This window comes from Streptomyces californicus (assembly GCF_000717645.1).
GTDB lineage: Bacteria > Actinomycetota > Actinomycetes > Streptomycetales > Streptomycetaceae > Streptomyces > Streptomyces californicus.
In genome coordinates, this window is sequence record NZ_JNZZ01000016.1 from 227,569 (window position 1) to 340,019 (window position 112,451).

Sequence of the window (112,451 nt, forward strand, 5' to 3'; positions counted from 1 at the left end):
GGCCGGGCCCACGCTCCGCGCGCCCGTTCCCGGCCGGTAGCCGCCGCCCACGGGTTAGGCTCCCCTTACACGGAGGGATGCCGGCTTTCCTCCCCTCATGAGGAGTCGCCCATGCGTCCGGTGACCGAGCGGGCCGGCGGAGAGAGTCCCTTCACCGCGTTCGGACTGGCGGAGCGGCCCGGCTCCGACGCGTTCTGGGCGGCCGTGCGGGCCCCCGCGACGGTGGCGGCGGACGGTGGCTGGCGGGCCCTCTTCCTGTGGCGCGGCTCCGAAGGCGTGCTCGACTTCGAGAGCTGGTCGCCGCCCGTGCCGCTGCGGCGCTGGGCGGACACGGACTGCTGGTACGCCGAGGTGCGCATGCCCGCGCGGCTGCGGGTGACGTACCGCTTCCTCGTGGAGGGCGCGGCCCACGCCGATCCGTTCAACCCGGTCGGGGCCGGCGCCGACCGGTCCATCGCCGCGACGCCGGACGCCCCGGCTCAGCCGCACTGGCCCGCCCTCGGGCCGGACGACGTGCCGCCCCTCCCCCGGACCCGGATCCGCTGGAGCAGCGACCGGCTGGGCGGGAGGCGTACCGTACGCGTCCATCCGGCGGGCGGCGGCGGTCCGTTGGTGCTGCTGCTGGACGGGGACGACTGGCTGTATCTGCATCCGGCCGTGACCGCCTTCGACGCGGCCGTGGCCGCCGGGGAACTGCCGCCGGTGACCCTGGTGTTCCTGCCCGCCAAGGACCGGGAGGCCGAGTTCGGCTGCCGTCCGGAGCTGTGGGAGGCCGTCCGGGACGAGCTGCTGCCCCTGGTGGCCGACGCGGGGGTGGCGGCGGACCCGGAGAGGCTGGTGGTCGCCGGGCAGAGTCTGGGCGGGCTGAGCGCGCTGTACGCGGCGCTGGAGTTCCCGGGCCTGGTGTCCGGGATCGCCTGCCAGTCGGGGTCGTTCTGGTGGTCGCCCGGCGCGGGAGGGCTGCCCGATCCGCTGGCCGGGCCGGTCGGGGGCGTCCTCGCGGAGCGGCTGCGCGCGGGAGCCGGGCTGTCGGGGCTGCGGTGTGCGTTCGACGTGGGTGAGCACGAGGCGGCGATGTTGCCGCACTGCGAGGTGGTCGAGGCGCTGACGGAGCGGGCCGGCGCCACCGTGCGGGTCTCGCGTTCGGCGTCGGGCCACGACCGGGCGGGCTGGCGGCACGCCCTGCTCAGGGATGTCGCCTGGGCGCTCGGCTGAGGAGAGCCCGGCCCGGCGGCGGGACGGAGCGCGGGGGCGTGCGCGCCCCGGCCGGCTCCGGCGGTGCGCCGGGGCGCCCGGGTGGACGCGCCCGGACGCCGTCCGGCCCGGTCATCTCGCCACGGCCCGGCAGTACGCCTCGTCGGCGGCGAGGAGGTTGCGGTGGGTGTCGTCGGCGGTGATGACGCCTCCGTCGAGGACGAGCACCCGGTCGGCGGCGTCCAGGAGCGCCGGGCTGCTGGTGATCACGAGCGTGGTCCTGCCCCGGCGCAGTTTCGCCACGTTGCGGGCGATGAGCTGCTCCGTGACGGCGTCGACGGCCGTCGTCGGATCGTGCAGGACCAGCATCTCCGTGTCGGCGGCCAGTGCGCGGGCCAGGGAGAGCCGTTGCCGCTGCCCTCCGGAGAGGTTCGCTCCCCGGTCGCGGACCGGGTGGTCGAGCCCGTCGCGGTGCAGGGCGACCACGTCGGTGAGCAGGGACGCCTCCACGGCCTCCGCGATCTCCCGCCCGCTGCCCGACGGGTCGATGTTCGTCCGGAGGGTCCCGGCGAAGATCTCCCCGTCGTACGGGTTCACCAGCAGGTGTTCACGGACCGCCTCGATCGACAGGTCACCGATCTCCCGGCCGCCGACCCGGACCGCTCCCCCGTACGCCTGGGGGGCGACGTTCACCGCGAGGACGGCGGCGAGGTCGGCCGCCGCGCGCGGCTGGTAAGCGGTGATCGCCACGAACTCGCCCGCCGCGACGGTGAACTCGACCCCCTGGAGCGTGCCGTGGCGGACCCCGTCGACCTCCAGGGCCCCGCCGGGCTCCGGGCGCTCGGGGCCCGGTGTCGTCAGCGGGGGCGCGTTCAGGACGAGGGCCATGCGCTCGGCCGAGGCGCGGGCGATCATCACGTACTTGGGCATCTCGGAGAACAGCTTGAGCGGTTCCATGATGAACTGCGCGAGCCCCACGGCCATGACGAGTTCGCCGATGGTGATCCGCCCCTCGAACGCCAGCCAGCCGGCGGTCAGCGACACGGCCGTGGCGAGGGCGGCGTTGAGGGCCAGCGCGGTGCCCGCGTAGACGCCGTTGACCCGGGCGACGGTGATCGCCTGGCGTTTCGCGTCCGTGCTGACCCTGCGGTACGAGCCGAACGCGGCGTGGTTGCCGCCGAACCCGTGGAGCGGGCGGAGGCCGATGATGAGGTCGGCGACCTTGGCCCCGGCGCGCGCCACCCTGGCCTGCTGTTCCCGCGTACTGGCCCCGATCCGCCGGGACATCACGGCGAGGACCGACAGGATCGCGACGGTCCCCACGATCACCAGCAGGCCGAGCCTGAGGTCGGCGAGGCCCAGGGCGACCGCCGCGACCACGACGGCGACCAGGGAGCTGACCAGCAGCGGCACCACCTCGATGATGTCGGCGGTCTGGTCGGCGTCCTCGGTGGCGACGGTGAGGATCTCGCCGGACTTGAGGTCCACGTCGCGGGCCACCGGCTGGAGTCCGCAGGCGGCCACCCGCACCCGCCAGCGGTGTGCCTCGGTCGTGTTGGCCTTCTGCAGCACGCGCATGCCGAACCGCCACGACAGGGAGACCGTCGTGATGATCACGGCGAGCGAGCCGATCGAGACGCCGAGGGAGCCGAGGCCGCGGTCCTGCATCGTGTGCTCGACGATGAGTCCGAGCGCGATGGGGAACGCGGTCTCGGCCGCCTGGTACAGCCCCATGAGGACGGTGCCCGCGATCATGGCGCCGGTGTTGCGGCGCAGGGCCGTCCGCAGGATGGCGGCGCCGGGGCGGGGTCGCCGGGTGTCGGGCTTCTTCATCACTTCAGCAGTTCTCATCGAGGTGGCGGGCCAGTGCTTCCGGGGTTCGCAGGGTGAACAGGTCACGGACGGTGACGACAGGACCGTACTCGCGGCGGAGCAGTCCGATCAGCCGCACCGCCAGCATGGAGTGCCCGCCGAGCGACACGAAGTCGCTGACCGCGCTGACCTCGTCGTCGTCCAGGTCGAGCGCCTCGGCGAAGAACTCGCAGACGACGCTCTCCGTCTCGGTCTCCGGGCCCCGCTCCCCCGCGGTCGTCAGCGCGCCGAGCGGCCTGGCCTCCGGCAGCGCCTTGGTGTCGGCCTTCCCGTTGACGGTGAGCGGGATGCTGTCGACCCGGGCGTAGTGGGTGGGCCGCAGGAAGTCCGGCAGCCCCGCCCCGGCCTCGGCCGCGACCTGTGCGAGGTCGGCCGGGTCCGCGAGGACGAGGTAGGCGGCCAGGCGGTGGGCGCCGTCGACGCCCGGGTCGGGCTGGGCGATCGCGGCGGCGTGGCGGACCGCCGGGTGTGCGGCGAACACGGCCTCGACCTCGCCGAGTTCGACCCGGTGGCCGCGGATCTTGACCTGCTGGTCGGTACGGCCGAGGTAGGCGATGTTCCCGTCGGGGCGGCGGGTCACCAGGTCGCCGGTGCGATACATGCGCTCCCCGGGCGCGCCGAAGGGGCAGGCGACGAAGCGGTGGGCGGTCTGGGCGCTGCGGCCGAGGTAGCCGCGGGCGATGCCGACGCCGGACACGTACAGCTCGCCGGGGACGCCGTCGGGCAGCGGCCGCAGCCAGGGGTCCAGGACGTACACCTCGGTGTTGTCGATGGCGACGCCGACGACCGGGTCCTGGCACTCGAAGGTGCCGACGCCCAGGGTGTTGATGGTGTATTCGGTGGGCCCGTAGAGGTTGTAGCCGACGGTCCCCTCCGTCGCCGCGAGCCGCTGCCACAGCGTCGGGGTGACGGCCTCACCGCCGAGCAGGACGAGCGCGGGACGCCTCTCCGGGTCGTCCAGGAGCCCCTCGGCGACCAACTGCTGGGCGTAGGTGGGCGTCACATTGACCACGTCGATGCCGTGCCGGAGGCAGTAGTCGACGAGCCGGGGCGCGTCCCGGCGCAACTCCTCGTCGCAGATGTGCACTTCATGGCCGTCGGCGAGCCACAGCAGCTCCTCCCACGACATGTCGAACGCGAACGACACGGTGTGCGCGATGCGGAAGGTCCGGTGCCCGTGCTCGGCGAGGACGGGCTCGAAGACGCGTCGCTGATGGTTGATCAGCATGTTGGTGAGACCGGCGTACTCGGTCACCACGCCCTTGGGCTTCCCGGTGGAGCCGGAGGTGTAGATGGTGTACGCGGGGTGGCGCAGCCGGTCGGGGTCGTCCGGCGCGAACGTGGTGTACGGCTCCACCGGCGGCAACGGCCGGTCCAGCTCGATGAGTTCGCCGCTCAGCCGGGGGGCGACGGCGCTGACGGTGAGGATCGCCTCGGGGCGGGCGTCCGCCGTGATCGAGGCGATCCGCTCGTCGGGGTGGTCCAGCTCCAGCGGCACGTAGGCGGCTCCGACGCGCAGGACCGCGAACAGGGCGGCGATCCAGTCGGCGGAGCGCGGGATCGCGAGGCCCACCGTGCTCTCCGGGCCGATGCCGCGCGCGGCGAGGACGCCGGCCACGGACCTGCTGCGGTCGCGGAGTTCGCCGAAGGTCATGGTCGTGCCGGCGGCGACGAGGGCGGTCCGGCCGGGGTGCCGGTCGGCCGCGAGGTCGAACCGGTCGACGACGGTGTCGGTGCCGATCGGGGTGCGCGCGGCGGGCGCGGGGTCCGGGCCCAGTCCGGGCAGTGCGCCCAGCGGGCCGGTGGCCGTCGCCAGGTCGGACAGGACGCGCACGTAGTCGTCCAGGAGGCGGCGGGCGTGGGCGGCGTCGCCGTGGCGGTGCTCCAGCTTGACGGTGAGCCGGTCGCCGGGCGTGACGACCCAGGTGTACGGGTAGTGCGTCGAGTCGTCCGCCAGGACGGAGGTGATGCCGTGGCGGGCGTTCATCTCGGCGAAGGCGTCCAGGTCCAGGAAGTTCTGGAGCACGAACAGGTTGTCGAACAGGGTGTCGTGGCCGCCCGCGCGCTGGATCTCGCCGAGCCCGAGGTGTTCGTGCTCCATGGCGGCCACCCGGGCTGCCTGCACGGACGACAGGTAGGCGTCGACGGTGTCGTCGGGCCGGGCCCGGGTCCACAACGGGACCGTGTTGAGCAGGACGCCGACGATGTCGCCGTGCCCGTCGCCCTCGCGCCCGGAGACGGTGACGCCGAAGACGGCGTCGCCGCGCCCCGTACGGGCTCCGAGGAGCAGGCCGAAGGCGCCGGTCAGCACCGAGTTCAGGGTGACGCCCCGGGTCCGGGCCGTCTCGCGCAGCAGGTGGGACAGCTCGGCCGGGAGGGTGTGCGTGAGCGGTCGCGGCAGCTCGTCGCCGAGGGCGGGTGCGGGTCCGGCGAGCAGCGTCGGCCCCGGCAGCCCCGCCAGGTGCTCGGCCCAGAACCGCGTCGAGACCGCCGGGTCCTTGGCGGCGAGCGTCCGGGCGTACTCCTCGAAGCCGGGTACGGCCGGTGAGGCGTCCCACGCCCGGCCCGCCGCGACCGCCTCGTAGGCGTCGAACAGGTCGCGCAGCAGGATCTCGCGGGACCAGCCGTCCCAGAGCAGCAGGTGGTAGCTGAGCAGCAGCCGGTCGCCGCCTTCGAGGCCGCGCACCACGGTCATCCGGACCAGCGGGGGCTCCCCCGGGTCGAAGCCGCGCTCGCGGTCCTCGGTGCGCAGGGCCTCCGCCTCGGCCTGTGTGCTCAGGTGGACGATGCGGACGGCGACACGGCGGCCGGCCTTGAGGAGCTGGACCGGGTCGCCGTCGTCGTCGGTGGTGAAGCCCGCGCCTACGACGGGGTGGCGGGAGATCACCCGGGCCATCGCCTCGGACAGCGCGTCGGTGTCCAGGGTCCGGTCGAAGGTGAAGAAGCTCTGGGCGACGTAGTGCCCTGCGGTGGCCGCCAGTTGGGACTGGAAGTACAGGCCGCGCTGGAGCGGGGTGACCGGTGCGGTGCGCTCGGCGGTCGCGGACGCGTCCGCGATCTGCTCCAGGGCGGTGAGCCAGTGGCCGGTGATGGCGTCGGGGACGCCGTCGGCGAGGGTGAAGGCGGCGTGGAGGCGGCCGGTGGCCTCGTCGGTCCAGGCGTTGACCTCGACGGCGTACGGGCTGGTCGCCGGGGTGTGGCCGGTGATCCGCAGGGCCTCGGACTCGTTGCCCCGGCCGAGGTAGTTGAACAGGACCTGGGGCCGGGCGGTGAGCAGCGGGGCCGTCTGCGGGTTGAGGTAGCGCAGCCGTCCGTAGGCGGTGTGACCGTCCTCGTCGGGACGGCGTGCGGCCGTCTCGCGCGCGGCGGCGACGGGGTCGGTGTGCGCGGTGAGGCGTACGGGGGCGATGGAGGTGAACCAGCCGACGGTCCGGGAGTAGTCGTGGCGCTCGGCCGCCGGGACCCGGCCGTGGCGCTCCAGCTCGACGGCGAGGTCGGTGGGCGTGGTCTGGACGCGGGTCAGAGCGGCGCGCAGGGCTCCGCACAGCAGCTCGGTGAGGCCGATGCCCAGCGCCCCGGGTGCGGTCCGGGTCACCAGGTCGCTCGTCTCCGGCGGCAGGACGACGGTGGCCTCCCGGTGGCCCGCGACTGCGGGCAGGAGGTCGGGGGCCCGGAGCTCGGTGATCCAGTGGCCGATGTCGTCGGAGCCCTCGGCGGCCCGTACGGCGAGCGCTTCGGCGTGGGCGGCGTAGGAGGTGGTGGGCGGCGGGAGCGGGGCGCCGCCCAGGGCGGTGGCCAGGTCGTCGAGGAGGATGAGCCAGGACACCGCGTCCACGGCGAGGTGGTGGACGGTGACGACCAGGGTGCGACTCGCCGTGAGCCAGGAGAACGCGACGACCTCGCCGGCCTCGGGGTCGAGGCGGCGGGCCGCCTCAGCAGCGGCAGCCGTCGCGTCGGCCGTGTGCTCCGGCACGGCGACCTCGGCGGCGCGGGGCGGTTCGGTGCGCAGGGACCAGACGCCGTGCTCGACGGTGAGGCGCAGCCGCAGGGCCGGGTGGGCGGCCACGACGGCGTCGGCCGCGCGCCGGATGTCGGCGAGGCCGACGCCTTCGGCGACCGGGACCGCCCTGGCCTGGGCGAAGCCGGCGAGGGGTGCGCCCAGTTCGCGCTGGCGCAGGATGATCGGGGTGGGCGGCAGCGGGCCGTCCTCGCGGCGGCCGGGCCGCGCGGACGCGGGCTGTACGGCGTCCGCGGCCAGGTGGGCGGCGAGCGCGCGGGGCGTCCGGTGGAGGAACACGTCGCGGGGCGCGATCGGCAGGCCGAGCGCGCGTGCGCGGTTGATCACAGTGATGGCGACGATGCTGTCGCCGCCCGCGCCGAAGAAGTCCGTGTCGGCGTCGACGCTCGCGCGGGGCAGCGCTTCGGCGAAGACTCCGGTCAGGGCGGTGACCGCGGAGTCGGCGGCGGCGCCCGGCACGATCGGCCGGGGCGGTGCCTCCTGCCGGGCCGCGCGGGCGGCCCGTTCGGTGAGGGCCTTGCGGTCGAGCTTGCCGTTCACGGTCAGCGGCAGCGCGTCGGCGGGCAGTACCAAGGCCGGCACCATGTGGGCGGGCAGCCGGGCGGCGAGCCGCTCGGTGAGGTCGGCGGGCGGTTCGCCGACGACGTGGAGGACGAGGTGGTCGCCGCTGCCGGCCACGGTGACGGCCGCGTCGACGACGCCGTCGACCTCCCGCACCGCGTTCTCCACCTCGCCCGGTTCGATCCGGAACCCGTTGAGCTGCACCTGGTCGTCGGCCCGGCCGACGAACTCCAGCTCGCCGTCCACCGTCCGGCGGGCCAGGTCGCCGGTGTGGTACATGCGGGATCCGTCGGCGGCGAACGGGTCGGCGACGAAGCGTCCGGCGGTGAGTCCGGGGCGGCCCAGGTAGCCGAGGGCCAGCTGGCCGCCCGCCACGTGGACGGCGCCGACCCGGCCCGGCGGCACCGGCCGCAGCCGGTCGTCGAGCACATGGACGCTCAGACCGGGGATCGGCCCGCCGATGGGGCTGGCGTCGCCGCCCCGGGCGAAGTCCTCGTCCGTCAGGACCCGGTGGGTGACGTGGACGGTGGTCTCGGTGATGCCGTACATGTTGACCAGCTCGGGTGCGGTCGTCCCGTGCCGTTCCACCCAGCCGCGCAGCCGCACGGGGTCGAGCGCCTCGCCGCCGAAGACGATGCGGCGCAGCGTCGTGACGGGCCGCTCGGCGTGCAGGTCGGCCTCCATGAACCGGTGGAAGGCGGACGGGGTCTGGTTGAGGACGGTCACCCCGCGCTCCCGGACCAGCCGGTGGAAGTCGACCGGTGAGCGGGTCAACCCGTAGCCCGGCACGAGCAGTTCGCCGCCGTGCGCGAGCGCGCCCCACAGCTCCCACACAGCGAAGTCGAAGGAGAAGGAGTGGAACTGGACCCAGACGTCGTCCGGGCCGAACTCCATGTCCGCGCGGGTGTTGGCGAGCAGCGTCGTCACGGCGGAGTGCGGGACGAGGACGCCCTTGGGCCGGCCGGTGGAGCCGGAGGTGTAGATGACGTACGCGGGATCCCCCGGGCGTACGGCGGGGACGTCCGTGGCCGGCCTCCCGCCCTCCGGCCCTTCGGCGAGCGGCGGTTCGTCGCCCTGGACAAGGATCCGCGCCGTCACGCCGGCGCGGTCCAGGAGCCGGGCGAAGCGGTCCCGGTGCTCCCGGTCCACGAGGACGACCTGCGGGGCGGCGTCGGCGAGGACGTACTCCAGCCGTTCGTCCGGATAGGCGAGGTCCAGGGGTACGTACGCGCCCCCGGCGGTGACGGCGGCGACCAGGGCGACGACCTGTTCCACGGAGCGCGGGACGGCGACGGCGACCCGCCGCCCGGGGCGGACCCCGGCCGCGCGCAGCGCTCTGGCCAACGCGGTCTTGGCCCCGGCCAGTTCGCCGTAGGTGAGGGAGCGGGCCGCACCGTCCGGTCCGCACTGGGTGACGGCGGTGGCGGCGGGGTCCCGGCGCGCCGCGGCGTCGAACAGCTCGCCGAGGGTGGTCGGCCGGTCCGCGGCGGGGGCCCTGCCGGGTGCCCGGACCAGCGCGCCGACCCGGTCGTCCGGGCGGCCGAGCAGGTCGGCGAGGGCCCGGGTGAAGGAGTGCAGGATCACCTCGGCGCGTTCGTGGCGCAGGAGTTCGGCATCGTAGATCAGGTTGAAGCGTGAGCGGCCCTCCGGCGCGCGTTCGACGACCAGGGTCAACGGGTAGTGCGGAGCGCCCTCGTTGACGAGGTCGGTGATGACGAGGGTGTCGTCGGGCCCGCGCAGCGCGGACACGTCGGCCGCGATGTCGAAGACGACCAGGGTGTCGAACAGGGCGCCCGCCCCGCTCAGCCGGCCGATCCGCGCCAGGGAGACGTGCTGGTGGGCCCGGACCGCGCCCTGGTGGAGCCGCACGGCGTCGAGGAGGTCCGCCGCCGTGTCGGTGGCGGACCACCGGACGCGTACCGGGACGGTGTTGATGAAGAGACCCACCATGTCGCGGATGCCGGGGACTTCGGCGTCCCGTCCGGAGACGGTGGAGCCGAGGACGACGTCGCTGCTGCCCAGGACGGCGCCCAGGGTCACCGCCCACGCGCTGTGCACGGCGACGCTCAGGGAGGTCCCGGCCGCGCGTGCGGCCGCCTCGACGTCGTCGGTGAAGTCGGCCGCGACGTCCGCGAACCGTCCGGAGGGCGTGTGGCCCTCGGCCACCAGGGAGGGGCCGGGCAGGCCGGCCAGCTCCTCGCCCCAGACCCGGTCGCTCTCGTCCTGGTCGCGTCCGGCGAGCCAGGCCACGTAGTCGCGGTAGCCGCCGAGCGGGTGGGCGGATCCCGGCGCGTGGTACTCGGCCAGCAGGGTACGGAGCATCGGCTCCACCGACCAGCCGTCCGCGATAATGTGGTGCACGGTCTGCACCAGGGTCGCGCGGCCGTCGCCCGTGCGGACGAGCGTGAAGCGCATCAGCGGCCCGGCGGCGAGGTCGAAGCCCGCCCTGCGGTCCTGTTCGGCGAGGTCGCGGAGGTCTTCACCGGTGATGCCGGGCCGGTCCAGGACGGTGAAGCGCGGGCGCCGGCCGCTCTCGACGACGGAGACGACCCGGCCGTCGTCGAGGGCGGTGAAGCGGGCGGCGAGGGCGGGGTGGAGCGCGAGGAGCCGGTTGGCGGCGGCCTCCAGCCGTTCCGCGTCCACCTCGCCCTCCAGGCCGATCAGTTGCTGCTCGACGTAGGCGCCGGTGGCCTCGTCGTCGAAGACGGAGTGGAAGTAGAGGCCCTCCTGGAGCGGGGTGAGCGGCAGGATGTCGAGGAGCGCCGGGCCGTCGAGGGCGTCCACGTCCGCCTGGACCACCTCGACCAGCGGGAAGTCGCTGGGTGTGTGGCCGCCTCCGTCGAGGGCGGCCAGGGCGGTGAGGGTGGTGCGGAAGTGGTCGCAGAGGACGGTGATGTCGTCCTCGGTGAACACGCCGTCGGGCCAGGAGACGGTGGTGACCAGTTCGTGGGAGCCGTTCGCGCCGGGATCGGCGACCGCGTTGAACTCCAGGGGGCGCGGCAGCCTCATGCGCGGATCGCGCCTCTCGCCCAACTGTCCGACCGATGAGGCGTGTTGCCAGTCACCGGTGGCTGCGGCGGCGAACCGGCCGAGGTAGTTGAAGAGCACCTGCGGTGCGGGGCCGGCCGGCAGGCCGCCGCCTAGGTGGCGCAGGGCGCCGTAGGAGAGGCCGTTGGCCGGGACCCGGGCAAGGTCCTCCTTGACGGCCTTGAGCGCGGCGGCGAGGTAGCCGGGGCCGGTGAGGTCCGGGGCGCCGCCGGGGTCCACGGTGACCGGGAAGAGGGTGGTGAACCAGCCGACGGTGCGCGAGAGGTCGGGTTCGAACCCGGCCGCGTCGGCGACGAAGCGCCCTTCCCTTCCGTGGCCTTCCAGCTCGATGTGGGCGAACGTCTGGTCCTGTCCCCGGTCGCGGCGCCACCGGGCGAGGGCGACGGCGAGGGCGGTCAGCAGGACGTCGTTGACGCCCGCGTGGAACTTCGCCGGGATCTCGCCGAGCAGGGCGGCCGTGGTCTCCGGTCCGACCGTGACGGTCCGGGTCCGCTCCCGTTCCACGGTGTCGGCCTCGGTGAGCGCGCGCCGGCCGAGCGGCTCGTCGGCGGCGGGCAGGGGCGCTGTCCAGTACGCGCGGTCCGCGTCGAACGGGGTGCGGGCGAGGAGCTGTGTCCAGCGGCGGAACGAGGTGCCCGCCGGGGGCGGTTCGACGCTCTCCCCCGCGCTGTACCGGTGCCAGGCGGTGGCCAGGTCGTCCATCAGGACGCGCCAGGACACGCCGTCGATCACCAGGTGGTGGGCGACCAGGACGAGGCGGCGCGCGGCCCGGCCCCAGACGGCGCGCAGCATGACGCCGTTGTCGGGGTCGAGCGTCTCGGTGGCGCGGGCGACGCACTGGGCGAGGGGGGCGTCGCTCTCCTCCCAGCAGCGCGGCGCCGTCGCGGCCCCGGGGATGTCGAAGCTCCAGTGTTCGCCGCGTACGAGCTTGGCGCGGAGCATGTCGTGGCGGGTGAGCACGGAGTCGAGGAGGGCGTCGAGCGCCTCGGCGGTCAGCTCGGCCGGGGTGGTGAGGACGACCGACTGGACGAATCCGTCGATGGCGTCGGTCGTCCCGCCGAGCCACCGCACGATGGGGGACCCCTCGACGTCGCCGGTGGGGACGTCCTCGTGGTCCACGGCGGCGGATTCCCGGCTCGCCACGGCCGCGAGCGCCCCGACGACGGTGTGGGTGAAGATCTGGCGGGCCGTGACGTGCAGGCCGGCGTCGCGCAGGGCGCCGAGCAGGGAGATCGCGAGGATGCTGTCGCCGCCGAGGCGGAAGAAGTCCTGGTCCGCGCCGACGGCGTCGAGCCGCAGCACCGAGGCGACGGCCTCGCAGACCAGGCGCTCGTTCTCCGTGGCGGGCGCGACGACGGCCCCCGCGCCGACGGAGGGTTCCGGCAGCGCGTTCCGGTCGACCTTGCCGTTGGCGGTGAGCGGGAACTCCGTCAGGACGACGACGTGCGCGGGCACCATGTACTCCACGAGGTGGTCGGCGGCCCAGGCCGTCACCTCGTCCGCGCTCAGGTCCCGGTGGTCGCCCGAGGGGATGACGTAGCCGACCAGATTGGTGCCGCCCGCGGCGTTCTTCTTCGCGACGACGCAGGTGCGCCGGACGCCGGGGTGCTCGGCGAGGCCGGCCTCGACGTCCTCGATCTCCAGCCGCATCCCCCGGATCTTGACCTGGTTGTCGGCGCGGCCGAGGAAGTCCAGCGATCCGTCCGGGGCGTACCGCGCCAGGTCGCCGGTGCGGTAGAGCCGGGACCCGTCCGAGGCGAAGGGGTTGGCGACGAAGCGGGAGGCGGTCAGGCCGGGCGCGTTCGCGTAGCCGCGCCCCAACAGGAGCCCGCCGACGTACAGTTCGCCGCCGACGCCGACCGGGACCGGGCGCAGTTCGTCGTCGAGGACGTGGAGCTGGGTGTTGGGGTTGGCCCTGCCGATCGACGTCGTCAGGCGTTCGGCGGCGCCCCGGTAGATGACGTGGGAGACGCCGATGGTCGTCTCGGCGGGGCCGTAGCCGTGGTAGAGCGGGATGCCGAGGCGGTCGCGGAAGCGCTCGTACAGCTCCGGGGTCAGGACCTCGCCCCCGCACCAGACGTGCCGCAGGCTGTCCAGGCGGCCGGTGTCGCCCACGATCTCCAGGAGGACGTCCAGCATGGAGGAGACCAGGTAGGTGAAGGTGACGCGGTGCTCCGCGATGACGGCGAGCAGGTGGTGCGGGTCGCGTTCGCCGCCGGGGCGCAGGACCACGAGCCGCCCGCCGCTGACCAGGGGCAGGAGGATCTCGTTGACGGAGATGTCGAAGGAGAGCGGGGCCTTGAAGAGGGAGGCGTCGTCGGGGCCGAAGCCGAGGATCTCGCGGGACTGCCAGAGCAGTCGCTCGCTGATCGCCTCGTGCCGGATCATGGCCCCCTTGGGCCGGCCGGTGGAGCCGGAGGTGAAGATCACGTAGGCCAGGGCGTCGCCGGAGGGGGTCGCCTCGGGGGCGTCGGCCGGGTGGGCGCCGTACTTCCAGTCGCCGAGGTCGACGGCGACGGCGTCCGGTTCCCCGCGGTCCGCCTTGCCGGTGGCGTTGAGCTGGAGCGCGATCCGGGCGTCCTCGGCGACGGAGGCCCGGCGGGCGGCGGGCCACTGGGGGTCGAGGGGGACGAACGCGCCGCCGGCCTGGAGCACGGCGAGGAGGCCGACGACCATCTCGGCGGACCGGCCGAGCGAGATGCCGACGACCTGTTCGGGGGCGAGGCCGCGTTCGACGAGGTGGTGGGCCAACTGGGCGGAGCTCTCGGCGGTTTCGCGGTACGTCAGGGAGCGGCGCCCGTCGACGACGGCGATGGCGTCCGGCCGCAGGCGCGCCTGTTCCCGGAAGAGCTCCATGACGGTCGGGCGGGCGCGGTCGGCCCGGGTGTCGTTCCAGCGGGCCAGTTCGGCGGCCCTCTCCCGGGGGCCGGACGGGCCGATGGTGCCGAGGGGCCGGTGCGGGAAGTCGGCCAGGTCGTCCAGGGCCCGTTGCGCCGCGGCGGGGTCGATGCCGGGTGGCACGGTGATGCCGAGGGTCGGTTCGTCGATCCGCCATGCCCCGGCGGTCGCGGCGCCTTCGCTGATCCGGTCGAGGAGTTCCGGGAAGGGGGTGGCGGGGGTGAGGCCGAGGTCCTCCCGGCCCGTGCCGCTCGCCCAGTACGCGAGCCCGGCGGCGCACGCCTGGACCAGGGTCCGGTCGCCGTGGTCTCCGGTGCGCCGCCTCAGTGCGGCCAGCCGGGTGGGGGACAGCTGTATGCCAGAAGGACTCGGTTCCGCCATCGACGTCTCAGCATCCTTTCGCGGTATGCACGGTGCCCGAGCCTCCTGGGCGGGGCGTCGTCGCCTCTAACTTCCCTCGCGCCACGCACGCCACAGCCGGGCATACTGCCCGCCCAGCGCGACCAGTTCGCTGTGTGTCCCCTCCTCCACCACGCGGCCCTCGTCCAGTACGGCGATGCGGTCGGCGGCCATCGCCTGGGTCAGGCGGTGCGCCACGAACAGCGTGGTCCGGCCGTCGCAGGCGGCCAGCACGGCGCGTTCCAGTTCGGCCGCGCCCTCGCTGCCCGCCTCGGCCGTCGACTCGTCGAGGACGACCACGGGCGTCCGGCCGAGCACCAGGCGGGCCAGGGCGAGCTGGGCGACCTTGGTGACGTCGAGGCGTTCGCCGCCCTCGCCGACCGGGGTGTCCAGGCCGTCGGGGAGCTGCTCGGCCCACTCCCCCGCGCCGACCGTGCGCAGCGCCTCCCACAGCTCGTCGTCGCTCGCGAGCGGGGCGGCGAGCCGCAGGTCGTCGGCGAGCGGACCGGAGAACACGTGGGTCTCCTGGGTCAGGATGCTGACCAGGGCGCGCGCCCCGGCCTCGTCCGTCCCGGCGAGGTCGTGCGACCCGATCCGCACCGACCCGGCCTGTGGTCTGCCGATGCCCGCGATGAGGGCGGCCAGGGTGGACTTTCCCGCACCCGTCGCGCCGACCAGGGCGAGCGAGCCCCCGGCCTCGATGGCCAGGGAGACCTCGCGCAGCACCGGTTCCTCGGCCCCGGGGTAGGTGAAGGTGAGGTCCCGTACGGTGACGGGGTACGGCTCGGCGGCCGGGGCCGCGACGGAGCCGTCGCCCACCAGCCGCTCCTCGGAGGGTTCCGAGAAGACGCCGACGAGGCGGGTGAGGCTCGCGCCGGACTTCTGCGCCTCGTCGAAGGTGAACATGATGGCGCCCAGCGGGGTGAACAGCCGGTGGAACATCAGTGGGGCGGCCGACACCTCGCCGAGGGTGGCGGCGTCGGCCTCCAGCAGGGCGTATCCGACGACGAGGATCAGGACGAGGCCGATGAACTCGGCCCGGTTCTCCCGGCCGACGAAGCGGCCGAAGAAGCGGAAGACCTCGACGCCGAGGTCGCGCACCCGCCAGGACTCGGCGGTGACCTTCTCGCGGACCGCCTCCTCCAGGCGGTAGGCCCGGACCGTGTCGATGCCGTTGAGCCCGCTGATCAGCGCCTGGGAGCGGTCGGCCTGGGCGACGCGCTGCCGCCGGTACAGGGGCGCGGAGCGGGGCAGGTACCAGCGCAGCGCGAGCGCGTACGCGGGCAGGGCGCCGGCGCCGGCCAGGCCGAGCCGCCAGTCGAGGCCGAACATGCCGACGGTCGCGATGACGACCAGGACGCCCGCCGAGAACACGGTGGGGATGGCCGATCTGATGCCCTTGGAGATGACGGCAACGTCGTCGCCGACGCGGGAGAGCACGTCGCCGCGGCCGACCTCCTCGACGCGGGCGCTGGGCATGCCGAGCACGGCGCGCACGGCTTCCTCCCGGAGCCGGGCGAGGAGTTCGGCGCCGAGCTTGCCGATGAGGAAGGTGGAGGCGGCGGTGGCCGCCGCGCCGAGCAGCGCGGCGGCCACCATCAGTACGCCGACGGTGAGCAGTATCGAGCGCGGTTCGCCCCCGGCCACTCCGTCGACGACCCGGCTGAGCAGCAGCACGGGGAGCACCTGGAGCGCGGCCCCGGCGACCGTGGTCAGGACGGTGGAGGCCGACAGCCACGGGGCCCGGCGGCAGTGCGCGGCCACCCACCGGGCGGCCTCGCCGCCGGTGGCCGTGCGCAGGGCCGCCGGTGCGGCGGGGCTGGTGTCGGTGACAGTCACGCGAAGACCGCTTCTCCTCGGGGGCCTGGCCGGGCCGTCGGGCGGCTGTCCTTACTTGGCGGATTCGACGAGTTCGTCGATCGCGTACGGCAGGGAGAGCAGGGTCCCCTGGGACATGGCGGCGCCGATCGCGGGGCCCTCGCTGTCCAGGAGGTAGGAGACCTTGTCGTTCTTGACGGCCGGGAGGTTGTTGAACAGTTCGGACTTCTTGAGCGCGTCCGTGTCGGCCTTGTCGTTGATGACGAAGATGCGGTCGACGTCGATCAGGTCGATGCGCTCGGGCGAGAGCTCGGTGGAAAAGTCGCCGCCGGCGACCTTGTCGATCTCGTTCTGGTAGGTGAAGCCGGTGCCCGTGATGAGGCGTCCGCGGACGTCGGTGGAGGTGAACGCGGAGATCGCGTCCTTGTACCAGGACGCCGCGACGGCCTTCTGCCCGCCGAAGCCGGGGTTGGCCTTCTTGGCGGCGTCGAGCCTGGTCTGGATGCCCTTGACCAGGTCGGCGCCCTCCTTCTCCTTGCCGAGCGCCTTGGCGATGTGCACGGCGTTGTCCTGCCACGGGGCGCTGAAGAGTTCCTTCTCGCCCTTGGTGCGGCCGACGGTGGGGGCGATCCTGGAGAGCTTCTCGTAGGCGGCCTTGTCGACCTCGGAGTAGACCGCGATGATCAGGTCGGGGCGCAGGGAGGCGATCTTCTCGAAGTTGGGGCCGGCGTCGCCGTTCTTCATGACGACCTCGGGACGGGCGTCGCCCCACTGCTCCTTCACCCAGGGCCACTGGGTGTTGACGTCAGGAGTCTGCCCGGCGGGGTTGGGGTACTGGTCGACCATGCCGACCGGCTTGATGCCGAAGGCCAGGACGGCCTGGTCGTCGGTGTAGCCGACGGTGACGACCCGCTTCGGGGCCTGCTTGACCTCGGTCTTTCCGAAGGCGTGCTCCACCGTGACCGGGAACGCTCCGCCGCCGGCGGCCGGGGCGTCGTCGTTCTTCTTCTCGTCCGCCGGGTCGGTACCGCACCCCGCGAGAAGACCGACGCCGAGGGTCGCGGCGGACACGGCCGCGGCCAGCCGCTGCCACGGCTTCACAGACGTCGTTCGATGGAGAAGCATCTGTCGGAATCCCTTGCTCTAGCACTGCCCACTGCGCCTCTGTGTGAGGCAGCCAGACTCTACCCCGATCAACTGAGGGCAGCCTAGCCTTACTGAACAACTTTCCGCCGGTCAGAACCAGTTGGCGCCGGCGGGAGAGCCGCCCTCCCGCCCCCGCGAGAAGTCGCTCCGCCCACGCGCTACGCGTCCGGCCTGACGTGGGCGCGGCCTATCGGCACGATGAGCGGCCGGTCACCGACCGGGTCCTCGACCACCCGGGCCCGCAGCCCGAACGCCTCGTGCAGCAGCTCGGCGGTGATGACGTCGCGGGGGTGCCCCTGCGCCAGGACCGCGCCCGCCCGCATGACGACGAGGTGGTCGCTGTAGCGGGTCGCCAGGTTGAGGTCGTGCAGGACCATGACCACGGTGCGGCCCGACTCGTGCAGGTCGTCGACCAGGTCGAGCACGTCGATCGCGTGGGCCAGGTCCAGATAGGTGGTCGGCTCGTCGAGCAGCAGCAGGTCGGTGCCCTGGGCCAGCGTCATCGAGATCCACACGCGCTGGCGCTGACCGCCGGACAGGGAGTCCACGGGACGCTCGGCGAGATCCGCCACCCCGGTCATGGCCAGCGCGCGCCGCACCACGTCGGCGTCGTCCGACGACCACTGCCGCAGCCAGCTCTGGTGCGGATGGCGTCCGCGCGCGACGAGGTCGGCGACGGTCAGCCCGTCCGGGGCGACCGGCGCCTGCGGCAGCAGCCCGAGCTTCTTGGCCACGTCCCTGGTCCGGAGCCGGCCGATGTCCTCGCCGTCCAGGACGACGGTGCCGCCGGTCGGTCTGAGCAGCCGGCTCAGGGTGCGCAACAGGGTCGACTTCCCGCAGCCGTTGGGGCCGATGATCGTGGTGATCACGCCCGGCGGGATCGTCACGTCGAGTCCGTCGATGACCGTGCGGTCGCCGTACCCGACGGTGACGCCCCGGGCGGCCAGCCGCGCGACGTCCTTGACATCAGCGGTACCGGCGGTGAACTGAGCGGCCACGAGCCCCCCTTGTTGAGGTATGCCTTACTTCTACCATCTACCGGAGGTTCGCCCGCACCAGCAGGTGGACGAGGAACGGCCCGCCGATCACCGCGGTGACCACGCCGACCGGAAGTCCGAGCGGCAGCACCGTGCGGGCGAGAAGATCGGAGCCGATCAGCAGCAGCGCGCCCACCAGGCCGGAGGCGATCAACGGCGGCGTCGGCCACCGCCCCAGGCGCATCGCCACCTGCGGGGCCACCAGCGCGACGAACGGGACCGGCCCGGCCGCGCTCACCCCCACCGCGGCCAGCAGGACGGCACAGAGCAGCAGGACGCCCCGCACCCGCCCGAACCGTACGCCCAGCCCGGCCGCGACGTCGTCGCCGAGGTGCATCGGCTTGAACGGGAAGGCCACCAGGGCGACGGCGACCAGCAGGACGAGCGTGCCCCAGAAGGCCACCTCGACCTCGCCCCAGGACCGGTTGTCCAGCGAGCCGACCAGCCACACCTGGGCGCGTGCCACGTCGCGGATGTCGGCCGAGGTCAGCAGCCAGGTCGTGATCGCCTGCATCATCGCGGTGACCGAGATGCCGATCAGGATGAGGCGGAAGCCGTCGATCCCCCGCCGCCAGGCGAGGAAGTAGACCAGCAGCCCGGTGCCGAGCCCGCCCAGCAGGGCCGCCGCCGACAGCCCGACCGAGCCGGTGACCGCCGCGGCGGTCCCGCCCGTCGTGGTCACCAGGAACACCGCGACCGCGCCGGCCCCGGAGGTGATCCCCAGGATGTCGGGGCTGGCGAGGGGGTTGCGCGCCACGGACTGGGTGATGGCCCCGGACACACCCAGGGCGAGGCCGACGATCAGACCGGCCAGCGCCCGGGGCAGGCGGAGGTCCATGATCACGAACTCGTCGACCTGCTCCCCCTGCCCGAAGAGGGTGGCGACGACCCGGGTGAGGGCGATGGGGAAGTCGCCGACGCCGATCGAGAGGCAGAAGACCAGGAAGGCCGCCGCCGCGAGGACCAGGGTGACCAGCACGAGCCAGGGCCGCCAGACGAACGACACCGTTCCGAGCCGTACGCCGGGCGGCATCGACGCCTGCTCCGGCTCGGTGCCGCTCGCGGGTGGCGGGGCCTGCTCCCCGGGTACGTGGATCTGCTTCATGCCCCGCTCCTGAACCTTCCGCGCCACACCAGGAGCGCGAAGAAGGGCGCTCCCAGGAGGGCGACCACGACGCCCGATTCCAGCTCTCCCGGCCGCACCACCAGGCGGCCCGCGATGTCGCAGACCAGCAGGACCACCGCGCCGAGCAGACCGGCGTACGGCACCAGCCAGCGGTAGTCGGGCCCGGTGAGGTGGCGGGCCACGTGGGTCACCATGAGCCCGAGGAAGGCGATGGGACCGCAGGCCGCGGTGGCGGCGCCCGCCAGCAGGGTCACGGCGGCGATGCCGATCGTCCGGCTGACCGCGATGTTCACGCCCAGCGCCCGCGCCACGTCGTCGCCCAGGTTGAGCAGGTTGAGGGCGGGCAGGGTGATCAGCGCCAGGGCCAGACCGACGGCGACGAAGCCGGTCACCGGTCCGATCACGTGGAACCCGACGCCGGCCACCGAGCCCGCGTTCCAGAACCGCAGGGCGTTCAGCGACTCCTTGTCGGTGAGCGCGACCGCCGTGGTCATCGCCGCGAGGAACACCGTGACGCCCTGTCCGGCCAGCGCGAGCGTCAGCGGATTGCCCGCGCCCCTGCCGATACTGGCCAGGCCGAAGACCAGAGCACCGGCGAGACCCGCGCCGACGAAGGCGAACCAGACGTACTGGAACGGGTCGGTGAACCCGAACACGGCGATCACCGACACCACGGCGAAGGAGGCGCCGGCGTTCACGCCCAGCAGCCCCGTGTCGGCGACCGGATTGCGGGTGTACCCCTGGATCAGCGCGCCGCTGACGCCGAGCGCCAGTCCGGCCACGATCGCGAGGACCGTCCGGGGCACGCGCACGGTCTGCACGATGAGGCGGATCTCGGTGAGCTTCTGGTCGGGCTGGGGGTCCGCGAACAGCCCGTGCCAGACCTCGCCGGGGCTCAACGCGCGCGCCCCGACGGCCAGCGAGGCGCCCGCCGCGACCACCAGGACGAGCGCGAGGACGCCCAGCCCCGCCACCCGTCGCCCGCGCGTGTCCGTCGCGCCCCCGGGCGTGGGGGGCCGCACCTCAGTCGTCACCATGTCGAGGAACGATATCCCTTTGATCAGAACAATCATCCCGCCCGCCCGGCAGGCCACCGGGCGGGCGGGACGTGAGGCGTACGGGCCGGTCAGGACCCCGCCGCCACGCCGCGGTCGGCCGGCTCGGCCACCGGACCGGACTCGTCGGAGGTGGACTTGACCCGGCGGCCGAGGAGGGAGTCGAGGATCTCCCCGACCCGTACGGCGGTGTTGGAGAGCAGCGACGTGGTGATGCCGTGCGTGTGCTCCGTACCGCCCTGGAGATAGATGCCGCAGCGGAGCGCCGGGTCGGTCGCGACCCGGTAGTCGCGCTCGACGCGGACGCGGTCCGCCGCGTCGCGCAGGCAGTACCCGCCGGCCTCGCCGAGCACGCCGAGCGGATCGGCGGGGCTGTATCCGGTGGCGAACACCACGACGTCGGCGTCGAGTTCGGACTCCTCGCCGGTCACCAGGGACGTCACCGTGGCGCGGACGCCGTCGTCCCCCTCCGCCACGCGGGTGACCCGGGACACGTTGAGGAACCGCAGCCGTTCGGTGCCCAGGACCTTCTCCCGGTACATCTGGCGGTAGAGGTCGTCGATGAGGTCGATGTCCACCACGGAGTAGTTGGTGTTGGCGTGGTAGGCCATCAGGCTGCTCTTGACCGCCTCGGGGGCCGCGAAGTAGTCGTCGACGGCCTCCGGGTCGAAGATGCGGTTGGCGAAACCGCTGTCGTCGGCGGGGCTGTAGCCGTACCGGGAGAAGACGGCGCAGATCTCGGCGTCCGGGAAGCGGCGGTGCAGATAGGCGACGTTCTCGGCGGCGCTCTGGCCGGCGCCGACGACGACGAACCGCGAGGGCGCCGCGCCGTCGAGGGTGTCGACCTTGCGCAGCAGGTCGGAGTTGTGCCAGACGCGGGCGCCCCGCTCCACCCCCTCGGGCACGAGGGGGCGCAGCCCGGTTCCGATGACGAGGTTGCGGGCGCGGTGGACCGTGACCTCGTCGCCGCAGCGAACGGTCACGTCCAGGTGCTCGATCGCGCCGTCGTGGACGAACGGGGTGACGCCGACGACCTCGTGGCCGTAGGAGACCTGGTCGTCGACCTTCGCCGCGGCCCATTCGAGGTAGTCGTGGAACTCCACCCGCAGCGGAAAGAGGTTCTTGTGGTTGATGAAGTCGATCAGCCGGCCCTTGCTCTGCAGATAGCACAGGAAGCTGAACTCGCTGGCCGGGTTCCGGAGCGTCACCAGGTCCTTGAGGAAGGAGACCTGCATGGTGGCGTCGTCGATGAGCATGCCGCGGTGCCAGCCGAAGCCCGTCTGCTGCTCGAAGAAGTGGGCGGTGACCGAATCCTGCCTGCCGACTTTGCTGTTGTGCTCGCTGAGCGCGATCGCCATGGCCACATTGGACGGGCCGAAGCCTATGCCGATGAGGTCGTGGACCGGTGGTGTGTCGCCAGGAAGAACCTGAGACATGTCACTCCCATCGTCCGGGAAGTCCGCCTGTCAGGCGTGAGGGGAAGGCACGGAAGGCGGGCATGCCGACGAAGCGGCCCGCCCGAACTTAGGCGAGCCTAAGCTCACCAATCAGCCTTGTCGATAGGGCACATGGGGTGGTGTTCCGCTGGCTCGCAGTCAAGTGTGGCTGAAAAACGGTGCTTTGGTATCCGTGGTGCCGCAACGGCCGTCGGGGGCGGGAACAGGGCCGCGCCCCGCGTCCGCCCGCCCTCCGCGCTCCTCTCTCCCCGCCTCCCGCTCGCCCGCCCGCCCTCCGCCCCGGCCCTTCCGCCGCCCGTCCGATCCCGTGTGCAAACCTTGCGGTAGCGAAGAATCGACGGGGTAGCCGGTGTGGTGACCGGTCCCGTCCGCACCCCGAGGAGGTCTTGCGATGACGTCACACCAGCATGCCGGGGTCGACCGGCCGCCTCGATCCGGCGGCCGGCGGCGACGGCTCGCCCGTCTGCCGCCCGCCCTCTACCGCATGGGCCTCGGCCCGGTCTTCGGGCGGCGCCTGCTCCTTCTGCGCCACGCCGGCCGCGACAGCGGCCCGGACCGGCGGGTGGCCCTGGAGGTCGTCGCCCACGACCGCGGGGAGGGGACCTGGATCCTGGCGTCGTGCCACGGCCCGGAGGCCGCCTGGTACCGCGCCCTGCGGACCAGGCCGAAGACCACGATCCAGTTCGGCAACCGCCACTACGCGGTCACCGCCCACTTCCCGAGCGCGGAGGAGGGCGGCGAGATCCTGGCCCGCTGCGCCCCCGCCCGCCCGCGGGCCGCCAGGCGGTTGTGCGCCTCGGCGGGCGTCGACATCGCCGACGGCGGACCGGACCCCTACCGGCGGGCCGGCCGCCGCATCCCCTTCGTCCGCCTGGACGCCGCCCCGGGCCAGTGCGTGCGCTGACCGGCCGGCCGGCCGCGTTCTTACGGACCGGTGACGTGCGCGCGCCGCACCCCGGGGCGGCGCCGGTCCGGGCCTAGCGTGGCGTTCCATGCGCGTACTGGTCACCGGCGGAGCCGGGTTCATCGGGTCACACGTCGTCGCCGCACTCACCGCGGCCGGGCACGAGAGCGTGGTGCTGGACGCCCTGCTGCCGTCGGCCCACCCCGGCCCCACGCCCACCGCGCCGCCGGGCGACCGGACGGTCGTCGGGGACGTACGGGACCGGGAGGCGGTGGCGGACGCGCTGGCCGGGGTGGACGCCGTCTGCCACCAGGCGGCCATGGTCGGCCTCGGCAAGGACTTCGCGGACGCCCCGCTCTACGTCGGGTGCAACGACCTCGGCACCGCCGTGCTGCTGGCGGAGATGGCGGCGGCCGGGGTCCGGGACCTGGTGCTCGCCGGATCGATGGTGGTCTACGGGGAGGGCCGCTACACCTGCCCACGGCACGGCGCCGTCCGGCCGGGACCGCGCGCGGAGGCCGATCTGCGGGCGGGCAGGTTCGAGCCGCGCTGCCCGGACTGCGGAGCGGAACTGACCCCCGGTCTGGTGGCCGAGGACGCGCCGGTCGACCCGCGCAACGTCTACGCGTCGACCAAACTGGCCCAGGAGCACCTGGCCGCCGCGTGGGCGCGGGCGGCGGGCGGCCGGGCTGTGTCCCTCCGCTACCACAACGTGTACGGGCCGGGCATGCCGCGCGACACCCCCTACGCCGGCGTCGCCTCGTTCTTCCGCTCGGCCCTGGCGCGCGGCGAGGCGCCCCGGGTCTACGAGGACGGGGGCCAGCGGCGCGACTTCGTCCACGTACGTGATGTGGCCGCCGCGAACGTCCTGGCCCTGGAGGCGCTGCGGGAGCGGCGGGACAGCTCGTTCGCCGCGTACAACACCGGCAGCGGCGAGCCGCACACCATCGGCGAGATGGCCGGCGCCCTGGCCGCCGCCCACGGCGGCCCGGACCCGGTGGTGACCGGGGAGTACCGCCTCGGCGACGTACGCCATGTCACCGCGGACTCGCGGGCGCTGCGCGAGGAGTTGGGCTGGCGGCCCCGCGTGCCGTTCGCCGAGGGGATGAGGGACTTCGCGGCGGCCGCGCTGCGCTCTCCCGGCGGGCCGCGCCGGGAGGACACCGTCACGCTGTCGGGAGCGTGACCGAGAAGCGGCAGCCGCCCCGGACGTTGCGGACCTCGGCCCGGCCGGCGTGCGCCTCGACGATGCCGCGCACGATGGCGAGGCCGAGGCCCGCTCCGGCGGGCGGGGTGCGGGCGTGGCTGCCGCGCCATCCGGTCTCGAAGACCCGGGGCAGGTCCTCCTCCGGGATGCCTCCGCATCCGTCGGTCACCGACAGCACCACCCAGCCGTCCGAGCGGTGCGCGGCCACGGCCACCGCGCCGTCGGGCGGGGTCCGGCGGATGGCGTTGACCAGGAGGTTGCCCAGAACCCGGCTCATCTCCTTGCCGTCGACCTCCACCGGAACCTCCTCGATCCGGTCGCCGACCAGCCGCACACCGTGTTCCCGGGCGAGCGGGTCGGCCCCGGCCAGCGCGTCGCCCACCAGGTCCTGGAGGGAGATCCGGGCGGGCGACAGGGTGAGCGAACCGGCCTGGATCCGGGAGAGCTCGAAGAGGTCACCGACCATCACGTTCATCCTCTCGACCTCCGTCCGTATCTGCCGCAGATAGCGGCCGGAGTCGACGGCCATACCGTCCTCCAGCGCTTCGGCCATGGCCCGCAGGCCGGCGAGGGGCGTACGCAGGTCGTGCGAGATCCACGCGACCAGTTCGCGTCGCGAGGTCTCCAACGCGCGCTCCCGCTCCCGGGAACTGTCCAGCCGGGCGCTGGTGGCGGCCAGTTCACGGGCGAGTTCGGCCAGTTCGGCGGTGGGTTGCCCGGCAGGGGCGGCGAAGGTGCCGCCGTCACCGAACGAGCGCGCGGCGAGGGTGAGTTCATGGCTCCGGGCCGCGACCCAGCGCCCCAGCAGGACGGCGGTGGCCAGGGAGACCAGGGCGGCCATGGCGACGACGGTCGTGATGACGTAGAGGTCGTGGGAGGAGAGGAGCATCGCCCAGGCGACCGTCAGCGTCCCGGCCAGCATCGCCGTGACGGCCACTCCGGCGACGACGCTGAAGGAGACCACCAGCGAGCGGTGGCGCAGAAGCCGCAGAACGACCGCGCCGAGGAGCCCGGCGGCCGTCGCGCCGAGGAAGGCGAAGAGCGCGATGAGCAGGACGTCGTTCATCGCGACCGGCCTTGGGACGACGGCGCGGGAAGACCGCCGGGGTCCTGGTCCGCCTCCGCTCCCTTTGAGGCCGGCCGCACGTCCAGCCGGTACCCCACGCCCCACACGGTGCGGATCAGGCGGGGACGGGCCGGGTCGGTCTCGACCTTGCCGCGCAGCCTGCGGATGTGGACCGTGACCGTCGACGGGTCGCCGAAGTCCCATCCCCACACTTCCCGCATCAGCTCCTCCCGCCCGAACGCCTTTCCGGGGTGTCGCAGCAGAAAGGCGAGCAGGTCGAACTCCCGCAGGGTCAGGGCGAGTCCGCGCCCGTCCCGGTGGGCCTGCCGGGAGGCGGGATCGAGCACCAGGCCGCCGCCGCAGAGCGGAGCGGCGTCGGCCGGCGGCGGAGCGACCCGGGCCCGGCGCAGTACGGAGTCGACCCGCAGGACCAGTTCGCGCGGGCTGAAGGGCTTCGTGACGTAGTCGTCGGCGCCGGTCTCCAGACCGAGGACGCGGTCCTCCTCGTCGCCGCGGGCGGTGAGCATGATGACGGGGACCGGCCCGTGGGCACGCATCCGGCGGCAGACCTCGAACCCGTCCATGGCGGGGAGCATCAGGTCCAGGACGACCAGATCGGGCCGGTGCGCCGCGAACCGCCGCAGCGCGGCGGGACCGTCGTCGGCCTGGTCGACCGCGTAGCCGGCGCGACGCAGGTACCCGACGACGACCTCGGCGACGGTCGGGTCGTCGTCCACGACGAGGACCAGGCCGCGCACGCCCCTGGGGGCGGGCTCCGCGTGCCGGGTCGGCGGGAGGTTCTCCATGCCCCAACTCTGGCACTCCGCTCCCGGCGTTCCGGTGGTAGAGCACCCCCATCCGGCCGATGTCCCTGTTTCGTAAGAACCTGATGCCCGTAATGCCGGAGTTGTCTTCGTAGGGTGAGGCAGGTGACCGAATCTTCTGCGTCCCTCCCGCTTCCCCCCGTCCCGGACGGCGGCTCCCCGAGGGCGGACATCGTCCTGCCCTGCCTCGACGAGGCGGCCGCCCTGCCCCGGGTACTCGATCGCGTCCCCGCGGGCTGGCGCGCGATCGTGGTCGACAACGGCTCCACCGACGGTTCGGCCGACCTCGCCCGCTCCCTCGGCGCGACCGTGGTCACGGAGGAGCGGCGGGGGTTCGGCGCCGCCTGCCACGCGGGACTCCTCGCCGCCGATGCCGAGTTCGTCTGCTTCTGCGACTGCGACGGTTCGCTCGACCCGGCCCTGCTCGCCGGCTTCGTCCGGCGGGTCGCGGACGGCGAATGCGATCTGCTGCTCGGCCGCCGTCGCCCCGAGGGCCGCGGCGCCTGGCCGGCGCACGCCCGAGCGGGCAACGCCGCGCTGGCCCGGATGCTGCGCCGCCGCACCGGGCTGCGGCTGCACGACCTCGGCCCGCTGCGGGCCGCCCGCCGCACCGACCTGCTCGCCCTGGACCTCACCGACCGGCGCAGCGGCTACCCCCTCCAGATGGTGGTCCGGGCCTCGGACGCCGGGCTGCGGGTCACCGAGAGCGACGTCCCCTACCGCCCGCGCACGGGGAAGTCGAAGGTGACCGGAACCTGGCGCGGCACCTGGCAGGCGGTCCGCGACATGCGGGAGGTCCTGCGGGAACCGCCCGTGGACCGCACGGCGGGCCGGGGCACGCGTGCACGGTCGGGGGCGCTGCGATGAGCGCCCGCGGATGCACGGAACTGCTGGTCATCGCCAAGGAGCCGGTGGCCGGACGGGTGAAGACCCGGCTCTGTCCGCCCTTCTCCCCCGCCGAGGCCGCCGAACTGGCCGCCGCCTCCCTCGCGGACACCCTGGAGACCCTGCTCGCCCTCCCCGCCCGGCGGCGCGTCCTGGTCCTCGACGGGCGGCCCGGTGACTGGGTCCCCCCGGGTTTCGAGGTGGTGCCGCAGAGCGGCGGCGGCCTGGACGAGCGCCTCGCGGCGGCCTTCGGCGGGTGTACGGGGCCGGCCCTGCTGGTCGGCATGGACACCCCGCAGATCGGCGCCGCGCATCTCGCGCCCGCTCTCGCTCCGGACGCCTGGGACGGCTGCGGGGCCTGGTTCGGTCCGGCCGAGGACGGCGGGTTCTGGGCCCTGGGCCTGGCGGAGCCCGATCCCGCGCTGCTGCTCGGGGTGCCGATGTCCGTCCCGGAGACCGGGGCGGTGCAGCGGCGCCGGCTGGTGGAGGCGGGACTCGCCGTACGGGAACTGCCGGTCCTGGTGGACGTGGACACCGCGGCCGACGCCCGTCGCGTCGCCTCGGCGGCGCCGGGCGGCCGGTTCGCGGCGGCGCTCGGCCGGCTGACCGGGGCGGGGGTGCGATGAGCACGACCGTGCCCTCGTCCGGGCCGCCCGCACCGGCTCCGGCCTCCCCGGCCGAGGCCCGGGATCCCCTCGGTACGTCCGCCGACCGCGCGGGTACCACCTGGGGCGCCGACCCGTACGCCAACGCCCTGCGCACCGGCCGCGGTCCGCTGTTCCTGCGTCGCAGCGACGGCTGGCTGCTGCCCCTGGACGTGGAGCGCTGGTGTTCCGGCGCGGGCTCCGCCGACCTGTCCGCGCTGCACCGGTGCGAGGGGCCGGTGCTGGACGTCGGCTGCGGGCCGGGGCGGCTGGTGGCGGAACTCGCCTCGCTCGGCCACCGGGCGCTGGGCATCGACGTCAGCGAGGCCGCGGTGGCCCGTACGCGGAGGCTGGGCGGCGCGGCCCTGGTCCGCAGCGTCTTCGACCCGCTGCCGGGCGAGGGCCGCTGGGGCACGCTGCTCCTGCTCGACGGAAACATCGGCATCGGGGGCGATCCGGCCGCCCTGCTGGAGCGGGCGGCCGCCCTGCTGGGCTCCGGTGGGCTCCTGATCGCCGAGAGCGCCCCCGTCGACGTGGACGAGCGGGTCCGGGTACGGCTCGACGACGGCCGCGGCGGGCTGTCCGGAGAGCCCGGCCCCTCCCCCGTGGGCGACGCCGGCGAGTCGTTCCCCTGGGCGCGGATCGGCACGGCGGCCCTGCTCCGGTACGCGCACGCCGCCGGATGGCGTACGGCCGATCAGTGGGGTGCGGAGGAGCGGACCTTCGTGTCGCTGCGGCGTCCCGCACGGGAGCGGAGTGCCCGGACCAGCAGCCAGAGCGCGGAGAGGGCGAACAGCACGCCGGTGATCAGCAGCCAGTTGCCGAGGTAGACGTCCGGGGTGGTGCCGGCGGCGGCCTCGTACCGCCGTTCGGTCCGCCGGGCGATCAGCGGGAACCAGATCAGCAGGAGCAGGACGGAGAGGAAGGCGGGCACCCGGACGAAGTTCACCAGCGCGGTCCGGGGGCCGAGGGCGGCGCGCAGCGCCCGGTCGGCGCCGGCGTACACCGGCAGCAGCACCATGTCGTGCAGGACCGCCGATCCGGCGAACCAGAGCAGGACGCCCGCGGTGTCCCCGTCCAGCAGCCGTACGCCCGCGTAGCCGGCCAGACAGAACGTGGCGGCGAGCAGGACCGAATGGAGCGGGCCCTCGCCGTACAGCCTGCGCGGCGAGAGGCGCGAGCGGCGGGACGGCGGCGGTGGCGGAACGGCTCGGGTGGACATCACAGCTCTCCGAACGTCAGCGTCTCGACCCACTTGGTGTTCAGCACCCCGGGCGCGGCGGGAACGATGATCCGGGCCGGGTAGCCGTGGTCGGGCGACAGCGGCGCGCCGTTCACCCGCAGGGCGAGCAGCGAACGGCCGTCGCGCACCTGGTTGTCGCGCAGCGCGGCCTTGCGGAAGGAGCCCCGGCGCTGGAGCGACTCGACGAACACGCCCGGCGGGCGGTCCGGGTATCCGGCGAGCGCGGCCAGATCGGCGAGCCGGACTCCGCGCCACTGCTGGTCGGAGGTGGACCAGCCCTCCACGCACGCGATCGGCAGGTGTGCGGTGTGCTGCTCCATGGCCAGGAGTTCGGCGCGGGAGAGACGGAACTCCCCGGCCGGTCCCCGTACCGTCAGCCGCCAGTTCTCGCCGGTGTCGGCAGGCCGGATACGGACGGCGGTGGCCGTCTTGTTGACCTGGAAGGCGTTGGGGCCCGGCCCGGGATCGGTGCCACCGCGCGGGGTGAGGAGCGCGATGCGGCGCGGCGTCCCGTCGAAACTGCGCCCTGCGGAAGTGATCAGGAGCAGCAGCGACCCGGCCCCGACGAGTGCCAGCGCCCCGCGCCGCGAAAGGGTCGCGGGCAGCGGGTCGGGAGCGGCGAGGACGTCCGGTCCGCCGCGCGGGAGGCCGTCGCGCAGCGCTCGTACGGCTTGCGGGGTCTTGAGGACCGTATGGGTGAGGAATCCGGCGAGGAAGACCCACGCCCCGTAGAAGTGCAGGGTGTAGAAGGACCCGGGGAAGAGGTAGTCCAGCTGGATGTTGAGCAGTCCGGTGACGAACTGGAACAGCGCCCCGCCGACGAGCAGCAGCAGCGAGAGCCGCTCCAGGGCGTGTCCCACCGAGCGGACGGGGGGCAGCGCGAAGAACCGGGGGATCACCGACCAGAGCTTGGCGAGCAGCACGGGGACGAGCACGATGCCGGCCGTGACGTGCAGCCCCTGCGTCAGCCGGTAGAGCCAGTGGGGCCCGGTCGGCCAGGAGAACAGGTAGAAGCCGAGCAGGCCCTTGCCCGGGGTCTTGTCGTTGACCCGGTTCAGGTCCGGGTTGTAGGCGGCGTACGAGAGCAGACCGGTGACGAACAGCAGCGTGAGGCCGACGAGCAGGACGAGCCCGAGGACGGCGGTGAAACGCGCGCCCCGCACGGGGCTGCGCCAGAAGCCGGGGTCGGCGGGGGTGCGCGGAATGGGGAGGGAACGGATCCGGGGACGTTCGGGCATGGGGCCGACGCTATGCGCGGAACGCCGTCCACGGGTGGACGCGACTCCTGACGGAATTCTGACGTCGTGGCGGGACGGGGCGGCCGGATGACGGGGCGACGCGTCCGGGCGGGGTGGGCGCCGGGCCGGCGGGAGACGGCCCGGGCCGAATCTGACGGTTCGGTGACACGGCCCCGCCGGACCGCCCGATCGGCGCCCGGTGTGCATAGCGTGCCAGCGTGATGACCGAGGACGTCCTTCCCGCCGACACCGCCGACGGCACGGGCCACGGCCCGCCCGTACCACCGGGCCGCACCGACGACCGGGCCCGGCGCGCGGGGCGCGCGGACCTGATCGCCGCGGCGTGCGGCGTGCTGTTGGTCACGGCGGCGGTGCTGGTGGGCCACGCCGTGCAGAGCCGGGACGGGAGCCTGCGCGCGCAGTGGCCGCCCCTGCTGGCCTCCTGGGACCCGCACGCGGGCCCCGGAACGCTCGCCGCCCTGATCACGGCGGCCGGGGTGGTCGCGTACGGCCCGCGCCTGGCGGCCCGGCTGCCCTGGCGCGGGCTGCCGGCCGCCGCCTGGGCAGCCTCCACGGCCTGGGTCTTCTCTCTGGCCTCGATCGACGGCTGGCACCGGGGAGTCGAGAAGCGGCTCACGACGAAACACGAGTACCTGCGGGTCATCGACCGCTTCGAGGACATCCCCGCCACCCTGCGCGACTTCACGAACCACATCGTGATCGGCGAGCCCGGCAACTGGCCCGCCCATGTCGCCGGGCACCCGCCGGGGGCGACGCTGACGTTCGTGTGGCTGGACCGTGTCGGGCTGGGCGGCGGGGCCTGGGCGGCCGTCTTCTGCGTCGTCGTGGGAAGCTCGGCGGCCGCGGCCGCCCTGGTCACCGTGCGGGCCCTGGCCGGTGAGCGGTTGGCCCGGCGTGCCGCGCCCTTCCTCGTCCTCGCCCCGGCCGCCGTGTGGGCGGGGGTGTCCGCCGACGGCTACTTCACGGCCGTGGCCGCCTGGTCGGTCGCGCTGTTCGCCCTGGCCGCCACCCGCCGGGTCGGCCGTCCGGCCGTGGCGGCGCTCGGCGGTGGTCTGCTGTTCGGGTGGACCTGCTACCTCAGTTACGGGCTGGGGCTGATGGCGGCGGTCCTGCTCGCGGTGTCGTTGCTCGCCCGCACCGCCCGGCCCGTGCCGGTGTTCCTGCTCGGCGCGCTGGTCGTGCCCGTCGCCTTCACGCTCGCCGGATTCAACTGGTGGACGGCCTACCACCTCTTGGTCGAGCGCTACTACCAGGGGGCGGGCGGCATCCGCCCGTACGGCTACTGGGTCTGGGCGAACCTGGCCTGCGCGGTCCTCGCGGCCGGGCTCGCCGCCGTCGCCGGGCTGCGCCGGAGCCTGGTCGCCGCGCCCGGCGCCGTACGGGATCTGCGGGGCGGCCGCGCGGCCGCCCCGCGGGCCGGGGAGGAGCGGCGCACGCCGGCCGCCGTCCGGGAGGGGAGGCTGGCGCTGCTCGTCCTGGCGGCGCTGGCCGCGCTGCTCGCCGCGGACCTGTCCGGCATGAGCAAGGCGGAGACCGAGCGGATCTGGCAGCCGTTCCTGCTGTGGCTGCTGCCCGCGGCGGCGCTGCTGCCCCGCCGGGGTGTGCGGTGGTGGCTGGCCGCCTCGGCGATTCCGGCTCTGCTCGTCAACCACCTGCTGTGGACGGGCTGGTGAGCGGCGCCCCTCCCCTTCCTCTCACTTGGTGTCGAGGTCCCGGCGGCGAAAGCCCGCCAGCCCCAGCGCGATCAGCCCGGCGGCGACGGCGGTCAGGACCAGGAGCGGAGTCCAGACCGGCTCGGCGGCGGGCAACCGCGGCACGTGGCCGAAGGGCGACAGGTTCCGCAGCCCTTCGGGGAGCCGGAGGACGGGCCCCAGGTATCCGACGAGGAATCCGTACACGGGAACGGTCCAGGCCGCCGCCGCGGCACGCGGGAACCAGCCGTGGAGCAGGACCACGACGCCGGCGGTCGCCCACAGCGCCGGGGCGTACGCGGCGGCCGCTCCGGTCAGTTCGAGGACCAGGCCCGCGTCCCCGGTCGACGCCGCGCCGGAGAGCCCGAACCCGAGCCCGGCGAGGACCAGCAGCGCCGTGCCGCCGGCCAGGGCGATCGCGAGGTGGCTGCCGAGCCAGCGGTTCCGGGAGAGGCCGGTGGCCAGGAGCGGTTCGGCGCGGCCCGCGTTCTCCTCGGTGCGCGGGCGCAGCGCCGCCATCACGACGTACCCGGCGGCGACGACCGCGACGACGGTCATCACCATGGCCGCGAACGACTCGGTCACCGTGGCGCCGCCGATCTCCGCCAGCGCCTGCTGGACCTGTTCGACGTCCTTCACCATGCCGGCGGCCTCGCCGAGGATCGAGCCGTACATGACGCCCATCAGGCCCAGCGCGGCGGCGAAGCCCAGCAGGGTCGCCCGGTGCAGACGCAGGGCGAGGCCGAGGGGGTGGGTGAGCGCCGTGGAGGCCGTACGGCGGCCGAGCCGCGCGGGACGCAGACCGGCGCCGACGTCGCGCCGGGTGCTCAGCGCGAAGCCGTACGCGGCGGTCGCGGCGGCGAGGAGGAGGCACAGGGCGAGCGGCCACCAGCGGTCGTCGACGAAGACGTGGGTCCGCTGGACCCAGCCGATCGGGCTCAGCCAGGACAGGGCGTCATCGCCCACGTCACCGGCGGCCCGCAGCACGTAGGCGACGCCGATCACCGCGAGCGCCGCGCCGGAGGCGCCCCGGGTGTGTGCCGTGATCTGGACGGTGATCGCGGCGACCCCGGCGAAGACGAGACCGGCCGCGGTGTGCGCGAGGCCGTACAGCAGCGCGCCGCCGGCGTCGACGCCCTCGATGCCCGCGGTGGTGAGGCCGAGGGCGAGCGGCACGGCGAGTACGAGGTTCGCGACGGCCGCGACGCCCAGGGCGGCGGCGAGGTGGGCGTGGCGTCCGACGACGGCGGAGCGGACCAGTTCGGCGCGGCCGGTCTCCTCCTCGTCGCGGGTGTGCCGGGTGACGGTCAGGACGCTCATCAGCCCCACCAGGACGGCGGTGAAGCCGAGCAGTTGGTGGCCGAGCATCGCCCCGGCGGTGTAGTCGGAGAGGTAGCGGCCGGGACCGGTCATGGCGAGCGCGGCCGGGCTGCCCATGGAGCTGACGGCCGCGGCGCGCTCCTCGGGCGAGGAGTACAGCGTCCGGTACTCCGACGCCGTGGCCAGCGTGCCCAGGGTGAGGGCGAGCACCCATACGGTCAGGCGGACGCGGTCGCGGCGCAGACCGAACCGGAGCAGGGTCCCGGCGCCGGCGAAGGCCCCGGGGCCGGTCTCCATGGACGGGGTGTGCCGGGAGGCGCCGAGCGGGGCCGCGGTGCTGGTCATCGGGTACCGCCCCCGTTCCCGCCGGAGGGGGCGGTCTCGGTGGAGGGGGCGGCCTCGGTGGAGGGGTCGGTCCGCGAGGCCGTATCGCCGCTGCCCGTAAGGCCGTTGGAGGCCAGCTCGTCGCCGTAGTGGCGCAGCATCAGCTCTTCGAGCGTCGGCGGGTGGCTGGTCAGGCCGCGGATGCCGAACGCTCCGAGGGCGCGGATCGCGCCGTCGAGGTGGGCGCCGTCCACCGCGAAGTGGACCCTTCGGCCGGTGGTCGTCAGCCCGTGGACGCCGGGCAGGGCGTCGAGCCCGGTGGCCGGGCGCTCGGTCTCGGCCTCGACGGTGGTGCGCGTGAGATGGCGCATCTCGCCGAGCGTGCCCGACTGCACGGTACGGCCCCGGCGCACGATGCTGACCCGGTCGCAGAGCTTCTCGACCTGGGCCAGGATGTGGCTGGAGAGCAGCACGGTCTTCCCCGCGGCCTTCGCCTGGAGGATGACGTCCTGGAAGACGACCTCCATCAGCGGGTCGAGGCCGGCCGTCGGCTCGTCCAGGAGGAGCAGTTCGGCGTCGGAGGCGAGCGCGGCGACGATGGCGACCTTCTGCCGGTTGCCCTTGGAGTAGGCGCGGCCCTTCTTGACCGGGTCGAGGTCGAACCGTTCGATGAGTTCGTCGCGGCGCCTGTGGTCGATGCCGCCGCGCAGCTTCGCCAGCAGGTCGATGGCCTCTCCCCCGGTGAGGTTCGGCCACAGCTCGACGTCTCCGGGGACGTAGGCGAGCCGCCGGTGCAGCTCGACCGCGTCCTTCCACGGGTCCCGGCCGAGCAGTCGTACGGTGCCGGAGTCGCCGCGCAGCAGCCCCAGCAGGACCCGGATCGTCGTGGACTTTCCCGCCCCGTTGGGTCCGAGGAAGCCGTGTACCTCGCCGGCCTCGACGTCGAGGTCGAGGCCGGTGAGCGCGTGTGTGCGGCCGAACGACTTGTGCAGTCCGGCGACGGTGATGGCCTTCTTCATGGTTTCGAAGCTACGCTTACTTCATAAATTTATGAAGTTAAGAAAGTGTATGAATCACTGGATAGACTGGCCGGAGGCACGGCGCACGACAGCGGCGCCGGAAACCACAGGAACCGGAGTCGGAACATGGGTGAGCGGCGGGACGGGAGCCGCGTGGACGGCGGCGACGAGGCGGAGGCCGTCTCCCGGTTCGTGGAGCGCTTCGCCGCCCAGCTGGTCCAGGCCGGCATGGCCCGGATGCCCGCCCGGGTCTTCGCCGCCCTGCTCTCCTCCGAGCGCGGAGCGCTCACCTCGGCCGAGCTGGGCGAGCAGTTGCGCGTGAGCCCGGCCGCCGTGTCGGGGGCCGTGCGCTATCTCTCCCAGGTCGACATGGTCAGCCGCGAGCGGGAGCCGGGCTCCCGGCGCGAGCGCTATCGCGTGCAGGGCGACCAGTGGTACGACGTGCTGCTCAAGCGGGACAGCATCCTGCGGAACTGGCAGGAGACGATGCGGGAGGGCGTGGAGCACTTCGGCCCGGACAGCCCGCAGGGCCGCCGGATCAACGACAGCCTGGAGTTCTTCCGCTTCCTGGAGAAGGAGCTGGGCTCGCTGATGCAGCGCTGGGCCGCCCACCGGGCCGAACACCTCGAAGATCAGGGCCTGTCTGACAGTTCCCGTCGTCGCCCGTAGGGCGGCCGCGCGGCGTCAGGTGCGTGCTCTCGGCGTGCCGGCTCCAGGCCCTCGTACTGGACGTACTCGGGTCTGGGGCCCCTGGCGGCGGGGCACGGGGGCGGCCACCGGAATCGGTTCCACCTGGGCGACGGCGATGTTGAGCGTGCCGTCGGAGCGTTCGACCCGGCCGGTGACGAGGACGGCGGGGGCGTCGATGAGGGTGCGGTGGCAGCGGTCCCAGACATGCGGGGCGAAGACGAGGTTGACCATCCCGGTCTCGTCCTCGATCGCGCCGAAGGCCACACCGTGCGCGGTCGGGGGGCGCTGGAGGTACTTCGGCAGCCCGCCGATCCGGACCGGCGCCCGGTCGTGGAGCGTGCGGGCGGCGGCCGCGGTGAGCACGCCCAGGCGGTCCAGGTGGGCGCGGATGTGGTGGACGGGGTGGGCGGTGGCGCTGGCGCCGGTGACGGTGAGGTCGGCGGTGGTCTCCTCGGCGGCGGTCATGACGGCGAGTTCGGGTGCGGTCGCGGGCGTGGCGAGGCCGGGGAGCGGGGGCTGACGCGTACGGCCGGGTGCGGTGCCGGCGGTCCACAGGGCGGTACGGCGGTGCCCGCCCAGGCCGTCGAGCGCGCCGGCGGTGGCCAGTTGCTCCAGGACCCGGGCGGGCAGGCGGGTGCGGGCCGCGAAGTCGTCCAAGTCCGTGAACGGCCGCTCCGCGCGGAGGGCGACGATCTCCTCGGCGGCCTGCTCCCCGAGGCCGGTGACGCTGGTCAGGCCGCGGCGGATCGCGGGCGGGACGGCGCCGGGCGCGGGTCCCGGCCCCCCGGTCCGCGGGCCGGAGCCGTCGCGGGACGAGCGGGACGCGGGGTCGGGCTCCCGGCCGGGCGCGAAGCCTGACGCGAGACCGGGCGCGGTGCCCGGCGCCGGGCCGGGTTCGAGGGTGGCGTGGACGGCGGAGTGCCGGATGCTGGGGCCCCGGACGGTGACGCCGTGGCGTTCCGCGTCGCCGATGAGGGTCTGGGTGTCGTAGAAGCCCATCGGCTGGTGCGCCATGATCCCCGCGAGGAGCGCGGCGGGGTGGTGGCGCTTGATCCAGGCGCTGGCGTAGATCAGGCCGGCCATCGACTGGGCGTGGGACTGCGGGAACCCGTAGTCGGAGAACGCCTCGATCATCGAGGTGATCCGCTCGGCGGCGGCCGGGGGGATGCCGCGCCCCGCCATGCCGGTCAGCAGCCGCTCCCGCATCGCGGCCACCTTCTCCGGGGCGTGCTTGGCCGCCATCGCCTTCCTGAGCCGGTCGGCCTCGCCGGGGGTGAACCCCGCGCAGTCGATGGCGAGTTGCATGGCCTGCTCCTGCCAGAGCGCGACGCCGAGGGTCGGCTCCAGCGCGGCTTTCGCGAGCGGGTGGGGGTATGTCACCGGCTCCTCGCCGCGCCGGCGGCGCAGCAGCGGGTGCTTGCTGCCGGCCTGGATGGGGCCGGGGCGGATGATGGAGGCGGCGACGGCCAGGTCCTCGAACTTCGTCGGCCGCAGCAGGGGAAGCGTGGAGATCTGGGCGCGGGACTCGACCTGGAAGACGCCGATCGTGTCCCCCCGGGCGATCATCCCGTAGACCTCGGGGTCGTCCTGCGGGATGGACGTGAGGTCGTGGCGGACGCCGTGGTACGCGTGGATGAGGTCGCAGGCGGTGTGCAGGGCGGACAGCATGCCGAGGCCCAGCAGGTCGATCTTGACGAGTCCGGCGGCGGCCACGTCGTCCTTGTCGCCCTGGAGGACGCTGCGGCCCTCGGCGGTCGCCCACTCCACGGGCATGATCTCGCCGATGGGCTGCCGGGTGAGGACCATGCCGCCCGAGTGCACCCCGAGGTGCCTGGGGAGCGTGTGGAGCTGGGCGGCGAGCGCGCGGACGTCGTCGGGGAGCGCCGTTTCGGGGCCCGGCGGGGCGTGGTGGATGTGCCGGGTCATCTCGCGGGTCTGCGCCTCGGGGTAGCCCAGGGCCCGGGCGGCGTCGCGGATCGCGAGCCGGGGCTTGTACGTGATCATGTTGGCGACCTGGGCGGCGTGCCGGCGGCCGTAGCGGGTGTAGACGTACTGGATGACCTCCTCGCGCCGCCCGGACTCCAGGTCGAGGTCGATGTCCGGCGGGCCGGCCTTCTCCAGGGACAGGAACCGCTCGAAAAGCAGGCCGTGCCGGAGCGGGTCGACGGCGGTGATGCCGAGGACGTAGCAGATGACGCTGCTGGCGGCCGAGCCCCGGCCCTGGCACCAGATCCCCTGTCCGGCGGCGTGCCGGACGATGTCGTGGACGATCAGGAAGTAGCCCGCGAGCCCGAGGTCGGCGACGAGGCCGAGTTCGTGGTCGAGCTGCCGCCATGCGGCGGCCGCCCGCGGGTCGGCGCGCGGGCCGTAGCGGTCGGCGCAGGCGGCCTCGGCGCGGGCGCGCAGCCACGAGTCCTGCGTGTACCCCTCGGGTACGGCGAACTCGGGCAGTTCGGGGCGCAGTTCGCCGAGGTCGAGCACACAGGAGCGGCCCAGCTCGACGGTGGCGTCCGCGACGCCGGGGTAGCGCGAGAGGAACGCCGCCCGCTCGGCCCGGGGGCGCAGGTGGGCGGTCGGGGCGGCCATCAGGTGTCCGGCGGCCCGGTCCAGGTTCTCGCGGCGGCGCAGTGCGGTGAGCGCCTGGGCCACGCGGGCCTGGCGGGGCGCCGCGTAGTGCACGGCGCCGGTCGCGATCACGGGCACGCCGACGCGGCGGGCGGCCACCCAGGCCGCGTCGGCGGCGACGGAGTCCTCCGGGAGCCGGTGGTCGACCAGTTCGGCGTACGTACCGCTCGTGCCGAACACGTCGGTGAGCCGGGCGAGGCGGTGGGCGACAGCGGCGACGTCGCACCGGTCCGTGTCCGGCGGCGGGCAGCCGGGCAGCACGGCCCACTGTCCGGCGGCGGCCGCCCGAGCCACCTCGTCCAGGTCGTAGACCGGGGCGTTCTTCGACCCGGCGAGCTGCGCGGCGCTGATCATCGCCGACAGCAGCCGGAACCCCTCCACCGTGCGGGCGAGGACCACCGGCGTGCCCAGGACCGGGTCGCCGAGGGTGAGTTCGGCGCCGTGGACGGCGCCGATCCCGTGTTCGCGCGCGGCGGCGTGCAGCCGGCGCGCGGCGTGGAGGCCGTCCACGTCCGTCACCGCCAGGACGCCGATGCCGAGCCGGGCGGCCTCGGCGGCCAGGTCCTCCGGCGGGCTCGCGCCCCGGAGGAAGGAGAACGCGCTGTGCGCGTGGAGTTCGGCCCAGCCCTCCTTCGGGGGCGTACGGCGGACCGGCTCCGGGTTCCCCCGGGGCCGCCCGGCGGTGGGCAGGCGCAGGAGCTCACCCATAGTGGGCCTCCACCCACCACTCACCGCGGTCGACGAGCAGCAGCCAGGCGTGCCCGTCGTCGGTGGTGACCTGCATCCGGGCGATCCGCCGTCCGCCGTCCCGCGCCCACCACCGTTCCAGCACCGGCCACGGCCCGGCCCATCCGCTCACCCCGGCCGGACGGCGGCCCCGGACCGAGAGGAGCGCGGGGTCGGCCGACAGCTCCAGCCGGCCGGCCACACCGACCGGCGCGCCGTCCGCCCCGGTCAGCCGGGCCGGACGCCGTACCGGGTAGACGGCTGCGGGGTGCGGGGCGGGCAGCCGGCCCGGCCACGGTCCGCTCGCGGCGGCGTCGTCCTCGGGCACGTCGCCGACCGGGACCAGGCGGATGCGGTCGCCCGGCCCCCGGCCGCCGGCCTCGACGATCCGGGTGACCGCCCGGTGTCCGAGCACCGCCTGCACCCGGGCGGCGGCCCGCTCCACCTCCACCGGGGTGTCCCGCTCCCCGTCGAAGGCACCCTGCGATCCGGTGTCCGGAGTGACCCCGTCGGGGCGCAGGACGAGCCGGCGGATCCCCGGCTCCCCCCCGCCGGCGTCCAGCAGGCCCGCCTCGGTCCAGGCGCTCAGGACACCGCGTACGCGCTCGGCCACCGCCCGGGAGGAGAGCCGTCCCTCGTGGCGGAAGATCCGCGTCAGCGTCCGGCCGCCGGCGGTTTCCACCTCGGCCTCCACCCGCCCGCACACCACGCCGGCCGCCGCCAGACGCGCGTGCAGTTCGTCCGCGAGCGCGACCGCCGTGAACACGACCGCGTCCAGGTGCTCCTCGGCCGTCTCGAACAGCCGCCGCACCGTGTGGTCGCGGGCGGCGGTCCGTACGGACACGGGCCGGGCCGGTTCCCCGCGGGCGACGCGGTGCGCGGCGACCCCCTCCGGGCCGAGCCGTTCCGCGACCCGGCCCGCGGGCAGCCGGGCGAACTCCCCGACGGTGCGGATGCCGAGCCGCTTCAGCAGTTCGGTCAGGCGGGGCACGCCCAGGACGCCCACGGGGTACGGGGCGAGGAACGCGGTGTCCCCGCCGGCCGGGACGATCACCCCGTCGTCGCGGCGGGCCGCGAGCGCCGCCGTGAAGGTGCTGTCGGCGATGCCGACCCGGGCGGGGAGTCCCCGTTCGGCGACGGCTTCGACGAGGCGTGCGGACAGCTGCCGCTCGCCGCCCCAGTAGCGTGCGGCCCCGCGCGCCGGGGCCGCGATCAGCCCGGGGCGGACGACCTCCAGCCGGGGCGTCACCTCCGTCTCCACGTGGTGCACCACCTGTTCGAACATCCTCATCTCGACGGCGAGGTCCCGTTCGACGATCCGCAGCCCGGGGCAGCGGGCCTGCGCGGTCCGCAGCCGCATGCGCCGCCGGACCCCGGCCGCCCGCGCGGACGGGGAGCACGCCACGACCGCGCCCCGGTGCACCACGGCCACCGGTGCGCCGTCCCCCTCCCCGCACGCCAGCACGGGGAAGTCGGGCACCCACACCACGACCACCCGTGCGGAACCGGAGGCCCCGGTCGGCCTCACGGCTTCGGGAGCCCCGGCCGCCCGTACAAAGCCGGAAGCCCCGGCCGCCCGTACGGAACCGGGAGGCCCGCCCATCGGCACGGCCTCGAAGGCTCCGCCCATCGGTACAGCCCCGGAGTCCCCGGTCATCCGACGACGCGGAGGTCCGCCCGCGCCCCGCTCGGCACGGTCTCCGCGGCCCCCCGCTCCACCACGCCCACCAGGCCGTCCGGACCGGGCAGCCACAGCTCGGCGCTCCGCGGAGCCGCCGCCGCGCCGCGCCCGCCCGCCGTCACCGTCACCCGGCGGCCGCGCAGCAGCCCGTGTCCCCGGCCCACCCCGGTCCAGCCGGCCGGCGCCACCCGGAGCTGCACGTCCGCGCCCGGCCAGCGGCCCGCGGCCAGGAGCACCGCTCCGCTGCGCCGCATCACCGCGCGCAGCCGCCGCACCGCCCGCTCGGGCACCCGTACCGAGGCTCCGACGAGCACCACCGGCACCGACTCCAGCAGGACGGCCAGAACCTGGGCGGCGCGCGGCCCGGGGTCGCTCACCACCAGGCCGGTGGCCAGATCCAGCCCCGCCTGCGCCGCTGCCAGTCCACCCAGCTCCGGTACTCCCACAGCCGCCCAGGCCACCGCGTCCGCTGCCGCCAGCGCCGCCAGCGCCAGCAGCAGGGGCAGGTCGCCGCCCGCACCCACTGCGGTACCAGGGCGTATCCCTCCTCCCGGAAGCAGGCCGGAGAGCGGTGACGCCACCGCACCGGTTTCCGCGCCCCGCTCCTCGACGACCTGCTGACCTGTCCACACTTTTCGATATTCGCTCGAACGTTCGAATAATTCAAGCCAGCATGTTCGAACAGCACACGGGTCGCGTGCCGACTACCGACTGCCGGCAGGGCGAACAGCGCACGGGCCCGGATGTGGGGCGGGGCCGGAGAATTTCTTCTCCGGCCCCGCCCCACATCCGGGCCCGTCGTGCCCCGGCGTCTTCGCCCCTCCTCCGCCGCGCTCAGATCCGTCCGCGCGCCAGCCGGGTCAGCGGACCCGTCGGGGGCTTGGCGGTCGAACGCCCGATGGCGAACGCCGCTCCGGCCACCCCGGCCACGCCGGCCGCCGCACCGGCGGCGATCGCCTTGCGGTGCTTGACCACGGTCCAGGCCGTACCGGCCATGCTCGCGGCCTTGGCCGCGTTGGCGGCCACGGCCTGCTGGCCGCTCTGGATGCCGGCGGCGGCCGCACGGCCGACGCGCCGGGTGGTCTCCCCGGCCGCCCGCACACCCTCCGTGGCCGAGTCCTTGGCGCTCTCGGCTGCGGAGACCGCCTCGTCGCTCTTGGCCTGGGCCTGCTTGCCCGCCTTCTCCGCGGTGCCGCCGGCCGCCTTGCCGGCCGAGGCCGTCGTCTTGCGGGCCGACGAGGCCGTCTTGCGAGCGGCGGTGGTGGTCCGACCCTTGCTCTGGGTGGAGTTCTTGGCGTCCTTGTCGTCAGTCATGGGCTCCTCCTTGCCGTGCGTGATGTGATGAAACCTGGGTTTCGGCGCGTTCAGGCGCCGTTGTGCGGCAGCAGCGAACCGAGCGGCCCGAGGTCGAGGTTGAGGTCGTCCATCGTCAGGCCGTAGCGGTCGCACAGCTCCGTCATGCGTTCGTTCAAGATCATCAGGGTCATCCCGATCCGCTCCTCCTGGAGCTCGCTCAGGTCACCCTGCTCGACGCGGTGGATCGCGGTGCGCTCCATGAGCTGACGGAGCAACTCGACGATGGTGAGCACCAGTTTGATCAGGTCGCGCTCCACGGTGTCCGGGTCGGTGTGCAGCCGCTGGGCCGCCGCCGAGGGGCCCCCGGCGTCGTCCGGCCGCGCGGGGGTGAGCCCGAACGCGTGGGCCGCGGCGCGCGCCACCTCCTCCGCCGCAGCGGCGGGGCTCGCCCCCTGCGCGCCTCGCGCGCGGTCGTCCTCGGTCATCGGGTCCGTCTCCTCCCCGCTCTCGGGGGTCTCTCGCTCGTACGCCACCGGGGGCGGGCTCACCACGGCCCCGGCTCCTCACCGGTGATCGAGCGGATCACCGCTCGCAGATTGATGTGGACGAGGTCCACGTCGGCGATGGAGAGGACGAGGTCGCCGGTGAGCACGGCCCCGCCGTTCAGCAGCCGGTCCAGCAGGTCGATGAGGGCGACGGGCGGTCCGCTCCGGGGCTCGCTCTCGCCGAGAACCCCGCCGACGAGGTCCGTGCTCATCGCGGTCCACCGCCGTCCGCGCCCTCGGCCACCACGGCCGTGGCGAACGAGTAGGGCGCCCACGGTCCGGTCACCTCGATCGCCACCCCGGGGGCCCCGTCGGCCAGCGCGGCCAGTTCGCGGTGGAGCCGCGCCGCGTGGTCCCGGGGCACGAGGTAGGCCTCGTTGGTCACGTTCACCCCGGCCCGGGCGGCGAGTTGCCCCTGCTGCGGGCGGTGCACCGCACGCGAGGACGCCACCCCCTCGGCCAGGTGCGCCGCCCGGGCGGCCAGATCGGACGCCGCCTGGTAGACGTCCTGGCTGTCGCGCTGCTGCGCCTGGCGCCGCCGGAGGTAGGCCCGGCCCGCTCCGGCGCCCGAGGACGTCGCGGCAGCGGGTTCGGCGGGCGCCGTCGCGGCGGCGCGGGGATCGGCGTACACCTTGACGCCCAGCTCGACGTGGCCTTCCAGACGCCCCAACAGCTCCTGGAACTGGTCGCGTTGCCCGACCAGCATGGCGGCCACCCGCGCGTCGTCCAGGTAGACCGTGGCCAGCCGCATCGGCAGGACGGAGGTCTCCGCGAACGCGGCGTCCACCACCGCGTGGTGGGCGCGGGCCACGGCTTCGAGCCGGTCCAGGTCCTCCATCTGCGCGGCGAGCCCCCGCTCGCTGAACGCGTCCGCCGGTACGGGGGAGACGAGCGCGCACAGCCCTCCCCCGGCGACGGGGCGCAGGGGCCGGCCGTCCACGCCGGCCAGCCGCGCGGCGAGCCCGTCCAGGGCGGGGCCCTCGCGGCCGACCGCGTAGACGTAGCTCATCTCCCCGGCGTCCGCGCCCGGTGCGCCGGCGGGTGTCTCGGGTGCGGTGCTCATCGTTCCTCCTCCGGTGCGGCCGGAGCCGCCTCGGCCGCGGCGGAGCCCGGAAGCGCGGCCGCCGACCGCAGACGGGCCAGTTCGGCGCGCAGCCGCTCGTTCTCCTCGGCCAGCGCCTCGTCGCCGGATCCCGCCCCGGCGCCCTGCGCCGAGCCGATCGCGGCATCGGGCGGGGCGCCCGCCCCGGCCTGCTGCGCGGGGCGGGCCCGCGAGGAGAGCGAGGGGTCGTGCTCCCACCAGTCGATGCCCATCTCCTTGGCCTTGTCGACGGAGGCGACCAGCAGGCGGAGCTTGATGGTGAGCAGTTCGATGTCGAGCAGGTTGATCTGGATGTCACCGGCGATGACGATGCCCTTGTCCAGCACCCTCTCCAGAATGTCGGCCAGGTTGGCCGACCCGCCCTGCTGCCCGTAGCCCGGGGCGGCCCCTCGGGGCGAGGCCGGCAGCCGGCCGGCAAGTGAATCGGACACGGTCTCTCACGCCTTTCCGTGGGATGGGGGTGGGGTGTCGGCAGGGCTCTGTGCACGAGCCGGGTGACCGGCCCCGGGGTTTGCGCCCGGGGACCGGTCACCGATGGGTCTGCGAACGGGCACGGTCACCGGTCGGCGGCCGCGCGACGGCGGGAGCGGCGGGCGGGCCGCTCCTCCTCCGTCTCGTCCTCGGGCTCGGCGTCCTCGTCGGCCGGGACGTCGGCGTCCTCGGCCTCGTCCTCGACGTCCTCGTCCGCGTACTCCTCCGCCGGCTCCTCGTCCTCGTCCGCCTCGTCCGCCGGCTCGATGTCCTCGTCCTCGGCGTCCTCGGCGTCCTCGGCGTCCTCGACGGGCTCGCCGTCCTCGTCGGCGTACTCGTCGGCGAACTCCTCGTCCTGCGGCTCCTCGTCGTCGTACGCGGAGTCCTCCGGCTCGCCGTCCTCGTCGAGTTCCCCGTCCTCGTGGTCGTCGCGGGGCTCGTCGTCCTCGCCGTCCTCGTCGCGGGGCTCGTCGTCCTCGTACGCGTCCTCGGGGGCGTCGTCCTCGGACTCGGAGCGCTCGTCCTCCCGCTCCTCCTCCTCGATCGCCTCGTCGTGGCTGACGACGACCTCGCCGTCGCGGATCTCGCCCCGCCAGCTGTCGGTCGCCTCGCCGCGCATCATGATGAACTTGCGGTAGAGCTTGAGGTCGAGCCGGGCGCGGCGGCCCTGGGCGCGCCAGATGTTGCCGGTCTTCTCGAACAGTCCCTTGGGGAAGTATTCGAGGACCAGCAGGACGCGGGTGAGGTCGTCGGTGACGGCGTGGAAGGTGACGACGCCCTTGACGGTGCCCTTGGCGCCCTCGGTGGTCCAGGTGATCCGCTCGTCGGGCACCTGCTCGGTGACGTTCGCCTTCCAGCTGCGGGTGGACTTGGCGACCTTCACCTTCCAGTTGCTGGTGGTGTCGTCCGCCTTCTCCACGCTCACGACGCCCTTGGCGAACGAGCTGAACTCCTGGAACTGGGTCCACTGGTCGTACGCCTCGCGGACCGGCACGCCGACGTCGATGTCCTCGACGATGGTGACGCTCTTGGACTTGCCCCCGCCGGACTTGCGCCCCTTGCCGAACAGGCCCTTGACCTTGTCCTTGACGGTGTCCTTGAGGTGGGAGGCGCCCGCGCTCAGCGCAGCCTGGCCGGGTGACTTGCCCTCGCCGAGCGCCTGGCCGCCCTTGGCCAGGCTCTTGAGGGCGCCGCCGGCGCCGCCCGGCTCCGCGAGCTTGGAGACCGAGTCGCCGAGGCGGTGGCCGAGCTGGGTCACCGCGTGTTCGGCACGGGCCCGGAGGTAGTTCTGCAGCTCGTCCTTGAGACGGTCGGTGGCCGGGCTCTTGACCACGTCGTTCTTGATGCCGCTGAGGGTGGATTCAGGCATCGTCGCCTCCCCGCGCCTTGCGGGCGCCGGAGGACGTGGACTTGCGTGCGGTGCCGCTGCCGCTGCCGCGCTTGCGCGCGGGGGCGGCCGACTTGCCGCCGCTCGAACGGCCGCTGCCTGAGGACGACCGGCTCCTGGAGGCGGTCGCGGACTTCGCGGCGGAGGAGGCGGTCTTGCGCGGGGCGCGCTTGGGCTTCTCGTCCCCGTCGGCCTCCTCGTCCCGGTCCGACGACCTGGCGGCCTTCTTCGGCTCGTCGTCCTCCTCCGGCTCCTCGTCGTCGGCCGCGGGAGCGGACCCCAGCGCCTGGGTGCGCTGCTGCAGGGAGTCGGCCAGGCTGCCGGCCCGCTGGGTGAGGGCCTTGGTGGCGGCCGTCTTGGTGGCGTCCACCAGTTCCTTGCGCACCTGGTCGTTGAGCGACCCCAGGACCGGCGAGTCGGCCAGCATCCTGCCGATCTGCCGCGGGTCCAGGTCCATCTTCTTGCCGAGGAGGAACATCCCGAACCCCAGGGCGAGTTTGGCCTTCTTGGTCCGCCCCAGCAGGTATCCCCCCACCAGAGCCGCGCCTATCTTGGCGTTCTTCGTCATCTGCGATGCACCTCTATCTCCCCCCGGTCACGTGTGGTTGTGTCTGACGTTCACGGCCCCTGCCGTGTGCTGTTCCGGTACGCCTCGATCTCGTCGAGCCGGTCGAGGAGTTCGTCCTCCAACCGGTCGAACTCCTCGTCGTCGATGAGGCCGTTGTTCAGGTCCCGCTCCAACTGCGCGAGTCGGGCGCGTACCGGCTCGGGGTCGTAGTACTCCTGCTCGGCCGCCTGGACGACCTGGTCGAGAACCCAGACCGTCCCCCGTACGGGGGCCAGCGGCAGAGTGAGGATGTTGCTGATGAGGCCCATGGCGGACAGTTCACCTCCGCTCCCGGTAGCCGGACGGACGGGCCCGTAGGTCAGACGAAGCTGTACGGCGGCAGCGGCCCCGTCAACGTGAACGAGTAGGCGTCTCCGCGCTGGTCGGCCTCCCGCTGGACCGCGGCCACGAAGGCCTCGGTCTCCGCCCGGGGCACCAGGAAGGACAGGTTGAGGAACTGCTGCGGGGCCGGCTCGGCGTGCGAGCTGCGGGAGGCGGCGTCCGCCAGCCGCTGGGCGACGTCCTCGGCCTCCTGCTGTCCGCGCACGGTCACCTCGCGTGCCACCAGCTCGCCGAGGGCGACCCGGTCGTCGTGGCTGCCCTGGGCCCGGGTCCGCTCGTTGAGCTGCCGGATCTCGTCGGACTGGGTCATGATCTCCCGCAGGAGGTCGTCCTCGTCCCGGCCGGCCTTGAGGTTGTACTCCACCCGGCCGTCCAGCTCCGCCAGCCGCTCCTCGTACGCGTCGGCCTCGCGCTCCAGCGCGGCCATGACCTCGTCGTCACCGGGGCCCACCAGGCCGAACCGCATCGGCAGGGTCGCACCGCCGGCCATCAGCGCTTCCAGCACGTTCTGATGGGCCATCACATCGCGTCGCTTGGCGCGGAGTCCGGGGGGCGCGTCGCTCACCACGGCGGTCAGCCGGTCGGTGCTCACGGTACGCAGCTCCGAGGGCGGGTCGCCCACGCCGTGCAGGCCCTCCAGCGGGAGCGGGTGGCCGGCTCCGGTGATGGCGTAGATGTAAGTGGACACCGCTACTCCTCGCGACTCTGGGACTGACGGCTGGACGTGGTCTTGCGGGCCGTGCGCTTGCGCGGCTGCTCCTTCTCCTCGGACTCGTCGTTCTTGCTCTGCAACGAGTCGGTGAAGGCCTCCACCGCACCGGAGAGCGCGCCCTTGGACTTGCCCTTGGCGCCGCTCTCGGTCATGTCGCCGACCAGGTCGGTGAGCTGGCTCGGCGCCTTCCGGCCGGACTCCAGGTCGAGCCGGTTGCACGCCTCGGCGAACCTCAGATAGGTGTCGACACTCGCGACCACCACACGGACGTCGATTTTGAGAATTTCAATACCGACCAGGGAGACGCGGACGAATGCGTCGATGACGAGTCCGCGGTCGAGTATGAGTTCAAGGACGTCGTAGAGATTTCCCGAGCCGCTCCCACCACCGGACGTCGCATTGCTCTGCTGAACGAGGGACATGGGGAACTCCTTTCGGTGATCTTCGATCTATTTCGGGACCGCCGTCCGGCGGTCTCCGTCTCGTCTGACGACGGAAATGTCAGCGGCGGTCGATCTGGCCCCGGGCATACCGGCGCAGCCGCTCGTAGGACATGAGCGTTCCCTGGGGGTCGAGTTCGACCCGGTACGAGGCCATCACACTCATGGTGTCCGGCACCCGCTCCAGTTCGACGACCTCCACGTCCGCCGACCAGCCGCTCTCGGTGGCCTTCACCGAGGAAACAGAACCCGGCTCGCACTGGAGCAATTCCGTGAGCTGCGCGGACGCCTGCCGCATGGCCGTGGGAACGCTGACGCGCTTTCCGTCGTGCTCTTCATCGTTCTTCTTCTCGGTGCTCATCCTTCACCCGTCGCCGGGGATGACCGCTCACTGACCGGTCTCCGTCGTCCTTGGCTGACATCCGCCTGCCCCTGCGATCCGGACGTATGCGCGAACAGAGCCATGGATGACGGCGATTTCCGAATCCGGATCAAGATTTCCTCGCGGTGGCGGTTCGGGGAGTTCGGGATCCCCGCGCGGTGGGGGTTCGGAGGGTTCGCGAGCCGTGCACGGTGCGGGTTCTCGGCGCCACGCGGGGTACGTGAGGCGGAACACGCCGTCCCCGAAGGAGTGCAGCCATGGAAATCTCCGGACTCGTCAGCGCCCTGCTCATCGGGGCCGCGGTCGGCCTGCTGGGACGCCTCGTCCTGCCCGGACGCCAGCACATCGGCGTGCTGTGGACGCTCGTGGTCGGCATCGGCGCCGCGTTGCTGGGCTCCCTGCTGGCGTCCCTGCTGGGGGTGGGGTCGACGCGGGGCGTCGACTGGATCGAGTGGCTCTTCCAGATCGTCCTGGCCGGTCTCGGTGTGGCGGCCCTCGACCGCGCCCTGGCCGGAACCGAACGGAAGCCGCGCATCAGCGAGTGACGCCCGGCGGCCGGGACGGCCCGGCCGCCGGTACGGGCGGCACCGCCGTTCAGTCGGCCCGCAGGTCGTCGGTGGGGCCCGTCTCACCCATGGCGCGGCGGTCCTCCTCGGTCCAGGAGCGGGTGTCGCGGGGCTCGACGTAGGGCTCCTCGTACGGAGGGTGGCCGCCCAGGATGGCGCGCTCGCGGGCCAGCTCCGCGTCGAACTCCAGCCCCAGCAGGATGGCCAGGTTGGTGATCCACAGCCAGACCAGGAAGATGATGACGCCGGCCAGCGCCCCGTACGTCTTGTTGTACGAGCCGAAGTTGGCGACGTAGAACGCGAACCCGGCGGAGGCCGCCATCCAGATCAGCAGCGCCAGCACGCTGCCCAGGGAGCCGAAGGCGAAGCCGCGGCCCTTGGCGTTCGGGGCCGCCCAGTACAGGATCGCCAGCATGACGGCCACGAAGACGACCAGAACGGGCCACTTGGCGATCGACCAGACGAGCAGAGCGGTGTCGCCGACGCCCAGGAGCGAGCCGATCTCGCGGGCGATGCCGCCGCTCAGCACCACCATGAGGGCGCAGACGGCGGCCAGCACCATGAGCACCAGGGTGAGCCCGACGCGTACCGGGAGCACCTTCCACAGCGGACGGCCCTCCGGCAGGTCGTAGACCGAGTTCGCCGTGCGCATGAAGGCCGCCACATAGCCGGAGGCCACCCACAGCGCTCCGAGCAGACCGACGACGGCCAGCACCGAGCCGGTGCCGCCGCTCCCCTCCAGTTGGGTGATCGCGCTCTTGATGACGTCCTTGGCGGCGCCGGGCGCCAGCTTCTCGACGTTCTTCAGCGCCTTCTGCGTGGTCGACTCGCCCGCGATCCCGAGGAGGGAGACCAGTACGAGGAGGGCCGGGAAGAGCGACAGGATCCCGTAGTACGTAAGTCCCGCCGCCCGGTCGGTCAGCTCGTCCTGCTGGGCCTCCTTCGCCGTCCGCTTGAGCACCGCCCACCAGGACGCCCGGCCCAGGTCGGTCGGCTTGTCCGGCGCGTCGCGCTCCACCCCGTCGTCGGGCCCGGCCGGCTCGCCCCGGCCGCCCTCCCCCACCTGTCCCGTTCCGTCGCGGCTCCCCGGGACCGTTCCGTACGGGGAGCCCTGCTCGGTGCGCTGTTCGTCTGCCATGAACGGCGGCTACCCCGACCAGCGCCGTTATGCAGTCCCGGGACCTTTCCCCGGGGGGTACGGGCGCACTCCGCGCGCCCCGCCCCGGCCACGGCCGCCGATCGCTGTGCTCCTTTCGGGGCAAATGCGGGCGCGTGTCGGCTCGGTGACGTCTCGTCACCGGATGCGTGTGGCATTTCTGTAACCGCACCCCGATTAGTACGACAATCTCACCAATCAGGAGCCGTCATGTCGTCGTCCCCCCTCGCGCGCACCTCCGTCCGACGCCTCGGCGCCGCGGCGCTCACCGCCGTCGCGGTCACCGGCCTCTCCCTCGCCGGCGCCTCCACCGCTTCCGCCGCCCCCGGCGACAGCGGGGAGATCAACATCCACAAGCCGGGCACGCCGAACAGCGACCCCCGCGACGAGGTCAAGATCTGCCGGTTCAACCTGGCGGCCGTCAACTTCGAGACCGTGCCGCTGGTCAACATCACCGTCACCCCGCAGCCGGTCACCCCGACCCGCCCGACGCTCACCGCGGCCGTCGCCCTGACGGCGGGCCTGGGCAACACGCAGGACTACTCGCTGCCGAACGGCCAGTACAAGGTGGTCTGGACGTTCCCGGGCGGCACGCCCAAGGAGAAGCTCTTCACCGTGGACTGCCGTCCCACCGGGGGCGTGCCCGCGGGCGGCGGCGGTGTCCCGACCGTCGAGAGCAGCACCGCCGGGGACAGCGGCATGTCGCTCGGCACCACCTCGGCGCTGGCCGCCGGCGGCGTAGGCGTCCTCGGTCTCTTCCTCGCCCGCCGCGCCGCCCGCCGCCGCACGCATGGCGCCGCGTAACAGGGTCCACCGCCGTCGGCGCCGACGGCGGCGCGGACCGAGCCGCGCCGCCCGTCTCACCATGACGCTGAGCGTCACCTTCTCGATCGTGGCCACCGTGGTCCAGGGGTGCGGGGCCTCCCCCGACCACGGAGCCGCGACCGCGTCGGCCCCCGGCGACGGCAAGGTGTCCCAGCAGGCGCCGCCGGGGCAGGGGGCGCACGCGTCCCCCTCCCCGGCGGCGCGCCCCGGATCCCCGGACGGGGGGACGGCGACGGGGAAGCCGGTGGCGAAGCCGACAAGGTCCGCCCCGCCGCCGGCTCCCCTCCCCCGGTCGCCGGCGACGAAGCTGTCGATCCCCGCCCTGTCGCTGGAGGCGCCGGTGACGGCGCTCCCCCTCGACCCGGCCGGCCACCCCGGCACCCCGCCCATCGACAAGCCGAAGCTGGTCGGCTGGCACGGCGACGGGCCCGCGCCGGGCGAGAAGGGGACCGCGCTGGCGATCGGCCACCGGGACACCCTGACCGGGCCGGCCGTGTTCCTCAACATCAGCATGCTCCGCCCGGGCAACACCGTCCGCGTCACCCGGGCGGACCGGCGCACCGCGGTGTTCACCGTCGACGCGGTCCGCACGTACCAGAAGAAGTCCTTCCCCGACAAGGAGGTGTACGGAGAGCGGGGGCGGCCGGAGCTGCGGCTGATCACCTGCGGCGGACGCTTCGACAAGAAGGTCGGCTACGCGGCCAACGTCGTCGTGTTCGCCCACCTCACCGGCGTCGCGAAGGCATGAGAAGGGCACCCGCGGGTGCCCTTCTCGCATGCCGCGGCCGCACCGGACGGAAGGTGCCCCCGCTCCTCCCCACGGCGCTTCCCGCAGACCGCACCCGGCGGCAGGGCGCCGCGCACCAGCGGCCCGCCCAAGATGCGGCGCGCCCGAATGTGACGAGACTGGGCGCTATGGCAGACCAACGTTCGGCGCGGGCCACCGGCCCGGCGAGGGCACGGAAGAAGACCGCGTCCGCCCAGGGGCCCGAGCACGCCGCTCGCGCCGCCTGCAGGAGCCTGGAGGGGCTGATCGACCACCCCGCCGAAGGCGTCTCCGCGGTCCGGCGCTCGGACGACGACGGCTGGTGCGTGGTCGTGGACGTCCTCGAAGTGCCCCGGATCCCCGACACGACGAGCCTGCTCGCCTCCTACGAGGTGCGGCTGGACGGAGCCGGGGAGCTCCAGGAGTACCGCCGGGTCCGTCGCTACCGGCGCGGCGCCGCAGACGAGTGATCCGAGACCGTCCGACAGTTGGAAGGACCACCTCATGACGACCACGACCTACGCCGACGGGATAGTCCCCTGCCCGCCCCGCGCCGGCACCTTGTACGACGTGCTGGAGCTGATCCTGGACCGGGGCATGGTGATCGACGTGTTCGTCCGGGTCTCCCTGGTCGGCATCGAGATCATCAAGATCGACGCCCGCATCGTCGTGGCCAGCGTGGACACCTACCTCCGGTTCGCCGAGGCGTGCAACCGCCTCGACCTGGAGCGGGACTCCGGCAGCACGACCGTCCCCGAACTGCTCAGCGGCGGCGTGGCCAAGTCGGTCGGCAAGCGCAAGGTGCGCAAGGCGGCCGAGTCGGTGGGCGACACCGTGCGCAGGGCGGTGGGCGGGGACGACGAGGCGGAGGAAGAGGAGGCGCGTCCGAGGAAGCGGCGCGCTCCGGCCCGCCCCAAGAGCGGCGCGAGCCGACGCCGCCGAGCGGAGGCGTGAGCGGTGGCCGGCGACGGACTGTACGTCTACGCGGTGGTACGCGGCGGGACCCCGCCGCCCGAGGGTGCGGGCGGTGTGGGCGACCCGCCCGGCGTCCCGCGGACCGTCACCGCGGGCGCGGTCGCCGCGATCGTCAGCGACGCCCCCGCGCGGCTGCGCGCCCGTCGTCGGGACCTGCTCGCCCATCAGGAGCTGCTGATGCGGCTGGCGGAAGGCGGCCCCGTACTGCCGATGCGTTTCGGGACGGTCGCCCCGGACGAGGGTGCCCTGCTCGCCCGGCTGGCCGGGGCGCGGAAGAATTACCTCGCCGTCCTGGACCGGCTCGACGGACACGTCGAGGTGAACGTCAAGGCCCTGCCCGCGGCGGACTCCCTCGCCGACGTGGTGGCCGAGGAGGCCGCCGTACGGCGGCTGCGTGACGAGGCGCGCCGGCGGCCCGGGTACGAGACCAGTGTCCGGCTGGGCGAAGCGGTGGCATCCGCCCTGTCCCGGCGGGCGGCCGAAGCGGGACGGGAGGTGCTGCGCGAACTCGCTCCGCTGGCGCGCGCGGTCGCCCACGGCCCCGAGGTCCAGGGATGCGCGCTGAATACGTCGTTCCTGGTCCCGCACGACCGCGGCGAGCACTTCCGTACGACGGCCGAGCGGCTCGCCGAAGCGCGCCGGAGCCACGTCGAGATCCGCTTCGCCGGCCCTCTGCCCTGTTACAGCTTCGTCGGTGACGCCGACGCCCCGGGCCGGCCGGCCGCCGTGACCGGAGGATGACGATGGGGCTGATCTCCGGACTCCTGCTGCTGCCGCTCGCTCCGGCGCGCGGGGTCGTCTGGGTCGCGGAGAAGCTCCAGGAGACCGCCGAGCGCGAGCTGTACGACCCCGGTGTGCTCCGAGCGCAACTCGCCGGGCTCAACCGCGACCTCGACGAAGGGCTTCTCGACCTCGAAGCGTTCGAGGCCGAGGAGGAGAAGCTGCTCGACCGGCTTCACGCTGCTCAGATGCGCTGCGACGTCGACTACAGAAGGTGACAGACATGGACGACCAGGCCAAGGTGGCGCTGGCAGCCGCCGTAGTGGGTGGGTATGTGCTCGGCCGGACGAAGAAGGGTCGGCTCGCCCTGAGCGTCGCGACCTATCTGGCCGGGCGGCGCTTCGGACTCGAACCCCGCCAGCTGGCGGCCGAGGGGATGCGTCGGCTCGGGCAGGTGCCCCAGGTGGCCGAGTTGCAGGAGCAGCTCAGGGGCGAAGTCCTCGACGCCGGGCGCCAGGCCGTGACCGCTGCGGCCAACCGCGGCATGACCTCGTTGGCGGACGCCATCGGTGAGCGCACGCTGCGTCTCGGCGCGGCGGGCGAGGAGGAGCCGGAGGGCGAGGAGTACGAGGACGACGAGGAGTACGAGGAGGAAGAGCCGGAGGAGGGCGAGGACGAGCCCGAGGACGGCGAGGAGGAGGACGAGGAACCGGAGGAGGGCGACGAGGAGGACGGGGAACCGGAGGCGGAGCCTCCCGCCCCGCGGCCCCGGCGCGGGAAGAAGCCGGCCGCCCCCGCCGGGAAGGCCCGGCCGCGCACCTCGGCCCCGTCCGAGAAGTCCGCGGAGCGGGCGAAGAAGTCCTCCGCCGCCAAGGCCCCCGCGAAGAAGACGAACCCGGCGAAGAAGGCAGCGGCCAAGAAGACCGCACCGGCCAAGAAGGCGGCCCCGGCGAAAAAGGCCGCCGCCAAGAAGGCGAAGAAGTCCGCTCCCGCGAAGAAGACCACCAGGACGACGGCGAAGCAGCGGTCCACGAAGGCGTCCTCGTCGAAGCGGACAGCATCCAAGCGCTCCGGTAGCGGGAGGTAGACGTCATGGCCAAGTCGGACAAGGACCAACCGGAAGAGGCACAGGAGTCGGGCATCGACCGGCTCAAGGACGAGGTGTCGAAGTACGCCGGCGCCCAGATGAAGAAGATCGCCGAGATGGCCGGTGACAAGCTCACCGACCTCACCGGTCAGTTGAACGACGTCACCGAGAACGGCGGTTCCCTGCCCGCCATCGGCTCCCGCGTGCTCCAGGGGGAGTCTCCGGTGAAGGCATTCGTGTCGGAGAAGGCCAAGGGAGCGAAGGACGCGGTGGTGGACAAGGCCAAGGACGCCTTCGGCGGCGGTGGCAGGAGCAAGCGCAAGTCCAGCGGCAGCAAGGTCATGAACATCATCGAGGTCCTCGACGTGGGCGTGCCACTGCGCACGGCCTACGACGCGTGGACGCAGTACGAGGAGTTCAGCGGCTTCGCGAAGGGCGTCCGCGACGTCTCCAAGAGCGACGACGTCGAAAGCGACTGGAAGGTGAAGATCGGCCCCTCGTCCCGCAGCTTCAAGGCCACGGTCCTGGAACAGGTCCCGGACGACAGGATCGTGTGGTCCTCGGAGGGCGCCAAGGGAACGGTCAACGGAGCGGTCAGTTTCCACGAGCTCGGGCCCACGCTGACCCGGATCATCCTGGTCGTGGAGTACTACCCCTCCGGGTTCTTCGAGAAGACGGGCAACCTCTGGCGCGTCCAGGGGCGCCGGATGCGGCTGGACTTCAAACACTTCCAGCGCTACGTGACCCTCACCGAGGAGGAGCCGGAGGGCTGGCGTGGTGAGATCCGCGACGGTGAGGTGGTCGTCTCCCACGAGGACGCGGTCGAGCGCGAAGAGGCGGAGCAGCAGGAGGACGAGGAAGGCCCCGACGGGGAGTACGGGGACGAGGAGGAAGACGAGGACGAGGACGAGGACGGGGACGAGGAGGAGCCGGAGGACGACGCGTACGAGGACGACGAGGAGTACGAGGAAGAGGACCCGGAGGAGGACGACGGGGACGACGCGTACGAGGACGAGGACGAGGACGAGGAAGAGCCTCCCCCGAGCCGCCGAGGCCGTCGCCGTCGCGCGGAGGGCGCGTGATGACGGACCTCGACTTCCGCCGGGGCGAACAGCCGGTTCCCGGACCTCAGACCTCCAACCTCGCCGACATCCTCGAACGCGTCCTGGACAAGGGCATCGTCATCGCCGGCGACATCAAGATCGACCTTCTCGACATCGAGCTGCTCACCATCCGTCTCCGTCTGTTCGTCGCCTCGGTCGACACCGCGAAGAAGGCCGGTATCGACTGGTGGGAGACCGACCCGGCGCTGAGTTCCCGGGCCTCGCGCAACGCGCTGGAGGAGGAGAACCGCGAGCTGAGGGAGCGTCTGCGGGAGCTGGACGCGTCCGCCGACGGCGGCGAGGCGCCGGCCGGAGGACCGGGATCCCGGTGGGCGGACGGGGAGGACCGGGGGGACGGGGAAGAACGAGCCGGCCGGGAGAAGGAGAGCCGACGGAGATGACACAGCCCCCGGACTCCCGCGTCCCGCGTCCGCCTGCGGATGACGGAGTCACCTATGTGTTCGCCGTCTGCCGCGCCACGCGTGCGGTGGGGGCGCTGGACCTCGCCGACGAGGCCGGCATGCCGGGTGGCCGGGCGGTACGGCTGCTGCCCGCGGGTCTGCTGACCGCTGTGGTGCAGACCGTGCCCGCCGCCGACTTCACGGACGAGGTCTGGCAGCGCCGGCTGTCCGACCGGACGCAGATCGAGCGGTACGCGCGGGCACACCACGCGGTGGTCTCGAACGTGGCCGCGCACGCGCCCGTCGTACCCCTCCCCCTCGCCACGCTCTACCACGACGACGACCGGGCCCGGACCCGCCTGGCCACGGATGCGAACCGCTTCCACACCGCGCTCAAGCGGGTCGCGCACCACGCCGAATGGGGGGTCAAGGTGTACCGGGCCCCGACCCCGGAGCCGGACCCCACGCCGGACGAGCCGCTGACGGCGGCGGGCGGCCGTGTCCCCGGGGCGGGCCTCGCCTATCTGAACCGGAAGCGAGGCGTCCAGGCGCTGCGGGAGAGACGCCGGGAGCAGGCGCTGGACGTCGCCGAGTCGGTCGACGCCGAACTGCGCGGGCTCGCCGCGGCGTCGCGGCGGCTGCGCACGCACGGTGCGGCGCTCTCGGGCGACGACCGTACGCACGTGCTCAACGCCACGTACCTCGTCGCCGACGAAAGGGCGGGCGAACTACGGCGGCTGGTAAGGGCTTTGGGCGATCGCACGGGATCACAGATCGAGCTGTCGGGGCCCTGGGTGCCGTATTCCTTCGTCGGAGAGGTGTGACCGTGGCGACGCACGACGTGGTGCCCTGGGACGGCCAGGAGCCCTTGAGCGGTCCGCTCGGGGTGCCGCTCGTCGATCTGCTGGACCGCGTCCTGGCGACGGGGGTGGTGGTCAGCGGCGACCTGGTGATCGCCATCGCCGACGTACCCCTCGTCCGGCTGTCGCTGCACGCGCTGCTGTCGTCGGTCAACGAACGGGTTCCCGCACCGTGGAACGACGGGGGGCCGCTGTGACGGGACCGCGTGTCGATCTGGACTCCGAGCAGATGGGACGGGACCTGGTGGCCCTGGTCCTGACCGTGGTCGAGCTGCTGCGGCAGCTCGTGGAGCGGCAGGCCATCCGCCGGGTGGAGCAGGGGGACCTGAGCGACGAACAGGTCGAGGAGATCGGGACCACGCTCATGCTGCTCGACCTGCGGATGAAGGAGTTGTGCGAGCAGCACGGCGTACGCCCGGAGGACCTCAACCTCGATCTGGGACCGCTCGGGACCCTGTTGCCTCGCGACTGAGGGGTGGTACGCCACGGGTCCAGCACTCGAATGGCGTACCCGGTCGAGCAGGCGCAGAGTGAGGAGAGGGGCCCGAACGGGCCGATGACCGGCCCGTGGCAACGACTCTCTGTGAGGCGGACATGGCCGACATCCAGACCCAGGACGACAGCAGCAGGACCGGTGGACGGTCCGGAGGATCCGGTGGCCGCGGGAAGACGACCATCAGCGACAACGTCGTCTCCACCATCGCCGGCATCGCGATCCGCGAAACCGACGGCGTCCACTCCGTGGGGCGGGCGGCGTCCAAGGCGCTCGGCACCGTCACCGGCCGGCGGTCCGGCGCCTCCGGCGCACGCCGCGCCGTCAAGGTGGAGGTGGGCGAGAAGCAGGCCGCGATCGACGTCGACATCGAGGTGGAGTACGGCATCCCGATCCACGAACTGGCCGAACGGATCCGGACCCACGTCGTCGACGCTGTGGAGACGATGACGGGGCTGGAGGTCGTCGAGATCAACATCGTGGTCTTCGACGTCCACATCCCGGGCGACGACGATTCCGACGATGACGACGAAGGCGGCTCGGGCGGGGGCACCTCGCGCGTCCAGTGACAGGGGTGCTTCCCCGACAGCGTGACCGGACGGACCGGGCCCGGAGCGGGCTGCCGGAGCGAACCGTACGCGCGCGAACGCCGTCCGGCCCCGTCGGAGCCGTGCTCCGCGGGGCCGGACGGCGCTGCCGGGACGGCCTCAGTTCTTGAAGGCGTCCTTGGTCTTCTCCTTGGCCTCGCGGGCGTCGCCCTTGGTCTGGTCGGCGCGGCCCTCGGCGACGAGACGCTCGTTGCCGACGGCGCGCCCCGCGGTCTCCTTGACCTTGCCCTTGGCCTGGTCGGTCTTGGCCTGAGCCTTCTGATCGGCACCCATGACACTCACGCCCCTTGCTGTGTTCGACATCGTGGTCACCCCCCGCCTGACCGTTCGCGGCGGGATCAAACCTCGCGGTCGGGCCGCCGGGCCGAAGCGCGGTGTCTCCGGTTGCCGCCGTCCGCGTACGGCCCGACGGTGGAGCGGGAGACCGCCGGCCCGACAGCACCACGGCCGAGCGACCGGTGCGCGAGCGAGGAGAGACGATGCGCGGGAACCACCAGGCAGCCCGTCCCCTGGAGGACCGGGTCGCGGTCGTTACCGGCGCCGCTCGCGGCGTCGGCGAGGCGCTCGCCCGGAGCCTCTCCGAGGCCGGGATGCGGGTCGCCCTGCTGGGGCGCGAGCGGGCGACCCTGCGGGAGGCCGCCGAGGCTCTTCCCGGTCCGAGCCTCTGCATCGAGTGCGACGTCACCGACCGGGCGGCGCTCGCGGACGCGGCACGCGGCGTGGCGGCCGGCCTCGGACCCGCGTCGGTGGTCGTGGCGAACGCGGGCATCGCGGTGAGCGGCCCCTTCGACCGTACGGCCGCTGACCTGTGGCAACGCGTCATCGACGTCAACCTCACCGGATCCGCCGACACCGCCCGCGCGTTCCTGCCCCAACTGACCTCCACTCGCGGCTACTTCCTGCAGATCGCCTCCACCGCGGCGTTCGGCGCGGCTCCCATGATGAGCGCCTACTGCGCGTCCAAGGCCGGAGCGGAATCGTTCGCGCTCGCCCTGCGCGGCGAGGTCGAACCGGACGGGGTCCAGGTCGGCATCGCCTATCTGCACTGGACCGGCACCGACATGCTCACCGGCATCGACGACCACCCGGTCCTCGAAGCCCTGCGCCGCAACCAGCCCCGCCCGGCCCGCCGCGTCCACTCCCCCGCCCAGGTCGCCCAGTGGCTCACCCGGGGCGTCACCCACCGCGCCCCGCAGATCTACGCCCCGCCGTGGCTCCGCTGGTGCCAGCCGCTGCGTCCGCTCTTCCCCGCCCTGGTCGCGCGGGCCGCCCGTCGCGAGCTGAGGTCCCTTCCCCGCGAGGAGCTGTCCTCCCCGGCGGAGGTGCTGGGCGCGGGAGGGCAGGCCGACTGGAACTCCTTCCGGACCTCCCGGGCCGCTTCCCCGCCCGGCGGATGAGCCGCCTCGGCAGGCGGTGACCGTACGACGGTACGGGCGCCGGGGGCGGCGTACGGTCACGGCCACCCGTCCCGTACGCAACCGGTCTCGCCGGGCCGGCCCCGCCGGTCCGACAGCCGCTGGGCGGCGGAGAGCACGGTGCTGGTGACCCGGGCCGAGCGCAGGGCGGCCCGGGCCGCGTTGGCCCCCGGCGCGCCGTGCACCCCGCCGCCGGGGTGGGCCGAAGCGGAGGCCAGGTACAGGCCCTTCACGGGGGTTTCGGGGCGGCCCGTGCCCGGTACCGGACGGAAGACCAGTTGTTGGTGCATCGCCGCCGTACCACCGTTGATGGCCCCGCCGAACAGATTGGCGTCCGCGCTCTGCAGGGTCGCCGGGGCGAGGAGCCGCCGGGCCCGGATCCGGCTGCGGAAGCCGGGGGCGTACCGCTCCACCTGCCGTTCGATCCGGTCGGCCATCCGCTCTCGTTCCGCCGCGTCCCAGCCGCCGGTCAGCCCCGCCGCGCCCGCGTCGCCCTTCACGGTGTGCGGCACGTGTGTGTAGGCCCAGGCCGACTCGGTGTCCCGGGGCGACCGGGACCCGTCGGCCGTGGTCATCTGCCCGAACAGGAGAAACGGCCGGTCGGGGATCAGGCCCCGTGCGATCTGGGAGGCGCAGCGAGTGAGTTCGTCGACCCCCTCCGCAAGGTGGACGGTACCCGCCGACGCGGCGGCGGCGCTGCTCCAGGGAACGGGCCCGTTCAGCGCCCAGTCCACCTTGAAGGTGGCGAAGTCCCACTGGAAGCGCCGTAGGTCGTCCACGAGCCGTCCGGGCAGGTGCTCGGCGGCCACCAGGGCCCCGTAGAGGCTGGGGGCGGAGACGTCGGCCAGGACGGCCCGGCGGGCGGGGAACCCGTCCCCGCCCGCCGTACGGACACCCACGGCGCGGCCCCGGCGGACCACGACCTCGGTGACCCGCTGTCCGCACCGGACGCTTCCGCCGCGCCGCCGCAACCGCCTCACCAGGGCGGCGGTCAGGGCACCCGCCCCTCCGACGGGAACGGGAAAGCCGTGGAACTGCCCCAGCATGGACATCAGCCAGCCGAAGCCGCCGCTGCCCGCCGCCTCGGGGGCCAGGTCGGCGTGCAGCGCGTTGCCCGCCAGCAGCAGCCGTCCGCCCTCCCCGGCGAACTCCTCCTCACCCAGCCTGCGGACCGGGAGGACGAGGCTGCGGGCCAACCGCAGCCCGCCCGCACCACGGAACCGCGCGGCCAGCACGGTTCCGGCCCTGACGGGCGGAAAGGGCGAGAAGAGGGCGTCGACGATCCCCGCGCCCAGCCGGTCCCAGATGTGGCAGAGGTCCAGCCACGCCTCGCCGTCGCCGGGCGCGAAGCGGTCGAGACCCGCGGCGGTCTCCGTCCGGTCGCGTGCCAGCACGGCGCATCCGCCGTCGAGCAGCGGATGGGCCAGTACCCGGGGGGCGTGGCTCCAGCGCAGCCCGTCCCGATGCAGCTTCAACCCGGCCAGCACCGGGGAGGCCGCGGCCAGCGGATAGAACGAGCTGAACAGGTCGTTGACGTACTCGGGGTGGACCCCGCGGTCACTGCGCACAGCGCCGCCCGGCTCGTCCTGGGCCTCCAGCACCAGGACGGACCAGCCGGCGTCGGCGAGCAGGTTGGCGGCGACCAGGCCGTTCGGCCCGCTGCCGATCACGATCACGTCGGCCATGGCGGTGTCTCCCTCCGTCGCGGCCGCCGGAGTGCACGCCCCGGAGCGGCGGGCGGCTCCCGGCGGTGGTCCACGGTCAGTCGGCCGTCGCGGCGCGCTGCCCGGGATGGTGCGCCTCCGCCGGGGTCAACTGTTCGGTCAGGCGGGCGAGGCGCGCCAGCATGGTGCGATGACGCATCTGGATCAGCGAGTCCAGCAGCACGTTGTGGAGGGTGCCGCCGATACCGCGCAGGGGGTGTTCGTCGACGGTCACGAGGGTCTTGTCGCCCCACGGCCTGATATCGAGGGCGATCCGCGCCGACCCGAGCGCTCCGGCCTCGGCCTCCAGCTCGAGCGTCCGGGGCCTCTCTATGCGCCGCACCAGCGTTCGGCCGGTGAACCGCCGAGGCCCCAGCCGTACGTCGTAGACGATCGAGGAGCCGAGTTCGGGCCAGTGGCCCTCTTCGCGCCGGGTCCCGGACGTGCCCACCACCCATCTGCCGTACTGGCGTTCGTCTTCGAGGACCGCCCATACGGCAGATGGGGCGCGGTCGATGAGATGGTGCCTGGCGGCCATGGTCCTCCTCGGTTCGTCGGTCGGTGCGGCGTCGTGACACCGGGGCGCGGGCTCTGCCACCGCGCGTTCACGCGAGCACAGTGGCTCAGCCGTGGTTCGGCTTCAGCTGCCGGATGCGGGTGTCGAGTTCGCGCCGGTAGAAGTCGATGAAGCCGTCCGGGTCGGGGCCGGCGTTCTGCATGACCAGCCGGTCGTAGCCCGCGTCCACGAACGGCTGGGCCACTTCCACGTACCGGTCCGGGTCCGTCCCGCAGGCGAACTTCCCCAGGATGTCCTCCTCGCGCACGGTGGCGGTCGCCGCGTCGAAGTTGACCGGATTGGGCAGCTCGCTCATGACCTTCCAGCCGGTCAGCGCCCAGCGCGTCGTCTCCAGAGCGGCGCGCGCGCCGGTGTGCGCGTCGGGCGCCCAGGCCATCGGCACCTCCGCGTAGCAGGGGCCGCTGCCGCCGGCGTCGCGGTAGTGCCGGACGATGCTCGGCTTGTCCTCGGTGGCGAACAGGCCGTCGCCCAGTTCGGCGGCGATCCGGGTCGACTTCGGACCGCTGGCGGCCACGGCGATCAGGGGAAGTTCGTCGGGCAGGTCGAAGACGCGGGCGTCGCTGAGGCGCAGGTGCTTGCCCTCGTAGGACCGGTAGCCCCCGCTCCACAGCAGCCGGATGATCTCCAGGGCCTCCGTGAGCAGTTCGTGCCGGGTGCTCACCGCTTCGGGGAAGCCGGGACCGACGACGTGTTCGTTGAGCCGCTCCCCCGAGCCGACGCCCAGGACGAAGCGGCCCTCCGAGAGGAGGGCCAGCGTCGCGGCCGCCTGGGCGATGATCGCGGGGTGGTAGCGCACGGTGGGGCAGGTGACCCCGGTCGCCAGGCCGATCCGTGACGTCTTCGCGGCGATGGCCCCCAGCACCGTCCAGGCGAACGGCGAGTGGCCCTGGTTGTCGAGCCAGGGGTGGTAGTGGTCGCTGATCTCCACGAAGTCGAAGCCCGCCTCCTCGGCGAGCACGGCCTGCCTGACCAGCTCCGCCGGGCCGAACGCCTCCGCCGAGAGCTTGTATCCCACCTGCATGTGATCCTCGTTCCGCGCGGGTCCAGGGTCGGTTTGTCCGCACAGGGGTACCCCTTGTCCCCGGCGCGTAACGCCATGCCTCCGGTACCGGGCCCCACCGCCGCCGAGACGGAACATGAGAGGGCGGCCGTCTGCAGTCCGGGGTCACGTCGTCGGTGCCGCCCTGCCCGTCGACGGCGGCTACACCGCCCAGTAAGCCGCGGCCCCCGCCGTCTCCCGTCCGGGACGTCAGGACAGGGCGACGGGTGCGGGCTCCGGTGTGCCGGGGGCCGGCCGGCGGCGCAGTCGCTCACGAGCGGCCGCGACCGCCGACGTGATGTCCCGGGTCCCGGTGGTGACGCACAGCGTGTAGCTCACGTCCTCCAGGCGCCGGGCCGCCTCCGCGGCGTCACCGCCCTTGCCGTGTTCGGCCGTCAGCGCGTCGTAGCGGCGTAGAAGCTCTTCGAGTACCGCAGGGTGGGCCAGCAGCATCGCACTCGGCCTTTCTCTCACGAAGGAACGCCGGTGGAGACCGGCGAGCAGCACACACAGCACACAGCGGGGAGGCCGGCGCCGGTGATCTCTTCGGGCACGGCCGGGTCGCTCCGGGGCATCGGGCTGCCGCGGGGCGGAGAAAAGAACAGGACTCGCACAGGAGCGGAGAAGTCGTTCACGGGTGGTGCGGGAACCTCACCGGCCACCTCGTGGAGGACGGCAGCGGGTTCGAACGGGCCGCTTCCTGACCTCCACTGTCACTTTTCCCATCCGGGCGCCGTTCATGCAAATCGCGCCGGCGCACCACCCGGTACGGCCCGCTCGCCGCTCCCCCGTTTTCACCTGTTTGGCGGCTATGGGCAGGGGCACTCGCCGTGTGTGCTTCGGACAAGAGGCGCGCCCTGCGGGAGCCGCGGGACGTGTCCGTCCGGCTCATCCCCTCCCGCGGCCGAAGAACACCGTCGACGTCGAGGAGTGAACCCGTATGCGGGCCGGAGCCTGCCGAAGCCGCGCGACCACCCCACCCCGGCGCCCGGATGGTGGGGCACGAGTGGGCCGAACGGTGACCGTGCCGCCCGCACCGCCCGCCGCCGCGTCATGAGGGCGGCCCTGGCACGGCTGACGCCCTTCCTGCACCGGCCCGACCGGTACCAGGTGGTGCAGTCCCTCAAGGCCGCGGCGGCGGCCATCATCGCCTGGGCCCTGACCGGATGGTGGCTGGACGCCCCCATGGCCCTGATGGCTCCGTGGGCGGCCGTGGCCCTGGTCCAGGGCACCGTGTACCGGTCGCTGCGCACCGCCGTGCAGCTCTTCGTGATGATCGCGGCCGGAACGCTGCTCGCCGCCGGCGCCGCCGCGCTCACCGGGGACACCATGATCGCCATGGTCGTGGCGCTCCCGCTGGCCACCCTGCTCGGCAATCTGGCCTCCGTGGGCGGTCAGGGCCTGTACGCGTCCACCACCGCCCTCTTCGTGCTCGCGTACGGCTCGTACTCGCTGCCGGCCGTCGGGCACCGGCTGCTGGAGACCCTGGTCGGGGCCGTCGTGGGCGTCGCCGTGAACGCCGTGGTGCTGCCGCCGGTCCACTCGCTCCACGCGGGGAAGCTGGCGGCGGCGCTGCCGCGCGACTGCGCCCGGCTGCTGCGGGAGATGGGCGACGGCCTGGAGGAGTACGACGCGCAGCGCGCGGAGAGCTGGAACCGGAGCGCCAACGACCTGCTGACCGCGTTGTCGGAGCTCTACGTCGGACGCAGGTGGGACTCCGAGAGCTTCCGGCTGAACCCCGTACGCCGCCTGCGCCGCAGTACGCCCGCCCCCTCCGCCGACTGGGACATCGTCTGGGCCCGGGTGGCGAACCGGCTGCTCGGACTGACCTTGACGCTCTGGGAGACCGCCTCGGAGAACCGGGAACTGCCCCGGCCCCCGGACCGGGCCCTGGACGAACTCGGCCGGCTCCTGTCGGCGGCGGCCGACGCCTGCACGGCCTACGGGACGATCATGGCGCACGGGGACGACGAGGAGGGGCGCGACCGCCGGGACACCGCCCTGGCCGATGCCCACCGGGCCCTCGCCTCCCTGAAGGGCCGGTTGGACGGCCAGGAACCCGACGTGGGCGCGGCGATCGGCAGCCTCGTGGCCGACTGCCAGGCCCTGCTCGACGACCTCACGCCGGAGGCGTGAGGCACGCGGTAGGCGGCCGCCCGGGGCCGTTGCCGCCCCGGATCCGCCCAAGGACGTGAGCCGGGGTCAGTACCGGCGGTACGGTCGGCGGGTGGAGTCGAAGAGCATGAGCGCATGCCCGTTGCACGGAGTCGGTGTGTTCCCCGGCTATCTGATCGGGCGTCGTCTCGAACGGGTGGTCGCGTCGTGGCATCGGTACGGCACGGAGCCGCCGTCCGGTCCACTGGACGTGTGGCTGATCGACAGTGAGGCGGTCGCCACGCGCGTCACCACCGGTTCGGACTGGTGCCTGGTGGTCGAGACGTCGGATCCCCGCACGGGGTACGACATGGCGGAGTCGGGGCGCGTGGAGGTGGCGGAGACCAGCGGCACGACCCCGTTCGCGGGCCACATCGGCGAGACCGTGCAGGCGGTCAGCGAGGAGGGCGCACCCGGCAGTGGGCGGACCGCGTTGGAGATCACCTTCGACTCGGGCACGGTCCGATGCGAGACCTGGTCCGGAGAGCTCCGCCTGTCCGGCGCGTGACCCGCCTCAGGAGCGGCGGCGTGCCGGGCCGCCGTCGCGGCGATCACCCGTTCCCTGGCCAGTCGCCGGGCCTGCCTGAGCCTCGATTCGGCCAGGAGGAGGGGGACGAACCAGATCCAGCCCCACACGCTGTAGGAGACAGCCCCGCTCAGCACCAACGCCTTGTTGGTGGCGATGGCCAGCAGGAGGGCGGTGGCGTACGCGGCCGCCCGGTGGCGGACGACGAGCCGCAGCGGGGCCCTTCCCGGGCCGTCCAGCAACTCCAGGGCGGCCGCGACCTCGACGGCCCGCAGGTCTTCCGGGTGGGCGGGCGCCCGGCCACCGCCCCGGGCCAGTGCTTCGGCGACATCATCGCCGTGGGACGTGGACGCCGCCCGGTCCGCCGTCGTGGCAGCCGTCCGCTGCCGTACGTCCTGCCAGTAGCCCCGCCCGGCCCAGCCGAGCGCGGCGTCCACCCGTGCCGCCTCGGGCGACCCGGCGGGCGCCAGGACCGCGATCCGCTCCTTGAGCCGCTCCACCCGGGCGGCGCGCCCGGGGTACGACCAGGTGTCGGCGCGCAGGCACAGTTCCAGGTAGGAGACGAGGAGTCCGAGGTCGTCGGGCCACTGCGCGAGCCCGGCCTCGTAGGCAGCTTCCGCGTCGGCGTCGTGGTCGTCGTCGTCCTCCGCCGCGTGCGCGAGGCCGAGCCACCGGTAGAGCACCGGATCGGGGCCGAGCTCCGCCAGCCCGGCCTCCGCGGCCTTGCGGGCCTCCCTGAAACCGCCCAGTGCGAAGAGGTCCTCGCACCGGTCGGCGTATGCGTCACGCGTCATCCGTCCCACCCCGGTCAGCCGAAAGCCCTACGGTCGGCTCCACGAACCTGCTGGTCAAGTACGTGCGCGCGCCCCGTCCGCCCTCTGCCGCCCCATCCGGGTCCGGGCCGCCCCGGGCCCGCCGGGCCGGTTCCGGCCCGCGTCGCCGGCCCGGCCCTTCCGGCGGACACCTCGCGAAGGCGGCACGCGCACTCGATACTGGTCCGGACGTTCACCTGCCGAGGAGAGTCCGTTGCGCATGCTGATCAACGTTCCCGAGACCGTGGTCGCCGACGCTCTGCGGGGCATCGCCGCCGCGCATCCCGACCTGACCGTCGATGTGGAGAACCGGGTCGTCGTCCGGCGGGACGCGCCCGTGGCGGGGAAGGTGGCCCTCGTCTCCGGGGGCGGTTCGGGGCACGAGCCGCTGCACGCCGGATTCGTCGGGCCCGGGATGCTGTCGGCCGCCTGTCCCGGCGAGGTGTTCACCTCGCCCGTACCGGATCAGATGGTGCGGGCCGCCGCGGCCGTCGACAGCGGGGCCGGGGTGCTGTTCGTCGTCAAGAACTACACCGGTGACGTGCTCAACTTCGAGATGGCCGCCGAACTCGCCGACGACGAGGGCATCCAGGTCGCCCAGGTCGTGGTGGACGACGACGTGGCCGTGAGCGACAGCACGTTCACCGCCGGGCGGCGGGGTACGGGAGCGACGCTGTTCGTCGAGAAGATCGCCGGAGCGGCGGCCGACGAGGGCGCGCCGCTGGAGCGGGTGGCGGCGGTGGCCCGGCAGGTGAACGGCTCCTCGCGCAGCTTCGGGGTGGCGCTGAGCTCCGTCACCACCCCGGCCAAGGGCAGCCCCACCTTCGATCTGCCCTCCGGTGAGCTGGAGTTGGGCATCGGCATCCACGGGGAGCCGGGGCGCGAGCGGCGGCCGATGATGACGTCCGGGGAGATCGCCGACTTCGCCGTCGACGCGGTCCTGGAGGACCTGCGCCCCACCGGCCCGGTGCTGGCGCTGGTGAACGGTATGGGGGCGACGCCGCTGCTGGAGCTGTACGGCTTCAACGCGGAGGTCCACCGCGTGCTGTCCGAGCGGGGCGTCACGGTGGCTCGTACCCTCGTGGGGAACTATGTGACGTCGCTCGACATGGCGGGCTGCTCGGTGACGCTGTGCCAGGTCGACGAGGAGCTGCTGCGACTGTGGGACGCGCCGGTGGAGACGGCCGCGCTCCGCTGGGGGCGCTGAGCCGCCGGCCGCACGGCGTCACCGCGCGCGGCCCCGGCGCGGGGCCGGCCGTACCAGCCTGTGTACGGCCGGGGCGAGGGGCCCCGGCCGTACCGAGGAACAGGAGACCTTGTGCTCGACACCGACTTCTTCCGCCGCTGGATGACCGCCGCAGCGGCTTCCGTGGACCGTGAGGCGGACCACCTGACCGATCTGGACTCGGCGATCGGAGACGCCGACCACGGCAGCAATCTGCAGCGCGGCTTCGCGGCGGTGAAGGCGGTGCTGGAGAAGGACGCCCCGGCCACGCCCGGTGCGCTGCTGGCGCTGGCCGGACGGCAGCTCATCTCCACGGTGGGCGGGGCGTCCGGCCCGCTGTACGGGACGCTGCTGCGCCGTACGGGCAAGGCGCTCGGGGACGAGGCCGAGGTGACGCAGGAGCAGTTCGCCCAGGCGTTCGCGGCGGGGGTGGCCGCGGTGGGGCAGCTGGGCGGCGCCCAGGCCGGGGACAAGACGATGCTCGACGCGCTGCTGCCCGCGGCGGAGGCGCTCGCCCTCTCGTTCGACGGGGCGGCGGACGCGGCCCGTGCGGGAGCGGAGGCCACGGTGCCGATGCGGGCGCGCAAGGGCCGGGCCAGCTATCTGGGTGAGCGCAGTATCGGGCACCAGGACCCCGGGGCGACGTCGGCGGCGCTGCTGGTGGACGCCCTGGCGGAGACGGCGGACGGGGAGGGCGCGTGAGCGGCGAGCGTCAGGTGGGCATCGTGCTGGTCTCGCACAGCGGGCCGGTGGCCGAGTCGGTCGCGGAGCTGGCCCGGGGCCTCGCCGCCGGAGGGGTGACCGCCCCGGTCGCCCCGGCGGGCGGACTGCCGAACGGCGGGCTGGGAACAAGCGCGGAACTGATCGGCCGGGCGGCCGCCTCGGTGGACCGGGGCGCGGGCGTCGCGGTGCTGGTGGATCTGGGGAGCGCGGTCCTGACCGTCAAGTCGATGCTGGCCGAGGGCGACGAACTGCCGGAGAACACCCGCCTCGTGGACGCCCCGTTCGTGGAGGGGGCGGTGGCCGCCGTGGTGACCGCGTCGGCGGGCGGCGATCTGGCGGCGGTGGAGGCCGCGGCCTCGGAGGCGTACGGCTACCGCAAGACGTGAGGCCCCCGCCCCGGGACGGTGTGGGGCGGCCGGGCGGTCCCGCGTCGCCGGGCGCCTCGGCGTGCCCGCCCGGGGAGGCCGTCCGCGTACGCCCTCCCGCCCGCCTGGCGTCTCCCGCGTCGCCGCAGCAGACTTGACGGCATGTCGAGAAGCAGACGGAGTGCGGGGCTTCTGCTCTTCCGGGTCACGGAGGAGGCGGCGGGCGAGCGGGACGTCGAGGTGCTGATCGGGCACATGGGCGGGCCGTTCTGGGCGGGGCGGGAGGAGGCCGCCTGGTCGGTTCCGAAGGGCGAGTACGGCCCGGACGAGAGCGCGGAGGCGGCCGCCCGCCGGGAGTTCACGGAGGAGCTGGGGGTGCCGGTGCCGCCCGGGGAGTGGATCGCGCTCGGCGAGTCCCGGCAGCGCAGCGGCAAGACGGTGACCGCCTGGGGTCTGGAGGCGGAGCTGGACGTGGCGTCCGTCGTGCCGGGGACGTTCACGATGGAGTGGCCGCGCGGGTCCGGCGTGCAGCGGGAGTTCCCGGAGATGGACCGGTTCGCCTGGTGCACGCCGGAGCAGGCCGCGGAGCGGCTGATCGCCGGTCAACGCGTCTTCGTCGACCGGCTGCGCACTCAGGTGCGTCGCGCGGCCGCCTCCCCCGACGCGTAGGACGGGACCGCGTCCGCCGGGCGGCCCGCCCGCAGCTCCAGGACGTCGCCGGTGAAGCGGGACCGGAAGCTGCGGTCGTGCGAGACGACGACCACCGCGCCCGGGTACGCGTCGAGCGCCTGCTCCAGCTCCTCGACGAGGCTCAGCGCGATGTGGTTCGTCGGCTCGTCCAGCACCAGCAGATCGGCCGGCCGGGTCACCAGCCGGGCCAGGGCCAGCCTGCGCTGCTGGCCGACCGAGAGGGATGCCACCGGCACCCCGAGGTCCTCCGGCCGGAACAGTCCGAGGGCCAGGAGTTCGTCGGCGTACTCGTCGGGGAAGCCGGGCCGGCCGGCCGCGAACGTGGCGAGCAGCGTGCGCCGGGTGGGGCGCGCGGGCAGTTCCTGCGGCAGGTAGCCGACGCGCGCGTGCCGGGTGACCGTGCCCGTGTCGGGGGCGAGGTCGCCGGCGAGGACCCGGAGCAGGGTGGTCTTCCCCGCGCCGTTATTGCCGGTCACCAGGAGGCGGGTACCGGCCGCGACGCGGAGGGCGGTCAGGTGCAGGCGGTCGCCCACGGAGACGTCCTCCAGCTCCACGAGCGTCCTCGGGCGGGCCGCCGCGTCGGGCCCCGTGGCGAGGGCGGGGCGGCCGGTGAAGGCCAGCGGGCGGGGCGGGGGCGGCACGGAAGAGCCGCGCAGCGCCTCCAGCCGGGTCCGGGCGGCCCTGACCCGGCCGGACAGCTTGGCCTCGTGCGAGCGGCGGTGCTTGCCGAAGCCCTGTTTCGGGTCGCCTCCGGTGGCCGTGAGCCGCGCCCCGGCCGCCGCGACCAGTTCCTCGGTCCGGGCCAGGTCCGCCAGGTACTCCTCGTGGTCCTGGGCCCAGCGGCGGCGGGCGGCGGCCTTGGCGGTGCGGTAGCCGTCCCAGCCGTCCCCGTACCGGGTGACCGTGCGCAGGTCCCGGTCGACCTCCAGGATGACCGAGGTGACGCGCTCCAGGAACGCCCGGTCGTGGGTGATCGTGACGACGGTCCCCCGGTGGGCGCGGAGGTGGTCCTCCAGCCAGCCGACGGCGCGGGCGTCGAGGTGGTTGGTCGGTTCGTCGAGGAGCAGCAGTTCGGGCGCGGCGGCCAGGACGCAGGCGAGGGCGAGCCGGGACCGCTCGCCGCCGGAGAGCGTGGCGAGCGCGCGGTCGCGGGTGAGGTGGGCCAGGCCGAGTCCGTGCAGGGCCGCTTCGGTGCGGGCGTTTGCCCGGTAGCCGTCGCGGTCCTCGTAGGCGGTGAGGAGGTCTCCGTACGCGGCGAGTTCCGCTTCGGTGGGACCCGGGTCGCCGGGATCGCGCTCCGAGAGCTCCCTCTCCGCCTCGCGGATGCGGTGTTCGAGATCGCGGAGGTCGGCGAGGGCCGCGTCGACCGCGTCCCGCACGGTGCGGGCGGGGCCGAGGTCGAGTGTCTGGGCGAGGTGGCCGGTGCCGCCGGGGAACCGGACGGTGACCTCACCGGTGTCCGGCGCCTCGGCCCCGGCCAGCAGGCGGAGCAGCGTGGACTTTCCGGAGCCGTTCTCTCCGATGACGGCGATCTTCTCGCCGGGGCGGACGGTGAGGGTCACCTGGTCGAGCACGGAGCGGTCTCCGTACGCCTTGGAGACGTCCTTCACGGCCAGTTGGGTGCGGTCGCGCTGAGGGTGCATGGGTGCCTTCTCGCTGGGTGACGGCCCGCCGCGGCGCACACGGGGTACGGCGCGGTGCGGCGGGGCGTGGCGTGGATGCCGGACGGCGGAAGGGACGGCGGCGGGTACGCGGATACGTCGACCGCCCCGGGACGTCACGTCACGGGGAGGTGGGCACCGGGGCGTCCCGACGGGACGCGGGGTGCGGCGCGCTGCGGCCGTCCGGGCCGGGGATCAGCGGAAGAAGTAGAAGCGGTACGAACCCATGCGGGCGAGTTTAGCGAGAGGCCGCCGCCGGGGCCCGGGAATATCGCCACCCGCCCCGGCAGCGGTGGGCTGCCGGGGCGGGCGGAAGGCACGGCGGGCGATGCGGGGAGGTCCGGGGAGGCCCGCGTCCGCGGCCGGCGCCGTCCCCCGCACCCGCTTCAGCCGGTGGTATCAGCCGTTGGGGAGGATGACGGCCCGGCCGTTGATCCTGCCGTCGTGCAGGCGTTCGTAGGCGAGGGGGGCCTCGTCGATGGAGTACGTCTCCACGTGGACGTCCACCGCTCCGGCGTGGGCCAGGTCGAGGACCTCGGCCAGTTCCTTGCGCGAGCCCCAGTAGGGGGCGCAGACCGTGGTGCCGTACGGGAGGCTCCCGAAGCCGACCGGGAGCGCGCCGCCGCCGATGCCGACGATGGTGACGTCGCCGTCCACCCGGGCGACGGCTCCGACGGTGCGGACCGTGGGCGGTGCGCCGACGAAGTCGAGGACCACCTGGGCGCCGAGTCCGCCGGTCAGCTCCATGACGCGCGCGGCCGCCTTCTCGTCCGAGAGGACGGCCTCGTGCGCGCCGACGGTCCGGGCGAGGTCGAGCTTCTCCTCGGTGACGTCGAGGGCGATGACCCGGGTGGACGTCATGGCGCGCAGGAGCTGGATCGCGACGTGGCCGAGGCCGCCGGTGCCGATGACCACGGCGGTGGAGCCGGGCACGAGCTTCGCCAGGGAACGCACGATGGCGTGGTACGGGGTGAGGCCGGCGTCGGTGAGCGGCACCGTCCGCACCGGGTCGAGGTCACCGATCGGGACCAGGTGGCGGGGGTCGTCGACGACCATGTACTCGGCCATCGCGCCGGGGGCGCCGAGGCCGGGCGGCATGATGCCGAGCTCCTTGGCGCGCAGGCAGTAGTTCTCCTTGCCCTCGGCGCAGTTGACGCAGGTGCCGCAGCCCCACGGCCCGTACACCGCGACGGAGTCGCCGATCCCGAAGGCGTCGACGCCGTCGCCGAGTGCCGCGACCGTGCCGACCCCTTCGTGGCCGAGGGTGAGGGGCAGCGGGAAGGGGACCTGGTCGGCGGGCCAGCTCATCACGGCGATGTCGGAGTGGCAGACGCCCGCCGCGGTGACCTTCAGCAGGACCTGGCCGGGGCCGGGCTCGGGGTCCGGGACGGTGACCACCTCGGGGGCGGCGCCGACTGCTCGGTACTGGACGGCTTTCATGGGGTCTCCTCGCTCATTCCGTCGCGTGCTTCCTTTGTCGCCCCCCGCTCCCCCGCGCGCCACTCGGGCGCGCCGGGACCCGCCCGGCGCGCCCGGCGGGTACCGGCCGGGGCCGCGACGCCCGGCACGGCCCGCCCGGTCCCGGTCCGCCGGACACGTCCTCGGTCACGGGGCGCTGTAGCCGCCGTCCACGAGGTGGTAGCTGCCGTGGATGAAGGAGGCCCGGTCGGAGAGCAGGAAGGCGGCCAGTTCGGCGACCTCCTCGGCGGTGCCGAGGCGTCCGGCCGGGTGCAGGGAGATCAGGTGGTCGCGGGCGGCGGGGTCGGCGTTCCGCAGGAGCGGGGTGTCGATGAAGCCGGGGCCGACCGCGTTGATCCGAACGTTCCGAGCGGCGTATTCGAGCGCCGCGGTCTTGGTGAGGCCGACGACGCCGTGCTTGGCCGCGACGTAGGCGGGCGATCCGGCGAAGCCGTTGGTGCCGAGGATGGAGGACATGTTGACGATCGCGCCGCCGCCCGCCGCGACGATGGCGGGCAGTTCGTGGCGCATCGAGTAGAAGACGCCGCTGAGGTTGGTGGCGATCACGCGGTCCCAGTCCTCGACCGGGTAGCCGCCGGTGGGGTTGCTGGGGCCCGCGATGCCGGCGTTGTTCACGGCCAGGTGGAGCGCGCCGAAGATCTCCACGGTGAAGCGCACGCCCGCCTCGACGGAGGCCGGGTCGGTGACGTCCATCGCGACGGCCGCGGCCCTGGCTCCGGCGCCCTCCAGTTCGGCGGCGGCCTTGCGCGCGTTCGCCTCGTCGTAGTCGGCGACGACGACCGCCGCACCGCCGGCGGCGAGCCGCCGGGTCAGGGCGAGGCCGATGCCGGACGCGCCACCGGTGACGAGGGCGGTGCGGCCGGCGAACTCGGCCGGGTCCTGGGTCAGTGCCGCGGTGGGTACGGGCGTGCTGTGCTCGGTGCTCATGAGGTTGCCTCGGTTCCTTCTGCTACTGCTTCTGTGGTGCTGGTGGTACTGGTGGTGCCGGCGATCGGGGTGGCGTCGGCGGTCGTGCCGGCGTCGGCGGTCGCGGGCCGTTCCGGAGCGGCGTACGGCCCTTCGAGCAGATCGGCGGTCAACGCGTCGAACGCCTCGGTGACCAGGTCGGGCAGTGCGTCCGGCCTGCCCCCGCGCACCCAGGCGGCCTGGGCGGCGAGCAGCGCGCCCGCGCCGGCGGCGACGGTGACGGCGGGCCGGATGTCCCGTCGCGGATCGGCGCCGAGCCGGGCCGCGACGATGGCGACCGAGTCCTCCTGGGCGTCCACCCGGATGTGGTGGAAGGCGGCGTAGAGCGTCGGCTCCTCCTCGGCGACGACCAGCAGGTCGAAGATCCGCGGGCGGAGGTGCCAGGGCTCGGCCGCGGGGTCGCCCAGCCAGTCGAGGACGGCCCGCCGGTAGGCGAGGAGCGGGGGCTCATCGGCCGGCCGGGCCCGCAGGGCCGCGTTGATGCGGTCGCCGTCGCCCCGCAGGGAGTCGAGTGCGGCGGCTTCCTTGCTCGCGAAGTACCGGCTGAACGTACGGCGGTCGACGTCCGCGGCCTCCGCGATCTCCTCGACCGTCACGTTCCGCAGCCCCCGGTCGAGCACCAGCTCGAACGCGGCCTGCGCCAGGGTGTCGCGGGTGCGGCGCGCCTTGCGGCCGCGCCGCTCCGGGATCTTCCGTTCCGGACTCATACATGCACCGTACACCCGAAAATGTCCCTACGCGACATTCGTCTCGTGGGGACATGAGGAGGTGTGACAGCCTCGGCGGCTCCGGACCCGAAAGGGGACTCGGAGGGGACCCGGAAGGGACCCGAAAGGGACACAGAGGGGGCTCGGAAGCGGATCAGAAGGGCAGGGCCATCGGAGGCGCCGCCCCGGAGGGTGCGGGAGCGGGCGCGGCGGGCCCGGTGACGGCGACGGCGCTTACCGGCCGGGAAGCGCCGGTCTCGACCGGGGCCCGGCACAGCGCGAGCGCGGCGACGTCGTCCCGGCGGACGCCTCCGGAGAACGCCTCCAGGTCGACGTGGAGCGCGTCGAGCAACTCCCGCGGCCCGTGCCCGGTCCACGCCGCGGCGCGCTCGTCCAGGGGGTAGAAGGCTCCGGCCGCGTCGCGGGCCTCGGTGACCCCGTCCGTGACGACGAGGAGCGTCGCGCCCGGCGGGAAGGCGAAGGACTCGGTCGTCCGGGTCTCCCGGCTGAGCCCGGCGAGGCCCAGGGGGACGTACGTCCGCCGGAGCGGGACGGCCGTGCTCCGGCCGTCGTCGAACAGGCGCGGCGGCAGATGGCCGCAGTTGACGGCCTCCACCCGGCCGCTTCCGTCGAACCCGAGCACGAGCGCCGTGACGAAGCGTTCGGCCTCGCCGGTCTGGGCGGAGAAGGCGTTGTGCCGGACGACGGCGTCCTCCAGCGCCTCCACCACTCCGGTGAGCGTGGCCTCGCGGATCGCCGCCTCACGGAACGCGGCGATCGCCGCGAACCCGGCGCCGATGGCGGCGAGCCCCTTGCCCTGGACGTCCCCGATGATCACCCGGGTCCCGTAGGGCGAATCGACGACCTCGTAGATGTCCCCGCCGACGAACCGGTCCTCCTCGAGGGGCTCGTAGAGGCCGTGCGCGAGCACGTGACCGGTCGTGACGGGCAGCGGGCGCAGGATCTGGCGCTGGAGGGTGACGACGGCGGACCGCAGCCGCGCCATCTCGGTGGCATGGCGGATACGGGCGGCGCAGGCGGCGACGCCGAGGGCACAGGCCAGCACGGCGAACCCGATGCCGAAGAGGAAGTCCCAGAACGTGCCGTCCGTACCGGCCCGGAAGCCGACGACGACCGTGGTGATCCACACCGCCACCCAGATCGTCTGCCGGAGACTGCAGTAGACGGAGGCCAGCGCCGGGACCACCACGAGCAGCGGCACAAGCCGCAGGTCGTTGCCGGTCGCGACGTCGATGAAGACGACCAGGGCGGTCAGCAGCGCGATGCCGCCGGCCAGGGGCCAGCTGCCGATCCGGCTGCGGGAGACCGAGGCGATGCCCGGGTCCGCCGCCGCTGCCGCGTCCTCGCTCCAGTGCCGGTCCCGCTTCCGCGCCATGTCCAGCAACCTCATGGGCACGGCCTGTCCTCCTGCTGGTCGGTCGGCGCCGCCCGCGGTCCGGGCAGTCCCTTCCAGTTGACCGGGGTACGGGCCCGCGCACAGGAGGGCGAAGGGCCCGAGCGGCCGCCGAAGGTCCCGCCCGGGACCTCGGACCCGGGGCCTTCGGCCCCTACCGGGGGTGCCGGAGGTCCCGGTCGTGCGCGTACCGGGGGCGCGTACCCGTACGGGGGGCGCGGCGGAGGGCGGTCAGCGCGGCGAGGGCCGACGGGTCCCGTCCGCCGCCGGGAGCGTCGCGGGGACGAGGGCGGAGAGGAATTCGGTACGCCGGCGGAGCCGGAACCCGAGCGACTCGTAGAGCCGGACGGCGTTGGTGTTCGAGGCGGACGCGTGCAGGAACGGCGTCTCGCCGCGCTCTCGGACACCGTACGCGACCGCCCGGACGAGGCGGCCCGCCAGGCCCCGGCCCCGTACGGACTCGTCGGTGCAGACCCCGCTGATCTCGGTCCAGCCCGGCGGGTGCAGCCGCTCCCCCGCCATCGCCACCAGGTCACCGCCGCGACGGATGCCGAGGTAGGTGCCCAGCTCGACCGTGCGCGGCAGGAAGGGGCCGGGGCGGGTGCGGGCCACCAGGTCCAGCATCTCCGGCACGTCCTGAGGGCCGAGCCGTACCGCTTCCGGGTCGGGCGCGGCGTCCACGGATTCGTCGACGAGCTGGACGCCCTCGGCGCGGAAGACGACCTCCCAGTCCGGGGGCGGCGCCTCCTGGAATGCGGCCAGCGCGACGGCGGCCCCCGGTCCGGCCAGCGCCGCCACCTCGGCCCAGTCCGGGGCCTCCGGGGTGTCCGGGAGCGCGATCCAGGGGGTGACGTCGGGCGGGTAGCGCAGGATCCGGCCGCGGCGCTCGGCGAAGTGGGCGTGCGGACCGGTGAGGGAGGAGCGGGCCGGGTTGTCCAGGGGGTGGAGCGGGGAAGCGCCCGCCGTGGAAGGGCGGGGGTCGGCAGGGGGCCGGGTGTCGGCGGGAGGCCGGGTGTCGTTCTGGGGCATGGTCGTCCTCGTTCCGTCCGTCGCACGAAGTCTCGGCGGCGGGTGCGCTGACGCCGGAGCGGCGCACCCGCCGGCAGCGGACAGCATCGTGGACGCCGCGGGTATTCCGCGCGGCACATCTGTTCACGACACCGTAACCATCGAGAACCGCAAGGACGCCGTGCCTCCGGGCGGCCGGGGCCGGCCTTCCCGCGCCCGGAGCCCCGGCTCCCGGCGCTCGGCCCACGGGCGGCCGGGGCCGGTCCGCTCAGCGGCGGGGCCGTCCGGTCCCGGCGCCGCCGGGCGTCGCGGACCCGGGCAGGATCCCCGGGACGCGCCCGGGGGACGAGCAACCAATTCGACTCATCCGTAGGCCGATACGCGCCGCTCCACCCCCAACCGCCGCCCGGCTGTGGCACTCTGGTGGCGACCGCCCCACCGGGCTCCCCCGTACCGGTGGGGCGGTTCTCCGCACCCTCCGGGCATACGAGCCGCGGCCGGGGCCGACCGGCGCCCCGCCGGGCTCCTTCCGGCGCGCCCCATGCGAATCCGTGGCCCCGCCGCTCACTCCCGTACCTCTCATGACGCCTTCTCAGCGGTGAACCCGCCCTGGTCCCGGCGGTCTCGCGCACGGGCGGCGAATCAACTCGTTCTCGCACGCATGAGAGTCATGACCCGGGGAAGGCGAACAACCCTGAGGGCCTTCGAACCAGGGAGCGTGAAGCGACATGACCGTGCAGACCTCGCAGACCGCACAGTCCGTGCAGACGGCGGGTACGGACGTGACGGGCACCGCCGAGGATCTTCCCTGGATCGAGGATGCCGGGAAGGTCGCCCCGATGGACGCGCGCCGCCTCTCGCGTCTCTTCTTCGACCGGCTCCAGGTCCTGGAGGAGGGGACGCACGAGTACCAGTACGCGCGCAACACCCTCATCGAGATGAACCTGTCCCTGGTCCGGTTCGCCGCCAACCGCTTCCGCAACCGGGGCAGCGGTGACATGGAGGACATCGTCCAGGTCGGCACCATCGGGCTGATCAAGGCGATCGACCGCTTCGACCTCTCGCGGGAGGTCGAGTTCACGTCGTTCGCCGTGCCGTACATCGTCGGGGAGATCAAGCGCTTCTTCCGTGACACGAGCTGGGCGGTGCACGTGCCGCGCCGCCTCCAGGAGCTGCGGGTCGACCTCGCCAAGGCGAAGGAGGCGCTGGCCGCCGACCTCGACCGGGACCCCACGGTCAAGGAGCTGGCGGAAGCCCTGGGCATCGAGGAGTCCGAGGTCACCGAGGGCATCGTCGCCTCCAACGGCTACACGGCGGGCTCCCTGGACATGCCGACCGACACGGCGGAGAGCGGGCCCGGTCAGAGCGGCGCGCGGACCTTCGCCGATGTGCTGGGCGGCCTCGACCCCGCGATGGAGAGCGTGGAGAACCTGCACGCCCTCGCTCCCCTGCTGAGCGAGCTCGACGAGCGGGAGCGCCGGATCATCGACATGCGCTTCGGCCAGGAGATGACCCAGGCCCAGATCGGCGCCGAACTGGGCATCTCGCAGATGCACGTGTCCCGGCTGCTGAGCCGGATGCTCGGCCGGCTGCGCGACGGGATGCTCGTCCAGGAGTGACCCCCTGACGTACCGCCCCTCGGAGGGCAGGGCGTTGGGGTGCTGACTGATGCGTCAGTCAGCACCCCAACGCCCTTTTTTCATGCGGTGAATCGTGACCGACCCCCGCACTGACGTTGAGGTTTTCTCAACACATGGCTACGGTGGCTGACCATGCAGCAGAACGAGGTGGCCGCACGGGTCCGGCAGGTGATCGACGCGACGGGGGTGAGCGACCGCGAGTTCGCCCGGCGGATCGTCATCGATCCGTCGAAGCTGTCCCGTTCACTGAACGGCGCCCGGCGCTTCACCGTCGCCGAACTGGCCCGGATCGCCGACATCGGCGGTGTGGACGTCGGCGGGCTGATCGGCCCGGCGGTAAAGTCGCCGAACGGCGCGCCGGCCGGTACGACGTCGGCCCCGGCGTCCGGACCCCCGCCGTCGCCGTCCCGCTCCCCCATGTCGGCGCCCGCCGCGCCGGAGGGCGGCAGACCGCTGCAGATCGTGCGGGAGACCGTCCGGCTCATCGCGGAACGCGGCTTCCACGCCGTGCGGGTCGCGGACATCGCCGCGGCCTGCCACACCAGCACGGCGACGATCCACTACCACTTCCCGGGCCGTGACGAACTGCTCGAAGCGGCGGTCCGCTGGTGCATGGACGAGGACACCCGCCGTCGCGCCGACGCCACGGCCGGGTCCCGTCACGCCGGGGACGAACTGCGCCGGCTGATCGAACTCCAGACGCCCCGCACCGAGCAGCAGCGGCGGCAGTGGTGCGTCTGGCTCGATCTGTGGGCGCAGGCCGCCCGGTCCACCGCGGTCGGACGGCTCCACGTCGAGTACTACCGCCAGTGGCGGGGCACGGTCGCGGACGTGATCCGGCGCGGCGCCGAGCAGGGCGCCTTCCGCGCGGTCGACGCGGACGCGGCCGCCCTGGCCCTGACCGCGCTGATCGACGGGCTCGCCACCCAGGTCCTGGCCACCGAGCCCGGCCGCCCGGGCACCGACGCCCGCGCCATGCACGACACCCTGACCGCCCATGTGGACGCCTGCCTCACCGCGCCCACCGACAGCTGAACCTCGCGCGTACCCCCGTCCGCCCCGAAAGCACGGTGCCGCGCCCGCGCCCGCGACACCCCACAGCACCCGCGACACCCCACAGCGCCCGTAGCTCCCTCCGCTCCCGTGACTCCCCGACAGGAGACGTCTCCGCATGTCCGTGAACCAGAACGTCATCATCACCTGCGCCCTCACCGGCGCCGGCGACACCGTGGGCCGCAGCCCGCATGTCCCGGTGACGCCCGAGCAGATCGCCGCCTCCGCCGTCGAGGCCGCCGGCGCGGGCGCCGCCGTGGTCCACATCCACGTCCGCGATCCGGAGACCGGAGCGCCCTCCCGGGAGCCGCGGCTCTACCGGGAGGTCGTCGAGCGGATCCGGGAGACCGGCACCGACGTGGTGATCAACCTGACCGCCGGCATGGGCGGCGACCTCGTCATCGACCCGGAGGCCCCGCTCCGCCACCTGCCGGGCACCGACCTGGTCGGCGGAATCGAACGGCTGCCGCACGTCGAGGACCTGCTGCCGGACATCTGCACCCTCGACTGCGGTTCGCTGAACTTCGGCGACGGCAGCAACCTCTACGTATCGACCCCCGACATGCTGCGCACCGGCGCCCGGCGCATCCAGGAACTCGGCGTGCGGCCGGAGTTGGAGATCTTCGACACCGGGCAGCTGTGGTTCGCCAAGCAGCTCCTCGCCGAAGGGCTGCTCGACGACCCCACCGTCTTCCAGCTCTGCATGGGCGTCCCGTGGGGCGCGCCCGCCGACCCGGGGGTCCTGATGTCGATGGTCAACATGCTTCCGGAGGGGGCTCGTTGGGCGAGCTTCGCGCTCGGCCGGATGCAGATGCCGTGGGTCGCCCAGTCGATCCTGCTCGGCGGGCACGTCCGGGTCGGCCTGGAGGACAACCTGTACCTGGCCAAGGGGGTCAAGGCCACCAACGGCCAACTGGTGGAGCGCGCCGTGCGGATCACGGAGTCCCTGGGCTCCCGGGTCGCCACGCCCGACGAGGCGCGCGAGCAGCTCGGCCTGCGCCCCCGCGCCTGATCCCGCCCCGCCGCCTCCGCCCGGCCTCCGCCATCCCCCCGCGACTCACCCCGGAGTGACCCCGTGACCCTGATCCCCTCCCCCACCACGCCGGACGGCCACGCCGCCCCCTGCGCCCCGGAGGACGTACGCCGAGTGGCGTGCGTCGGCGCCGGGGTGATCGGCGGCGGCTGGGCGGCCCACTTCCTCGCCCGCGGCTACGACGTCACCGCCTGGGACCCGGCTCCCGACGCGGCCGTCCGGCTGCGCCGGCTCATCGCCGCCGCCTGGCCCGCGCTGGAGCGGCTCGGTCTGGCCGAGGGGGCGTCGCAGGACCGGCTGACCGTGACGGCCACCCTCGAAGAGGCCGTGGCCGAGGCCCAGTTCGTCCAGGAGAGCGCCCCGGAGAAGCTGGAGCTCAAGCGCGGCCTGCTGGCCCGGCTGGACGCCGCCGCTCCCGCCGGTACGGTGATCGCCTCGTCGACCTCCGGCTACCCGATGACCGACATGCAGACGGAGGCGGCCGATCCCGGGCGGCTCGTCGTCGGGCACCCCTTCAACCCGCCCTACCTGATCCCCCTGGTGGAGGTCGTCGGCGGTGAGCGGACCTCGCCCGCCGCCGTCGACTGGGCCTCGCGCTTCTACACCGTGGCGGGCAAGTCCGTGATCACCATGGACCGCGAGGTGCCCGGCTTCATCGCCAACCGCCTCCAGGAGGCCCTGTGGCGCGAGGCGTTGCACATGGTCGCCAACGGCGAGGCGACGGTGGCGGAGATCGACGCGTCGATCACCGAGGGGCCGGGGCTCCGCTGGGCCGTGATGGGGCCGATGCTCACGTTCGCGCTCGCCGGCGGCGAGGGCGGGATGGCTCATATGCTCGACCACTTCGGCCCGTCGCTGAAGTCGCCCTGGACCAGGCTCGAAGCGCCCGAACTGGACCGGGCGCTGTACGAGGCGGTGGTGGCCGGCTGCGAGGAGGCGGCGGACGGCCGCGGCATCGCCGACCTGGTCGCCGAGCGGGACCGGGGCGTCATCGACGTCCTGCGGGCGACGGGCCGGCTGCCCCGTACCGCCGAGGAGGCGGCCCGATGAGCGCGCACCCGGCCCCCGAGGCCGCTCCCGCCACCGCCCCCGTACCCGGCGCCGAGGAGACGGCCGTGACCGACGGCGCGGCGCCGCTGCCCGTGCTCCACCGGACCGTACGGCCGGAGTGGATCGACTACAACGGCCATATGAGCGAGGCGTTCTACGTCCTGGTCTTCGGGTACGCCACCGACGCCATGATGATCGAGACCGGTCTCCACGCCGGGTACCGGGAGAGCACCGGCTGTTCCCTGTACACCGTCGAGTCCCACATCCGCTATCTCCGCGACGTCCCGGAGGGGGCCCATCTCACGGTCCGCACGCGGATGTTGGGCGCGGACGCCAAGAAGGCGCGCTTCTGCCACGAGATGTACGTCGTCGACGCCCCGGACGGAACGCCCGGACCGGATGCCTCCCCGGTGGCGACGAGCGAGCTGCTGGCGCTCCACGTGGACCGGCGCCTGGGCCGCACCGCCCCGTTCCCGGACCGCGTACGGGCGCGTCTGGAGGCGCTCGTCGAGCCAGCGCCCGAGTGGGCCGGCCGCTCGATCGCCGAGGTTTCGGCTCCCCGCTGAACCCTGACGCCGTATCCGCCGCCCGCACCGCGCGCGGCGGGTACGGTGCTCACGCGGGCGCCGCCGCCTCCTCCCCCTCGGCGCTCGGGCGGCGGCGGGGCGGCCCGCGTCACCGCCGTACGGCGTGTGCGGCGGTGACGTTGCCGCCGTGTTGCGGGGTGTGGCACGCCGTTGCGGGTTCATGGCCATGCGGACGAGGCGCTTTCGGGGTGCGGCCCGGTGGCCTACGGTCCGTATCCAGACCGTCACCGCCCCGTGCGAGGAACCACATGAGCCAGCCGCTCGACTCCGTCACCGCAGGCCACACCCCCGAGGACCAGGACCGCGACGTCCCGGGAGCCGCCTGGTCGTTCGAGACCAAGCAGATCCACGCGGGCGCCGTCCCGGACCCGGCGACCGGCGCCCGCGCGGTGCCGATCTACCAGTCGACGTCCTTCGTCTTCCGCGACACCCGGCACGCGGCCGACGTGTTCTCCCTGGCCGAGCCGGGCAACATCTACACCCGCATCCACAACCCCACCCAGGACGTCCTGGAGCAGCGTATCGCCGCGCTGGAGGGCGGCGTCGCGGCCGTCGCGCTGGCCTCGGGGCAGGCCGCCGAGACGCTGGCGATCCTGACGCTGGCCGGGGCCGGGGACCACATCGTGTCCTCCCCGTCGCTGTACGGGGGCACCTACAACCTCTTCCGGCACACGCTGCCGCGCTTCGGCGTCGAGGTGACGTTCGTCGAGGACCCCGAGGACGTGGAGGCGTGGCGGGCGGCGGTGCGGCCGAACACGAAGGCGTTCTTCGCCGAGACGCTCGGCAATCCGCGCGGTGACGTGCTGGACGTGCGGGCCGTCGCGGACGCCGCGCACGGGGCCGGGGTCCCGCTCATCGTCGACAACACGGTGCCGACCCCGTTCCTGCTGCGGCCGATCGAGCACGGCGCGGACATCGTGGTCCACTCGGCGACCAAGTTCCTCGGCGGCCACGGCACGACGATCGGCGGGGTGGTCGTGGACGCCGGGACGTTCGACTTCGGGGCGCACCCCGAGCGGTTCCCCGAGTTCCACGAGCCCGACCCGAGCTACCACGGGCTGCGCTACTGGCCCGACCTCGGCCCGAGCGCGTTCGCGGTGAAGCTCCGGGTGCAGCTGCTGCGCGACCTGGGTCCCGCGCTGTCGCCGCACTCGGCGTTCCTGCTGCTCCAGGGCATCGAGACGCTCAGCCTGCGACTGGAGCGGCACACCGCCAACGCGTCGGAGCTGGCCCGCTGGCTGGAGCGGCGCGACGAGGTGGCGGCCGTGCACTACGCGGGTCTGGAGTCGAACCGCTGGTACGAGGCCGGGCAGCGCTACCTGCCGCGCGGCGCCGGGGCCGTGCTGGCCTTCGAGCTGACGGGCGGGGCCGACGCGGGCCGGCGGTTCGTGGACGCCGTCGAGCTCTTCAGCCACCTCGCCAACATCGGTGACGTACGGAGCCTGATCATCCACCCGGCCTCCACCACGCACAGCCAGCTCACCGAGGAGCAGCTGATCGCCACCGGGGCCACGCCCGGCCTGGTGCGTCTCTCGGTGGGGCTGGAGAACGTGGACGATCTCAAGGCCGACCTGGAAGCGGGCTTCCGGGCGGCGAAGGCGGCGTCCTGAACCGTTCGGCCCCGCACCACGCGCTTCCCCTTCCGCCCGCCTCCGGCGGCCGGCGGGAGGGGGATCCGCCCGGTCGTCGCCGCTGGGCGGCGATCGGCGACCCGCTGCCCCTGGAGTCCGGCGTCCGGCTGCCGGGGGTGCGCCTGGCGTACGAGACCTGGGGGCAGCGGGCTGCGGACGGATCGAACGCCGTGCTGGTGCTGCACGCGCTGACGGGCGACAGCCATGTGGCGGGCCCCGCCGGTCCGGGCCACCCGACGCCCGGTTGGTGGGACGCGCTCGTCGGTCCGGGCCGTCCGCTCGACACCGAGCGCTGGTTCGTCGTGGCGCCCAACGTCCTGGGCGGCTGCGGGGGCAGCACCGGCCCCTCCTCCCCCGGCCCCGACGGCGCGCCGTGGGGGTCCCGCTTCCCGCGCCTGAGCGTGCGCGACCAGGTGGCGGCGGAGGCGGCGCTCGCCGACGCCCTGGGGATCGACCGGTGGGCGGCCGTCGTCGGCGGGTCGATGGGCGGCATGCGGGCCCTGGAGTGGGCGGTGGGCAGGCCGGAGCGCACCGGTGCGCTGCTCGTGCTCGCCGCCCCGGCCGCCGCCTCCGCCGAGCAGATCGCCTGGGGGACGGTGCAGACCGGCGCGATCCGTTCCGACCCGGGGTGGCGGGGCGGCGACTACCACGGGGCCGCCCCGGGCGACGGCCCGCACCGGGGCCTGGGGCAGGCGCGCCGCATCGCCCACATCACCTACCGGAGCGAACCGGAGCTGGCCGCCCGCTTCGGCCGGGAGCCGCAGCCCGGTGAGGATCCGGCACGCGGGGGCCGCTACCGGGTGGAGTCCTACCTCGACCACCACGCGGACAAGCTGGTGGCCCGGTTCGACGCCGGGAGCTATGTGACGCTCACCGAGGCGATGAACGGGCACGACGTCGGGCGGGGACGGGGCGGGATCGCCCGCGCCCTGCGCCGCGCGGAGCTGCCCGCCCTGGTCGCGGGCGTCGACTCGGACCGGCTGTACCCGCCGGCGCAGCAGGAGCTGCTGGCAGAGCTGCTGCCGGGGGCGGACGGTGCGCGTACCGTCGTCTCGCCCTGCGGGCACGACGGGTTCCTCGTCGAGACGGAGCAGGTGGGCGCGCTCGTACGGGAGTTGCTGGCGCGGGCGCCGCGGCCCCGGCGCCGTTCCGGCTCCCTCTTCTCCCTCCCCTCACATCACCTGACCCCCGAGGAGCGTTCATGAGCCCGGCACCGACCGAGGACGCCTACGACCGGATGCGGACGCGGCAGTGGTCCCGTGGCCGGGCCCGATCCGCCGGGATCGAGCGCCGCGAGCTGCTGAAGCTGGTCGCGGCGGCCTCGGCCGCCGTGCCGTTGGCCTCGCTCGCCGCTCCGGCGCGGGCTGCGGGCGGGCTGCCCGGGGTGGTGAAGCCGCTGCCGCCGGAGCTGTTCACCGTGCGCGGCACCAACGCGGAGACGAACTTCGCCGCGCTGCGGGGCACCGGCCCGCTCACCACGGCCGACCGGTTCTTCGTCCGCAACCACACGGCCACCCCGCGCATCGACCGGGACGCCTGGCGGCTGACGGTCTGGGGCGACGGACTGCGCGGCGGGCCGGTGGAGTTCGGCTTCGCGGATCTGCTGGGGCTGCCGGCGGTGACGCGTACGGCGTTCGTCGAGTGCGCGGGCAACGGGCGCGCCTTCTTCACCTCGCAGCAGGGCCAGGCGGTCACCGGCACCGCGTGGACGCTCGGCGCGATCGGGACGGCGCGCTGGCGCGGTGTGCGGCTGGCGGACGTGCTGCGCCGGGCGGGCATCGGGCGGCACGCGGTGGACGTGCTGCCGCGCGGTCTGGACGCCGAGGTCGTCACCGACGGGGTGAACCTGGGCCGGGTGCGCCGCCCCCTGCCGGTGGCGAAGGCGCTGGACGACGTGCTGCTCGCGTACGAGATGAACGGTGAGCCGCTCCCGCCCGACCACGGGCTCCCGGTGCGGCTGATCGTGCCGTCCTGGGTGGGCATCGCCAACATCAAGTGGGTCGGCGACATCGAGGTGAGCGCCGAGCCGCTGCTGACGCCGTGGAACACCGGTCTCTACCGGCTGTTCGGCCCCGGGCACCCGCCCGAGGGCAGCGCGCCGCTGACCCGGCAGACGTTGAAGAGCGCGTTCGAGCTGGCCCCGGGGGCCGTGTTCCCCGCTCACCGGCGGGCGCTGCTGACCGGTCGTTCCTGGTCGGGCGGGGCTCCCGTACGGACCGTGGAGGTCAGCACGGACGGGGGTTCGCACTGGCGCAGGGCCCGGTTGCGGGACGTGCCGCGGGCCGGGAGCTGGGTGCGCTGGACGGCGGACTGGGTGCCGAGGGAGCGGGGGCCCGCGGTGCTGCTGGCGCGGGCGACGGACCGTTCGGGGCGCACCCAGCCGGTGGCGACCGCGCACAACACCCAGGGCTATCTGTTCGACGCGGTGGTGCGGCATCCGGTGACGGTGGGCTGAGTCCGGTGCCGCATGGAGGCGGCCCGCCGTCACGCCCGCCCGGGGCGTTCAGCGCGCCGGGCGCGCTCCCGCGAGTGCGGCTCCGTGCACGGCGCGGGCGATGCGCGCGCCCCAGGTCGAGCGGGGTCCGGCGAAGGGTTCGCCGCCCTCGGGCCCGGGTTCGGGGGCGATCACGCACACCGCGTCCGTGGGGGTGCCCGAGCAGTCCAGTCCGGCGTCGAGGAGCGCCTGGACCTTGGCCTCGGTGGCGGTGGCGACGGCGTTGACGAGTGCGGCGTCCGAGAGCGGCACGGGCACCGCGACGACGATGTTGACGGTGCCGGGCCGGAACGGGGCCGCCGGGACGTCCACCGGCGCTTCCCCGGACCGACGGCCGGTCTCGGGGGCCGCCGCCCAGCCCCGTACGCCGAGGCCGGTGGTGACGGTCGCCGTGACGCCGCCGTCGTGCGCGCTCGTGTACGCGGCGACCTCGGCGGCCGTCATGAGTCCGGCGCCCTGGCCCGTGAGCCCTTCGGCGGCGGCGATCTCGGCGAGGTGGCGGTCCGGGTCCAGGCGCGGGTAGCCCCCGGGGACCTGGGCGTTGAGGACCCAGGCGCGGGGGCCGATGCCGCCGCCGAGGACCGCGCTGCTGCAGACCCGGAAGCCGGGCCCCAGCCGCCACAGGAGGTGGTGGAGGCGGTGGCCGTCCTCGTGCCGGTCGTGGAGGTCCGCGCGCGGTTCGCCGCGTTGCGCGGGCGGCCGGAGCCGTACGGAGGAGATGGCGCACCCCTGGTGATTCGGTGGGTCGTGGGAGGCACGCGTCCTCGCGGCCCTGGCCCGCAGATCCTACGCGGGACGCCCTCACTCACCCGTTCGGCCTAACCGGTTCCGGGGCGGCCCGGTGCCGCCGGGCAAGGGCCCACGGGCCGTACCGGGCTTCCGGGGCGGAGATCCGGGTGGGCGGGCGGTTGCACCGGCCCGGCGGGTGGGGCGCGATGGAATCCGGACGCGCCACCTCTGGTGGAGCCACCCACAGGGCGTGCCCGAGAGGAGGGACCGGTTATGGGAGCCGCTGACGGATTCACGGATTCCGGAGAGCTCGACGGTCTGACCGTGTACGACAACGACGGCGAGAAGGTCGGCAGCGTCGGCCGGGTGTATGTCGACGACGACACCGGCAAGCCCGACTGGGTCACGGTCAAGACCGGCCTGTTCGGCATGAAGGAGAGCTTCGTCCCGCTCGCCGGAGCCCGTCGAGTGGGCTCCGACCTCCACGTCGCCCATCCGAAGGAGAGCGTCAAGGACGCGCCCCGGGTGGACGCGGACGCGCACCTCTCCGTGGCCGAGGAGGAGGAGCTGTACCGCCACTACGGCCTGACCAGGAAGTCCGGCAACCTCGGTGGGAACCGGCCGCAGGGCTCGGACGCGCCGACCGCCGCCGGGACCGGGGCGATGGGTGCGGCGGGCGCCGCGGGCACGGCACGCGGGACCGGTACGGCCCCCGGCGCCAAGGCGACCGGCAAGGCGACCACGACGGGAGCCGCGGGCACGGCCGGCACGGGCGGGCACCGCGACACGGACGCCTCCGCACGCCCGCTGGCGGGCGCCGGGGCGGGCACGTCCCGCGCGGCCGACATGAGCGGCCGGGAGGAGATGGTCCGCTCCGAGGAGCAGCTGCACGTCGGCACGGAGGAGTACGAGAGCGGCCGGGCCCGGCTGCACAAGTACGTGGTGACCGAGGAGGTCACCCGAACCGTGCCGGTCTCCCACGAGGAGGTCCGGGTGGTCCGCGAACCGCTCCAGCCCGGTGACAAGACCGCCGGGACCACGGACTTCGGAGAGCAGGACGTCGAGGTCACGCTGCACGCGGAGCGCGCCACCGTGCGCAAGGAAGCCGTGCCGGTGGAGCGGGTCCGGCTGGAGACCAACCGGGTGACCGAGCAGAAGGAGGTCTCCGCCGAGGTCCGCAAGGAGAAGATCGACTACGCGGACGGGACGGAGATGGGCAAGGGCAAGGACGGCGGTGGCGAGTTCGGCCAGGGGCGACGCCGCTGACCTCGCTCTCCATCGGTGGCCGGCAGGCCGCTCCCACGTCCTCGGCCGCCGGGCGGGCCCGTTCCACGGGTCCGCCCGGCGGCTTGTCCGGGGGCGGACGGCCGTCAGCGGCGCGGCAGGAACCGCACCGAGGGGCGGCCGTCCGGTCCGTCGGGGGTGACGACCGCGCGGACGCCGTAGACGTCCTGGATCAGCTCCTCGGTGATGACCTCGGCCGGGGTGCCGCCGGCGACGACCCGGCCGGCCCTCATCACGGTGATCCGGTCGCAGAACATCGCTGCGAGGTTGAGGTCGTGCAGGGCGACGACGCTGGTCACGGGGAGTTCGGCGACCAGCGCGAGCAGGTCGAGCTGGTGCTGGATGTCGAGGTGGTTCGTCGGTTCGTCCAGGAGCAGTTCGCGGGGCTGCTGGGCGAGGGCGCGGGCGATCTGGACGCGTTGGCGTTCGCCGCCGGACAGGGTGTGCCAGGACTGTCCGGCGCGGTCCGTGAGCCCCGTGCGGCGCAGGGCGTCCGTGACGGCGTCGTCGTCCGTGCGGTCCGGGGCGGACCAGGCGCGGCGGTGCGGGATGCGGCCGAGGCGTACGACGTCGAGGACGCTGAGGTCGACCTGGGTGACCGCGTGCTGGTCGACGACGGCGATACGGCGGGCGACGGTGCGGCGGCCGAGGGCGGCGAGGGGGTCGCCGTCCAGGGTGACGACGCCGGTGTCCGGGGCGAGGAGGCCCGCGAGAACGCGGAGCAGGGTGGACTTGCCGGAGCCGTTGGGGCCGAGGAGCCCGACCGTGGCGCCGGGCGGCGGGGTGATGTCCACGCCGTCGAGGATCAGCCGGCCGCCCGCCGCACGGCCGACGCGGTCGGCGCGCAGGCCCGTGGTGACGCTCATGAGGTGCTCCGGGTGCGGTACAGGACGAGGACGAAGGCGGGGACGCCGATCAGCGCGGTGACGACGCCGACCGGTACCTCCTGCGGGTCGAGGACGGTCCGGGCCAGGGTGTCGACCCAGACCAGGAAGACCGCTCCGGCGAGCGCGGTGACGGGGAGCAGCCGGCGGTGTCCGGAGCCGGTGAGGGCGCGGGCGGCGTGCGGCAGGACCAGGCCGACGAAGCCGATCGCCCCGGCCGCGCTGACCAGGGCCGCGGTGAGCAGCGCCGTGGTGCACAGCAGCACGATCCGGGTGCGGGCGACGTTCACGCCGAGCGCGGCGGCGGCGTCCTGGCCGAAGGCGAAGGCGTCGAGCGTACGGGCGTGGGCCAGGCAGACCGTCAGGCAGCCGGCGAGGACGGCGGCGCAGACGGCGACCTCGCTCCAGCCGACCCCGCTGAGCGAGCCGAGCAGCCAGAACAGCACACCCCGGGTCTGTTCGGCGTCTGCTGAGGTCATCACGACGAACGAGGTGAGCGCCGAGAAGAGCTGCATCGCGGCGACGCCGGAGAGGACGACCCGGTCGGTGGAGCCGCCGAGGGTGTGGCTGAGCAGCAGCACCAGGCCGAACGAGCACAGCGCCCCCACGAACGCCCCGGCCGACAGGGAGACCGCTCCCCCGCCGACGCCGAGGACGACCACGACGACCGCTCCGGTCGAGGCCCCGGAGGAGACGCCGAGGACGAAGGGGTCGGCGAGCGGGTTGCGCAGCAGGGACTGCATCACCGTGCCGCACACCGCGAGCCCGGCCCCGCACACGGCGGCCAGGAGGGTGCGGGGCATCCGGAGGTTCCAGATGATGCCGTCCCGGATCGGGCTGAGGTCGCTGGATCCGAACCCGAGGTGCGCGGCGACGGCGGACCAGACGTCGGGCACGGAGATCCGGGCGGGGCCGATGGTGACGGCGACCGCGACGGAGAGCAGCAGGAGCAGGACGCCGCCGGCCCAGAGGAGCACGGCGAGCGGCGCGCCGCCACGCGGCGCTCCCGACCGGCTGCCCGCGCGGGCAGCCGGTCGGGGCGGGAGGGCCCGGTCGCCCGGCGCCGGGCGCGGGGCGCCGCCGCTCCCGGAGGCCGGTTCGCCGCCGGGCGGGGACTTCTCCACCGCGCGGTTCCCGGTGCTCACTCCGTGAACCCGAAGTCGCGCAGTCCGGCCGCGACGAGCTCCAGTCCCTCGACGGTCCGGATGGTGGGGTTCATGGCCTGTCCGCTGAGGAGCACGTAACGGCGCTTCTTGACCGCGTCCATCGTCCTGGTGACCGGGTTGGACTCCAGGAACTCGATCTTCTTGGCGGCGCTCTCGGCGGTCTGCGTGGTCCGGGTGAGGTCGCCGATGACCAGGACGTCGGGGTTGCGGTCGGCGACGGTCTCCCAGCTGATCTGCGGCCATTCCTCGTGGGTGTCGTCGAAGACGTTCTTCGCGCCCAGTTCGTTGGTGATGACGCCGGGGGCGCCGCAACAGCCCGCGAGGTAGGGGGCCTTGGAGTCGGAGAACCAGTAGAGGAGGGACGCGTCGGAGGCGTCGACGCCCTTCTTGGCCTTCTCCACCCGTGCCCGGAGGTCTCCCACCAGCTTCTCGCCGCGCTCGGGGACGCCGAACACGTGGGCCAGCTCGTTCACTTCGTCGTAGACGGTGTCCATCGTCAGCGGTGCGGTACGGGCTCCGTCGCCGCCGCCGCTGTTGTCCTTGGCGGTGCAGTCGGCGGGCGAGACGTAGGTGGGGACGCCGAGCTTCTCGAACTGCTCGCGGGGCGCGACGCCGCCCTTGGCGAGGGTGGAGGTGAAGGACGCGGAGAGGAAGTCGGGTTCCTTGTCGAGGACCTTCTCCGAGGAGGGGCGGTTGTCGGAGATCCGCTCGACGCCGGCGTTCGCCTTCTCCAGCCCCTTCATGACGGGGTCGGTCCAGGTGGCGGTGGCGGCGAGCCGGTCGGCGAGGCCGAGGGAGAGCAGGATCTCGGTCGAGCCCTGGTCCACGGAGACGGCCCGCTCGGGCGGGGCCTGGACGGTGACGGTGCGCCCGCAGTTCTCGAGGGTGAGCGGGAATCCGTCGGCGGTGCCGCCCCCGGCGGCCTTGCCGGTGTCCCCACCGCCGCAGGCGGTCAGTGCGAGGAGTCCCGCCGCGAGCAGGGCGGCGGTGCGTATCGGGGCGCGGGTGGCTGTGGGCAGCACGGAGGACCTCGGTGTCTCTGGGTCCTGTCGCGGAACCCGTCGTACGGTTCCCGTGCCCGGGTACGGGCGCGGGCGCCAGCAGGTCTTCGGACTCGGGTTCGTCCGGGCGGGACGCCTTCCCGGAGCGCGGGCGCGCTCCAGTGGCCGTGGCCCCGCCCGTCCCCCTCACCGCTGCGCGTCAGTTCCGGATTCGCACCGGATTCCCTGACCCCGTCGCTGGGGTTCGACTGGCCCCGGCAAGCTATCACGCGCGTTCGCGCAGATCGGAGGGGGTGCGTCGGCCTCCGTACGCGTGGGGCCGGTGCGGCGTGGGATCGGCCCGCCGCACCGGCCCGAGGGGTTCCGCCCGGGTGCCGGGGTCCGTGGTTCACCCGGCCCGGGGGTGGTGGAAGCCGGTGGTCAGGAGGTGGCCTGGAGGGCGATCACCGCGTTCTGGCCGCCGAAGCCGAAGGAGTGGCTGACGGCGCGCCGTACGGTGGCGGCGCGCGGGGCCTTGGTGACGCAGTCGATGTCGAACCCGGGCTCGGGGGCGTCCAGGTTCGCGATCGGCGGGATCTCCCCGTGCTGGAGCGTGAGGACGGTCAGCCCCGCTTCGACGGCGCCGGCCGCTCCCATGCAGTGCCCCAGGACGCCCTTGGGGGCGGTGACCGGGGGACGGTGCGGGTAGGCCCGGCTGATCAGCGCGGCCTCGGTGGCGTCGTTGAGGGGGGTCGACGTCCCGTGCGCGTTGACGTGGTCGACGTCCTCGGCGCGCCAGCCCGCGTCGCGCAGCGCCGCGTCGACGGCCGCCCGCGCCACCGACCCGGAGGGGTGGGGGCTGGTGGGATGGTGGGCGTCGGTGGTGGCGCCGGTTCCGGCGATCAGCGCCCGGGGGGCGGCTCCTCTGGACCGGGCGTCCTCGGCCCGCTCCAGGACCATGATGGCGGCGCCCTCGCCCATGACGAGCCCGGTCCGGTCGGCGGCGAAGGGGCGGCAGAGCCGGGCGGGGTCCCCGTCCCGCGGCGCCGCCGCGCCGGAGCGGCCGAAGCCGGTCATGGCGATCGGGAAGACGATCGACTCGGTGGCCCCGGCGATGGCGATGTCGCAGTGGCCCAGGGTCAGCATGTCCCGGGCGACCGAGAGCGCGGTCACCCCGGACGAGCAGGCCGTGCACGGGGCGAGGCTGGGGCCGGTGGCCTTCATGTCGATGGCGATCTCGGCCGCGGGCATGCTCGGGATGGTCAGCAGGATGCCCGAGGGCGAGGTGGCCTCGGGGCCGCGCCGCTCCAGCGCGACGGCCTGTTCGGTGAGTCCGGCGGATCCTCCGCTGCTGGTGCCGACGACGACGGCGACGCGGGCGCCGTCCCAGTGCGCGGGGTCGAGCCCGGCGTCGGCGACCGCCTCGCGGGCGGCCAGCAGGGCGAACTTGACGTAGCGGCCCATCCGGAAGGCGGTCCGGCCGCCGACCGCGTCGTCGAGGTCGATGCCGGTGACCGTACAGGCGAAGTCGACGGCACAGCCGTGCAGTTCGGGAACGGTCGCGGCGGGCGAGACGCCGGCGCGGACTCCGTCCCAGGTGGTGTCCGTGGTGTGGCCGACCGGGGTGATCATGCCCAGCCCGGTGACGGCGATGGCGGGTCGGTTCATCGGGTGTTGCTCACCGGAACCGTCGCTTCGGACTCCGCGCTGTCGACGGCCTCGTCGATGTACGCGGTGATGTCGGCCAGCGTGGCGTCCTTGTAGAGCTTCTCGGAGTCGGCGCTGACGCCCAGCGTCTCCTTGATGATGACGGCGAACTCGGCGACCGCGAGGGAGTCCATCTCCAGGCTGTCCATGGTGGACTCCGGAAGGATCTCGGCGGCGGGCACCTTGAACGTCCCGGTCAGTACCTCGGTGATCTTGGGGTGGATGGTCGTCATGGCGTTTCCTCTCATCGGCGTTCCACGGGGGTGAGCGAGCGTACTGCGGGGGTGGGGGAACGCGGTGGCCCACCGCCCGAAACAACTGGATGAAGATATTCCGGTTACGCCTTCGGGTGAACCGATTCGTCTGCGTCCACCTGCGGCTTCTCGAACCACCGGGCGAGCACGGACGCGGTCCCCCAGTACGCCAGCAGAACTCCCTTGGTACCGAGCGCCGCCACCTTCTCCCGCAGCGGTCGCCTCCTGCTTCCGCAGGCGGGCCGCCGGAACTCCGCGGCGCGGCCCCGGAGCCCGGTCCGGCGGCCCCGGTGCCAGGGGCCTTCGGGGTCGTCGTAGACGTCCGCGTACCGGGGGCCGGCGATCGGCCAGTCCGACATCAGGCGCTCGGGGAGGGCGAAGGTCTCCACCAGGGAGGGAGTGTGCTCGGCGACGACGGCGACGGCTTCCTCCAGCGCGTCGGGCAGGGAGGCGGCCTGATCGGCGGTCAGCCGTCCGGCGGCGAGCAGGCTGCCGCTGTTGCGGTCGATCCACCGGAGCGCGAAGAGCCGGCGCAGTTCGGTGAGGCGGGCGTGCGCCCCGCCCTCGGGCAGCCGGGCCGCGGCCTCGGCGTACGCCTCGTCCGCCTGCCGGTAGGCGTGCGCCTCGACGCCGCGCAGCGCGGCCGGGGAGGCGGCGTTCCAGCGGCCGAGCGGGTCGCCGGGCGGGGCGGCGCTCATCCGCTCGCGGGCACGGGCGAACCAGAGCTCCTCGACGGCCGCGCACAGGCGGCCGAGGAAGGCGGGGTCCGCCAGGTCTCCGGGGCCCTCGCCGGGGGGCGTCTCCTGTTCGGTGGCGCTGAAGAGCATCTCCGCCGCCGCCTTGGCGTGCACGGCGAGGTTGTCGCCCTCGGCGGTGATGGCGCCCTCGATGCCGGTGAACAGCTCGGTCATCCCGTTGTTCTCCAACAGCCCCTGGGCTCCGCAGCGTTCGCGGCACTCGACGATGACGTCCCGGGCCTGCCAGGTGATCCACCCCTTGGCGACGGCCACCAGGCGCTCCGCCTCGTCCCGGTCGGAATCCGGGGCCGCCTCCCAGCGGTCCAGGGCCCTGCGGTGCAGCAGGCTCATCGCGTACACGGTGGCCATCGCTCCGGCGAGCGGCCCGTGATGGGTGCGGTGCGCGTACACCGGGACCTGCCGGGCGGCACGCGACGCGGAGATCATGCGGTGCCCGGCGTACCGGACGGCGATCGCCAGGGTGACCCGGGCGGAGCCGACCGCGCAGGCGCTCATGGAGAGCTTGCCGGGGGTGACCCGGCCGATGGAGGCGAGGAACCTCCTTCGGCGGTTGGGCACGTGGCTGTGGAAGCGGCCGTCGTCGCCGATCCGCCCCTGCTGCCCGGAGAGCAGCGCGTCACGCGGGACGAAGCAGCGGTCGAAGGAGGTGAGGCAGTGGTCGACCGGGGAGCCCATCCGGGCGGGCAGCCGCCGTACCCGCACCCCCGGCAGGGCACGGTGGGCGTCGGTGAGCGGGGCGAGGAAGAGGAAGACCCCGTGATCGGCGCCGTCGGCGAGCAGACGGGCCGCCACCACACCGGACTTGGGGCCGCCGGCGGGGCTGGTGTTGGGCATGAACTTCTGCGCCCCGGCGTGCGGGGTGTGGAGCACGAAGCCGTCACGCTCGCGGTCGTACGTCGCGGTGGTCTCGATCGCCGCCGCGTCGTTGCCGTGTGCCACCTCCGTACAGAGGAAGGTGCCGACGCGGCGCAGGGCGAGGAAGTCGGAGAGGTCGCGCGGGGTGTCGGCGTCGTGGTCGAGGAGGCTGCCGAGGAAGAGGTTGTAGTGGATGCCCGCCACGGTGGTCAGTGCGGGGTCGACGGGTCCGAGCCATTCGTGGAGTGCGGACAGGGCGCGGGGGTCGGCGGCCACCCTCGCGCCGCTGTCCAGCGCGTTGTTGAGGATGCGCAGCCGGTGGTAGGAGAGCGCCAGTCGCTCGTCGGGGGTGCCGCCACCGGGACGGCGAAACGGTTCTGTTGTCAGCAGGCGGCGCCAGAAGCCGTGCTCCTGGAGGAAGTTGGGCCCGAAGAGCACAGCGGTCAGCAGGTCGTTCACGGACGGGGAATCCGCGTTGTTTGCAGGTACGGTCACAACAAAGTAACGATCAAGGAACGGCGAGGACACCCCTCGCCGTCCTGAAATGCCCTCGTATATCAGGCGCGTTGGAAAGCGAGTACGACGTTGTGGCCTCCGAAGCCGAAGGAGTGGCTGAGCGCTGTCTCAACCCGCTGGTGGCGGGTCTCCTTCGTCACGCAGTCGAGCGGGAAGGCGTCGGGCAGCGCGTCCAGGTTGGCGATCGGCGGCACGGCGGAACGTTCCAGCGTCAGCACGGTGGCGACCGCCTCGATCGCCCCGGCCGCCGCCAGGGTGTGCCCGATGACGCCCTTGGGCGCGGTGACCGACGGCCGGTGCGGAAAGAGGCGGGAGACGAGCGTGGTTTCCATGGCGTCGTTGAGGGGGGTGGAGGTGCCGTGGGCGTTGATGTGGTCGACGTCGCCCGGCGCCCAGCCCGCCTGGCCCAGCGCCGCCTCGACGGCCCGCTGGGCGCCGTGTCCGTCGGGCGCCGGGGCGGTGGGGTGGTGGGCGTCCGTGCTGGAGCCGGCCCCGGTGAGCAGGGCGCGCGGCCGTCCACCCCGGGCGCGTACGCCCTCCTCCCGCTCCAGGACGAGCATGGCCGCGCCCTCGCCGATGACGAATCCGTCCCGGTCGGCGGCGAACGGCCGGGACGCCGCCGCCGGGTCGCCGGCGCGGGTCGACAGCGCTCCCATCCGGGCGAACGCGGTGACCACCAGCGGGGTCAGCACCGCTTCCGCGCCGCCCGCCACCACCACGTCGCAGCCGCCGCTCAGCAGGAGGTCGCGGGCGACGGCCAGGGCCGTGGCACCGGAGGCGCAGGCGGTGGCGGGGGCGAGGCTCGGGCCGCCCGCCTTCAGCGCGATGGCGACCTCGCCCGCCGCCGCGTTGGGGATCATCATCGGGACGAGCAGCGGGGAGACCGCTTCGGGACCCGAGGCCGCCAGTCTGGCGGCGTTGTCGACGAGTGCGGAGACGCCGCCGACGCCCACGCCGAGCACCACGCCCACCCGACTCCCGTCCCACCGGGCCGGGTCGAGGCCGGCGTCGGCGACGGCCTGTCGGGCCGCCACCAGCGCCAGCTTCACGAACCGGGCCATCCGCCACACCGACCGGCCGCCCACCGCCGCGTCCAGGTCGATGCCGTCGACCGGGCACGCGAAGTCGACCGGCAGCCCGGCCAGTTCGTCGCACCGCCGGGCGGTGGAGTGCCCGGAGCACAGCCCCTCCCAGAAGCTGTGCTCGTCCGCCCCTGCGGGTGTCACCAGGCCGATGCCCGTCACCGCGACGGCGGTGCGGGTACGGACCTCGGCGCCCTGATCAGCGGGGAGCGACATGCTGTGTTCCTTCCATCGAATCCGTGCACATGGTCTGCGGGGTCCCGGGCCAGCGAAGCGCCGCCGATCCCCAGGTCAGTCCGCCCCCGAAGGCGGTGAGCAGCACGCGGTCGCCGGACCGGAGCAGCCCCCCGGCCGACGCGTCGGCGAGCGCCAGCGGGATGGAGGCGGCGCCGGTGTTGCCGACCCGCTCCAGGTGCGTCACGCACCGCTTCGGTTCGATCCCGACGCGCTCCGCGACGGCGTGCAGGATGCGGGCGTTGGCCTGGTGCGGCACGAAGCGGTCGACCTCGGCCGGGCTCCAGCCGACGCGGTCCAGGAGCGTCCGGCAGGAGTCCGTCATCCGTTCCACGGCGTGCTGGTAGACGGTGCCGCCCCGCATCCGGAAGTACGCGTCGCCCAGGTCCGGCGGTTTGCCGCTCGCCCGGGCCCGCGCGCCGCCGCCGGGCACGGTGATCAGGCCGTAGCCCGTGCCGTCGCTGCCCAGGTCGAACGCGAGCAGTTCGCCGGGGTCGCCCCGCACCCCGGCCGCGACGAGGGCGGCGCCCGCCCCGTCGCCGAAGACGACGCCCGCCGACCGGTCGGCCGGGTCGAGCCAGGTGGAGTAGACGTCGGCGCCGACCAGGAGGACGCGTTCGTAGAGGCCGGAGGAGACCAGGCCGTGGCAGACGGCGAGTCCGTAGACGAAGCCGCTGCACACGGCGGAGATGTCCAGGGCCGGTACGGTGCCGAGCCCGAGCCGTGCCGCGAGCGCGGGCGCGGTGGCCGGGCAGAGGTGATCGGGGGTCGCGGTGGCGAGGACCACCGCGTCCGCCCCGTGCGCCTCCGGGTCGCGCGCTAGCAGCCGGACGGCCGCCTCGTAGGCGAGGTCGCCCGTCGCGACGTCGGGTCCGGCGCGGTGCCGGCTGCCGATGCCGGTCCGGCGGCGGACCCAGGCGTCGTCCACCTCCCAGTCGGCGGGAAGCTGTTCGTTGGGGACCGGCTCGCCCGGCACCCAGCCGGCCACGCTCCGCAGCACGGCGGTGCGGGGGGCGGCCGCTGAGACGCCCGCCCGCGCTCCCGGCTCCGTACCGCTGTCGGCCGTCCCTCTCCTCGCCACCCGTTGCCCCGATCCGTTGTCGTACTGCATCCGGTTGACGAACGGCGGAACGTCTCACGAGGGTGCGTTCGATTGAGCCGAACGGGTCATGATGGGGCGTCAGTTGTGCGCGAGGGCTGCGCGCAGCTCGTGCGCGCCGGGTGGACTGGCCCCCGCGCGGGAGACGGTGACGGCGGCGGAGGCGGCCGCGTGGCGCAGGACGTCGGCGACGGTGTCCCGGTCCAGGGCGCGCAGCCGCTCCCGCGCGCCCTCGCCGATCAGTCCGTGCGCGGCGAGGGCGTGGAGGGCTCCCGACATGAAGGCGTCGCCCGCGCCGACGGTGTCGACGACCTCGACCTCCGGGGCCGCGACCGCGATCCGGCCGCCGGGCAGGACGGCGAGCGCCCCGTCGCCGCCCCGGGTGACGAGCACGGCGGCGGGCCCGAGTCCCAGCCAGCGTTCCGCGACCTGTTCCGGCGCCTCCCCCGGGTGGAGCCACTCCAGGTCCTCGTCGCTCGCCTTGACGAGATCGCTCAGGCCCACGCACTCCTCGACCCGGCGCACGGCCGCCGCGCGCTCCCCCATGAGGGCGGGCCGCACGTTGGGGTCGTAGCTGACCGTGGCGGTGGGCCGGGCGGCACGGAGAAGGTCCAGGACGGTGGCCGATCCGGGCTCGGCCACGGCCCCGATCGACCCGGTGTGCACATGGGCCGGCGCGCGGTCGACGGGGACCGGGGCGAGGTCCCAGGTGATGTCGAAGGCGTACGTGGCCCGCCCGGCTCCGTCGAGGGTGACGGCGGCCGACGGGGTGGCGGTGGTGGAGCCGTCGGTACGGACCTCTACGCCGCCGGAGACCAGGTGCTCCCGGATGAGCCGCCCGTTGTCGTCCGGGCCGAGCTGGGTGAGCAGCACGGCACGGTGGCCGAGGCGGGCGAGGCCGTAGGCGACGTTGGCGGGACTGCCGCCGGGGTGGACCCGGGGGGCCTCGCCGGGAAGGTGGACGATGTCGGCGACGCATTCGCCGACGACCAGCAGGTCGTGGTGGTCGGGCATGGGGCGGTTCTCCTCAGCAGAGGGGGTTCGGAACGTTCACGGGCGTCTCCACGTCCGTACGGGGCGCGGCGCCCGGGACCGGCCTCGCGGGCACGACGTACGGGACCGGCCTCGCGGGCGCGACCCGGCGGACCCAGAGAAGGGCTCCGGCCAGCACGGCGGTGGCGGCGAGCAGCCAGGGCAGCGGGCCCGGGGGCAGGGCTCCCGCGCCCAGCCCCGCACCGGCGGCGACCAGTTGCATCGAGAGCGACTGGACGGAGAGGGCGGTGGCGCGACCTGAGGCGTCGACGCGGCGGTGCAGCAGGTCGTTCTCGTTGGGGCCCGCGGCACCGAGGCCCAGGTACACGAGCCCGTAGCCGGCGACGGCGACGGTCGTGGCGAGGGCGCTCATGGTGTGCGCGGTCATCCCGAGCAGGGCCAGCCCCAGCACCGTGAGCCCGAGGCTCGCCGGCACAGCGCGCTCGCTGCCGCCGGCGAACCGGGCGACGAGCGGGGCGAGTTGGCTGCCGAGCGCGGAGCAGAGGAATCCGGCGCAGGCCAGCCCGGCGAAGACGAGGGCCCCGGATTCGGCGGTCCCCATGAGGGCGGCGGCCCGGCCCGGGGTGAGCAGTTCGACGGCGGCGAGCGCGGCGCCGGCGGCGCTCGCGGTGAGCAGGACGCGCCGGATCAGGATGTCCCGGGCGCCGAGCCGGAGACCGGCGGCGATGGCGGCGGGCACACCTCCGACGACCTGGCGCACCGTGGTGCGGGGCCGGGGCGGCTCCGGCAGGGAGCTGACCACGTACAGCACGAAGACGATCTCGACCAGCGCGCCGAGCAGGGCGGGCACGGAGAGCGGGATCACGAGTCCGCCGGTCGCGTCGGCCAGCCACTCGCCGAGGCCGGGGGCGAGGCCAAGCACCCAGGGCAGCCCGCCGCCGAGCAGGGTGCCGAGGGCGAGGGCGGCCGAAGTGGCGGAGCTGCCGCGCGCCAGGCCCGTCCGCAGATCGGCGTCGGGTCCCGCGTGGGCCTGGACGGTGTCGACGTACCAGGCTTCGGCGGGGCCGCTCGACAGGGCGCGGGCTAGGCCCATCAGCCCCATGCCGAGCGCGATGGCCCAGCCGGCCGCGCCGAGGCCGATGAGGCTGAAGGCACCGAGGTTGAGCAGCCCGGCGACGGCGAGCACCGGGCGTCGGCCGAGGACGTCGGAGAGGCCGCCGGTGGGCAGCTCCGCCGCGGAGGCCGTGAGGGAGTGCACGGCGTAGAACGCGGCGACGGCGGCGAGGCCCATGCCGCGCTCGGTGAAGAGGAGCACCCCGGTCGCGACGGACATGCCGATGGGGAACCAGAAGAGGAACGAGACCGCGACGTACCGGCGGCGCGCGGTCGCGCCGTCCAGGCCGCGGTGGGCCGGGGAGACGGCGGCGGGGTCCGGCCGGCCGGTCATGAGTCCTCTCCGGCGGCCGTGTCCTCCTGGGCGAGCGGGAGTCCTGCCGTGAACAGCACGACCTGTTCGGCGCGGGGATCCTCGGCGTCACGGGCGGTCAGCTCGGCCGCCTTCGCGCGGAACACCTCCCACAGCTCGGCGAGGGACTCCGGGGTCAGCCGGGGCATCAGGTCGCTGAGCCCCGACGGCTCCTGCCATTCCTCACCCAGCCGGCCGCTGTCCAGGTCCGCCTCGTGGCGGTCCAGGGACTGCTGGAGGTGCTCGATCTGCCGGCGGTGCAGAACGCTGAGGATCACACTGCCGCCGGGGCTGGCGCGCATCGCTTCGTTGCTCCACGAGGTGACGTCGTGCACGGACCTCCAGCGGCGTTCCCGACTGTCGCGGTGATCGGCCTCGGCGACGAACGCGTACTTGGCGAGCACCCGCAGGTGGTAGCTGGTGGACGCCGAGGACTCCCCCGTCCTGACCGCGAGCTCGCTGGCGGTGGCCGGGCCGTGCCGGCGCAGCAGTCCGAGCAGGGTGAGGCGCAGGGGGTGGGTGAGGGCCTTGAGGGCGGCCCCGTCCTGTGCGGGATCGAGTACGCGACGGCTGTCTTCGCTGTCCATGGCACCAGCGTAGGCAGACGGAAGCACTTTCCCAAAGAGTTTTTGCAGAATATTTTTGGGAAAGTGGGGAGCAGACTCTCAGGTCTCATCCGCAGCCGCTTGCCGCGCCCGCAGCACCTCCATGACGTCCCGGCACCAGTCGCGGTTGGCGCGTTCGAAGTCCCGCCCCCGGCGGCAGGTGAGATACGGGCCGACGCGCGCCCCGTGGAGCAGGAACTCCGCCTCGTCCAGGCCGCCGCGCATCCTGCGCAGCCGCTCCTCGAAGAGCGCGGCCTTGGCCTCGGCGAACGCGTACCGCTCGGTGAGCCGTTCGATCAGCACGGCGGCGTCGAGACGGTCGGCCGCCTGGACCTGGACCAGCAGGTCCTCGCGGAGGAAGGCGGGCTTGGCCGCGGTGGAGGCGAAGCCCTCCAGCTCGCCCAGCCCCTTCCCGGTGACACGGAACAGCCGCTTGTCGGGACGCCCCTCCTGCACCACCTCGCGCCCCGCGACCAGCCCGTCCCGCTCCAGCCTCGCCAGCTCCGCGTAGACCTGCTGCGGTTTGGCGTGCCAGAAGTTCGCGACGCCCGCCGCGAACGCCTTGGTGAGCTGGTATCCGCTCAACTCCTCGTCGAGCAGCGCCGCCAGGACCGCGTGACGCAGCGCCATGGGACCACCTCTCCCTCCGTCGCGCCGACCGCGTCCGCCCAGCCGACCCCTGTCCGGAACACCGCTTCCCATGGTAGTCATGAAAATGACTAGTCAGATTGATGACTATGCAGCGCGCCCGCCGAGGGCGCACCTGCCCGAGGAGGACACATGACCACCGCAGTGGACCGCTTCCGCGCCGCCGTCGACGATCGCGACCTGGGCGCGCTGGACGGCCTGTTCACCGAGGACGTCCGGCTCTACAGCCCGGTGAAGTTCTCCCCGTTCGAGGGCCGTCCGGCGGTCATGGGCCTCTTCGGCGTCCTGTTGCGCACGTTCGAGGACTTCCGCTACGTCGGCGAGTTCACGGGCTCCTCGCAGACGAGCGCCGACGGGGCGGAGGCCCCGTCGGCGGTCCTGCTGTTCCGGGCGACGGTCGGCGGCAGGGAGATCCACGGCATCGACCTGCTGCACCTGGACGAGGAGGGCCGGATCAAGGAGTTCACCGTGATGGTCCGCCCGCAGTCCGCCGTCCAGGCGCTGGGCGAGGCGGTGCTCGCCGGGCTGGTCGCCGACGGCCTGGCCCCCGCCGCGCAGCCCGGGTAGCCCGGTCGCGGGCCTCAGCTCACCCGCGCCGCCTCCAGGGCGTCCGCGACCAGGCCCAGGAACCGGGCGTGGTCGCGGGGCCCGTAGAGAGGTTCGGGGTTCCACGGGACGACGGGCGTCGGCGCGGCCTGACTCCCCCGCAGCTCCTCCAACGGGGCGGCGTGGGCGCGGATGTCGGCCAGGACCACCTCCGGGCGCAGGGCGAAGGTGTCGGCGCGGTCGAGGGTGGCCCAGTTGACCCCCGGCCCCTCGGGCGGCTCGACGACCCGGACGCCCAGTTCGGTGAGGACCCGCAGCTCGGGCCACTTCCCGGGGCGGGCGACGTACGCCTCCTCCGGGCTCGCCGGGGAGAGGGCGAGAACCCGGGGGGCGTCGGCCGCCGTCGCGGTGACGACCGCGCGCAACCGCTGCCGGGCGGCGTCCAGTTCACGCTCCGCGCCGGGCCGGTCCACCGCTCCGAGCGAACGCGCCAGGGCGGCGAACCGGTCCCCGATCTGCGCGAACGTACGGGCCTGGCTCACGTCGAGGACGACCACCGGCACCCGTTCCTCCAGGCGCTTGGCGGTCTCGGGCGCCAGGCCGTAGACATGGCCGCCGCCGTAGCTGACGGCCACCACGAGATCCGGTCCGGCGGCCAGCAGCCGCTCGGCGTCCAGGGAGCTGCCCGCGCCGGCGTACGCGACCTCGTCGAGCGGCAGGGTGCCCGTCTTCGCCGTGTCGGGGTCCGACCCGTCGTGGTCCGAGCCGAAGATCCCCACCGGCCGGACGCCGAGGTCCCACAGGGTGGCGCCGGCCTGGACGTAGGCCAGGACCCGCTCCGGCGGCCGGGGCGCCGCCGACTGCTGCCCCCGGTCGTCGGAGAACCGCCATCCGCTCTGTTCCGTCACGTCACACACGCCCCTCTGCCGCCGACTGCCGTACCGCTTGTGCGAGTTCGTACACCTGTACCTGCCCACCTCCTCGCGGCCACACCCCTCCGGCCCGGAACGAACGACAACCGACCCGTTCTGTCCGTGACGCGCAGAAATCATCACAGAGTGTTAATAATGGGGCACGTTTCGTCACTCTCCGACGCCGCACGTCCCCCTCCCGAACGGAGTCGAGCTCCCATGCGCGCGATCTTGAAGGCGGCCCTGGCCCTCGGTCTCGGCGCGTCGCTCTGCGCGGCCCCGGCCGAGCCGTCGGCCTCGGCGCACTCCGTCCCGGCCGAGACCCGTCCGGCGGCCGGGGCGAGGGCGGCGCGATGTCCGGTCGTCGACGTGCTGGCGGTCTACACGCCGAAGGCCGCGAAACGGGTCGGCGGCGAGCGCCGGGTGCCCGCGTCGGCGCAGCGGATCGCGGCCCGGATGAACCGGTCGCTGGCGGGCGGCGGGCTCTGCGGCGTCATCCGTGTCGTCCACCCGCACACGGCGACCGACTACGCGGGGTCGGAGGAGTTCCGCGCCGCGCACGCCGTCCTCAAGGACCACGCCGCGGGGCTCGGGCGCCGGGTCCACGAGCAGCGGGCCCGGTACGGCGCCGACCTGGTCGTCCTCCTCGTGGACCGGCCGGGACGCGGCGGCGGTACGGCGGACTACACTCCCGCGCTCGGCGCCTCGACGGACGAGTACGCCTACGCGGTCGTCGACGTCGAGGGCATCGAGCTGGACTCGGCGAGTCACGAGATCGGCCACACGCTGGGCCTCGCGCACGACCGCAGGACGCTGGCGGAGGACCCGGTCGGCGCGATGGACGTGGGCCGGAACCACCCGTACAACACCGGCTGGATCACCGAGGACGGCACGCGCTACACGATCATGGCCTACCGCTCGTCGTGCGGCGGCCACTGCCGGCGGATCAGCCTGTTCTCCAGCGCCACGGGGAGCTGGAAGGGCCACGCGCTGGGCGACGCGGACAACGACGGCGTACGGGTGCTGCGCGAGACCATGCCGATCGTCGCGGGGTACCGCGACAGACGGTGACCGCGCGCATCACCCGCCGCGGCCGGCGCCGGAGGGTTCAGCCGGTACGGGGGCGCGCGCCGTCCAGCGTCAGGTCCACGATCCGGCGCGCGAGCCCCTCGTCGAGCGGCGCACCGGTCAGCAGGACCCGGGCGAACAGGGGGCCCGCCAGGGTCTCGGCCACCAGCCGGGGATCGGTGTCCCGGTCCAGCTCGCCGCGTTCGACGCCGCGCCGCACGATGTCCTCACCGCGCCGCAGCCGGGCGTCCCAGTACGGCAGGCGCTCCGCCTCGACGGCCTCCGCGTCCGGGGAGGCGCCGAGATGGAGCAGGGCCGCACCCTGCGGCGAGGCGAGGTAGTCCGCGACCGCCTCCATCAGCTGGACCAGGTCCTGGCGCACATCGCCGGTGTCGGGTGCGGGCAGCGCGTCGTCGGCGTGCGAGCCGAGGGCGTCCAGCAGCAGGTTCTCGCGGGTCTTCCAGCGCCGGTACACGGAGGTCTCGTGCACCCCCGCCGCCCTGGCGACCGCCGCGACCGTGGTGCCGCCCAGCCCTTCGGCGGCGAGGAGGTCCACGGTCGCCGCCAGCACGGCCCGCCGCATGGGCTCGCCCCGCCGGCGCAGGGGGGCGGGACTGTTCTCGATGGTCATCCGCGAACCGTATCGCAAGTTCACTTGCTTTAGCCCGATGGCGGATCTACGGTTCAACGCAAGACGACTTGCGATAGGTCGTCGATCCGAACCGTAAGGACCCGTCATGGAACGCATGCGCGCCGCGCGTCTCCACCTCCCCGACCGCTCCCTCGTCGTGGAGGAGGTGGACAGGCCCGTGCCCGGCCCCGGCGAAGTGCTGGTCAAGGTCGAGGCGGCCGGGGTCTGCCTCTCCGACGTGCACCTCATCGACGGCACGCTGAGCCCGATGTACCTGGAGGGGGACGCGGTCACCCTGGGCCACGAGGTGGCCGGGACCGTGGCCGCGACCGGGCCCGACGTGACCGGGTGGTCGCCCGGTGCGCGGGTGGTGCTCCAGGCGGGCGAGGAGCGCCGGGGCCGGACGTACACCCGGGGCGTCGACTACGACGGCGGCTGGGCCGAGTACGCCCTCGCCACCGCGTCCACCCTCGTCGCCCTGCCCGACACGCTCTCCTTCGAGCAGGCGGCGATCATCCCGGACGCGGTCTCCACGCCGTGGGCGGCGGTGACCGCCACCGGCGACGTGCGCCCGGCCGAGGCCGTGGGCGTCTGGGGCGCGGGCGGCCTCGGCGCGCACGCGGTGCAGTTGCTGCGGACGGTCGGCGCGTACCCGGTCGTCACGGTGGACCCCGCCCCGGCGGCCCGGGAGCGGGCGCTGGAGTTCGGGGCGGACCTGGCGCTGGACCCCGCCGACCCGCGCTTCGGCGAGAAGGTGCTCGGGGCGAGCGGCGGCGTGGGTCTGGCGGCGGCGTTCGACTTCGCCGGGGTCCCCCCGGTCCGCGAGCAGGCGCTGACCGTACTGGCCCCGAAGGGGCGGCTGGTGCTGGTGGGGCTGACCGACCAGCCGCTGACGGTCACCGACGGAACCCTGTTCAGCTACTTCCAGCAGCGGATCCTGGGCCACTACGGCTCGGAGAGCCACCATGTGCAGCAGCTCGTCCGGCTCGCCGAGGGCGGCAGGCTGGACTTCTCCCGGTCGATCACCGACGTCCTGCCGCTGGAGGAGGCGGCGTCGGCGGTACGGCGGATGGAGACGAAGGAGGGCGACCCGGTCCGGCTCATTCTGCGGCCGTGACGGGCTTGCCCCCACCGGACTCGGGCTCCTTCTCCGCGGGCGCTCCCTCCGTCTCGGCCTGCTCCCGCTCCCCCGGAACGGAATCGGGCTCCTTCGCCGCGTCCCCTGCCGCCTTCTGCCGTCGGAGCTCGACGTTGAACTGGGCGCCGGCCAGCAGAGAGAGGTTGGCGAACCAGATCCAGATGAGGAAGACGACGAGCCCGGCGAGCGATCCGTACAGCCGGCTGTAGCTGCCGACCTGGGTCGCGTACAGGGCGAACAGCGCCGAGGCGGTCAGCCAGCAGATCGCGGCGAGGATCCCGCCGGGCAGGCTCCGGCGGACGCCGCGCGCCGAGCGGGGGCCGGTGCTGAAGAGGACCATGATCAGGCAGGCGACGAGGAGCCCCAGCAGCGGCCACTTCATCGCCGCCCACAGCGTCTCCCCCTCGTGCGGGAGACCGACGCGGCGGCCGAGCCAGCGGGCCAGCGGGCCGGTCATCACGATGGCGAAGGCGCTGGTCATCAGCAGCAGGAGCAGGCCGATCGCGGAGACGACGATGATGTGCGCCTGTCGCAACGGCGGGCGGGTGTCGCGCACGCCGTGCATGGCGTGCATCGCCCGGCGGAAGACCGCGAGATAGCTGCACGCGGACCACACGGCGCTCACGGAACCGGTGGCGACGAGCAGCCAGACGGCGGAGCGCTGCTCGGTCGCCGCCTCCAGGGGCCTGCGCAGCGCCTCACCGGACTCGGCCGGGGCGAAGGCGGTGATGTCGGCGATCAGCGCGCTGGTCGCGTCGGGGTTGGCCAGTCCGATGACGGACACGGTGACCAGGAGCGCGGGGAGCAGCGCGAGGATCGCGTAGTAGGTCAGGGCCGCGGCCCAGTCGGTGATGTCGTCGTTCCACAACGAGACCGGGGTACGACGCAGGGCGGTGAGCCAGCGCCGGGGCGGTGCGGTGCGTCCGGCGGCGGGGGCGGTGCTGTCCGCGGCGGACGCGGTCTGGGTGGGCAAGCTGGTACTCCGGGTACGTGGACGGACGCTGCGGGCGGCGCGGCCCGTCCGTCTCGGGACGCGCCTGCTCCGCTCGATCCTCTCCTGCCACGCCGCGGGCGATGCACACCCCTCCCCGTCCGCTCCCCGCACTCCGGCGGCACGGCGCCGCTGCCGGAGAGCGGGGAGCGGTCAGTCGTTGACGGCGGTGAGCAGGACGGCCGCGTCCCGGAGCGCCAGCAGCCCGTGCCGTTCCCGCGGGATCGGGTGCAGGGTCCCGGCCGGCAGGTCGGCGTCGCCGGAGGCCGCGGTAAGGCGGACGCTGCCGCGCAGGATCAGCAGCGAGGCGGCGGGCGGCGCGTTGTGCTCGTCGAGCGCGGTCCCCTCGGTGAGGGCGATGACCGTCTGCCGCAAGGGCGGCTGCTGGAGCAGGAGGTGGGCGCTGCGCCCGTGCGCGGAGGCGCGGGCGGCGGCCAGGTGTTCCTCGGCGAGTGCGTTGAGGTCGTCCATGTGCCCACTGTGCCGCAGGCTCGCCCGCCCCGCGATCCTGGCGTACGCGCGACGCGTGCGGTACCGGAGGGCGGCCGCGGGGCCGAGTGGCGTACCGCCGGGAGGGGGCCGGAGCCCTGGCGCCGGGCCCGGGGAGCGGATCCCGCCGCGCGGTCCCCGCTCCCCGGGCCCGGGCCGGCCGCCCGGCCGGAGCCGTCAGAGGCCGCCGGTGAACAGCAGCCGGTCGGGCGAGCCCTGGCCGAGGCCGGAGAGCACGTTCGGGGTGGCCGTGTCCGTCAGCCACCGGGCGACGGCCGCGGGAGCGGCCGCGGGGTTCCCCTGCTTGTACAGCGCGGCGACGCCCGCGACGTGCGGGCTCGCCATGGAGGTGCCGTCCAGCGAGACGGTGCCGCCGCCGAGCCGCGCGGAGGCGATGTCGGCGCCGGGCGCGTAGAGCGCGACGCAGGAGCCCCAGTTGCTGAAGGAGGTCTCGCGGTCCTGCCGGTCGCTCGCCCCGACCGCGACCACGCCGTCCGCGGCGGCCGGGGAGACGTCGCAGGCGTCCCGGTCGTCGTTCCCCGCGGCCACGACGGGCAGCACGCCCGCGTCGGCGACGGCCTCGACCGCGGCGTCGACGGAGGACGAACGGGCCCCGCCGAGCGAGGCGTTGAGCACGGCGGGCGCCCCGGTGCGCTCGGCGTCCTTGGCGACCCAGTCGAACCCGGCGAGGATGCCGGCCCAGGTGCCCCGGCCCTCGCAGTCCAGGACCCGTACGCCGACCAGCGACGCCTCCCGGGCCACGCCGGACGTCGCGCCGCCGACCGTGCCGGCCACGTGCGTGCCGTGGCCGTTGCAGTCCATGCCGTCACGGCCGTCGCCGACCGCGTCGTACCCCTTCACGGCCCGGCCGCCGAACTCGGTGTGCGCGGTGTCGATCCCGGTGTCGACGACGTACGCCCTCACGCCCTTGCCGGTGGCCGTGGTGGTGAAGCTGTCGTCCAGCGGCAGCTCGCGCTGGTCGACGCGGTCGGTGCCCCATCCGGCGGCGGGGGCCCGGAAGAGTCCGCCAAACCGGGGCGCGTCCACGGTCACCTCGGCGTTCTCCTCGACGGCGAGGACGCCGGGGACGGTCCGTACCGCTTCGAGTTCGGCGGCGGAAAGCGAGGCGGCGAAGCCGTGCAGGGCGGCTCCGTACCGGAACAACGGGCTGAGCCCGAGCTCCCGCAGGACGGTGTCCGGCGAGAGTTCGGGCTCCAGGGTGACGATGTACTGCCCGGGAACGGCCCGGGCGGACTGTTCCACCTGGACTCCTTCCGGTCCGCTGTCGGCCGAGGCCGTGGCGGGGGCGCCGATCAGCGGGGCGATCAGCAGCAGGGCGGCCGTGGCCCATCGGGCGGGCAGGCGCATGCGGTCTCCTCGGGGTGGGGGCTTCTTCAGGGATCGAGCACGTCCGCGAAACACGAACACCCGTTCCTTCGTCTCCGCCCGTCGACCGCCTTAGCGGGTTCAGCCGGACAGCGCAACGCCGCCGGTCAGCTCCAGTGCGTCGAGGTCGCGCACGTCGTCGGCCGGGAGGCCGTGCTTCGCCCAGCTCCCCACGGCGACCTCGGCCGTGATGCCGGGGCCGAAGCCCGCGATGAGGCCTTGTGCGGCCTCGGCCGCTCCTCCGTCGTCGAAGAGCCGGGCCAGCGCGTCGAAGACGACGGAGCTGGCGATGTTGCCGCGTTCGGTGAGGGTGGCCCTGCTGTACCGGAACATCTCCGGCGGCAGGTTCAGGAAGTGGCAGAGGTCGTCCAGGATGCGCGGCCCGCCGGCGTGGACGATGAAGAAGTCCATGTCGGGAACGGACCAGCCGTGCAGGTCGACCAGGTCCTGGAGGACCGGGGCGAGCATCTCCATGGTCCCGGGGACCCGCTTGTCCAGCAGGAAGTGGAAGCCGGTGTCGCGGACCGCGTAGGAGATCCAGTCCTCGGTGTCGGGGACGAGGTGGGAGCCGTTGCGCTCCAGGCGCATGCCGGTGCCACCCTGTCCCCGGACGACGGCGGCGGACAGGGCGTCGCCGAACAGTCCGTTGGACAGCAGCGATCCGACGCCGATGTCGGTGGGCTGGTAGCACAGCGAGCAGAACTCGCAGGAGACGATGAGGACGTTGGACCCGGGGTAGGCCCGGCAGAAGTCGTGCGCGCGGTTGATGGCCGCGCCGCCCGCCGCACAGCCGAGCTGCGCGATGGGGAGCTGGCGGGTCTCGGGCCGGAACCCCATGGTGTTGATGATCCACGCGGTCAGCGAGGGCATCATGAAGCCGGTGCAGGAGACGTAGACGATCAGGTCGATCTCGGCCGCTTCGGTCTCGGCGTGGGCGAGGGCGCGCCGGACGACGTCGGGGACCCGGGCCTTGGCCTCGGCCTCGTACACCCGGTTGCGCACCTCGAATCCGGGGTGCCTCAGGGTCTCCTCGATGGGCTGGACGAGGTGCCGGGTCTGCACGCCGGTGTTCCGGATCAGGCGCAGGACGAGGTCGCGCTGCGGGTGGCCGGCGTGGGTCTCCCGCGCCAGGTCCAGGGTCTGCTGCATCGTGATGACGTGTTCGGGTACGGCGATGGCGGGTCTGCACAGGGTCGCCATGGGTTCTCCTCGGGTCTTCGGAGCGGGGGCTCCCGTCACCAGGTGACGGGCAGGGCCAGCGGATAGCGCCAGATGGACGTCGTGTTCCACGCGACGTCCTCGGGCGGCACGTCCAGACGCAGGGCCGGAAAGCGGGTCAGCAGCGTGGAGAAGGCCACTTCCAGCTCCATGGTGGCCAGCGGCGCGCCCAGGCAGTGGTGGGCGCCCCAGCCGAACGTCATGTGGGGGATGGACGGGCGGTCGGGATCCAGCTCGTCGGGGCGGTCGAACTTGGCGGCGTCCCGGTTCGCGGTCAGATAGGACACGTGCACCACGTCGCCGGCCTTGATGAGGACGCCGCCGAGTTCCACGTCCTCCATCGCGACGCGCGGGATGCCGACGCCCTTGCGGAAGGGGATGTGGCGCAGCAGCTCCTCCAGGGTGCGGGGCAGTCGCGCCGGTTCGGCCCGGAGGGAGTGCAGGAGGTCCGGGCGGGTGAGCAGGGTGTAGGCGATGTTGCCGAGCTGGTACGTGGTGGTGTCCTGGCCGGTGATGAGCAGGACCATCGCCATGACGGCCAGCTCGTCGTCGTCCAGCAGTTCGGCGCCGTCGCGGGCGGTGGCCAGGGTGCTGATGAGGTCCTCGCCCGGGGAGCGGCGCCGGTCGGCGGTCAGCTCCTGGAAGTAGCCGCGCAGCTCCGCCTTGGCGCGTACGGCGTCCTCCTTGCCGGCGGCCCCGACGTTCATCATGGTCATGGCGTGGGCGCGGAGCCAGGGGCGGTCGGCCTCGGGGATGTCGAGCGCCTCGCAGATGGTGATCAGCGGCAGCGGCGAGGAGACCCGGGCGACGAAGTCGGCCGGCGCGCCCTCCTCCGCCATCTCGTCCAGCAGGCGGTCGACGACGCGCTGGGTGCCCTCGCGCATCTGCTCGACGCGGCGCGGGGTGAAGCTCTTGGCGACCAGGCTGCGCAGACGGCTGCTGGCGGGCGGGTCCATGAGGTTGATGGACTCGGCCTGGACGATGGGCTCCGGGGTCATCCGGGGGAAGTCGAGGCCGAGGACGGCGCCGCGGCTGAACCGGCGGTCGGTGGTGACCGTGCGGACGTCCTCGTAGCGGGTGACCAGCCACGCCTCGCCCTCTCCGTACGCCATCCGGATGCGGGACACCGGTTCCTCGGTCAGCAATTGCCTGAGCTGGGGGTCGAACTCCAGCCGCTCCGCGTAGTCGAACGGGCAGCTCCGTACGGTTTCCTTGTTCTGCACCGAGGTGTTCTCCACCGAGGTTCTCCCAATGACCGCTTCGACGAAGGGGGGAGGCGCCGGGCGGGGCCCGGCACCGGACCTCCCCTGCATGCCCCGTCACTCTGCGAAACATGCCAGTGACGCAGTGCAGTCAGTCGATCAGGGGGGCGCACTCACCGGCGCTCGTCGGCGGGGAGGGCCGCCCGGCCCAAGCGACCGCGCACTCAAGGAGGAAGCCGTGTCGGCGAGCGAGCTCGCGCGGTAGGGGTGAAGTGTCGGAGCAGGCCGCACCTGATCCCGGAGAGAGAACATCATGACGGAACGTGACACTTGTGGGGACTACCGTCCCGGGCGACGCGCCTTTGTCCGCGGAGCGGCGGGTGTGCTGGGGACCGCGAGCCTCATCGGCGCCGCGCCCCCCTCCGCCGCGTCCACCGCGCCGGCAGCGGACGCGGCGGAGGAACGGCCGCCCTTCCACGGCCCGCACCAGGCGGGCATCCTGACCCGGCAGCAGCCCTTCGGAGGTTTCATCGCCTTCGACGTCCTCGCGCGGAACAGGTCGGAGCTGGCCGTGCTCCTGCGGAAGCTGACCGCGCGATGCCGCACCCTCACGGCGGGGGTCGTGCCGAAGGATCCGGACGTGGCGGGGGTGCGGGGCCCGGAGGACCGGTTGACGATCACCGTGGGGGTGGGGGCCTCCCTCTTCGACGGGCGGTACGGGCTGTCCGGTGCCCGGCCGCCGGGACTGATCCGGATGAGCGCGTTTCCCGGCGACCGGCTCGACGCGGGAAGGTGCCACGGCGATCTCTCGGTGCAGGTGTGCGCCCAGCACCCGGACGCCGTCCTCCACGTCGTACGGGACCTGGCCCGCGAGACCTCGGGGCTGCTGCGGGCGCGGTGGCGGATCGACGGCTTCGTGAACCCGCCGCGCCCCGAGGGCTCACCGCGGTCGTTCACCGGCTTCAAGGACGGCACCTCGCACCCGGACACCTCCTCGGCACGAGAGATGGACCGCCTGGTCTGGGTCGGCCGGGAAGGCCCGGAGTGGGCGCGCGGCGGCAGCTACCAGGTACTACGCGCCATCCGGTTGCGGGCCGAGGCCTGGGACCGGGTCCCCCTCGGCGAGCAGGAACGCGTCTTCGGACGGCGCAAGTCGACGGGGGCTCCGCTGGACGGGCGCGAGGAGAGCGATCTGCCCGACTACGGAAGGGATCAGGAGGGCCGCGTGACACCGTTGGACTCCCACATCCGCCGCGCCAACCCGCGGACACCCGGCAGCGAGGACTCGGTGCTGCTCCGCAGGAGCTACAACGTGGACCGGGGCCTGGCGCCGGACGGGACCCTCGATGTCGGGCTGATGTTCTGCTGTTACCAGCGCGACATCGCACGGCAGTTCGCGACCGTGCAGAAGCGGCTGGAGGGTGAGCGGTTCGCCGACTTCAGCACCACCACGGGCGGTGGCTACTTCCTCGCGCTGCCCGGAGTGGCCGACACGTCGGACTGGTACGGCTCCGCGCTGCTCCGCTCCTGAGGGCCACCGGTCGCCGCCGTGTTCCGCCTCGCCGGTTCCAGGATGTGGTGGCGGCCGATCGGGAGCATCAGGGGCCGCCCGGATACGGGGTCCTCGATGATGCGGCTGTCGAGGTCGAACACGGCCCGCACGGTCTCCTCCGTCAGCACCTCGGCCGGGGTTCCGGAGGCGTGGAGGCCGCCGCCCGCCAGGGCGATGAGGTGGTCCGCGTACCGGGCGGCGAGGTTGAGGTCGTGCAGGACCATCACGATGGTGGTGCCGCGCGACCGGTTCAGATCGGTGAGAAGGTCGAGGACCTCGATCTGGTGGCTGGCGTCGAGGAAGGTGGTGGGCTCGTCGAGCAGCAGCAGGTCGGTCTGCTGGGCGAGGGCCATCGCGATCCACACGCGCTGGCGCTGTCCGCCGGAGAGTTCGTCCACCGCGCGTTCGGCGAGCGGTTCGGTGTGGGTGGCCTCCAGGGCGGCGGCGACCGCGGCGTCGTCCTTCTCGTTCCAGCGGGAGAAGACCGACTGGTGGGGGTGGCGGCCGCGGCCGACGAGGTCCGAGACGGTGATGCCCTCGGGGGCGACGGGTGACTGCGGCAGCAGTCCGAGGGTGCGGGCCAGTTCCTTGGCGGGGAGCCGGTGCACCTCCTTGCCGTCCAGGACGACCCGGCCCTTCCTGGGGGCGAGCAGCCGGGACATGGAGCGCAGCAGCGTCGACTTCCCGCAGGCGTTGGCGCCGACGATCACCGTGATCCGGCCGGGCGGGACGGCCAGGTCGAGGGAGTCGACGACGGTGCGGTCTCCGTAGCCGAGGGTGAGTCCTTCGGCGGTCAGTCGGTGGTGCGTGGTCATAGCGAGCCTCCCGCCCGGTTGGTGCGGATGATCAGGTGGACGAGGTAGGGGGCTCCGAGGACGCCGGTGACGACGCCGACGGGGTAGCGCTCACCGAAGGCGAACTGGCCGGTGAAGTCGGCGACGAGGACGAGCAGCGAGCCGACGAGCCCGGCGGGCACGAGCAGCGAGCCGCCCGCTCCGACGATGCGGGCGGCGATGGGCCCGGAGAGGAACGCCACGAACGCGATGGGTCCGGCCGCCGCCGTGGCGAAGGCGATCAGCCCGACGGCGGCGACGATCACGGTGATCCGGGTGCGTTCCACGCGTACGCCGAGGGCAGAGGCGGTGTCGTCGCCGAGTTGGAGCGCGGTGAGGTTGCGGGCCTGCCCCAGGAGCAGCGGAGTGAGGACGGCGGCCGCGGCGAGGGCGGGGACCACCTGGTCCCAGGCGGCTCCGTTGAGGCTGCCGGTCAGCCAGCGCATCGCCTCCTGGAGGTCCCATTCGGCGGCCTGGGACAGGACGTAGGAGGTGATGCTGTCGAGCATCGCGGAGATCCCGATGCCGATGAGGATGAGCCGGGTGCCGACGACGCCGCCGCGGAACGCCAGGGAGTACACCAGGAGGGCGACGCCCAGTCCGGCGGCGATGGCGAGGACGGAGACCTGCACCTCGCCGAGGGAGAGGGTGACGATGGCGATGGCCGCCGCGGCGCTCGCCCCGGAGCTGATGC

General features: G+C 73.9%; 103 protein-coding genes and 1 riboswitch (1 of these 104 running past the window's edge). Of the genes, 41 read left to right on the forward strand and 62 right to left on the reverse strand.

Features of this window, described 5'->3' with window-relative positions; translation table 11 throughout:
• Positions 1-111: 111 nt before the first annotated feature.
• Entirely contained in the window at positions 112-1,215 is a 1,104-nt protein-coding gene (locus IF19_RS0121420; protein WP_030116852.1) for an alpha/beta hydrolase-fold protein, read from the forward strand.
• Positions 1,216-1,326: 111 nt separating this feature from the next.
• Here IF19_RS0121420 and IF19_RS0121425 read toward each other — a convergent pair whose 3' ends face one another.
• The 8 genes from IF19_RS0121425 to IF19_RS0121460 form a co-directional block, all read right to left on the reverse strand.
• On the reverse strand, positions 1,327-3,027 hold the full coding sequence (locus tag IF19_RS0121425) for an ABC transporter ATP-binding protein (RefSeq protein WP_030116851.1): 1,701 nt from the start codon (positions 3,025-3,027) through the stop codon (positions 1,327-1,329).
• Positions 3,028-3,031: 4 nt separating this feature from the next.
• Entirely contained in the window at positions 3,032-13,972 is a 10,941-nt protein-coding gene (locus IF19_RS0121430; RefSeq protein ID WP_030276736.1) for a non-ribosomal peptide synthetase, read from the reverse strand.
• Positions 13,973-14,038: 66 nt separating this feature from the next.
• Positions 14,039-15,829, reverse strand: a complete 1,791-nt coding sequence (locus tag IF19_RS0121435; protein WP_030190020.1) for an ABC transporter ATP-binding protein — start codon at positions 15,827-15,829, stop codon at positions 14,039-14,041.
• A gap of 51 nt (positions 15,830-15,880) precedes the next feature.
• On the reverse strand, positions 15,881-16,933 hold the full coding sequence (locus IF19_RS0121440; protein ID WP_030116845.1) for an iron-siderophore ABC transporter substrate-binding protein: 1,053 nt from the start codon (positions 16,931-16,933) through the stop codon (positions 15,881-15,883).
• 179 nt (positions 16,934-17,112) lie between these two features.
• The gene (locus tag IF19_RS0121445; protein WP_030116844.1) at positions 17,113-17,952 is read right to left on the reverse strand and encodes an ABC transporter ATP-binding protein; all 840 of its coding nucleotides are present in this window, start codon (positions 17,950-17,952) and stop codon (positions 17,113-17,115) included.
• A gap of 37 nt (positions 17,953-17,989) precedes the next feature.
• Positions 17,990-19,024, reverse strand: coding sequence for a FecCD family ABC transporter permease (locus tag IF19_RS0121450; RefSeq protein ID WP_373564057.1), 1,035 nt, complete (start codon positions 19,022-19,024; stop codon positions 17,990-17,992).
• A 68-nt stretch (positions 19,025-19,092) separates the two neighbouring features.
• A complete protein-coding gene (locus tag IF19_RS0121455) occupies positions 19,093-20,154 on the reverse strand; it encodes a FecCD family ABC transporter permease (RefSeq protein ID WP_030116842.1) in 1,062 nt (353 codons plus the stop codon).
• Between the two features lie 89 nt (positions 20,155-20,243).
• A complete protein-coding gene (locus IF19_RS0121460) occupies positions 20,244-21,608 on the reverse strand; it encodes a lysine N(6)-hydroxylase/L-ornithine N(5)-oxygenase family protein (protein ID WP_030116841.1) in 1,365 nt (454 codons plus the stop codon).
• 412 nt (positions 21,609-22,020) lie between these two features.
• On the opposite strand from IF19_RS0121460, the gene IF19_RS0121465 reads away from it, so the two are divergent.
• Complete coding sequence (locus tag IF19_RS0121465) at positions 22,021-22,533, forward strand: nitroreductase family deazaflavin-dependent oxidoreductase (protein WP_030190012.1); 513 nt, start codon at positions 22,021-22,023, stop codon at positions 22,531-22,533.
• Between the two features lie 88 nt (positions 22,534-22,621).
• Entirely contained in the window at positions 22,622-23,719 is a 1,098-nt protein-coding gene (locus tag IF19_RS0121470) for an NAD-dependent epimerase/dehydratase family protein (RefSeq protein ID WP_030116839.1), read from the forward strand.
• Here the strand turns inward: IF19_RS0121470 and IF19_RS0121475 are convergent.
• Together IF19_RS0121475 and IF19_RS0121480 are read right to left on the reverse strand one after the other, a co-directional pair.
• Complete coding sequence (locus IF19_RS0121475) at positions 23,700-24,806, reverse strand: sensor histidine kinase (protein WP_030190008.1); 1,107 nt, start codon at positions 24,804-24,806, stop codon at positions 23,700-23,702. The genes IF19_RS0121470 and IF19_RS0121475 overlap by 20 nt on opposite strands.
• The gene (locus IF19_RS0121480; RefSeq protein WP_030116837.1) at positions 24,803-25,612 is read right to left on the reverse strand and encodes a response regulator transcription factor; all 810 of its coding nucleotides are present in this window, start codon (positions 25,610-25,612) and stop codon (positions 24,803-24,805) included. Before IF19_RS0121480 ends, IF19_RS0121475 begins: the two co-directional genes overlap by 4 nt.
• A 123-nt stretch (positions 25,613-25,735) precedes the next feature.
• Between IF19_RS0121480 and IF19_RS0121485 the strand changes: the two genes are divergently transcribed.
• The 3 genes from IF19_RS0121485 to IF19_RS0121495 are packed head-to-tail and all read left to right on the forward strand — an operon-like array spanning position 25,736 to position 27,989.
• Complete coding sequence (locus tag IF19_RS0121485; RefSeq protein ID WP_050492766.1) at positions 25,736-26,497, forward strand: glycosyltransferase family 2 protein; 762 nt, start codon at positions 25,736-25,738, stop codon at positions 26,495-26,497.
• Positions 26,494-27,141 carry a TIGR04282 family arsenosugar biosynthesis glycosyltransferase gene (locus tag IF19_RS0121490; protein WP_030116834.1) on the forward strand — a complete coding sequence of 216 codons (648 nt, stop codon included), beginning with the start codon at positions 26,494-26,496 and terminating at the stop codon, positions 27,139-27,141. Before IF19_RS0121485 ends, IF19_RS0121490 begins: the two co-directional genes overlap by 4 nt.
• Positions 27,138-27,989: a class I SAM-dependent methyltransferase gene (locus IF19_RS0121495; protein WP_030116833.1), complete on the forward strand. Its 852-nt coding sequence runs from the start codon at positions 27,138-27,140 to the stop codon at positions 27,987-27,989. Before IF19_RS0121490 ends, IF19_RS0121495 begins: the two co-directional genes overlap by 4 nt.
• 391 nt (positions 27,990-28,380) lie before the next feature.
• On the opposite strand, the gene IF19_RS0121505 is transcribed toward IF19_RS0121495, so the two are convergent.
• Positions 28,381-29,640: a molybdopterin-dependent oxidoreductase gene (locus IF19_RS0121505; protein ID WP_030116832.1), complete on the reverse strand. Its 1,260-nt coding sequence runs from the start codon at positions 29,638-29,640 to the stop codon at positions 28,381-28,383.
• Positions 29,641-29,861: 221 nt separating this feature from the next.
• Between IF19_RS0121505 and IF19_RS0121510 the strand changes: the two genes are divergently transcribed.
• A complete protein-coding gene (locus IF19_RS0121510; RefSeq protein ID WP_372340715.1) occupies positions 29,862-31,334 on the forward strand; it encodes a hypothetical protein in 1,473 nt (490 codons plus the stop codon).
• A gap of 21 nt (positions 31,335-31,355) precedes the next feature.
• Here IF19_RS0121510 and IF19_RS0121515 read toward each other — a convergent pair whose 3' ends face one another.
• Positions 31,356-33,017 carry an ABC transporter permease gene (locus tag IF19_RS0121515; protein WP_030116830.1) on the reverse strand — a complete coding sequence of 554 codons (1,662 nt, stop codon included), beginning with the start codon at positions 33,015-33,017 and terminating at the stop codon, positions 31,356-31,358.
• Positions 33,014-34,015, reverse strand: a complete 1,002-nt coding sequence (locus tag IF19_RS0121520; RefSeq protein ID WP_030116829.1) for an ABC transporter ATP-binding protein — start codon at positions 34,013-34,015, stop codon at positions 33,014-33,016. Before IF19_RS0121520 ends, IF19_RS0121515 begins: the two co-directional genes overlap by 4 nt.
• A gap of 126 nt (positions 34,016-34,141) precedes the next feature.
• Between IF19_RS0121520 and IF19_RS0121525 the strand changes: the two genes are divergently transcribed.
• Positions 34,142-34,684, forward strand: coding sequence for a GbsR/MarR family transcriptional regulator (locus IF19_RS0121525; protein ID WP_032747755.1), 543 nt, complete (start codon positions 34,142-34,144; stop codon positions 34,682-34,684).
• A gap of 15 nt (positions 34,685-34,699) precedes the next feature.
• On the opposite strand, the gene IF19_RS0121530 is transcribed toward IF19_RS0121525, so the two are convergent.
• From IF19_RS0121530 to IF19_RS0121595, 14 genes are all read right to left on the reverse strand, one after another.
• On the reverse strand, positions 34,700-38,038 hold the full coding sequence (locus IF19_RS0121530) for an error-prone DNA polymerase (protein ID WP_078625095.1): 3,339 nt from the start codon (positions 38,036-38,038) through the stop codon (positions 34,700-34,702).
• Complete coding sequence (locus IF19_RS0121535; RefSeq protein ID WP_030276742.1) at positions 38,031-39,584, reverse strand: DNA polymerase Y family protein; 1,554 nt, start codon at positions 39,582-39,584, stop codon at positions 38,031-38,033. The genes IF19_RS0121530 and IF19_RS0121535 overlap by 8 nt, the downstream gene beginning before the upstream one ends.
• A gap of 125 nt (positions 39,585-39,709) precedes the next feature.
• On the reverse strand, positions 39,710-40,369 hold the full coding sequence (locus tag IF19_RS1000000137755; protein WP_030116822.1) for a hypothetical protein: 660 nt from the start codon (positions 40,367-40,369) through the stop codon (positions 39,710-39,712).
• Between the two features lie 202 nt (positions 40,370-40,571).
• Entirely contained in the window at positions 40,572-41,051 is a 480-nt protein-coding gene (locus IF19_RS0121545) for a hypothetical protein (protein WP_030121148.1), read from the reverse strand.
• Positions 41,052-41,101: 50 nt separating this feature from the next.
• Complete coding sequence (locus tag IF19_RS0121550) at positions 41,102-41,518, reverse strand: gas vesicle protein K (protein WP_032745853.1); 417 nt, start codon at positions 41,516-41,518, stop codon at positions 41,102-41,104.
• Positions 41,519-41,577: 59 nt separating this feature from the next.
• Complete coding sequence (locus IF19_RS0121555) at positions 41,578-41,790, reverse strand: gas vesicle protein (protein WP_030116819.1); 213 nt, start codon at positions 41,788-41,790, stop codon at positions 41,578-41,580.
• Complete coding sequence (locus IF19_RS0121560; RefSeq protein ID WP_030276744.1) at positions 41,787-42,641, reverse strand: GvpL/GvpF family gas vesicle protein; 855 nt, start codon at positions 42,639-42,641, stop codon at positions 41,787-41,789. Before IF19_RS0121560 ends, IF19_RS0121555 begins: the two co-directional genes overlap by 4 nt.
• Entirely contained in the window at positions 42,638-43,111 is a 474-nt protein-coding gene (locus tag IF19_RS0121565; RefSeq protein ID WP_030116817.1) for a gas vesicle protein, read from the reverse strand. Before IF19_RS0121565 ends, IF19_RS0121560 begins: the two co-directional genes overlap by 4 nt.
• A gap of 125 nt (positions 43,112-43,236) precedes the next feature.
• A complete protein-coding gene (locus IF19_RS0121570; protein ID WP_030116816.1) occupies positions 43,237-44,520 on the reverse strand; it encodes an SRPBCC family protein in 1,284 nt (427 codons plus the stop codon).
• The gene (locus IF19_RS0121575) at positions 44,513-45,106 is read right to left on the reverse strand and encodes a hypothetical protein (protein WP_030116815.1); all 594 of its coding nucleotides are present in this window, start codon (positions 45,104-45,106) and stop codon (positions 44,513-44,515) included. Before IF19_RS0121575 ends, IF19_RS0121570 begins: the two co-directional genes overlap by 8 nt.
• Positions 45,107-45,156: 50 nt before the next feature.
• Complete coding sequence (locus IF19_RS0121580; protein WP_030116814.1) at positions 45,157-45,414, reverse strand: gas vesicle protein GvpG; 258 nt, start codon at positions 45,412-45,414, stop codon at positions 45,157-45,159.
• Between the two features lie 50 nt (positions 45,415-45,464).
• Entirely contained in the window at positions 45,465-46,175 is a 711-nt protein-coding gene (locus tag IF19_RS0121585; RefSeq protein ID WP_030116813.1) for a GvpL/GvpF family gas vesicle protein, read from the reverse strand.
• Between the two features lie 2 nt (positions 46,176-46,177).
• Positions 46,178-46,621, reverse strand: coding sequence for a gas vesicle structural protein GvpA (locus IF19_RS0121590; protein WP_030116812.1), 444 nt, complete (start codon positions 46,619-46,621; stop codon positions 46,178-46,180).
• A 79-nt stretch (positions 46,622-46,700) separates the two neighbouring features.
• Entirely contained in the window at positions 46,701-47,000 is a 300-nt protein-coding gene (locus tag IF19_RS0121595; RefSeq protein WP_030116811.1) for a gas vesicle protein GvpO, read from the reverse strand.
• A 278-nt stretch (positions 47,001-47,278) separates the two neighbouring features.
• Between IF19_RS0121595 and IF19_RS0121600 the strand changes: the two genes are divergently transcribed.
• Positions 47,279-47,566 (forward strand): GlsB/YeaQ/YmgE family stress response membrane protein, encoded by a 288-nt coding sequence (locus tag IF19_RS0121600; RefSeq protein ID WP_030116810.1) that lies wholly within the window; start codon positions 47,279-47,281, stop codon positions 47,564-47,566.
• A 49-nt stretch (positions 47,567-47,615) separates the two neighbouring features.
• On the opposite strand, the gene IF19_RS0121605 is transcribed toward IF19_RS0121600, so the two are convergent.
• Positions 47,616-48,725 (reverse strand): YihY/virulence factor BrkB family protein, encoded by a 1,110-nt coding sequence (locus IF19_RS0121605; protein ID WP_078580772.1) that lies wholly within the window; start codon positions 48,723-48,725, stop codon positions 47,616-47,618.
• Between the two features lie 228 nt (positions 48,726-48,953).
• On the opposite strand from IF19_RS0121605, the gene IF19_RS0121610 reads away from it, so the two are divergent.
• The 13 genes from IF19_RS0121610 (at position 48,954) to IF19_RS0121670 (ending at position 56,542) form a co-directional block, all read left to right on the forward strand.
• Positions 48,954-49,547, forward strand: coding sequence for a hypothetical protein (locus IF19_RS0121610; RefSeq protein WP_030116808.1), 594 nt, complete (start codon positions 48,954-48,956; stop codon positions 49,545-49,547).
• 61 nt (positions 49,548-49,608) lie between these two features.
• The gene (locus IF19_RS0121615) at positions 49,609-50,316 is read left to right on the forward strand and encodes a class F sortase (RefSeq protein ID WP_234307080.1); all 708 of its coding nucleotides are present in this window, start codon (positions 49,609-49,611) and stop codon (positions 50,314-50,316) included.
• Between the two features lie 167 nt (positions 50,317-50,483).
• On the forward strand, positions 50,484-50,804 hold the full coding sequence (locus IF19_RS0121620) for a gas vesicle protein GvpO (RefSeq protein WP_030116806.1): 321 nt from the start codon (positions 50,484-50,486) through the stop codon (positions 50,802-50,804).
• A 34-nt stretch (positions 50,805-50,838) separates the two neighbouring features.
• The gene (gvpJ, locus tag IF19_RS0121625) at positions 50,839-51,288 is read left to right on the forward strand and encodes a gas vesicle protein GvpJ (protein WP_030116805.1); all 450 of its coding nucleotides are present in this window, start codon (positions 50,839-50,841) and stop codon (positions 51,286-51,288) included.
• Positions 51,289-51,291: 3 nt separating this feature from the next.
• Entirely contained in the window at positions 51,292-52,050 is a 759-nt protein-coding gene (locus IF19_RS0121630; protein ID WP_030276745.1) for a GvpL/GvpF family gas vesicle protein, read from the forward strand.
• Positions 52,051-52,052: 2 nt separating this feature from the next.
• The gene (locus IF19_RS0121635; protein WP_030116802.1) at positions 52,053-52,307 is read left to right on the forward strand and encodes a gas vesicle protein GvpG; all 255 of its coding nucleotides are present in this window, start codon (positions 52,053-52,055) and stop codon (positions 52,305-52,307) included.
• Between the two features lie 5 nt (positions 52,308-52,312).
• Positions 52,313-53,116 (forward strand): hypothetical protein, encoded by an 804-nt coding sequence (locus IF19_RS0121640; protein ID WP_030276747.1) that lies wholly within the window; start codon positions 52,313-52,315, stop codon positions 53,114-53,116.
• Between the two features lie 5 nt (positions 53,117-53,121).
• Positions 53,122-54,198 (forward strand): SRPBCC family protein, encoded by a 1,077-nt coding sequence (locus tag IF19_RS0121645; protein ID WP_030116800.1) that lies wholly within the window; start codon positions 53,122-53,124, stop codon positions 54,196-54,198.
• Positions 54,198-54,620, forward strand: coding sequence for a gas vesicle protein (locus IF19_RS01000000134900; protein ID WP_050490784.1), 423 nt, complete (start codon positions 54,198-54,200; stop codon positions 54,618-54,620). The genes IF19_RS0121645 and IF19_RS01000000134900 overlap by 1 nt, the downstream gene beginning before the upstream one ends.
• The gene (locus IF19_RS0121655) at positions 54,617-55,444 is read left to right on the forward strand and encodes a GvpL/GvpF family gas vesicle protein (protein ID WP_030276749.1); all 828 of its coding nucleotides are present in this window, start codon (positions 54,617-54,619) and stop codon (positions 55,442-55,444) included. The genes IF19_RS01000000134900 and IF19_RS0121655 overlap by 4 nt, the downstream gene beginning before the upstream one ends.
• Positions 55,445-55,446: 2 nt before the next feature.
• Entirely contained in the window at positions 55,447-55,677 is a 231-nt protein-coding gene (locus IF19_RS0121660) for a gas vesicle protein (protein WP_030116796.1), read from the forward strand.
• Positions 55,674-55,952, forward strand: coding sequence for a gas vesicle protein K (locus tag IF19_RS0121665; RefSeq protein WP_030116795.1), 279 nt, complete (start codon positions 55,674-55,676; stop codon positions 55,950-55,952). Before IF19_RS0121660 ends, IF19_RS0121665 begins: the two co-directional genes overlap by 4 nt.
• A gap of 122 nt (positions 55,953-56,074) precedes the next feature.
• Positions 56,075-56,542, forward strand: coding sequence for an Asp23/Gls24 family envelope stress response protein (locus tag IF19_RS0121670; RefSeq protein ID WP_030116794.1), 468 nt, complete (start codon positions 56,075-56,077; stop codon positions 56,540-56,542).
• Between the two features lie 138 nt (positions 56,543-56,680).
• Here IF19_RS0121670 and IF19_RS1000000136355 read toward each other — a convergent pair whose 3' ends face one another.
• Positions 56,681-56,854 carry a CsbD family protein gene (locus tag IF19_RS1000000136355; protein ID WP_078580774.1) on the reverse strand — a complete coding sequence of 58 codons (174 nt, stop codon included), beginning with the start codon at positions 56,852-56,854 and terminating at the stop codon, positions 56,681-56,683.
• 206 nt (positions 56,855-57,060) lie between these two features.
• Between IF19_RS1000000136355 and IF19_RS0121680 the strand changes: the two genes are divergently transcribed.
• Complete coding sequence (locus tag IF19_RS0121680; RefSeq protein ID WP_030116793.1) at positions 57,061-57,978, forward strand: SDR family oxidoreductase; 918 nt, start codon at positions 57,061-57,063, stop codon at positions 57,976-57,978.
• Between the two features lie 56 nt (positions 57,979-58,034).
• On the opposite strand, the gene IF19_RS0121685 is transcribed toward IF19_RS0121680, so the two are convergent.
• The 4 genes from IF19_RS0121685 to IF19_RS0121700 all read right to left on the reverse strand — a co-directional run bounded on the left by IF19_RS0121685 (position 58,035) and on the right by IF19_RS0121700 (position 61,768).
• A complete protein-coding gene (locus IF19_RS0121685) occupies positions 58,035-59,681 on the reverse strand; it encodes a phytoene desaturase family protein (protein WP_030276752.1) in 1,647 nt (548 codons plus the stop codon).
• A gap of 76 nt (positions 59,682-59,757) precedes the next feature.
• A complete protein-coding gene (locus IF19_RS0121690; RefSeq protein ID WP_030116790.1) occupies positions 59,758-60,237 on the reverse strand; it encodes an SRPBCC family protein in 480 nt (159 codons plus the stop codon).
• An 85-nt stretch (positions 60,238-60,322) separates the two neighbouring features.
• The gene (locus IF19_RS0121695; protein ID WP_030116789.1) at positions 60,323-61,297 is read right to left on the reverse strand and encodes a TIGR03557 family F420-dependent LLM class oxidoreductase; all 975 of its coding nucleotides are present in this window, start codon (positions 61,295-61,297) and stop codon (positions 60,323-60,325) included.
• 228 nt (positions 61,298-61,525) lie between these two features.
• Positions 61,526-61,768, reverse strand: a complete 243-nt coding sequence (locus IF19_RS0121700) for a DUF5133 domain-containing protein (RefSeq protein WP_030116788.1) — start codon at positions 61,766-61,768, stop codon at positions 61,526-61,528.
• Positions 61,769-62,368: 600 nt separating this feature from the next.
• On the opposite strand from IF19_RS0121700, the gene IF19_RS0121705 reads away from it, so the two are divergent.
• Positions 62,369-63,451, forward strand: a complete 1,083-nt coding sequence (locus IF19_RS0121705; protein WP_030276754.1) for an FUSC family protein — start codon at positions 62,369-62,371, stop codon at positions 63,449-63,451.
• 147 nt (positions 63,452-63,598) lie between these two features.
• Here IF19_RS0121705 and IF19_RS0121710 read toward each other — a convergent pair whose 3' ends face one another.
• A complete protein-coding gene (locus IF19_RS0121710; protein ID WP_063830817.1) occupies positions 63,599-64,789 on the reverse strand; it encodes a hypothetical protein in 1,191 nt (396 codons plus the stop codon).
• A gap of 238 nt (positions 64,790-65,027) precedes the next feature.
• On the opposite strand from IF19_RS0121710, the gene dhaK reads away from it, so the two are divergent.
• The 4 genes from dhaK to IF19_RS0121730 all read left to right on the forward strand — a co-directional run bounded on the left by dhaK (position 65,028) and on the right by IF19_RS0121730 (position 67,789).
• The gene (dhaK, locus tag IF19_RS0121715; protein WP_030116783.1) at positions 65,028-66,014 is read left to right on the forward strand and encodes a dihydroxyacetone kinase subunit DhaK; all 987 of its coding nucleotides are present in this window, start codon (positions 65,028-65,030) and stop codon (positions 66,012-66,014) included.
• A 111-nt stretch (positions 66,015-66,125) separates the two neighbouring features.
• Entirely contained in the window at positions 66,126-66,734 is a 609-nt protein-coding gene (dhaL, locus tag IF19_RS0121720) for a dihydroxyacetone kinase subunit DhaL (RefSeq protein WP_030116782.1), read from the forward strand.
• Positions 66,731-67,141: a PTS-dependent dihydroxyacetone kinase phosphotransferase subunit DhaM gene (locus IF19_RS0121725; RefSeq protein ID WP_030116781.1), complete on the forward strand. Its 411-nt coding sequence runs from the start codon at positions 66,731-66,733 to the stop codon at positions 67,139-67,141. The genes dhaL and IF19_RS0121725 overlap by 4 nt, the downstream gene beginning before the upstream one ends.
• Positions 67,142-67,282: 141 nt before the next feature.
• On the forward strand, positions 67,283-67,789 hold the full coding sequence (locus IF19_RS0121730; protein ID WP_030116780.1) for an NUDIX hydrolase: 507 nt from the start codon (positions 67,283-67,285) through the stop codon (positions 67,787-67,789).
• On the opposite strand, the gene abc-f is transcribed toward IF19_RS0121730, so the two are convergent.
• The 6 genes from abc-f to IF19_RS0121760 form a co-directional block, all read right to left on the reverse strand.
• Positions 67,753-69,453 (reverse strand): ribosomal protection-like ABC-F family protein, encoded by a 1,701-nt coding sequence (gene abc-f, locus IF19_RS0121735; protein ID WP_030116779.1) that lies wholly within the window; start codon positions 69,451-69,453, stop codon positions 67,753-67,755. The two genes, IF19_RS0121730 and abc-f, sit on opposite strands and share 37 nt — an antisense overlap.
• 417 nt (positions 69,454-69,870) lie before the next feature.
• A complete protein-coding gene (locus tag IF19_RS0121740) occupies positions 69,871-70,911 on the reverse strand; it encodes an NAD(P)-dependent alcohol dehydrogenase (RefSeq protein ID WP_030116778.1) in 1,041 nt (346 codons plus the stop codon).
• A gap of 165 nt (positions 70,912-71,076) precedes the next feature.
• A complete protein-coding gene (locus IF19_RS0121745) occupies positions 71,077-71,877 on the reverse strand; it encodes an SDR family NAD(P)-dependent oxidoreductase (protein ID WP_030116777.1) in 801 nt (266 codons plus the stop codon).
• The gene (locus IF19_RS0121750) at positions 71,874-72,623 is read right to left on the reverse strand and encodes a TetR family transcriptional regulator (protein WP_030276758.1); all 750 of its coding nucleotides are present in this window, start codon (positions 72,621-72,623) and stop codon (positions 71,874-71,876) included. Before IF19_RS0121750 ends, IF19_RS0121745 begins: the two co-directional genes overlap by 4 nt.
• Positions 72,624-72,777: 154 nt before the next feature.
• Positions 72,778-74,019, reverse strand: coding sequence for a PP2C family protein-serine/threonine phosphatase (locus IF19_RS0121755; RefSeq protein ID WP_032747759.1), 1,242 nt, complete (start codon positions 74,017-74,019; stop codon positions 72,778-72,780).
• Between the two features lie 249 nt (positions 74,020-74,268).
• Positions 74,269-75,066 carry a GNAT family N-acetyltransferase gene (locus IF19_RS0121760; RefSeq protein WP_030116774.1) on the reverse strand — a complete coding sequence of 266 codons (798 nt, stop codon included), beginning with the start codon at positions 75,064-75,066 and terminating at the stop codon, positions 74,269-74,271.
• Between the two features lie 707 nt (positions 75,067-75,773).
• Here IF19_RS0121760 and IF19_RS0121765 point away from each other — a divergent pair.
• The 8 genes from IF19_RS0121765 to IF19_RS0121800 all read left to right on the forward strand — a co-directional run bounded on the left by IF19_RS0121765 (position 75,774) and on the right by IF19_RS0121800 (position 84,494).
• A complete protein-coding gene (locus IF19_RS0121765; RefSeq protein ID WP_030189927.1) occupies positions 75,774-76,664 on the forward strand; it encodes a SigB/SigF/SigG family RNA polymerase sigma factor in 891 nt (296 codons plus the stop codon).
• Between the two features lie 153 nt (positions 76,665-76,817).
• Complete coding sequence (locus IF19_RS0121770) at positions 76,818-77,720, forward strand: TetR/AcrR family transcriptional regulator (RefSeq protein ID WP_030116771.1); 903 nt, start codon at positions 76,818-76,820, stop codon at positions 77,718-77,720.
• Positions 77,721-77,856: 136 nt separating this feature from the next.
• A complete protein-coding gene (locus tag IF19_RS0121775; protein WP_030116770.1) occupies positions 77,857-78,750 on the forward strand; it encodes a beta-keto acid cleavage family enzyme in 894 nt (297 codons plus the stop codon).
• Positions 78,751-78,813: 63 nt separating this feature from the next.
• Positions 78,814-79,821 (forward strand): 3-hydroxyacyl-CoA dehydrogenase NAD-binding domain-containing protein, encoded by a 1,008-nt coding sequence (locus IF19_RS0121780; protein WP_030116769.1) that lies wholly within the window; start codon positions 78,814-78,816, stop codon positions 79,819-79,821.
• Positions 79,818-80,387: a thioesterase family protein gene (locus IF19_RS0121785; protein WP_078580777.1), complete on the forward strand. Its 570-nt coding sequence runs from the start codon at positions 79,818-79,820 to the stop codon at positions 80,385-80,387. The genes IF19_RS0121780 and IF19_RS0121785 overlap by 4 nt, the downstream gene beginning before the upstream one ends.
• A gap of 269 nt (positions 80,388-80,656) precedes the next feature.
• Positions 80,657-82,018, forward strand: a complete 1,362-nt coding sequence (locus IF19_RS0121790) for a bifunctional o-acetylhomoserine/o-acetylserine sulfhydrylase (RefSeq protein ID WP_078580779.1) — start codon at positions 80,657-80,659, stop codon at positions 82,016-82,018.
• A complete protein-coding gene (gene metX, locus IF19_RS0121795) occupies positions 82,015-83,244 on the forward strand; it encodes a homoserine O-acetyltransferase MetX (protein WP_078580781.1) in 1,230 nt (409 codons plus the stop codon). Before IF19_RS0121790 ends, metX begins: the two co-directional genes overlap by 4 nt.
• Entirely contained in the window at positions 83,241-84,494 is a 1,254-nt protein-coding gene (locus IF19_RS0121800; RefSeq protein WP_030276762.1) for a sulfite oxidase, read from the forward strand. Before metX ends, IF19_RS0121800 begins: the two co-directional genes overlap by 4 nt.
• A 48-nt stretch (positions 84,495-84,542) precedes the next feature.
• Here IF19_RS0121800 and IF19_RS0121805 read toward each other — a convergent pair whose 3' ends face one another.
• Complete coding sequence (locus IF19_RS0121805) at positions 84,543-85,253, reverse strand: adenosylcobinamide amidohydrolase (protein WP_078580782.1); 711 nt, start codon at positions 85,251-85,253, stop codon at positions 84,543-84,545.
• Between the two features lie 282 nt (positions 85,254-85,535).
• Between IF19_RS0121805 and IF19_RS0121815 the strand changes: the two genes are divergently transcribed.
• Positions 85,536-86,528, forward strand: a complete 993-nt coding sequence (locus IF19_RS0121815; RefSeq protein ID WP_030116762.1) for a PRC and DUF2382 domain-containing protein — start codon at positions 85,536-85,538, stop codon at positions 86,526-86,528.
• 104 nt (positions 86,529-86,632) lie between these two features.
• On the opposite strand, the gene IF19_RS0121820 is transcribed toward IF19_RS0121815, so the two are convergent.
• The 12 genes from IF19_RS0121820 to IF19_RS0121875 form a co-directional block, all read right to left on the reverse strand.
• Positions 86,633-87,412, reverse strand: coding sequence for an ABC transporter ATP-binding protein (locus IF19_RS0121820; RefSeq protein WP_030116761.1), 780 nt, complete (start codon positions 87,410-87,412; stop codon positions 86,633-86,635).
• A complete protein-coding gene (locus IF19_RS0121825) occupies positions 87,409-88,554 on the reverse strand; it encodes a FecCD family ABC transporter permease (protein ID WP_030189907.1) in 1,146 nt (381 codons plus the stop codon). Before IF19_RS0121825 ends, IF19_RS0121820 begins: the two co-directional genes overlap by 4 nt.
• Positions 88,555-88,571: 17 nt before the next feature.
• A complete protein-coding gene (locus IF19_RS0121830; protein WP_030116759.1) occupies positions 88,572-89,618 on the reverse strand; it encodes an ABC transporter substrate-binding protein in 1,047 nt (348 codons plus the stop codon).
• 60 nt (positions 89,619-89,678) lie between these two features.
• A riboswitch (cobalamin riboswitch) is annotated at positions 89,679-89,865 on the reverse strand.
• Positions 89,866-90,017: 152 nt separating this feature from the next.
• The gene (locus IF19_RS0121835; protein WP_030116758.1) at positions 90,018-91,244 is read right to left on the reverse strand and encodes a beta-ketoacyl-[acyl-carrier-protein] synthase family protein; all 1,227 of its coding nucleotides are present in this window, start codon (positions 91,242-91,244) and stop codon (positions 90,018-90,020) included.
• Positions 91,241-91,516, reverse strand: coding sequence for an acyl carrier protein (locus IF19_RS0121840; RefSeq protein WP_030116757.1), 276 nt, complete (start codon positions 91,514-91,516; stop codon positions 91,241-91,243). Before IF19_RS0121840 ends, IF19_RS0121835 begins: the two co-directional genes overlap by 4 nt.
• Before the next feature lie 104 nt (positions 91,517-91,620).
• Positions 91,621-93,645 (reverse strand): acyl-CoA dehydrogenase family protein, encoded by a 2,025-nt coding sequence (locus IF19_RS0121845; RefSeq protein ID WP_030116756.1) that lies wholly within the window; start codon positions 93,643-93,645, stop codon positions 91,621-91,623.
• A gap of 62 nt (positions 93,646-93,707) precedes the next feature.
• Complete coding sequence (locus IF19_RS0121850; protein ID WP_030116755.1) at positions 93,708-94,964, reverse strand: beta-ketoacyl-[acyl-carrier-protein] synthase family protein; 1,257 nt, start codon at positions 94,962-94,964, stop codon at positions 93,708-93,710.
• A complete protein-coding gene (locus tag IF19_RS0121855; RefSeq protein WP_032747807.1) occupies positions 94,948-95,982 on the reverse strand; it encodes a beta-ketoacyl-ACP synthase 3 in 1,035 nt (344 codons plus the stop codon). The genes IF19_RS0121850 and IF19_RS0121855 overlap by 17 nt, the downstream gene beginning before the upstream one ends.
• A gap of 180 nt (positions 95,983-96,162) precedes the next feature.
• On the reverse strand, positions 96,163-97,095 hold the full coding sequence (locus tag IF19_RS0121860; protein WP_030116752.1) for a carbohydrate kinase family protein: 933 nt from the start codon (positions 97,093-97,095) through the stop codon (positions 96,163-96,165).
• 13 nt (positions 97,096-97,108) lie between these two features.
• Positions 97,109-98,521, reverse strand: coding sequence for an MFS transporter (locus IF19_RS0121865; protein WP_050493854.1), 1,413 nt, complete (start codon positions 98,519-98,521; stop codon positions 97,109-97,111).
• Complete coding sequence (locus IF19_RS0121870) at positions 98,518-99,126, reverse strand: helix-turn-helix domain-containing protein (protein ID WP_030116750.1); 609 nt, start codon at positions 99,124-99,126, stop codon at positions 98,518-98,520. Before IF19_RS0121870 ends, IF19_RS0121865 begins: the two co-directional genes overlap by 4 nt.
• 78 nt (positions 99,127-99,204) lie before the next feature.
• Positions 99,205-99,774: a PadR family transcriptional regulator gene (locus IF19_RS0121875; protein WP_030116749.1), complete on the reverse strand. Its 570-nt coding sequence runs from the start codon at positions 99,772-99,774 to the stop codon at positions 99,205-99,207.
• Positions 99,775-99,924: 150 nt separating this feature from the next.
• On the opposite strand from IF19_RS0121875, the gene IF19_RS0121880 reads away from it, so the two are divergent.
• Positions 99,925-100,359 (forward strand): nuclear transport factor 2 family protein, encoded by a 435-nt coding sequence (locus IF19_RS0121880; protein WP_030116748.1) that lies wholly within the window; start codon positions 99,925-99,927, stop codon positions 100,357-100,359.
• Between the two features lie 14 nt (positions 100,360-100,373).
• On the opposite strand, the gene IF19_RS0121885 is transcribed toward IF19_RS0121880, so the two are convergent.
• Positions 100,374-101,246 (reverse strand): ABC transporter substrate-binding protein, encoded by an 873-nt coding sequence (locus IF19_RS0121885; RefSeq protein ID WP_030116747.1) that lies wholly within the window; start codon positions 101,244-101,246, stop codon positions 100,374-100,376.
• Positions 101,247-101,468: 222 nt separating this feature from the next.
• Between IF19_RS0121885 and IF19_RS0121890 the strand changes: the two genes are divergently transcribed.
• Complete coding sequence (locus IF19_RS0121890) at positions 101,469-102,320, forward strand: M12 family metallo-peptidase (RefSeq protein WP_030116746.1); 852 nt, start codon at positions 101,469-101,471, stop codon at positions 102,318-102,320.
• 37 nt (positions 102,321-102,357) lie between these two features.
• Here the strand turns inward: IF19_RS0121890 and IF19_RS0121895 are convergent, their stop codons facing one another.
• Positions 102,358-102,948 carry a TetR-like C-terminal domain-containing protein gene (locus tag IF19_RS0121895; protein WP_030189882.1) on the reverse strand — a complete coding sequence of 197 codons (591 nt, stop codon included), beginning with the start codon at positions 102,946-102,948 and terminating at the stop codon, positions 102,358-102,360.
• 106 nt (positions 102,949-103,054) lie between these two features.
• On the opposite strand from IF19_RS0121895, the gene IF19_RS0121900 reads away from it, so the two are divergent.
• Positions 103,055-104,065, forward strand: a complete 1,011-nt coding sequence (locus IF19_RS0121900; protein ID WP_030116744.1) for a zinc-binding dehydrogenase — start codon at positions 103,055-103,057, stop codon at positions 104,063-104,065.
• Here the strand turns inward: IF19_RS0121900 and IF19_RS0121905 are convergent.
• The 5 genes from IF19_RS0121905 to IF19_RS0121925 form a co-directional block, all read right to left on the reverse strand.
• Positions 104,049-105,059 (reverse strand): YihY/virulence factor BrkB family protein, encoded by a 1,011-nt coding sequence (locus IF19_RS0121905; protein ID WP_078580784.1) that lies wholly within the window; start codon positions 105,057-105,059, stop codon positions 104,049-104,051. The genes IF19_RS0121900 and IF19_RS0121905 overlap by 17 nt on opposite strands.
• Positions 105,060-105,230: 171 nt before the next feature.
• A complete protein-coding gene (locus tag IF19_RS0121910) occupies positions 105,231-105,548 on the reverse strand; it encodes a cupin domain-containing protein (RefSeq protein WP_030116742.1) in 318 nt (105 codons plus the stop codon).
• A gap of 195 nt (positions 105,549-105,743) precedes the next feature.
• Positions 105,744-106,934 carry a S8 family peptidase gene (locus IF19_RS0121915; protein WP_030116741.1) on the reverse strand — a complete coding sequence of 397 codons (1,191 nt, stop codon included), beginning with the start codon at positions 106,932-106,934 and terminating at the stop codon, positions 105,744-105,746.
• Between the two features lie 99 nt (positions 106,935-107,033).
• Entirely contained in the window at positions 107,034-108,152 is a 1,119-nt protein-coding gene (locus tag IF19_RS0121920; protein WP_030116740.1) for a type III polyketide synthase, read from the reverse strand.
• Positions 108,153-108,187: 35 nt separating this feature from the next.
• Positions 108,188-109,408, reverse strand: a complete 1,221-nt coding sequence (locus IF19_RS0121925) for a cytochrome P450 (protein WP_030116739.1) — start codon at positions 109,406-109,408, stop codon at positions 108,188-108,190.
• 349 nt (positions 109,409-109,757) lie between these two features.
• Here IF19_RS0121925 and IF19_RS0121930 point away from each other — a divergent pair, with 349 nt between their 5' ends.
• A complete protein-coding gene (locus IF19_RS0121930) occupies positions 109,758-110,903 on the forward strand; it encodes a Dyp-type peroxidase (protein ID WP_418952722.1) in 1,146 nt (381 codons plus the stop codon).
• Here IF19_RS0121930 and IF19_RS0121935 read toward each other — a convergent pair.
• Positions 110,834-111,739 carry an ABC transporter ATP-binding protein gene (locus IF19_RS0121935; protein WP_030116737.1) on the reverse strand — a complete coding sequence of 302 codons (906 nt, stop codon included), beginning with the start codon at positions 111,737-111,739 and terminating at the stop codon, positions 110,834-110,836. The two genes, IF19_RS0121930 and IF19_RS0121935, sit on opposite strands and share 70 nt — an antisense overlap.
• On the reverse strand, positions 111,736-112,451 hold the 3' portion of the coding sequence (locus IF19_RS0121940; protein ID WP_030116736.1) for a FecCD family ABC transporter permease. 337 nt of this gene lie beyond the right edge of the window; the window shows 716 of its 1,053 coding nt (coding positions 338-1,053); its start codon lies beyond the right edge, outside the window; the stop codon is at positions 111,736-111,738. The genes IF19_RS0121935 and IF19_RS0121940 overlap by 4 nt, the downstream gene beginning before the upstream one ends.

Coding starts and splice junctions, on each gene's coding strand:
- IF19_RS0121420 (WP_030116852.1), top strand. CDS start 112: ATGCGTCCGGTGACCGAGCGGGCCGGCGGAGAGAGTCCCTTCACCGCG.
- IF19_RS0121425 (WP_030116851.1), bottom strand. CDS start 3,027: ATGAAGAAGCCCGACACCCGGCGACCCCGCCCCGGCGCCGCCATCCTG.
- IF19_RS0121430 (WP_030276736.1), bottom strand. CDS start 13,972: ATGGCGGAACCGAGTCCTTCTGGCATACAGCTGTCCCCCACCCGGCTG.
- IF19_RS0121440 (WP_030116845.1), bottom strand. CDS start 16,933: ATGCTTCTCCATCGAACGACGTCTGTGAAGCCGTGGCAGCGGCTGGCC.
- IF19_RS0121450 (WP_373564057.1), bottom strand. CDS start 19,024: ATGCCGCCCGGCGTACGGCTCGGAACGGTGTCGTTCGTCTGGCGGCCC.
- IF19_RS0121455 (WP_030116842.1), bottom strand. CDS start 20,154: ATGGTGACGACTGAGGTGCGGCCCCCCACGCCCGGGGGCGCGACGGAC.
- IF19_RS0121460 (WP_030116841.1), bottom strand. CDS start 21,608: ATGTCTCAGGTTCTTCCTGGCGACACACCACCGGTCCACGACCTCATC.
- IF19_RS0121465 (WP_030190012.1), top strand. CDS start 22,021: ATGACGTCACACCAGCATGCCGGGGTCGACCGGCCGCCTCGATCCGGC.
- IF19_RS0121470 (WP_030116839.1), top strand. CDS start 22,622: ATGCGCGTACTGGTCACCGGCGGAGCCGGGTTCATCGGGTCACACGTC.
- IF19_RS0121475 (WP_030190008.1), bottom strand. CDS start 24,806: ATGAACGACGTCCTGCTCATCGCGCTCTTCGCCTTCCTCGGCGCGACG.
- IF19_RS0121480 (WP_030116837.1), bottom strand. CDS start 25,612: ATGGAGAACCTCCCGCCGACCCGGCACGCGGAGCCCGCCCCCAGGGGC.
- IF19_RS0121490 (WP_030116834.1), top strand. CDS start 26,494: ATGAGCGCCCGCGGATGCACGGAACTGCTGGTCATCGCCAAGGAGCCG.
- IF19_RS0121495 (WP_030116833.1), top strand. CDS start 27,138: ATGAGCACGACCGTGCCCTCGTCCGGGCCGCCCGCACCGGCTCCGGCC.
- IF19_RS0121505 (WP_030116832.1), bottom strand. CDS start 29,640: ATGCCCGAACGTCCCCGGATCCGTTCCCTCCCCATTCCGCGCACCCCC.
- IF19_RS0121510 (WP_372340715.1), top strand. CDS start 29,862: ATGACCGAGGACGTCCTTCCCGCCGACACCGCCGACGGCACGGGCCAC.
- IF19_RS0121515 (WP_030116830.1), bottom strand. CDS start 33,017: ATGACCAGCACCGCGGCCCCGCTCGGCGCCTCCCGGCACACCCCGTCC.
- IF19_RS0121520 (WP_030116829.1), bottom strand. CDS start 34,015: ATGAAGAAGGCCATCACCGTCGCCGGACTGCACAAGTCGTTCGGCCGC.
- IF19_RS0121525 (WP_032747755.1), top strand. CDS start 34,142: ATGGGTGAGCGGCGGGACGGGAGCCGCGTGGACGGCGGCGACGAGGCG.
- IF19_RS0121530 (WP_078625095.1), bottom strand. CDS start 38,038: ATGGGTGAGCTCCTGCGCCTGCCCACCGCCGGGCGGCCCCGGGGGAAC.
- IF19_RS0121545 (WP_030121148.1), bottom strand. CDS start 41,051: ATGACTGACGACAAGGACGCCAAGAACTCCACCCAGAGCAAGGGTCGG.
- IF19_RS0121550 (WP_032745853.1), bottom strand. CDS start 41,518: ATGACCGAGGACGACCGCGCGCGAGGCGCGCAGGGGGCGAGCCCCGCC.
- IF19_RS0121555 (WP_030116819.1), bottom strand. CDS start 41,790: ATGAGCACGGACCTCGTCGGCGGGGTTCTCGGCGAGAGCGAGCCCCGG.
- IF19_RS0121560 (WP_030276744.1), bottom strand. CDS start 42,641: ATGAGCACCGCACCCGAGACACCCGCCGGCGCACCGGGCGCGGACGCC.
- IF19_RS0121570 (WP_030116816.1), bottom strand. CDS start 44,520: ATGCCTGAATCCACCCTCAGCGGCATCAAGAACGACGTGGTCAAGAGC.
- IF19_RS0121575 (WP_030116815.1), bottom strand. CDS start 45,106: ATGACGAAGAACGCCAAGATAGGCGCGGCTCTGGTGGGGGGATACCTG.
- IF19_RS0121580 (WP_030116814.1), bottom strand. CDS start 45,414: ATGGGCCTCATCAGCAACATCCTCACTCTGCCGCTGGCCCCCGTACGG.
- IF19_RS0121590 (WP_030116812.1), bottom strand. CDS start 46,621: ATGTCCCTCGTTCAGCAGAGCAATGCGACGTCCGGTGGTGGGAGCGGC.
- IF19_RS0121595 (WP_030116811.1), bottom strand. CDS start 47,000: ATGAGCACCGAGAAGAAGAACGATGAAGAGCACGACGGAAAGCGCGTC.
- IF19_RS0121600 (WP_030116810.1), top strand. CDS start 47,279: ATGGAAATCTCCGGACTCGTCAGCGCCCTGCTCATCGGGGCCGCGGTC.
- IF19_RS0121605 (WP_078580772.1), bottom strand. CDS start 48,725: ATGGCAGACGAACAGCGCACCGAGCAGGGCTCCCCGTACGGAACGGTC.
- IF19_RS0121610 (WP_030116808.1), top strand. CDS start 48,954: ATGTCGTCGTCCCCCCTCGCGCGCACCTCCGTCCGACGCCTCGGCGCC.
- IF19_RS0121615 (WP_234307080.1), top strand. CDS start 49,609: ATGACGCTGAGCGTCACCTTCTCGATCGTGGCCACCGTGGTCCAGGGG.
- IF19_RS0121620 (WP_030116806.1), top strand. CDS start 50,484: ATGGCAGACCAACGTTCGGCGCGGGCCACCGGCCCGGCGAGGGCACGG.
- gvpJ (WP_030116805.1), top strand. CDS start 50,839: ATGACGACCACGACCTACGCCGACGGGATAGTCCCCTGCCCGCCCCGC.
- IF19_RS0121635 (WP_030116802.1), top strand. CDS start 52,053: ATGGGGCTGATCTCCGGACTCCTGCTGCTGCCGCTCGCTCCGGCGCGC.
- IF19_RS0121640 (WP_030276747.1), top strand. CDS start 52,313: ATGGACGACCAGGCCAAGGTGGCGCTGGCAGCCGCCGTAGTGGGTGGG.
- IF19_RS0121645 (WP_030116800.1), top strand. CDS start 53,122: ATGGCCAAGTCGGACAAGGACCAACCGGAAGAGGCACAGGAGTCGGGC.
- IF19_RS01000000134900 (WP_050490784.1), top strand. CDS start 54,198: ATGACGGACCTCGACTTCCGCCGGGGCGAACAGCCGGTTCCCGGACCT.
- IF19_RS0121655 (WP_030276749.1), top strand. CDS start 54,617: ATGACACAGCCCCCGGACTCCCGCGTCCCGCGTCCGCCTGCGGATGAC.
- IF19_RS0121670 (WP_030116794.1), top strand. CDS start 56,075: ATGGCCGACATCCAGACCCAGGACGACAGCAGCAGGACCGGTGGACGG.
- IF19_RS1000000136355 (WP_078580774.1), bottom strand. CDS start 56,854: ATGGGTGCCGATCAGAAGGCTCAGGCCAAGACCGACCAGGCCAAGGGC.
- IF19_RS0121680 (WP_030116793.1), top strand. CDS start 57,061: ATGCGCGGGAACCACCAGGCAGCCCGTCCCCTGGAGGACCGGGTCGCG.
- IF19_RS0121685 (WP_030276752.1), bottom strand. CDS start 59,681: ATGGCCGACGTGATCGTGATCGGCAGCGGGCCGAACGGCCTGGTCGCC.
- IF19_RS0121690 (WP_030116790.1), bottom strand. CDS start 60,237: ATGGCCGCCAGGCACCATCTCATCGACCGCGCCCCATCTGCCGTATGG.
- IF19_RS0121695 (WP_030116789.1), bottom strand. CDS start 61,297: ATGCAGGTGGGATACAAGCTCTCGGCGGAGGCGTTCGGCCCGGCGGAG.
- IF19_RS0121700 (WP_030116788.1), bottom strand. CDS start 61,768: ATGCTGCTGGCCCACCCTGCGGTACTCGAAGAGCTTCTACGCCGCTAC.
- IF19_RS0121705 (WP_030276754.1), top strand. CDS start 62,369: ATGAGGGCGGCCCTGGCACGGCTGACGCCCTTCCTGCACCGGCCCGAC.
- IF19_RS0121710 (WP_063830817.1), bottom strand. CDS start 64,789: ATGACGCGTGACGCATACGCCGACCGGTGCGAGGACCTCTTCGCACTG.
- dhaK (WP_030116783.1), top strand. CDS start 65,028: ATGCTGATCAACGTTCCCGAGACCGTGGTCGCCGACGCTCTGCGGGGC.
- IF19_RS0121730 (WP_030116780.1), top strand. CDS start 67,283: ATGTCGAGAAGCAGACGGAGTGCGGGGCTTCTGCTCTTCCGGGTCACG.
- abc-f (WP_030116779.1), bottom strand. CDS start 69,453: ATGCACCCTCAGCGCGACCGCACCCAACTGGCCGTGAAGGACGTCTCC.
- IF19_RS0121740 (WP_030116778.1), bottom strand. CDS start 70,911: ATGAAAGCCGTCCAGTACCGAGCAGTCGGCGCCGCCCCCGAGGTGGTC.
- IF19_RS0121745 (WP_030116777.1), bottom strand. CDS start 71,877: ATGAGCACCGAGCACAGCACGCCCGTACCCACCGCGGCACTGACCCAG.
- IF19_RS0121750 (WP_030276758.1), bottom strand. CDS start 72,623: ATGAGTCCGGAACGGAAGATCCCGGAGCGGCGCGGCCGCAAGGCGCGC.
- IF19_RS0121755 (WP_032747759.1), bottom strand. CDS start 74,019: ATGGCGCGGAAGCGGGACCGGCACTGGAGCGAGGACGCGGCAGCGGCG.
- IF19_RS0121760 (WP_030116774.1), bottom strand. CDS start 75,066: ATGCCCCAGAACGACACCCGGCCTCCCGCCGACACCCGGCCCCCTGCC.
- IF19_RS0121765 (WP_030189927.1), top strand. CDS start 75,774: ATGACCGTGCAGACCTCGCAGACCGCACAGTCCGTGCAGACGGCGGGT.
- IF19_RS0121770 (WP_030116771.1), top strand. CDS start 76,818: ATGCAGCAGAACGAGGTGGCCGCACGGGTCCGGCAGGTGATCGACGCG.
- IF19_RS0121775 (WP_030116770.1), top strand. CDS start 77,857: ATGTCCGTGAACCAGAACGTCATCATCACCTGCGCCCTCACCGGCGCC.
- IF19_RS0121785 (WP_078580777.1), top strand. CDS start 79,818: ATGAGCGCGCACCCGGCCCCCGAGGCCGCTCCCGCCACCGCCCCCGTA.
- IF19_RS0121790 (WP_078580779.1), top strand. CDS start 80,657: ATGAGCCAGCCGCTCGACTCCGTCACCGCAGGCCACACCCCCGAGGAC.
- IF19_RS0121800 (WP_030276762.1), top strand. CDS start 83,241: ATGAGCCCGGCACCGACCGAGGACGCCTACGACCGGATGCGGACGCGG.
- IF19_RS0121815 (WP_030116762.1), top strand. CDS start 85,536: ATGGGAGCCGCTGACGGATTCACGGATTCCGGAGAGCTCGACGGTCTG.
- IF19_RS0121820 (WP_030116761.1), bottom strand. CDS start 87,412: ATGAGCGTCACCACGGGCCTGCGCGCCGACCGCGTCGGCCGTGCGGCG.
- IF19_RS0121835 (WP_030116758.1), bottom strand. CDS start 91,244: ATGAACCGACCCGCCATCGCCGTCACCGGGCTGGGCATGATCACCCCG.
- IF19_RS0121840 (WP_030116757.1), bottom strand. CDS start 91,516: ATGACGACCATCCACCCCAAGATCACCGAGGTACTGACCGGGACGTTC.
- IF19_RS0121850 (WP_030116755.1), bottom strand. CDS start 94,964: ATGTCGCTCCCCGCTGATCAGGGCGCCGAGGTCCGTACCCGCACCGCC.
- IF19_RS0121860 (WP_030116752.1), bottom strand. CDS start 97,095: ATGCCCGACCACCACGACCTGCTGGTCGTCGGCGAATGCGTCGCCGAC.
- IF19_RS0121865 (WP_050493854.1), bottom strand. CDS start 98,521: ATGACCGGCCGGCCGGACCCCGCCGCCGTCTCCCCGGCCCACCGCGGC.
- IF19_RS0121870 (WP_030116750.1), bottom strand. CDS start 99,126: ATGGACAGCGAAGACAGCCGTCGCGTACTCGATCCCGCACAGGACGGG.
- IF19_RS0121875 (WP_030116749.1), bottom strand. CDS start 99,774: ATGGCGCTGCGTCACGCGGTCCTGGCGGCGCTGCTCGACGAGGAGTTG.
- IF19_RS0121880 (WP_030116748.1), top strand. CDS start 99,925: ATGACCACCGCAGTGGACCGCTTCCGCGCCGCCGTCGACGATCGCGAC.
- IF19_RS0121890 (WP_030116746.1), top strand. CDS start 101,469: ATGCGCGCGATCTTGAAGGCGGCCCTGGCCCTCGGTCTCGGCGCGTCG.
- IF19_RS0121895 (WP_030189882.1), bottom strand. CDS start 102,948: ATGACCATCGAGAACAGTCCCGCCCCCCTGCGCCGGCGGGGCGAGCCC.
- IF19_RS0121900 (WP_030116744.1), top strand. CDS start 103,055: ATGGAACGCATGCGCGCCGCGCGTCTCCACCTCCCCGACCGCTCCCTC.
- IF19_RS0121910 (WP_030116742.1), bottom strand. CDS start 105,548: ATGGACGACCTCAACGCACTCGCCGAGGAACACCTGGCCGCCGCCCGC.
- IF19_RS0121915 (WP_030116741.1), bottom strand. CDS start 106,934: ATGCGCCTGCCCGCCCGATGGGCCACGGCCGCCCTGCTGCTGATCGCC.
- IF19_RS0121920 (WP_030116740.1), bottom strand. CDS start 108,152: ATGGCGACCCTGTGCAGACCCGCCATCGCCGTACCCGAACACGTCATC.
- IF19_RS0121935 (WP_030116737.1), bottom strand. CDS start 111,739: ATGACCACGCACCACCGACTGACCGCCGAAGGACTCACCCTCGGCTAC.